General features: G+C 63.3%; 71 protein-coding genes and 3 pseudogenes. 23 read left to right on the top strand and 51 right to left on the bottom strand.

The features are described from left to right. The first annotated feature begins 130 nt into the window (after window positions 1–130). Window positions 131–2,575 carry a CHAT domain-containing protein gene (locus IPF85_RS19965; protein WP_343409818.1) on the top strand — a complete coding sequence of 815 codons (2,445 nt, stop codon included), beginning with the start codon at window positions 131–133 and terminating at the stop codon, window positions 2,573–2,575. Here IPF85_RS19965 and IPF85_RS19970 read toward each other — a convergent pair. The 7 genes from IPF85_RS19970 to IPF85_RS20000 form a co-directional block, all read right to left on the bottom strand. After that, window positions 2,533–3,405: a phosphodiester glycosidase family protein gene (locus IPF85_RS19970; protein WP_343409819.1), complete on the bottom strand. Its 873-nt coding sequence runs from the start codon at window positions 3,403–3,405 to the stop codon at window positions 2,533–2,535. The two genes, IPF85_RS19965 and IPF85_RS19970, sit on opposite strands and share 43 nt — an antisense overlap. Before the next feature lie 17 nt (window positions 3,406–3,422). Beyond that, window positions 3,423–4,529, bottom strand: coding sequence for a DUF1972 domain-containing protein (locus IPF85_RS19975; protein WP_343409820.1), 1,107 nt, complete (start codon window positions 4,527–4,529; stop codon window positions 3,423–3,425). Window positions 4,530–4,545: 16 nt separating this feature from the next. Then, window positions 4,546–5,745, bottom strand: coding sequence for a glycosyltransferase (locus IPF85_RS19980; protein ID WP_343409821.1), 1,200 nt, complete (start codon window positions 5,743–5,745; stop codon window positions 4,546–4,548). Further along, window positions 5,736–6,221, bottom strand: coding sequence for a hypothetical protein (locus IPF85_RS19985; protein ID WP_343409822.1), 486 nt, complete (start codon window positions 6,219–6,221; stop codon window positions 5,736–5,738). Before IPF85_RS19985 ends, IPF85_RS19980 begins: the two co-directional genes overlap by 10 nt. A gap of 1,515 nt (window positions 6,222–7,736) precedes the next feature. Continuing rightward, a complete protein-coding gene (locus IPF85_RS19990) occupies window positions 7,737–9,197 on the bottom strand; it encodes an O-antigen ligase family protein (protein WP_343409887.1) in 1,461 nt (486 codons plus the stop codon). Window positions 9,198–9,202: 5 nt separating this feature from the next. Continuing rightward, window positions 9,203–10,705: a polysaccharide biosynthesis tyrosine autokinase gene (locus tag IPF85_RS19995; protein ID WP_343409823.1), complete on the bottom strand. Its 1,503-nt coding sequence runs from the start codon at window positions 10,703–10,705 to the stop codon at window positions 9,203–9,205. A gap of 18 nt (window positions 10,706–10,723) precedes the next feature. Next, the gene (locus tag IPF85_RS20000; protein ID WP_343409824.1) at window positions 10,724–12,190 is read right to left on the bottom strand and encodes an aspartate aminotransferase family protein; all 1,467 of its coding nucleotides are present in this window, start codon (window positions 12,188–12,190) and stop codon (window positions 10,724–10,726) included. 177 nt (window positions 12,191–12,367) lie between these two features. Here IPF85_RS20000 and IPF85_RS20005 point away from each other — a divergent pair, with 177 nt between their 5' ends. From IPF85_RS20005 to IPF85_RS20015, 3 genes are all read left to right on the top strand, one after another. After that, window positions 12,368–15,343, top strand: a complete 2,976-nt coding sequence (locus IPF85_RS20005) for an O-antigen ligase family protein (RefSeq protein ID WP_343409825.1) — start codon at window positions 12,368–12,370, stop codon at window positions 15,341–15,343. A gap of 140 nt (window positions 15,344–15,483) precedes the next feature. Then, window positions 15,484–16,437: a UDP-glucuronic acid decarboxylase family protein gene (locus IPF85_RS20010; protein WP_343409826.1), complete on the top strand. Its 954-nt coding sequence runs from the start codon at window positions 15,484–15,486 to the stop codon at window positions 16,435–16,437. 140 nt (window positions 16,438–16,577) lie between these two features. Then, window positions 16,578–17,231, top strand: a complete 654-nt coding sequence (locus IPF85_RS20015; protein ID WP_343409827.1) for a hypothetical protein — start codon at window positions 16,578–16,580, stop codon at window positions 17,229–17,231. 84 nt (window positions 17,232–17,315) lie between these two features. On the opposite strand, the gene IPF85_RS20020 is transcribed toward IPF85_RS20015, so the two are convergent. Continuing rightward, window positions 17,316–19,919 carry an ATP-dependent DNA helicase gene (locus IPF85_RS20020; protein WP_343409828.1) on the bottom strand — a complete coding sequence of 868 codons (2,604 nt, stop codon included), beginning with the start codon at window positions 19,917–19,919 and terminating at the stop codon, window positions 17,316–17,318. 325 nt (window positions 19,920–20,244) lie between these two features. Continuing rightward, a complete protein-coding gene (locus IPF85_RS20025; protein WP_343409829.1) occupies window positions 20,245–21,390 on the bottom strand; it encodes a site-2 protease family protein in 1,146 nt (381 codons plus the stop codon). 260 nt (window positions 21,391–21,650) lie between these two features. Here IPF85_RS20025 and IPF85_RS20030 point away from each other — a divergent pair, with 260 nt between their 5' ends. The 6 genes from IPF85_RS20030 (at window position 21,651) to IPF85_RS20055 (ending at window position 26,483) form a co-directional block, all read left to right on the top strand. Then, the gene (locus IPF85_RS20030) at window positions 21,651–23,132 is read left to right on the top strand and encodes an NAD(P)/FAD-dependent oxidoreductase (protein ID WP_343409830.1); all 1,482 of its coding nucleotides are present in this window, start codon (window positions 21,651–21,653) and stop codon (window positions 23,130–23,132) included. 70 nt (window positions 23,133–23,202) lie between these two features. After that, entirely contained in the window at window positions 23,203–24,627 is a 1,425-nt protein-coding gene (locus tag IPF85_RS20035) for a serine/threonine-protein kinase (RefSeq protein ID WP_343409831.1), read from the top strand. Further along, window positions 24,576–25,040: a hypothetical protein gene (locus tag IPF85_RS20040; RefSeq protein ID WP_343409832.1), complete on the top strand. Its 465-nt coding sequence runs from the start codon at window positions 24,576–24,578 to the stop codon at window positions 25,038–25,040. Before IPF85_RS20035 ends, IPF85_RS20040 begins: the two co-directional genes overlap by 52 nt. Next, complete coding sequence (locus IPF85_RS20045; protein ID WP_343409833.1) at window positions 25,024–25,305, top strand: hypothetical protein; 282 nt, start codon at window positions 25,024–25,026, stop codon at window positions 25,303–25,305. Before IPF85_RS20040 ends, IPF85_RS20045 begins: the two co-directional genes overlap by 17 nt. Next, window positions 25,302–25,928, top strand: coding sequence for a pyridoxal-phosphate dependent enzyme (locus IPF85_RS20050; RefSeq protein ID WP_343409834.1), 627 nt, complete (start codon window positions 25,302–25,304; stop codon window positions 25,926–25,928). The genes IPF85_RS20045 and IPF85_RS20050 overlap by 4 nt, the downstream gene beginning before the upstream one ends. 63 nt (window positions 25,929–25,991) lie before the next feature. Then, window positions 25,992–26,483, top strand: a complete 492-nt coding sequence (locus IPF85_RS20055) for a hypothetical protein (RefSeq protein ID WP_343409835.1) — start codon at window positions 25,992–25,994, stop codon at window positions 26,481–26,483. Between the two features lie 431 nt (window positions 26,484–26,914). Here the strand turns inward: IPF85_RS20055 and IPF85_RS20060 are convergent, their stop codons facing one another. The 4 genes from IPF85_RS20060 to IPF85_RS20075 all read right to left on the bottom strand — a co-directional run bounded on the left by IPF85_RS20060 (window position 26,915) and on the right by IPF85_RS20075 (window position 28,446). Then, a complete protein-coding gene (locus IPF85_RS20060; protein ID WP_343409836.1) occupies window positions 26,915–27,160 on the bottom strand; it encodes a L,D-transpeptidase in 246 nt (81 codons plus the stop codon). After that, window positions 27,120–27,605, bottom strand: a complete 486-nt coding sequence (locus IPF85_RS20065; protein WP_343409837.1) for an SH3 domain-containing protein — start codon at window positions 27,603–27,605, stop codon at window positions 27,120–27,122. Before IPF85_RS20065 ends, IPF85_RS20060 begins: the two co-directional genes overlap by 41 nt. 114 nt (window positions 27,606–27,719) lie before the next feature. Further along, window positions 27,720–28,103, bottom strand: coding sequence for a hypothetical protein (locus IPF85_RS20070; protein WP_343409838.1), 384 nt, complete (start codon window positions 28,101–28,103; stop codon window positions 27,720–27,722). Window positions 28,104–28,257: 154 nt separating this feature from the next. Beyond that, the gene (locus IPF85_RS20075; protein WP_343409839.1) at window positions 28,258–28,446 is read right to left on the bottom strand and encodes a hypothetical protein; all 189 of its coding nucleotides are present in this window, start codon (window positions 28,444–28,446) and stop codon (window positions 28,258–28,260) included. A 394-nt stretch (window positions 28,447–28,840) separates the two neighbouring features. Between IPF85_RS20075 and IPF85_RS20080 the strand changes: the two genes are divergently transcribed. After that, window positions 28,841–29,269, top strand: coding sequence for a hypothetical protein (locus tag IPF85_RS20080; RefSeq protein WP_343409840.1), 429 nt, complete (start codon window positions 28,841–28,843; stop codon window positions 29,267–29,269). Here IPF85_RS20080 and IPF85_RS20085 read toward each other — a convergent pair. The 5 genes from IPF85_RS20085 to IPF85_RS20105 all read right to left on the bottom strand — a co-directional run bounded on the left by IPF85_RS20085 (window position 29,238) and on the right by IPF85_RS20105 (window position 38,398). Then, complete coding sequence (locus IPF85_RS20085; RefSeq protein ID WP_343409841.1) at window positions 29,238–29,408, bottom strand: hypothetical protein; 171 nt, start codon at window positions 29,406–29,408, stop codon at window positions 29,238–29,240. The two genes, IPF85_RS20080 and IPF85_RS20085, sit on opposite strands and share 32 nt — an antisense overlap. A 266-nt stretch (window positions 29,409–29,674) precedes the next feature. Further along, on the bottom strand, window positions 29,675–31,537 hold the full coding sequence (locus IPF85_RS20090) for a hypothetical protein (RefSeq protein WP_343409842.1): 1,863 nt from the start codon (window positions 31,535–31,537) through the stop codon (window positions 29,675–29,677). Between the two features lie 251 nt (window positions 31,538–31,788). Then, the gene (locus tag IPF85_RS20095) at window positions 31,789–34,716 is read right to left on the bottom strand and encodes a VCBS repeat-containing protein (protein WP_343409843.1); all 2,928 of its coding nucleotides are present in this window, start codon (window positions 34,714–34,716) and stop codon (window positions 31,789–31,791) included. Beyond that, the gene (locus IPF85_RS20100; RefSeq protein ID WP_343409844.1) at window positions 34,653–36,956 is read right to left on the bottom strand and encodes an FG-GAP-like repeat-containing protein; all 2,304 of its coding nucleotides are present in this window, start codon (window positions 36,954–36,956) and stop codon (window positions 34,653–34,655) included. The genes IPF85_RS20095 and IPF85_RS20100 overlap by 64 nt, the downstream gene beginning before the upstream one ends. A 44-nt stretch (window positions 36,957–37,000) precedes the next feature. Then, a complete protein-coding gene (locus IPF85_RS20105; RefSeq protein WP_343409845.1) occupies window positions 37,001–38,398 on the bottom strand; it encodes an AAA family ATPase in 1,398 nt (465 codons plus the stop codon). A 261-nt stretch (window positions 38,399–38,659) separates the two neighbouring features. Between IPF85_RS20105 and IPF85_RS20110 the strand changes: the two genes are divergently transcribed. The 4 genes from IPF85_RS20110 to IPF85_RS20125 all read left to right on the top strand — a co-directional run bounded on the left by IPF85_RS20110 (window position 38,660) and on the right by IPF85_RS20125 (window position 43,672). Continuing rightward, complete coding sequence (locus IPF85_RS20110; protein ID WP_343409846.1) at window positions 38,660–39,577, top strand: GNAT family N-acetyltransferase; 918 nt, start codon at window positions 38,660–38,662, stop codon at window positions 39,575–39,577. A gap of 12 nt (window positions 39,578–39,589) precedes the next feature. Then, a complete protein-coding gene (locus IPF85_RS20115; protein WP_343409847.1) occupies window positions 39,590–41,284 on the top strand; it encodes a DUF6798 domain-containing protein in 1,695 nt (564 codons plus the stop codon). A gap of 112 nt (window positions 41,285–41,396) precedes the next feature. Then, window positions 41,397–42,623, top strand: a complete 1,227-nt coding sequence (locus IPF85_RS20120) for an AI-2E family transporter (RefSeq protein ID WP_343409848.1) — start codon at window positions 41,397–41,399, stop codon at window positions 42,621–42,623. Further along, on the top strand, window positions 42,620–43,672 hold the full coding sequence (locus IPF85_RS20125; RefSeq protein ID WP_343409849.1) for an alpha/beta hydrolase: 1,053 nt from the start codon (window positions 42,620–42,622) through the stop codon (window positions 43,670–43,672). The genes IPF85_RS20120 and IPF85_RS20125 overlap by 4 nt, the downstream gene beginning before the upstream one ends. A gap of 264 nt (window positions 43,673–43,936) precedes the next feature. Here the strand turns inward: IPF85_RS20125 and IPF85_RS20130 are convergent, their stop codons facing one another. Both IPF85_RS20130 and IPF85_RS20135 read right to left on the bottom strand, forming a co-directional pair. Beyond that, complete coding sequence (locus IPF85_RS20130) at window positions 43,937–44,728, bottom strand: MTAP family purine nucleoside phosphorylase (RefSeq protein ID WP_343409850.1); 792 nt, start codon at window positions 44,726–44,728, stop codon at window positions 43,937–43,939. Window positions 44,729–44,763: 35 nt separating this feature from the next. Next, window positions 44,764–45,171 (bottom strand): DUF433 domain-containing protein, encoded by a 408-nt coding sequence (locus tag IPF85_RS20135; RefSeq protein ID WP_343409851.1) that lies wholly within the window; start codon window positions 45,169–45,171, stop codon window positions 44,764–44,766. 91 nt (window positions 45,172–45,262) lie between these two features. Between IPF85_RS20135 and IPF85_RS20140 the strand changes: the two genes are divergently transcribed. Beyond that, window positions 45,263–45,478 (top strand): hypothetical protein, encoded by a 216-nt coding sequence (locus IPF85_RS20140; RefSeq protein WP_343409888.1) that lies wholly within the window; start codon window positions 45,263–45,265, stop codon window positions 45,476–45,478. Between the two features lie 150 nt (window positions 45,479–45,628). Here IPF85_RS20140 and IPF85_RS20145 read toward each other — a convergent pair whose 3' ends face one another. The 19 genes from IPF85_RS20145 to IPF85_RS20235 form a co-directional block, all read right to left on the bottom strand. Further along, window positions 45,629–46,417, bottom strand: coding sequence for a hypothetical protein (locus tag IPF85_RS20145; protein ID WP_343409852.1), 789 nt, complete (start codon window positions 46,415–46,417; stop codon window positions 45,629–45,631). A 222-nt stretch (window positions 46,418–46,639) separates the two neighbouring features. After that, on the bottom strand, window positions 46,640–47,278 hold the full coding sequence (locus tag IPF85_RS20150; RefSeq protein WP_343409853.1) for a CBS and ACT domain-containing protein: 639 nt from the start codon (window positions 47,276–47,278) through the stop codon (window positions 46,640–46,642). A 57-nt stretch (window positions 47,279–47,335) separates the two neighbouring features. Beyond that, on the bottom strand, window positions 47,336–48,046 hold the full coding sequence (locus IPF85_RS20155; RefSeq protein WP_343409854.1) for an ABC transporter ATP-binding protein: 711 nt from the start codon (window positions 48,044–48,046) through the stop codon (window positions 47,336–47,338). Window position 48,047: 1 nt separating this feature from the next. Continuing rightward, window positions 48,048–48,860 (bottom strand): ABC transporter ATP-binding protein, encoded by an 813-nt coding sequence (locus IPF85_RS20160; protein WP_343409855.1) that lies wholly within the window; start codon window positions 48,858–48,860, stop codon window positions 48,048–48,050. Next, window positions 48,857–49,828, bottom strand: coding sequence for a branched-chain amino acid ABC transporter permease (locus tag IPF85_RS20165; protein WP_343409856.1), 972 nt, complete (start codon window positions 49,826–49,828; stop codon window positions 48,857–48,859). Before IPF85_RS20165 ends, IPF85_RS20160 begins: the two co-directional genes overlap by 4 nt. Continuing rightward, on the bottom strand, window positions 49,825–50,691 hold the full coding sequence (locus IPF85_RS20170) for a branched-chain amino acid ABC transporter permease (RefSeq protein WP_343409857.1): 867 nt from the start codon (window positions 50,689–50,691) through the stop codon (window positions 49,825–49,827). Before IPF85_RS20170 ends, IPF85_RS20165 begins: the two co-directional genes overlap by 4 nt. 71 nt (window positions 50,692–50,762) lie before the next feature. After that, the gene (locus IPF85_RS20175) at window positions 50,763–52,085 is read right to left on the bottom strand and encodes an amino acid ABC transporter substrate-binding protein (RefSeq protein WP_343409858.1); all 1,323 of its coding nucleotides are present in this window, start codon (window positions 52,083–52,085) and stop codon (window positions 50,763–50,765) included. 131 nt (window positions 52,086–52,216) lie between these two features. Continuing rightward, window positions 52,217–52,903 carry a response regulator transcription factor gene (locus IPF85_RS20180; protein WP_343409859.1) on the bottom strand — a complete coding sequence of 229 codons (687 nt, stop codon included), beginning with the start codon at window positions 52,901–52,903 and terminating at the stop codon, window positions 52,217–52,219. Further along, a complete protein-coding gene (locus IPF85_RS20185) occupies window positions 52,900–55,611 on the bottom strand; it encodes an ATP-binding protein (RefSeq protein ID WP_343409860.1) in 2,712 nt (903 codons plus the stop codon). The genes IPF85_RS20180 and IPF85_RS20185 overlap by 4 nt, the downstream gene beginning before the upstream one ends. A 58-nt stretch (window positions 55,612–55,669) precedes the next feature. After that, a complete protein-coding gene (locus tag IPF85_RS20190) occupies window positions 55,670–55,960 on the bottom strand; it encodes a hypothetical protein (RefSeq protein WP_343409861.1) in 291 nt (96 codons plus the stop codon). 19 nt (window positions 55,961–55,979) lie between these two features. Further along, on the bottom strand, window positions 55,980–56,363 hold the full coding sequence (locus tag IPF85_RS20195; protein WP_343409862.1) for a hypothetical protein: 384 nt from the start codon (window positions 56,361–56,363) through the stop codon (window positions 55,980–55,982). Between the two features lie 128 nt (window positions 56,364–56,491). Then, complete coding sequence (locus IPF85_RS20200; protein WP_343409863.1) at window positions 56,492–57,541, bottom strand: s-methyl-5-thioribose-1-phosphate isomerase; 1,050 nt, start codon at window positions 57,539–57,541, stop codon at window positions 56,492–56,494. A 4-nt stretch (window positions 57,542–57,545) separates the two neighbouring features. Beyond that, a complete protein-coding gene (locus tag IPF85_RS20205; RefSeq protein WP_343409864.1) occupies window positions 57,546–58,427 on the bottom strand; it encodes a menaquinone biosynthesis protein in 882 nt (293 codons plus the stop codon). A gap of 32 nt (window positions 58,428–58,459) precedes the next feature. Then, entirely contained in the window at window positions 58,460–58,873 is a 414-nt protein-coding gene (locus tag IPF85_RS20210) for a type II toxin-antitoxin system VapC family toxin (RefSeq protein WP_343409865.1), read from the bottom strand. Next, window positions 58,870–59,130 (bottom strand): hypothetical protein, encoded by a 261-nt coding sequence (locus IPF85_RS20215; RefSeq protein ID WP_343409866.1) that lies wholly within the window; start codon window positions 59,128–59,130, stop codon window positions 58,870–58,872. Before IPF85_RS20215 ends, IPF85_RS20210 begins: the two co-directional genes overlap by 4 nt. Before the next feature lie 20 nt (window positions 59,131–59,150). Beyond that, complete coding sequence (gene mqnE, locus IPF85_RS20220) at window positions 59,151–60,359, bottom strand: aminofutalosine synthase MqnE (RefSeq protein WP_343409867.1); 1,209 nt, start codon at window positions 60,357–60,359, stop codon at window positions 59,151–59,153. A gap of 31 nt (window positions 60,360–60,390) precedes the next feature. Then, the gene (locus IPF85_RS20225) at window positions 60,391–61,251 is read right to left on the bottom strand and encodes a UbiA-like polyprenyltransferase (RefSeq protein WP_343409868.1); all 861 of its coding nucleotides are present in this window, start codon (window positions 61,249–61,251) and stop codon (window positions 60,391–60,393) included. Window positions 61,252–61,259: 8 nt separating this feature from the next. Continuing rightward, window positions 61,260–62,474, bottom strand: coding sequence for a CofH family radical SAM protein (locus IPF85_RS20230; protein ID WP_343409869.1), 1,215 nt, complete (start codon window positions 62,472–62,474; stop codon window positions 61,260–61,262). Window positions 62,475–62,653: 179 nt separating this feature from the next. Further along, window positions 62,654–64,222 carry a menaquinone biosynthesis decarboxylase gene (locus tag IPF85_RS20235; protein WP_343409870.1) on the bottom strand — a complete coding sequence of 523 codons (1,569 nt, stop codon included), beginning with the start codon at window positions 64,220–64,222 and terminating at the stop codon, window positions 62,654–62,656. A gap of 236 nt (window positions 64,223–64,458) precedes the next feature. On the opposite strand from IPF85_RS20235, the pseudogene IPF85_RS20240 reads away from it, so the two are divergent. Both IPF85_RS20240 and IPF85_RS20245 read left to right on the top strand, forming a co-directional pair. Beyond that, window positions 64,459–64,551: pseudogene (locus tag IPF85_RS20240) on the top strand (toxin-antitoxin system toxin component, PIN family protein); the annotation flags it as partial. A gap of 2 nt (window positions 64,552–64,553) precedes the next feature. Beyond that, window positions 64,554–64,916, top strand: coding sequence for a YlcI/YnfO family protein (locus tag IPF85_RS20245; RefSeq protein WP_343409871.1), 363 nt, complete (start codon window positions 64,554–64,556; stop codon window positions 64,914–64,916). A gap of 141 nt (window positions 64,917–65,057) precedes the next feature. On the opposite strand, the gene IPF85_RS20250 is transcribed toward IPF85_RS20245, so the two are convergent. Beyond that, window positions 65,058–65,750, bottom strand: coding sequence for a metal-dependent transcriptional regulator (locus IPF85_RS20250; RefSeq protein WP_343409872.1), 693 nt, complete (start codon window positions 65,748–65,750; stop codon window positions 65,058–65,060). A 187-nt stretch (window positions 65,751–65,937) separates the two neighbouring features. Between IPF85_RS20250 and IPF85_RS20255 the strand changes: the two genes are divergently transcribed. Continuing rightward, window positions 65,938–66,717: an SCO1664 family protein gene (locus IPF85_RS20255; protein ID WP_343409873.1), complete on the top strand. Its 780-nt coding sequence runs from the start codon at window positions 65,938–65,940 to the stop codon at window positions 66,715–66,717. Window positions 66,718–66,759: 42 nt separating this feature from the next. Here the strand turns inward: IPF85_RS20255 and IPF85_RS20260 are convergent, their stop codons facing one another. Then, on the bottom strand, window positions 66,760–68,574 hold the full coding sequence (locus IPF85_RS20260; RefSeq protein ID WP_343409874.1) for an ABC transporter ATP-binding protein: 1,815 nt from the start codon (window positions 68,572–68,574) through the stop codon (window positions 66,760–66,762). Continuing rightward, a complete protein-coding gene (locus IPF85_RS20265) occupies window positions 68,571–70,388 on the bottom strand; it encodes an ABC transporter ATP-binding protein (protein ID WP_343409875.1) in 1,818 nt (605 codons plus the stop codon). The genes IPF85_RS20260 and IPF85_RS20265 overlap by 4 nt, the downstream gene beginning before the upstream one ends. 450 nt (window positions 70,389–70,838) lie before the next feature. Here IPF85_RS20265 and IPF85_RS20270 point away from each other — a divergent pair, with 450 nt between their 5' ends. The 4 genes from IPF85_RS20270 to lpdA are packed head-to-tail and all read left to right on the top strand — an operon-like array spanning window position 70,839 to window position 75,700. Beyond that, window positions 70,839–71,855 (top strand): thiamine pyrophosphate-dependent dehydrogenase E1 component subunit alpha, encoded by a 1,017-nt coding sequence (locus tag IPF85_RS20270; protein ID WP_343409876.1) that lies wholly within the window; start codon window positions 70,839–70,841, stop codon window positions 71,853–71,855. Between the two features lie 8 nt (window positions 71,856–71,863). Beyond that, entirely contained in the window at window positions 71,864–72,847 is a 984-nt protein-coding gene (locus tag IPF85_RS20275; RefSeq protein ID WP_343409877.1) for an alpha-ketoacid dehydrogenase subunit beta, read from the top strand. Between the two features lie 21 nt (window positions 72,848–72,868). Further along, window positions 72,869–74,239 carry a dihydrolipoamide acetyltransferase family protein gene (locus IPF85_RS20280; RefSeq protein WP_343409878.1) on the top strand — a complete coding sequence of 457 codons (1,371 nt, stop codon included), beginning with the start codon at window positions 72,869–72,871 and terminating at the stop codon, window positions 74,237–74,239. A gap of 45 nt (window positions 74,240–74,284) precedes the next feature. After that, window positions 74,285–75,700 carry a dihydrolipoyl dehydrogenase gene (lpdA, locus tag IPF85_RS20285; protein ID WP_343409879.1) on the top strand — a complete coding sequence of 472 codons (1,416 nt, stop codon included), beginning with the start codon at window positions 74,285–74,287 and terminating at the stop codon, window positions 75,698–75,700. Window positions 75,701–75,909: 209 nt separating this feature from the next. Here lpdA and IPF85_RS20290 read toward each other — a convergent pair. The 9 genes and pseudogenes from IPF85_RS20290 to IPF85_RS20330 form a co-directional block, all read right to left on the bottom strand. Further along, window positions 75,910–76,129, bottom strand: a pseudogene (locus tag IPF85_RS20290) (DUF1156 domain-containing protein); the annotation flags it as partial. 14 nt (window positions 76,130–76,143) lie between these two features. After that, complete coding sequence (locus IPF85_RS20295; protein ID WP_343409880.1) at window positions 76,144–77,823, bottom strand: DUF262 domain-containing HNH endonuclease family protein; 1,680 nt, start codon at window positions 77,821–77,823, stop codon at window positions 76,144–76,146. Between the two features lie 71 nt (window positions 77,824–77,894). Next, window positions 77,895–78,761: a DUF3883 domain-containing protein gene (locus tag IPF85_RS20300; protein ID WP_343409881.1), complete on the bottom strand. Its 867-nt coding sequence runs from the start codon at window positions 78,759–78,761 to the stop codon at window positions 77,895–77,897. Beyond that, a complete protein-coding gene (locus IPF85_RS20305) occupies window positions 78,755–82,156 on the bottom strand; it encodes an ATPase (protein WP_343409882.1) in 3,402 nt (1,133 codons plus the stop codon). The genes IPF85_RS20300 and IPF85_RS20305 overlap by 7 nt, the downstream gene beginning before the upstream one ends. A 269-nt stretch (window positions 82,157–82,425) precedes the next feature. Then, entirely contained in the window at window positions 82,426–82,566 is a 141-nt protein-coding gene (locus tag IPF85_RS20310) for a hypothetical protein (protein ID WP_343409883.1), read from the bottom strand. A 146-nt stretch (window positions 82,567–82,712) separates the two neighbouring features. Further along, window positions 82,713–83,324: a DUF4276 family protein gene (locus IPF85_RS20315; protein WP_343409884.1), complete on the bottom strand. Its 612-nt coding sequence runs from the start codon at window positions 83,322–83,324 to the stop codon at window positions 82,713–82,715. Further along, complete coding sequence (locus tag IPF85_RS20320) at window positions 83,324–84,535, bottom strand: AAA family ATPase (RefSeq protein ID WP_343409885.1); 1,212 nt, start codon at window positions 84,533–84,535, stop codon at window positions 83,324–83,326. The genes IPF85_RS20315 and IPF85_RS20320 overlap by 1 nt, the downstream gene beginning before the upstream one ends. 178 nt (window positions 84,536–84,713) lie before the next feature. Next, window positions 84,714–84,935 carry a hypothetical protein gene (locus IPF85_RS20325; RefSeq protein WP_343409886.1) on the bottom strand — a complete coding sequence of 74 codons (222 nt, stop codon included), beginning with the start codon at window positions 84,933–84,935 and terminating at the stop codon, window positions 84,714–84,716. Window positions 84,936–85,275: 340 nt separating this feature from the next. Next, a pseudogene (locus IPF85_RS20330) lies at window positions 85,276–87,528 on the bottom strand (hypothetical protein). Between the last annotated feature and the right edge of the window lie 341 nt (window positions 87,529–87,869).

Raw genomic sequence — 87,869 nt, forward strand, 5'->3', positions numbered from 1 at the left:
AGTTATATTTTACACCAGATAAAAGTATAAGTCAAGATGAAGAATTATTGAAAAGAAATCCCAAACGTAACCACATTTTTTAGCGCAGAGGAATCGCACCTTGCGTCGGGATGTCACGAATTGACGGTTCGTGCATGCTGACGTATACTTTTGGTATGCACAGAAAGACCAAATCAGTCATATTGTGCATGTTGCCGACACAGATGTTTCTAACCAGATTCGGCTCCGCCGCCTGGAACAGGTAACCTGTTTCGCAGTGTTGTGCGCTGTTACGACCGCTCTGCCCACTCGTATTGATTGCGGAGAGAACACGTCACCATCGGTCAACCAGAACTATGAGGAGATCATCATGACGCCCAAGACCTATGCTGATTTCGACTTGCTCATTGAGGAACATAACGGTACGTATCGAGCTCGCGTGATCAATTCACCGGCCGGTCAGGCAGCGACTGACTTCACTCTGCCGTTTGCACCGTTGGAACTGGACAACTTCGTTCTCCGCCTCGGACAGGCACGCAGACGCACGCGCCATGTGCAATCACCTGACATGGCCCTCGTCGAGAGTTTTGGCAATCGGCTCTTCCGAGCAGTTTTCGCCGGAGACGTTGGAACCTGCCTCCGCAGCAGCCTCGTCGCTGTACAGCGCCAGGAACAGGGTTTACGTGTCCGACTGCGCCTCTCGGAATCACCATCTCTCATTGACATTCCCTGGGAGTATCTCTTCGACAGCCTGACAAACCGTTTCCTTGCACTTTCTATTGATACACCCATCGTCCGCTACCTCGATCTGCCAGAGGCAATCACGCCTTTGACAGTGCATCCTCCGCTCTCCGCGTTAGTCATGATCGCCAGCCCTTCCGACCTCAATCCACTTGACACAGAACAAGAATGGGCAAAACTCAAAGAAGCTGTCTCTGACCTGGAACAAAAGGGCCTACTGGTGATGGACCGTCTCGAGGCTTGTACACTCACCACTATGCAGCAGCGCCTGCGCCAGCGCATCTATCATATCTTCCATTTCATTGGTCATGGCGGTTTTGATCCGGCTGCCGGCAGCGGCATTCTTTTCATGGAAGACGAAACAGGTCACAGCCAGGCAATCAATGCCTTTCGCCTCGGCACCCTTTTACACGACCACAAGTCACTGCGTCTCGCCGTGTTGAATGCCTGTGAAGGGGGACGAGCCTCTCGCAGCGATCCGTTTGGCGGCGTTTGTCAAAGTCTACTACAACAAGGCATCCCCGCTGTCATTGCTATGCAGTTCGAAGTAACAGATAAGACCGCCATCGTTCTGACGCATTCATTCTATCAGGCCCTGGCAGACGGATACCCGGTTGACGCTGCGCTGGCGGAGGCCCGCAAGTCAATCTTCATCAGCAACGATCTGGAATGGGGAACTCCAGTGCTCTACTTGCGCGCACCGGATGGGCGCATTTTCGATGTGGTGAGCGCCGCGGCCTCTGATCCATTTGCCGCCCAAGCATTGCCTGAACGCGTTCCACAGACCCAGACAGCGATCGCACCCCCAGTAGTTCCGCACATTCAACCTGCGAACGCCCAGGCGCAACCGGCGCAACCTGCAGATTCCACCCGGCAGCCAGCGCGCAGTCGTACATGGGCCTGGTTTGGGCTGACACTGGCGCTGGTCGCTCTCATAGGTGTAATCGGTTGGCAATTCTTGCCGTGGCGTGGAGTTGACCGCGCTTCGATCTCTACGGCCAGCAGCATCACCGCAACCAGATCGCTGGCAACCCTAACTGCCCCCACGCCGGCGCTTGCTTTCACTACACCAACGGTCAGTGCAGCGGTTCCAGCAATGGGGACAGGTTCGGCGCCTGCTCTGGCAACAGGTCCGAGTCCGACAGCAACCGCAGTTACTACAGTGGGGTCGCCATCAACTGCAACTGCCACCAGACTCCCGCCGCCAACCGCTACTGCGCCTCCGCCGCCAACTGCAACCGACATCGTGATACCGATTGCGGAGCCAACGGCACGCGTTGATCGCACATGCCCGAATGCACCACCACCTCACGTGCAAGTGGGCGATACTGCGCGGGTCAGCACCAAGCAAGATCCGCTCTTGTTGCGCACAGAACCTGGCACCAAGAGTCCGAAGAAGACGAGTCTTTCTCCAAACACGCGTTTGAGCGTCATTGGGGGGCCAGCGTGCGAAGATCGGACATGGTGGTGGCAGGTTCGTTTGGGAGATGGGAAGACCGTCGGTTGGGTGCGGGATGGACGTGACGAAACCGACCCAAACTATCTCTGTCGCGTCGGCTCTCCGTCCTCGTCACAACCCACATTTGGAGTGGTCACTTTTTGTGACACGGCACATTTCGATACCCAACTACAATTATGCACAACTTCTTTCACTACGCTGCCGAGCAGCATAACCAGGTTCTACATTACAATTCCATTTCTTGGTTTACCGATAGGCTCGCGTCTTGATCGTATCTGGTACGTCAACGGCCAACGTCAGACTGATCTCGAACGTAAGAATCAGACCTTTAGTCGTCAATCGGTTCCTCTACATCACCTGACCACCACCGCGCAGGGGACGAAGAAGCTGTCGTAGCCGGCGGCTGGGGCGTTGACCGCGGCGCGGTAGCGCAGGCCGGTGGATGACCCGCCGTCCAGGTTGACGGCCTGCACCAGGCCCAGGTCGGACGCGGCCAGGAAGGCCGCAAACCCGGCCAGGGTGGCGGAGGTGACATCGGCGATGAAGATGACGCGGCCCTGGCTGTCCACCCCCGCCGCGGTGCGGGCCGCAGGGTCGCTGTCGTTCAGGCCGGACACCGGCTGACCGCCGCGCACCAACATGGGCCAGCCCTGCAAGCCCAGGCGCAAAGCATCGCTGACGCTGCCCGGCGCCGCGGCCAGGCTGGCCTTGTTGCCGCGCACCAGCAGCACGCCGCCCCAACCGGCCCGCAGCGGCGCCAGCACCCCTTCCGGTCCGGCCAGCAGACCGATGTGGCGATTTTCATTCTGGTCGGTGGTCAGGTAGAAGCCGCAGTTGATGGCCGCCAGCGCGTCCCGTTCGTTCAGCCAGGCCCCCACCGTTTGCATCTGATCGGGATTGGCGCTGAACGCGATATCGAAACGCACCACGGTCGGGTCGAGGCGCAAGGCGAGCCGCGCCGCTTGGCCCAGATTGCGGCGAATCTCCGCGCCGGCGAAGAGCGGCTGCCAACCGCTGTCCAGGTTGGGATCCCCTCGCGTCGGCGGGGCCGTGATGGGCGTGAGAAGCGCCGGCGTGGGGTCCTGGAGTTGGGGCGTGGGAACCTCGCACGCAGCGAGCAGGATGCACAGAAGGCAGAGGATGAGCTGAGTCGCCACGCCTGGCATCGTGCGCACGCGGCGGAAGCTGTGAAGTTCAATGAACCTGTTGGCCGATGGGTGTGACATGCTGCTGATGTGCCGCCTTAGGCCCCGTGCAGGATGCGCGTGAACAGCTCTTCGTAGCGATCGGTGATCTGTTCCCAGCGGTAGTGCGCGTCCGCGTGCGCCAGAGCGCGGCGGCGGTACGTCTCCACGGTTTGCGGCGAGGCCAGCAAATCATCCAGCACCGGCTTCAGCCCCGCGCTGCCTTGACGGCCATCGTAGACCAGCCCCGCATCACCGATGGCCTCCCGATTTTCGGGGATGTCGTTGGCAACGACGCAGTTGCCCAGGGCCATCGCTTCCAGCAGAGCCGGGTGGGTGCCGCCCACCTCCGATGGCTCGACGAACAGATAGGCATTGCTGCACAGCTCCCGGTAGCCCTGGCCGAAGACATAGCCGGTGAACAACGTGCTCGGCCCGGCCAGGCGGTGCAGATGGGCAATGTAGTCGGCCTGGTACGGCGCATCGCCCACCACCACGCAGCGGTAGCCGCTGTCCAGCCCCTGGCAGGCCTCGACCAGGTGATGGACGCAGTTTTCGGGCACCAGTCGTCCCACGAAGAGGACATAGCGCTGCGGCTCCAGCCCGAAGCGGCTCAGGGTTTCGCCGGGCGGCAGGCGGCCAATGTCCGCGCCGTAGGCAATGACCGCGGCCGGCGCGCGTTGAAAGCGGTTCTGATAGTAGGCCGCAACCACCTGCGAATCGGTGATGAAGGCGTTGGGCAGGCGCAGCGCCAGGTGTTCGGCCATCTGAATGTAGCGCGCCGCCCACGCGCCCCACTTGGCCCGCCGCCAATCCAGGCCGTCCACATGCAGGATCACCTTCTGCCCGGCCAGGCGCGGAATCCAGCTCACGATGCTGTTGCCCGCGATGACCATCAGCACCAGGTCATAACCCTGGCCCAGCGCATGCACCGCGCTCAACGTGGTGTGAACGATGGTATCCAGGTGCTTGTGGCGCAGGGTCGGCAGCTTGACCAGGCGCACCCCGCGGTAGCGGTTGCCCGCGACCTGGATATGCGGCACGCGGCAGTAGACCGTCACCTCATGCCCGCGGCCGGCCAGGTGGGCGCTCAACTCTTCCATCATCGTCTCGAAGCCGCCGTAGTTCGCGGGAATACCGCGGCCGCCCATCAGTGCAATTCTCATACGTTCTTCCCAGCTCTTACGAATTTAGTTCAGTCAGCGCGGCGTAGACCGCCTCTATCCGCTGCACGTGCTGCGCCAGCGTGAATTGGCTGGCGACGCGCGTCCGCCCGGCAGCGCCCAGACGCCGGGCCTGCGCCGGATCGCCCAATAAACGGGCCAGCGCCGCGGCCAACATCGCCGCGTCGCCCGGCGCCACCAGGTAGCCGGTCTCGTCTTCCATGATCAAGTCCTCCGGCCCGCCCCGCGTCGCCACCACCGGCAGTCCCAGCGCCATGCCTTCCATGACCACCAGGCCAAAGCCTTCCATCGTGGTGGTCGGCACGGCCAGCACATCGAAGACCTGCATGATCTCCGGCACCTGCGCCCGCGGCGCCTCGCCGGTGAAAATCACGCGGCCGGCCAGCGGCCCGCTGTTGGCCTGTGCCAGCAGGGCCTGGCGCAGCGGTTCATACGCCGGCAGTGCGCCGCCCACCAGCACGAAGCGCGCGGTGGGCCATTGGCTGCTCAGGCGGGCGGCCGCGTCCAGGAAAACCGCCTGCCCCTTGATCGGGGCGATGCGCCCGACCATGCCAACCACCGGCGCAGCGCCCAGCCCCAACTCGGCGCGCACCGCAGCCGCAGGTCGTCGCGGGGTAAATGCCGCCAGATCCAGCCCATCCGCCGCCACATGCAGCCGCGGGTCGGCGCCGCGGCGACCCCACTGCCCGCGCACGGCCTGGCTGTTGACGATGACCGCCGAGGACAGGCTGAGCATGACGCGGCACAGCAAGCTGCGCAGGGGGTTGCCCACCGGCAGGCGTTCGCGCACGTGCCAGACGTGCGGCACACCGGCCAGCCGTGCGGCCAGAGCACCGTCCAGCGCGGCGCTGCTGTTGGTATGCACCAGCGCCGCCCGCTCCTTTCGCAGCCACGCGGCCAGGCGCATCACCGACGGTGGCAGCCGCAGCCCCAGGCCCGCCAGCGCCCGCGGGGAGCGCAAGTCCTGACGGGTGCGCGGCGCGGCCAACGGCCACACGCGCCAGGGCACGCCGGCCTGCGTCAGGGCCTGGCTGAACGGCCCGGCAAAGGGCAGCAGCACCAGCGGTCGCCAAGCCGCCGGGTCCAGATGCGTCGCCAGGTCGAGCAGCATCGCCTCCGCGCCCGCCCAGTAGCCGGTGGCGTTGATGAAAACGACGCGGCGACCCGCGCCCGCTGCCAGTCCTCCCTCTACGGACATGATGCACGCTCGAACAGGGTCAGTTCGCTGCCCGGCCAGCGCCAGGTCATGACCGGCGTCGAGAATGCGGCCAGGCCGGCGGTCAGCGCATCGTCGCGATCCACCAGCCAGGCCCGCGCGGACCAAAGCCAAATGCGGCAATGCCCGGCGGCCTGTTGAGCGACAAACACCGCGGGCGTCTGGCGCTGCGCCGTGTCGCCATTGTACCACGCGATCGCGCCAGGTGGTGTGCCGTAGAACGCCAACGGCGCCAGCAAATAAACTTCCGGCGCACGCAGCAGCAGCACATCCGCAGGCTGCACTGCGCTCTGCAGGAACTGCGCCGGTTGCTGCAAATCCTCCTGCGCAAAAGCCGGATCGCTCACGCCCCTGAGCCAAAAAACCGCCGACAGCGCCACGGCCATCCCCACCAGTCGCCGATCCTGCACCGCCAGCCACAAGAGCAAGGCTGGTAGAGCAAACAGCACATAGCGCACATTGAAGTTCGTCTGCGCCCACCAAGTCAGCAGATTGGCGCCGAGCAGGGGGATGGTGAGCCAGAGGAGGAGGAGAGCGGAGAGCGGAGAAGGGGAGAAGGGGAGAGGGGGAGAGGGGGAGAGGGGGAGAGGGGGAGAGGGGGAGAAGGGGGGGAGTGGAGAGTGGAGAGCGGAGAGGGGAGACCGGAGATTGGAGATCGGAGGAGGGAGAGCGGAGATTGGAGGCCGGAGATTGGAGACCGGAGGACGGAGATTGGAGACCGGAGGACGGAGATTGGAGAGCGGAGGACGGAGACCGGAGATTGGAGACCGGAGATTGGGGAGCGGAGGACGGAGAGCGGAGATCGGAGGACGGAGATTGGAGATCGGAGGACGGAGAGCAGAGATCGGAGGACGGAGAGCAGAGAGCGGAGACCGGAGATTGGGGAGCGGAGGACGGAGAGCGGAGAGGGGAGATCGAGAATCGAGGCAGCCGGGCGCGATAGGCGAGTAGGGGAAGGATGATCCAGGGTGACGCGGCGAGGAAGAGCCAGCCCAGGTGTTGCAGCAGCAGGTCGCGCAGCCCCGCGCCGTTGGCGAGCGCCTGGCGCAGCGCCTCCGGCGGCGGGCCAACCGCAAAGCCCCAGTTCAGGGTCAGCAGCGAGTAGGCCACCTGCGCCAACGGCAGCCCCGGCCGCGTGATCGGAGTTGACCAACCTGCGGCCGCGCCAGCCAGATAAACGGCCAGCGCGGGCGCGCTCAGCAGCAGCGCCAACGCCAACGCCGTCAGAAAAAAGCGACCGCGCTCGCGCTGCCAGATCAGCACCCACAACCCCAGCGCCGCCACGAGAAAGACCGTCCACAGCGACGCGGCCAGCAGCAGCGCCAGGCCAAGCCCCAACAGCCGCCAGCGCCCACCAGGTTCCCCATCCCATACCTCTCCCCCCTCTCCTCTCCGCCGTACGGAGAGGAGAGGGGCCGGGGGTGAGGAGAGGCGTCGCTGTGCGGAGAGGAGAGGGGCCGGGGGTGAGGTGCGGTCTCCCCCCTCTCCTCTCCGCCGTGCGGAGAGGAGAGGGGCCGGGGGTGAGGAGAGGCACACCACCAACAGCGCCAACGCGCCCACAAAAGTATAAAACGATGCTTCCTGGCTGTACCAGATGTGCAGCGGGTTCAACGCCAGCAGCAGCGCCGCCGCGTAACCCGCGCGCGGCCCCGCCCACGCCCGCGCCGCGCGCCAGATCAAGGCCACGCTCAGCACCCCGCACAGCAGCGCCGGCCAGCGCGCGGCGACCGCGCTGTCGCCCGCCAGGACCAGCCAGGGCCGATAGAGTGCAAAAAAGAGCGGCGAGCGTGCGGTCGTAATCTCGACATTGAAAAGCGCCGCGATAGCCGGCCTTGTCAGCACGCCGACGTTGGCGATCTCGTCCAGCCACAAGCCCCGATTCAGCCCAATGCTGCGCACGAACGCGGCCAGGAGAAGGACGAAGAGAAACGCCGCGTCGCGTCGCATCCACGCTGGCCCTGAACCTGGTAGTTTCATGCGGCGCGCTCCAGGATGGGGGCGGCCATGGCCTCCAGCAGACCCAGGTAGATCCAGAAGTAGGCGAGCCAACTGGCCTCCGTGGCTTGAAACGCCGCCAGCAGGCCCACCAGCGCCAACAGCAGCCCGCCCAGCACGGCACGCGGCAAACCGTGCGCCTGACGCCAGGCCTGGAAACCGCGCCAGCCGGCCAGCGCCAATGCCAGCACAAAGGCGCCGAGACCGAGGATGCCGGTGTTGTACAGTTGATGGATGAACAGGCTGGGAATCCAGGAGGTGGTGTTGGCGTTGGGATAGTAATAAACCTGGCTGTACGCGCCGATGCCCCAACCGATCCAGGGATGCTGCGGCCACACGCTGAGCGCGTGGCGCAGGATTTGGCCGCGCACCCACACGTTGCCATCGTCTGCCAGGTTGCCGAAGGTCGCCAGACGCTGGGCCAGCGCGCCGCCGCTGCTCAAATCCACCTGTGGCACGAGAAAACGCAGGTCGGACCAGCCGAAGAGGGCGACCAGGCAGAGACCGACGAGGCCCAGGCCCGCGCCCGCGACCAGCGCCGTGCGCGGATGCCGCCAGGCCCAGGCGATCAGCGCCAGACTGCCAGCCAGGGCAAATCCCAGCCAGGCCGTGCGCGTCAGGCTGGCGACCAGGCCGCCCAGGCCCAACGTCAGCGCCGCCCAGGCCGCCAGGCGCCAGCGCCACGGCAGTCGCTCCGTAAGCAGGCTGATCGGCAGGGCCAGCAGCGCCACGGCCAGGCAGTAGGAACCGTAGATGTTTGGCTCCCACTGGCTGCCGGTGGGCACGAAGCCGCCATCGGTCTTGAAGACGACGCCCAGGTTGAGGTGCAGGAGCGGCCAGGCGACCGCGCTCAGCAGGCCGAAAGCCGCCACCCCTGCGCCGATGAGCATCTGCACCCACGCTGCCTGGTTGGCGTCCAGGTTGCGCCAGCGGCCGGGCGCGCCCGGCGCCGGTTCCGCCGACGCCAGGTTAGCGGTGACGAGGTAGATCGTCACGACCAGCACCAGTTTGGTCCAAAGCGCCAGGCTGTTGGTCACGTTGGGCGCGTGCATGAGCGACGCGGCCAGCCCGATGACCAGCCAGGCGAGCAAGGGCCAGCCGGTCAACGGCCAGCGCCAACGCCGGCGCCCTGCGACCACATCCACGGCCAACAGCGTGCCGACCAGGGCCAGCGCCAGGTATTCGGCGTAAAGGCTGAAGCCGCCAATCGTCAGCTCGTAGCGGTTGGCGCCCGCGGCCAGGATGATGACCCACAACCCGGACGCCGGCCAGGTCAACAGGGCGACGATCAGCCCCAGGCCGGCCAGCGCGGCGGCCAACACCCACATGGGGCCAAGCCACGTCAGCAGCAGAGCCACCGGCAGGCTCGCCAACGCCAGCAGCGCGTAGACGAGCGGAGGGTGCATGATGGAGGAGGATTGCTTGACCTGGTGCAGCATGGCGTTCAAGGGGCGGTCGGGCCGTAATACTGCCCATAGGTTCCAGCGGGCAGCGGCAGCCGATTGAGTACCGCGCCCACCACGTGCGCGCCGGCCGTCGTGAGCAGAGCCATGGCGCGCTGTGCGGACCGGCGCCGGGTGCCCTGGGCATCCACGACCAGCAGGGTGGCGTCGCTGGCGTGCGCCAGCAGCGCGGCATCTGCCACCGCCAGCACGGGCGGCGTATCGAGTACGATCACATCGGCCGCCTGGCGCAGGTCAGACAGCAGCGCGACCATGCGCTCGGAGCCGACCAGTTCAGCCGGATTGGGCGGCTGCGGTCCGCTGGTCAGCAGGTGCAGGCCAGGCACGGCCGTCGGCTGCAGATGGGCTGTCAGCGGGCCGCCGTCGGGCAGCAAGGCGGTGGTCAGGCCCAGGTTGTTGCTGACGCCAAACACGGTGTGCAGGCGCGGGCGGCGCAGATCGGCATCCACCAGGATGACGCGCTGGCCCGCGTGCGCCAGGGCCACGGCCAGGTTGGCGGCCGTGGTGGTTTTGCCCTCGCCCGGCTCCGCGCTGACCACGCTGAGCGTGCGCAGGGGCCGGTCCAGGCTGGTGAAACGCAAATTGGCGCGCAACATGCGGTAGGCCTCGGCCGCCGCCGAATGAGGGGCCTGGCTGATCACCAGCCCGCTCTGGTCCAGGCCACTGCTGCGCCCCACGGTGGCGAGAACGGGCAGGGCAATGGCCGCAGTGACTCGTTCGGCGCTGTTGAGCCGATCATCCAGCGCTTCCAACAGCAGCGCGGCGGCCAGGGCCATCGTCAGGCCCACGATCGCGGCCGCCAGGGCATTGAACAGCGGGCGCGGGCGCAGCGGTCGGGCCGAGGCACGCGCCGGTTGCACCACCGTCACGTTATCGCTGGCCTGCGCCTCGGCCAGGCGCACCGTCTCATAGCTGGCAGTCAGCGCACTCAGCGACTGGCGCAGGCGTGAAAGCACCTCCGAGCTGGCGCTGCCCGCCGCCTCCTGCTTGATTTGCGTCTCCAGCGCCGCCATCTGCTGCTCCAGATTGGTCTTGGACGCGGCGAAGCGGGCCACTTGGCGCATGCGGTTGGTTTCGATGAACGTCTGCGCCACAGCATCAGCCACCTGCGCGGCCGCGGCCGGTGACGGGCCTTCGACGCGCAGACGGATCAACTGTGTCTCGCGAATCGGTTCGGCGGTCACAGCCAAAGGCCAGGTGGGCGCGGCGCCGTTCTGGCTCAGGCGGGCAATCGTGGCCTCCAGGGTGGCCGGCTGCACGATAATCTGCGCGTAGGTGGAAGCCAGGCGTTCGCTGGCCGCAATGGCGCCGATGTCCCCGCTGCTCAGGCTGGCTGGGCTGACCTGCAGCATGGCTTGGGCTTGATAGACAGGGGCGAGGCGCTGGCTCCAGCCAAAGGCGACCAGGCCGTACAGGATCGGCGCAGCCAGCAGCAGCCAGGCTCGCCGGCGCAGAAAATGAGCGAAAAAGATGAAATCAGGCACCGGACTCTTTCAGGTTGGTTAGGATTCCAGGGTGGGCCTGGTCAGTTGATCGAGCAGGTCGAGCACCAGGTCATCCACGTTGTCCTGGCTGGGCAGGGAGCCAATCAGGCCATACATCGGCGCGGTGCGACCGGACAGGCCGCTGCCCTGTCCCAATGTGCGTGAGGCCACGCTGGTCAGGCGCGTGACCAGGCGCGGCGGTAAGGCGTGAACGATCTTTTGCGCCACGCGCAGCCCGCCGGCGGCCAGGCGGCGTCGGGCGTCCGGCTGGCTGACCTGCTGCACCGCGTGGGCCAGATCGGCTAAGAATGAATCGGTGACCGCGACGTGCGCCATGTTCACGGTCATGTGCAGGCTGGGCGGCGACTGCTGGCGGTCCAGGTGCCAACCGGCCAGGGTCAACTCATCGCCAACGTCGTAGATGTCCAGGCGCGTGGAGCCGATCGCCAGGACGCTCATATCGGGGCTGCCCAGCACATGCAGGCCAGGCGTGGCGTTGATGCCCTGCTTGAGTTTGCGCGCGGCGGCCATCACCTGTGCGGCAAGATTGACATAACCGGCTTCGCCGAGGTAATTCATCACCGCCCAGGCTGCGGCGATGGCGCCGCCCGGTCGCGTGCCGGTCATTGTGGGTGACGGGTAGATGCCGCCGGGCCAGGCGGTTTGCACGAAGAACTGAAAGCGGCGCAGGTCAGCGCCGCGATAGAGAATCACCGAGGCGCCTTTGGCCGCGTAGCCATACTTGTGCAGGTCAACCGAAAGGGAGGTGACGCCGGGCACGCTGAGATCGAAGGGCGGGACGGCATAGCCCAGGCGGCGGGCGAACGGCAGCATCATGCCGCCCACGCAGGCATCCACGTGCAGCAGCAGCCCCCGCGCCAGCGCGACCTGGCCCAGCTCACGAATGGGGTCAACCACGCCCTGGGGATACGACGGGGCCGAACCGACCAGCAGGATGGTGTTGGGCGTGATCGCAGCGGTCATCGCGGCCACGTCTGCGCGGAAGTCGGCGCGCACCGGGACATAGACGGCGGTCACGCCAAAGTAGTGGGCGGCTTTGGCCAGGGCCGGATGCGCGGTGATCGGCAGCACCATCTCAGGCGTGCGAATGGCGGGCCGGCGGCTGCGCGCCCAATCACGGGCCGTTTTGACCGCCAGCAGCAGGCTCTCGGTGCCGCCGGAGGTCATATTGCCGACGATGTCGTCGCCGGCGTTCGCCGCGCCCAGCAGATGGCCGGTCATCGCGACGACGTCGGTTTCGAAGCGGCGCAGGCTGGGGAACGCGGTGGGGTTGAGGCCATTTTCGGCGAAGAACATGGTGTACGCCGCCTGCAGCAGTTCGCTGACCTCGTCGCCCGCGTCGAAGACCAGGCTCCAGGCCCGTCCCGCGCGCCAGTTCACATCATGGTCGCGCAACGACGCCATGCGGGCCAGAATGGCTTCTTTCGTGTTTCCGTGGGTGGGCAGGTGTGCTGATTCACTCATAGCCGCAAGATTATAGCCGAGATGCGCGTCAGTGCCAAGTGAGGGAGCGTTCAGAATTCAGAGTTCAGAATTCCAATGCTATAATAGCGGTCACGCAGGCAGGTGACGGAGGATCATGCGTTTTTTCGATACGGCGGGGCCGGTGCGGGGTGAGCGGTGACTATTTCCGGAGTTCGCGTGCCCTGGCGCGCCGTGGTGTTGGCGGTCAGCATCACCGCGGTTCTGGCCGCGCTCTGGCTGCTCAGCCAACCACCTCCAACGCCGTCGCCGCTGCCCTGGGCGCCGGAGCGCCTGCACCTCGGCATCAATGTGGATCTGACCACGCACGACGATGCTGCCCTCGACAGCACCCTGGGCCGCCTGGCTCAGCTTGGCCTTACCACCGTGCGCCAACGCTTCGACTGGAATCGGATCGAGCCGGCGGCCGGTCAGTTCACCTGGGATGCCTACGATCGCATCGTGGCCGCGGCCAACGCCAATGACCTCGAACTCCTCGCGGTGCTCGACGGCTCACCGGCCTGGGCGCGGGCCGCGGTGGACAGCGCCAATCCCCTGGCGCCGCCGCAGGAACGCGCCGACTTCGGTCGCTTTGCGGCGCACGTGGCCGCGCGCTACGCAGGCAAAATCAATTTTTACCAGGTGTGGGACGAGCCGAACATCGCGCCGCACTGGGGCGCACGTTTCGTTGACCCGGCCGCTTACGCCGGCCTGCTGCGTGAGGGTTACGTGCAGATCCGGGCGGCCGACCCGAATGCCGTGGTGCTGACAGCCAGCCTGGCGCCGACCCTGGAAACCGGCGGCGCCAATCTGAGCGACATCGCGTTTCTGGAGCAACTGCTGGCGGCCGGGGCTGGTGGCTGGTTCGATGCGGTGGCGATCGCACCGTATGGTTTCGATCAGGCGCCGGACGCTCGCCCGTCGGCCGACAGGCTCAACTACCGCCGCGCGGAACTGCTGCACGACGTGCTGGCGCGCCGCGGCCTGACTGCCATGCCGATGTGGGCAACGGCCGCCGGCTGGTACGCGCCGCCGGCTGGCTGGAATGGGCCGCCCGCGCCCTGGCCCGCGGTGACTGAGGAGCAGCAGGGCGCTTACGCCGCGCAGGCGCTCGATCTGGCGCGGTCGTGGCCCTGGCTGCACGGCTGGCTGTGGGCCGGCGAGCAACCGGCGCAGGCCGACGATGTGCGCTGGGGTTTTGCCCTGCACCGGCCTGATGGTTCCGAGCGCCCGCTGGCGGCTGCCCTGGCCCAGGCCGCGACCGCGCGCAGCGACGTTTTGGCGCCCGGTCGCCATCAGCCAACGGCCCCTGCGCTGCACTACAGCGGCGCCTGGCGCGTGACGTCCCTGGCGGCCGATCCGGCGCGCTCCCCTGACGACGCCTTGACCTTCCGCTTCACCGGTCGTCGCCTTGACCTGGAGGTGCAACGGGGCAACTACTGGGCCTACCTGATCATCAGCGTGGACGGCCAGCCCGCCAACGCGTTGCCCCGCCAGGAAAACGGCGATGCCTTCCTGGTGCTCTACGATCCCCTGGCCGCCCGCGCCACCGTGACCGTGGCCGACCGCCTGGCGCCCGGCGAGCACCAGGCGACGGTGCATCCGGTGGGTGGCTGGGGCCAATGGCCGCTGCTGGCGCTGACCATCTATGACGAACTGCCGTCGCCGGGCCTCTCGCGTCCATTTGACTGGCTCTTGCTGATTGGGGGCCTGCTGGGGAGTCTTGCGGCGCTGTCCTGGAACCGCCTGCGCGCCTTGACGGTGAACCCAATCGTGATGGTCGGGTTGGCGACGACCGCCGCGATCCTCCTGGAATGGGCCGCGCAGTTGATGTTGTTTCTGATCGCGTTCACCCTGCCCCTACATTCGCCCGAATTATTGACCTGGCTGGGCCTGGCGTTCTTCATCCTTTCTCGCCTCATCCTCCTGGTGGCAGGAGAGAGATTCGGGATCGGAGATCGGAGATCGGGCACGTGGAAGGCGGGAATTCGCCGCTCCCCAGTCTCCAATCTCCGGTCTCCGGTCTCCGGTCTCCGGTCTCTGGTCTCCGGTCTCTGCTCTCCTCCCTCCCCCCTCGACCTTCCCCTGCTGGCGTTCCTCGCTGTGGCGCTGCTCAGCACCTTGCAGGCTGCGAATTTCGGCGTCGCCAGCCGCGAGTTTCGCACGGTATTTCTGGATGCGGCGATCTTCTATTTCCTGGTCAGCAGGCTGTTGACGGGGGATGGCCGGGCGACTGCAAGTCGCAGCAACGAGGGCGAAGTCCACCGGCGTGGACTGGGATCGCCGTTTTGGCTCGTGCTGGATGGGTTGGCGCTGGGTGCGGCCGCGGTGGCGCTGGTGGGTCTGGGGCAAGCCATCCTGGGCGCGGACATCATCCGCGCGGAGGGGGTGAGCCGGGTGCGCGCCTTCTACGGCTCGCCCAACAACCTAGCGCTCTACCTGGAACGAGTGTTGCCCATGCTGTTAGCGGTCGCGGTCTTTGGCGCGGGGCGCCGGCGCTGGGTTTACGGAGGACTGGCGGCTCTCGTGTTGCCCTGCCTGATTTTGACGTTTTCGCGTGGCGCGCTTATGCTTGGCCTGCCCGCCGGCCTGCTCGTGATTGGCCTGCTGCGCCGCGGTCGCACCTTGCGCGTGGTGAGCGCCGGATTGGGCGCCGGCGCGGTGGGCCTCGTCACCGTTCTGGCGACCGGCGCGGCGCGTTTCGCCGGCTTGTTCGATTTTCAGACCGGCACCAGTTTCTTGCGCCTGAAGCTGTGGCGCGGCGCCTGGCAGATGGCGCTCGATTTTCCCTGGCTGGGGGTTGGCCCGGATAATTTCCTGTACGCTTATCGCACGCGTTACGTGCTGCCCAGCGCCTGGGAGGAACTCAACCTGAGTCACCCGCACAACATCCTGCTCGACTTCTGGACGCGCTTGGGGCTGGCTGGCGTGGCGGTTGGCGCCTGGCTGCTGACTGCCGCGGCGCGGGCGGGCTGGCGCTGTTATCGGGCGCTGCCAGATGGCAATGAACGCGCCGCCGTCCTGGGCCTGCTGGCCGGGCTGGGCGCCGCGTTGGCCCACGGCCTGGTGGACAATTCCTTCTTCCTGATGGACCTGTCCTTCTTCTTCTGCCTGTGCGCCGGCCTGTTCAGCGCCCCCCCGCAAACAAAATCTTGATTCTTTTTGCCACGAATTACACGAATTTTCACGAATTTTTTCTGTCCATCCGTGCCATTCGCGGCAGAACAATCAATCATCGTCACCCGATCTCTGATCTCTGATCTCTGATCTCCTGAATACCAGAAAGGAAACCATTCATGCGCATTCTTGTCACCGGCGGGGCCGGGTTCATCGGGTCACACCTGTGCGACCGGCTGTTGGCCGAAGGGCACAGCGTCATCGCGATGGACAATCTCATCACCGGCAACACCGATAACATCGCCCACCTGAACGGGCGGCCTGATTTCGAGTTCATCAAACATGATGTCACCAAGTACATCTATCTTGCCGGGCCGCTGCACGCGGTCATCCACCTGGCATCGCCGGCCAGTCCCGTTGATTTCCCCAAAATTCCCATTCCGATCATGAAGGTCAACTCCCTGGGTACCCTGAATGCGCTCGGCCTGGCGCTGGCCAAGGGCGCGCGCTTCCTGATCGCTTCGACCTCCGAGGTGTACGGCGACCCGTTGGTGCATCCGCAGCCAGAGACCTACTGGGGCAATGTCAATCCGATCGGCCCGCGCGGCGTCTACGATGAGGCCAAGCGCTTTGCTGAGGCGCTGACCATGGCCTATAACTTCCATCACGGCGTGGAGACGCGCATCGTGCGCATCTTCAACACCTACGGCCCGCGCATGCGCCTGGACGATGGCCGCGTGGTGCCCAATTACCTGACGCAAGCCCTGCGCGGGGAACCGTTGACGGTCTACGGCGACGGCAGCCAGACGCGCTCGTTCTGCTTTGTCAGCGATGAAGTGGACGGCATCTACCGCCTGCTCATGTCCGCCGAAGTGCAGCCGGTCAACATCGGCAACCCCAACGAGTTCACCATGCTGGAATTCGCTTACATCGTCAATGAGCTGACCGGTAATCGAGCCGGGGTCATCTACAAAGCCTTGCCGGTGGACGATCCCAAGCAGCGCAAGCCAGACATCTCGAAAGCCCGGCGCGTGCTGGGCTGGGAGCCGCGCATCGAAGTGCGCGAGGGTGTGACGCACACGATCGAGGACTTCAGACGCCGCATGAAAGCGCGCGGCCTCCTGGCGGGATAACACGCAGAAAGTGCAAAGTACAAAGTACAAAGCGCAGAGGGCAGAAGTGCAAAGTGCAAAGTGCAGAGTGCAGAAGTACAAATCGAAAATCTAAAATCTAGAGTGGACGATGTTTTGTACTCTGTAGTTACGGAGGTGTCGTGTACTCAACGTGGCAACGACTGTTGTTGACCCTGTACGCTCTGATTTTGAGAGGCTGGTTTCGCATCGGCAAGGTGCCGCTGTCGAAGCTGGCTAATCTCACGCGGCCGGGATTGCCGCCCACCCTGCATGGCCTGGGCGACCTGCGCGATTTTGCCCAGTGGTGGGAAAAGCACACCGAATGGCGAGCCGACCCGTTCAACGGCGCGTTCGACATTTTCCCCAGCCTGTCGCACGCCGAGTGGCAATGGGCGCGCGGGGGCACCTTCCGCGACGATTGCGATGGCCTGGCCTACCTGGCCGCCAATCAGATCAAGCCCTTTGCCGACGCCGCGAACGATGTCTTTGTGGTGACGGTCATCACAGACCCCTTTTCCTGGGGCAGGCAGGGGCTGTTGATGGCGCCGCATGTGATCTGCCTCTTTCGTCGGGCCGGCCACTGGCGGATGATCAGCAACAGCCTGCTCTTTGCCGACACCTGGCTGGACTTCGAGGAGGCGTTGCAAGAGAACCCCTACGCCTACGGGCATCCCCTACTCTTCTATGAAGTGCGTGACGCCAACCTGCGCTTCGTGCGCAGCAAGCGCTTCCCGACTCCCAAGGTCAAATCGGCCGTGCGGGAGATTCTTCCGCCGGGCGTAGGCCATTTCTGAGGTAACTGCTCAGGCGGCCCCCCTGCCCCCCAATCCTGGGGGGAAAAGCATTCGGCTCCCCCAGAATTGGGGGGCAGGGGGCGGCTATCCAGCATCGAAGAAGCGCTTGACATCCAGCCGATCGCTGGTGACGCGGCCGGGAGGGAGGGCGGCCAGGACGCTGCGGCCGTAGAACTTGTGCAGGAGGCGTGAGTCGAGCAGGGCAATGACGCCGCGATCGGATTCGGAGCGCATCAGGCGGCCGACGCCCTGCTTGAGGGCCAGGGTGGCTTCGGGCAGCATCAGTTGGGAGAACGGTTCGCCGCCGCTGGCGCGCAGCAAGCGATCACGGCCGGCCACCACCGGGTCGGAAGGCACAGGGAAGGGCAGGCGGTCAATCACCACCAGGCTCAGGGCCTCGCCGGGGATGTCTATCCCTTGCCAGAAGGAGCGCGTGGCGAAGAGCACCGCATTGCCCGCGGCCTGAAACTGGCGAATCAGCTCGGCGCGGGGCGCATCTCCCTGCCTGAGCAGCGGAAATTTGACGTGCGGGCTGACGGTGTCGTACAGGTAGCGCATGCGCGCCAGCGAGGTGCAGAGGATCAGCGCGCGGCCGCCGCTGTAGGTGATCAGCCGGTAGACCTCGCGCGCGAGTTCGAGTTGATAGGTCTCCTCGTCGCCGTTGCGGTCCGGCGGCGTCAGATGGGGCGCGGTGTAGATAAGCACGTTGTTGAAATAGTCGAAGGGGCTGGGGACATCGAGCGTGACGCAGTCGGTCGGCGCACCCACCTGGCGGCGGAAGAATTCATAGCCGTCCGACGTGCGCAGCGTGGCCGAGGTGCAGATGACCGTTTTGACCTTGTCGAAGAGGTGCTCGGCCAGGAAATCGCTGACCTCCAGCGGCCGCTGGATGACGAAAAGCGAGCGCGGGTCGCCAGCGTTCATGCGTTCGACGAAGCGCACCCGGCCCGCGGGCACCTCCGCCGCCATCATCTGCAGCTCGAACTGCGACAGCGCCAGGTGCTCCACGAAGCGCCGGAACTCCGCATTCATCTCCTCACTGCCGTAGGGCGCTTTGATCGCCTGCATGGCCTTGGCGGCCTCTTGCAGATGCAGCGCCATGCGGGCCATTTCTGGCTGGGCGCCCGTCAGCTCCCAGCGCCCAAAGGCCTCGCGCGGCGCATTCTCCGTCAAATCAGCAAACAGGGTATTGTTGTCGCTCTGCAACTGGCCGCGCAGTGCGCCGGCCAGGTAATAGTTGACGTGATTGGAATTGATGATGCCCTGCATCTTGCCATAGGTCAGCGTCAGTTGCAGGGCCGTCGCCGTGTAGCTCGCAAGTTCATGCGCTTCGTCCACCACCACGACATCGGGCATAGTGAAGAAGGGCGCCTCGCTGTTGAGATCGAGCGCCAGCAGCGAATGGTTGACAACCGCCACATCGGCCTGATCCAGGCGCCGCTTGGCTCGCTCGTAGAAGCAGAGGCGGATCAGCGGGCAGCGATTGCCCAGGCACTCGTGATTTTCGATGGTCAGATGCGGCCGCAGGCGCTCCGACAGGTTGAGCGCGTCCATTTCGCCCGAATCCGACTGCGCCCATTCGATGAAGCGCGCGGCGCTGAACCCGGCATTCTGATGTTCAGCGGTCGGGCGTTTTGCCATCTGGTCGAGCTTGCGATTGCAGATGTAGTTGCTGCGCCCCTTGAGCAGCGCGGCCTTGAAGGGACGCGGCGCCACCTGTTGCAGCGCAGGAATGTCTTTCAGCCAGAGCTGATCTTGCAGCAGCTTGTTGGCCGTGGCCACCAGGACTTTTTGGCCGGACCAGATGGCCGGTACCAGGTAGGCAAACGACTTGCCGGAACCGGTGCCCGCTTCGATGAGCGCGTGCCCGGCGCTGCGCATCGCTTGCATGACCGTCTCGGCCATTTGCAGTTGACCAGGCCGAAAATAGTAGCGATCGCCCAGGTAGCGCGCCACCGGTCCCCCTGGACCGAGCACCTGGCGCAGATCCACCTCGTGCCAGGGGGTGGGGGTGCGCTCGGCTTCCGGCTCCGCGTCCGGCAGCGCAACTTCGTCCCAGATCGCCAGCGGCGGCGTGATGAGCGCGCCGTCGTCCTCTTCACGGAGCGTAAGCGCTGGCTCGCGGCGCCTCGGCGGTTGCGCCTGCGCCTCGGCCGCCTGCGCCAGGGTGTCGAGCAGCGCCTGCGCCTCCAGATTGTCGGGCGCCAGGGTCAGGAGGTCGCGCAGGATGTTGAGCACCCGCTGATACTGGCGGCGCTTGAGCGCGCGTTGGGCCTGCGAGAGGGCAAAGCCGATGGCCTGCTCGCGCCGCGTCGGCGCTTCGGCAATGGCGATGGGCAGACGCAGCACACGGGCGCGCAACGCCAGCGCCTCAGCCAGCAGGATCACGCCCCGCCAGGCGCGTGAATTAGCCTGCTTGAACAGATCGCGCGATGTTTGGATGAGCTGATCGGCGCGCGCAAGGGACAGCGTCGCCACCATCCCTGATACCGTTTCGGCGCGCTCGCCGCGGCGGGTCATAGCAGAGGCGGCTGCGGCCACGGCCAGGCGCCACAACTGCAAGCTTTCGTCCGGCGTGCCGGACCGCTCACGCAGGTCAGCCAGCAGCACCAGCGCGCGCTCGTAGTCGCTGCCGGCAAGGCTGCTCTCCTCGATTTCTTCCGGTGGATCGGGTATGGTTTGGCTCATGGCGCCTACGGATGATCACAAAGCCGTTGCAGGCGAGCGATTGAAGAGCGATTGAAATCGCACCTCACGGGCGTTCCGCTGGGCGTCCACCTGCGTGGACGCGATGCCGGTCGGCTGCATCGAGCGATTGAAATCGCACCTCACGGGCGTTCCGCCGGGCGCCCACCTGCGTGGACGCGATGTCGGTCGGCTCGAAAGAGCGATTGAAATCGCGCCTAAAGGGCGTTCCGCCGGGCGTCCACCTGCGTGGACGCGATGTCGGTCGGCGCAAGCCGACCTGGCGGCGGCACGCCCCTTCGCCCCGAATTCCATTCGGCGGCGGCCTTCACAACGATGCTGGCTGCGAGTCGGCGACGGTGCGCCGCTGTTCGAAGCGCTGCATGAAGCTGAGCACGGTGAATGCCTCAGCGATGTCTTCCAGGCCCACAAGGCCCAGGAACTGTTCATTGTCATAGACGGCCACGGTGCGAGCGCCCTTTTCGCCCATGACGGCACGCACCTCATCGAGCGATTGCGACGCGGTGACGCGCACGACCTCGCGCTGCATGATCTGGGTGACGTAGAGATCGTTGGATTCGGTGTTGAGCGCACGCAGCACATCCCCGCGCGTGACAATACCCAACAGCCGATCGCCCTGCATAACGGCAAAATCGGGCTGGTAACTGGTCAGGATGTGGCCGACCACCTTGCTCATGCGGTCACCAACAGCCAGGGAAGTGGCGTGGCGGTTGTAAGCATCGCCCACGCGCTGGGTGTCCAACACCGTACGCGCTTGCGCTTCGGAGTTCTCCTGGCCTGCGCCGGTAAAGATGAAGATGGCAATCAACACCAGGATGAAGTTGCCGCTGAGAACGCCCACCAGGCCCAGGGCAACAGCCGCCAATTGGCCGATGACCGAAGCGATGGCGGTGGCGCGCGGATAACCGAGGCCCATGGCCAGCAGGGCGCGCAGCACGCGGCCGCCGTCCAGCGGGAAGGCCGGGATCAGGTTGAAGAGCGCCAGGCTGAGGTTGGCCGCAAGCAGCCAGACCAGCAGAGTGGAGAGGGACGGCGTCATCTGCATGTCGGTCAACAGGCCGCGGCCATCGAGGACGTTCGGCCCCACCGCGAAGCCGGTGATGACGAGCAGGATGGCGGCAATGGCGAAGTTGACCAACGGCCCGGCGATGGCAATGAGCAGCTCGTGCAACGGCTTGTCAGGGTTGCGGCCGATGAGGGCTACGCCGCCCAACGGCAGCAGGATGATCTCACGCACGGGGATGCCAAAACGCAGCGCCACCACGCTGTGCCCCAACTCGTGCAGGGTGACACAGGTGAAGAGCAGTAACATCAACAGAACGCCGAAAGCCGCGCCGCTCAGGCCGGCCGGCCCGCCCCACTGAACCGCTCCCAGAATCAGAATCAGGAAAAAGGTGATATGAATCTTGATATCAATCCCAAAGACCTGGGCGATCCGAAATGACCACTTCATGGCATGACCTCCTGCGAATGGTGAGCTTCTGGCTCACTGAATTGTACGAAGTTCTTGACTTACGTCAATTATTGGACTGCAAGAACAGGTCTGTTGTCACTGTGACTCCATCGTTCGGGTCCGGTCAAAAGGGGTATCTGACAACAGTCGTAGGTCACGCCTCCGGCGCGACGACTCCCTCAGCGACAAATCACGCTTTGGTGCGTCGAAGAGGCAAGCCGGAGGCTTGCGTTACGGGTAATGCTCGCATGCGAGGTTTCATGATGCATCGAATCATCGTTATTGGCGCGGGCATCGGTGGGTTGACGGCAGCCGCTTGGCTGACGCGGGCCGGGGCCGATGTCACCGTGCTGGAAGCGCACGTCTACCCGGGCGGTTGCGCGGGGACGTTTTTTCACCAGGGCTACCGCTTCGACGCAGGCGCGACGCTGGCGGCCGGGTTCGACCCGGAGGGCGGGATGACGCGGCTGGGCCAGGCGCTGAACATCACCTGGCCGGTCGAGCCGGCGCGCGAGGCCATGCGCGTTCACCTGGCGGGCGGGCAGGTGACGCGCTGGACCGACCCCGCGGCCTGGCAGGCAGAGCGCCTGGCCGTGTTCGGTCAGGCTGCGGAGCGGTTCTGGCGCTGGCAGGAGACGACGGGCGACCGCATGTGGGAGGCGGCGCTGGCCGGCGTCCCCTGGCCGCCGCAGTCCGCGGCCGATCTGGCCCGTCTGGCCGGCGTGGGGCTGGGAGTGGCCGCCGCGGCGAAGGCGCAGCTCCCCGGCCTGGCGCTGGACAGTGTGCGCCCGGTGGCGGCCCGGCTGACCGGCCTACCGACTCTCCTGCGCCAGTATGTGGATGGGCAGCTCCTGATTGCGGCCCAGGCTGCTTCGGATCGCGCCAACGCGCTGTATGGCGCGTCTGCGCTCGACATGCCGCGGCGCGGGGTGGTTCATGTGCGGGGAGGCATCGGCCAGTTGGCCGAAGCGCTGGCCGGCGCAGTCCGCCGCGCCGGCGGCCAGGTGCATTACCGGCAGCAGGCAACCCGTGTGGCGCCGCGGGCCGGGGGCGGTTCGGCTGTGGAAACCAACAAGGGCGCTCGTTTCGAGGCCGAAACGGTCATTTTCAACCTGCCGCCACACGACGCCGCCGCGCTGATGGGCGATGACGCGCCGAGCCGGCTGCGACGGGCCAGCCTGCCCGCAGATGGGTGGGGCGCGTTCATGGTTTACGTTGGGCTGGACGGCGCCGGGCTACCGGCCGATCTTCCGCTGCATCACCAGGTGCTGGTGCGTGAGCCGCTGGGCGAAGGCAACAGCGTCTTCTTGTCGCTGAGCCTGCCCGGTGACGCGGGCCGGGCGCCGGCCGGGCAGCGCACTCTGACGATCAGTACGCACACCAACCTGGCCGCGTGGTGGCGCCTGTTCGAGCAGGACCGCGCCGCGTACGAGGCGCGCAAGGTCGAATACACCGAGCGGGTCATGGCCGCGGCTCAGGTTGCCATCCCTGGGCTGGCTGCAGCCGCTCGCCTGATCCTGCCCGGTACGCCGGTCAGCTTTCAGCGCTTTACGCGGCGCAGCCGAGGCTGGGTGGGCGGCTTCCCGCAGACGAACCTGTTTCGGGCCTGGGGACCGCGGTTGGGGCGGCGCCTGTGGCTGGTGGGCGACAGCATCTTCCCCGGCCAATCCATCCTGGCGACTGCGCTGGGGGGCCAACGCGTCGCGCAGGCGGTGCTATCGTCAGCTTTGCAGGGTCTTTGACCGGAGATGGTTCTGATGTTACAATGGCATCCTCGTAGTCTATTAATGAAGTATGAAAGGACGCCGGCTCATGCCGCCAAACCAATCTTTTGGTCGTTACGTTGTCACCCGCCGCCTGGGCCGCGGGGGAATGGCCGAGGTTTACGAAGCCAACGATCCGCTTCTCAATCGCCCGGTGGCGATCAAAGTCATCTACGCGCACCTGGCCAGTCAAGATGGCTTCGATCAGCGCTTTCGCCGTGAAGCGCAACTCGTCGCTTCGCTACGCCATCCTCACATCGTTCAACTCTACGACTTCGGCATCGAAAACGAGCAGCCGTTCATGGTCATGGAGTATCTCAATGGCGGCACTTTGCACGATCTCCTGCTGCAGTGGCGCAGCCGGGGCGCCATCATGCCGCTGGATGAAACGGCGCGCCTGCTGACGAAGTTAGGCTCGGCCCTGGACTATGCACACGAGCGCGATGCCATCCATCGCGACATCAAGTCGTCCAACATCATGTTCACGGCCGAGGGCGAGCCGGTCCTGACCGATTTCGGTATCGCGAAAATCCTGAGCGAGGTGGCGCATTTGAGCGCCACCGGCAGCGTGATGGGTTCGCCCGCGTACATGGCGCCGGAGCAGGCGATGGGTCAGCCGGTGGATGCGCGCAGTGACCTGTACGCGCTCGGCATTGTGCTGTACGAGATGGTCAGCGGCCGTGTGCCTTTCCAGGCCGATTCCCCCACGGCCGTCATGATGCAGCATATCTCGCAGCCGCCGCCGCCGCCCCGCCAGTTCAACCCACAGTTGCCGCCGGCCGCCGAAGCGGTGATTCAGAAGGCGCTGGCTAAAGACCCCGCGGCCCGCTTCAACCGCGTGAGCGAACTGGCGGCCGCGTTTCAGGCGGCCGTGACCAGTTCAGAGATCACGCTGGTGAACGCTCTGTTCGTGCGCGATCCGGCGGCCACGATGGTGTCAGGCGAGCCGACGGCACACGCGGCCACGGCTGCGCCCACGGCGAGCAGGTCAACCCCGCCGAGCCAGACGCCCGCTCCGCTCCCCGCCAGCCCTCCGGCCGGCCGTGCCGCGCGCGGCTGGCTGCTGCCCGCGTTGGCGGCCCTGGCGCTGATCGCGGTCGTGAGTGTCTTCTTGCTGTTGCGCGCCGGTCAAGTCAGCGAGATGGGGATGCCAACGGTTGACCTGTCCCTCGTGCGCTTCAGCGATGGCGCGGCGCTTTCCGATCAGGCCACCGCGACGTTGAACGGCGTCCCCGCACCAGCCCCGGGACGCAATACGAAGTCTGGCTGTTGCGCGGCGATGAACGACGCCAGAGCATGGGCATCATTCCGATCACAGACGGCCAGGGCACGCTCAGTTTCGCCGATCCCAACAGCGGCATCCTGCTGGCCGATTTCGACGCGGTCGCGGTCACCATTGAATCGGCGCCGGACAACAACCCGATGCCGGGGGCGACTGTCCTGTGGCAGGGCCAGTTGCCCGCGCAGGCCCTGATGCATATCGGCCACGTCCTCGTGGCTCGTGAAGACACGCCGGACAGCATCGGTTACGCCGTGGGCCTGCGCGTCCAGGCGGAACTTCTGCAGGAGGCCGGCGCTGCCCAAATGGCTGCGCTGCAGGCGCAGGACCTGCAGCAGGTCAGGCAGATTGCGGAGGGCATCATCGGCCTGATCGAAGGGGGCGCGGGCGAGCACGCAGGCGATCTGAACGGCGACGGGGTCGTGTCCAATCTCGGCGATGGCTTTGGCCTTCTGCCCAACAGCACGCACGTGGGCTACATTCAGGGAACCCTGGAACATGCCAGCCTCGCCGGCAGTACGCCTGACTCCACGGACGCTATCAGGCAGCGCGCAGCATGTGCAAATTGCCATCCAGAACGTGAGCGAGTGGGTGATCAGTCTGCGTGACCTGTCGCTGCAAATTGCCCAGACAACCGACCTGGGCGCGGTGAATGCCGCGGTGCGTGAGGCCGCGACGCTGACCAAACGTATTCTGGATGGTCAGGACATCAACGGTAATGAGAGCGTAGATCCGATTCCCAACGAGGGCGGCGTCATCACCGCCTATTTGCACGCCCAGTTCATGGCCGACATCATTCTCGCCGCGAACCCTGGCGGCCAGTCGGGACACGTCCATGTGGCGCTACCGGGCGCTGCTGCCGGTCGCGGGTGACGCTCCCGTGCCGCCGCTGCACGTCGGCGGCACGCCGCTCTATCACGCGGCGGCCCTGGGCGCAGCTTGGCCTGCCCGACCTGGTCGTCAAGGACGATGGTCGCAACCCTACCGCGTCGTTCAAGGATCGCGCCAGCGCGCTGGTGCTGCTGAAGGCGCAGGAGCAGCGCGCGGCCGTTGTCACCACGGCCAGTACGGGCAACGCCGGCGCCGCGCTGGCCGGGTTGGCCGCCAGCATCGGTCAACCGACGGTGATTTTTGCGCCCAAAACCGCGCCGCCTGGCAAGGTGGCGCAGCTGCTGACCTACGGCGCCACGGTCCTCCTGGTGGATGGCAACTATGACGCCGCGTTCGAGCTTTGCCTGGCCGCGTCCAAAGAGTTCGGCTGGTACTGCCGCAATACCGGCTATAATCCTTACACGGTGGAGGGCAAGAAGACGGCCGCGTACGAAATCTGCGAGCAGTTGCGGTGGCAGGCGCCGGACGCCATTTTCGTCTCCGTGGGCGACGGCAACATCATCACCGGGCTGCACCGCGGCTTGCGGGATTTGCTGGCGCTGGGCTGGATTGACAAGCTGCCCAGGCTGATGGCGGTGCAGGCCAGCGGCTCATCTGCCATCTAGCGCGTGGGCCAGCGGCGCGGACACCATCACCCCCGGTGCAGGCGACCACCGTGGCCGACAGCATTGCGGCCGACCTGCCGCGATGGCCTGCGCGGCCTGCGCGCCATTCGAGAGACCGGCGGCAAGGCCATCCAGGTGACGGATGCCGAAATCCTGGCCGCGATCCCGCTGTTGGCTCGGCTGACCGGCGTCTTCGCGGAGCAAGCCCGGAGCGCGGCGCTGGCGGGGCTGATGGCGGAGATTGGAGAGCGGGGATCGGAGATCGGAGATCGGAGATCGGAGATTGGAGAGCGGAGATCGGGGATCGGAGATCGGGGATCGGAGATCGGAGATCGGAGATCGGAGATCGGAGATCGGAGATCGGAGATCGGAGATCGGAGATCGGAGATCGGAGATCGGAGATCGGAGAGCGGAGACCGGAGATCGGAGATCGGAGATCGGAGATCGGAGATCGGAGACCGGAGGGAGGGGAAGGGGGGAGCGGAGGGGGCGGGGAGCGACGCCGAGGGCGACGGTGGTGCTGATGATTACAGGCAATGGGCTGAAGGACATTAGCAGCGCGATGAAGGCCAGTGGTCAGGCGACGATCATCGAGCCGACGTTGGCCGCAGTAAAGAAGGCGATCGGAACATCGCAGGGCAGGTGAGGGATTTCCTCTCCTCTCCTCTCCTCTCCTCTCCTCTCCTCTCCTCTCCGCGCAGCGGACAGATTAACGCGGTTCTCCACCCCCTCTCCTCTCCGCGGACAGAATAACGGGGTTCTCCACCCCTCTCCTCTCCCGGACAGAATAGCCGGGTTCTCCACCCCTCTCTCTCTCCACTACGTGGAGAGGAGAGGCAGGTAAGGTGGAGGCCCGATGCATCAAGCCGCGGTCCACCCACCACAGCCGGACTGCGCGCACCACCGGCTGCGCTCCAGTTGTAGAGCACCACGAATCATACATGCTGAGATTGACACAGCCGTGACTGCTTATGCCGCCAAACGCGTCATGCCAGTAGGCCGAATGCAGCGTAGCCGCTGTAAAAAAGCGCGGTCCACACCACCTCTTCCAGATAGTAATAGCCCGCGCCGGGGCGTCCGCCCGCCATTCGGCCGCCGGGTCGGCGCAGCCAGGTGCGGAAAATGCCCTGCACGGTCGGCGTGCCGGGCAGGCCGGTCGCCACCAACGCGGCGTACACCGGCCGGTCGCCCTCATAGGCCACCGCCGTCTGATCGCGCAGGCTGACCGCCACCCAATACTCGTTGCTGCGAATCGCGGCCGGGCGTGTGCGCCCGCGCCACGCCAACCCACTGCCCGTACACCCACTGCTGCTCGCCGATGCGATACCAGGTAGCGCCGCCGACGCTGGCGCTCTCCAGGATGTTCACGCGCTGGTTGTGGGTGACTTCGCCCACCTGCGCGTAGTTCGTACCCGGCCCGCTGCGCACGTAGATGCTTGTGGACACCACCCATCCCACGGGCAACTGCGCCGCGCTCGCGACCGTGCTGACCGCGCTGGCCGGTTCGGCCGCGGCCGGCAGCAGGCGCACCCAACCGCTGTGAACCCAGCGCCGTTCGCCGATGCGATACCACACCGCGGTGCTGACCGTGGCCTGTTCCAGAATGTTGACCTCCGCGCCGGCCAGCAGGCGGTCAATCACCGGGTTGTCGGCAAAGACGCCAGGACGGGCGCGCACGTTCAGCACACTGGCGGTGACGACCCCGCGGCGGCCTGACGGCGGCGGTGGGGGGGCGGCGGCGTAGTCTCGCTGCCCAACTCCACCCGGCCAGGCTCGATGGCGTCATGATGGTCACCGCGCTGGCCGGAACCCAATCCTGCCCGGCCGAACGGTACCAGAGCGCATCATGCACCCAGGCTTCGGCCGTAATCGCCAGGTAAGTGCCGGCCGCCAGGCTGCGCACCACGCGGCTGCTGCCGGAAAGCGGCGTAGGTGCGCCCAGTTCCAGGCCGACCGGGCGTGGCGATAGGGCTGCCAGGGCACACTGGTCTGAGCCACCTCTGGCGGCGCGGTGAGCGGCGCCGCGGCCAGCCAGCGGTTCAAGATCGCCATCTCCTGCGCCGGCACCGGGTCCGCAATGGTCAGCGCCTGCGCGGTCAGATTGCCCAGCCAGAAGCCGTCATGATCCAGCCAATCCACCGCCACCCAGTAGATACCCGGTTTCGGGTATTCCACGGTCAAGCGCCCGTTTGTTGTGTGCCCAGCACGCCTGTCAGCCAATGGACTTGCTCGGCGCGCCGGCGTCAGGCGCAGACGATGATCGGCGGCCAGCCCGTGGACGCGACCTCAGCCCTTGCGCGCAGCGGCTCCTGGTCATCGGGCCGCAACGTCAGCGTGACGGTCGGCGTGGCCGCGGCCGCAGAGCGCCGCGGGCCGCGGTCGGCGTCACCTCAGCCTCCGCGCTGAACTCCCCCCAGGTCAGCCGGGCGCGTGCGGGCGCGGCCTGGTCATAGGCATGATCGGCCAGGTCGAGGATGCGCTGTTCGCGCCAGGTCGTGGGCGCGGGCGCGGCCACCATCCCCAGGTCGAACTCGTGACCGTCGCCGGTTTCCAGGCGGGCCGGCGCCCGCGATGCGCTTCATCCAGGGCCGCGGCGCTGAGCGCGAGTTGAAAATGCACCATCTGGGGTTCCTGTCCAGGCTGGACAAGCAGGCGGATCGGAGTTGGCATGGTTGGTTCCTTTCTGAATGTGTCAAGGGCCAGGTGCGGTCGGACGGGCGTTGTCTGTCCTGCGCCGTAGTTTAGCATGGGACGAGGGACAAAGCGAAAATGGAGCAGATGCCGGCCTTGCTGTTTTACAACAATTGATGTAAAATGTTCTCATAACGGAGGTCATGAAAACATGCTCACTCAGAATGTGTTACAAGAGGTTATTACCCTGCCCGAGGCGTCTGTTCTGGCAGGAATGGGTCATGGACTCGATCGCAGCAACTTGCTGCGTTATGCTCGCACGGGACGGCTCGTCGCGCAAGAGCGGTGGAACCTGGCTCACTACACGCGCTGCGCTTTCAGGGGTGCTGATTGTCGAACTGGCCGGCGAGGCGCGTGGGCGTCCACGTGCTCAATCCGCAGCGTGGGCGGAGGTGACCATGACGCCGGAGTTGGAGGACATTCTGGCGAGAATTGATCGCTTGCGAGCGGGTTGGCTCAACAGGTGCGCAGCCCGATCAATGACCAACGTCAGCGCCGCGGAGCTGATTGTCGAGGCGATCTATCACACCAACCATCTCGAAGGCAACCAACTGTCACTGCCCGAAGTGCGAGCGGTGGTCGAGGCGTTCTGGGTCGAGACCAACGGACATGGAGGAATCAGCCAGGATGAGCAGTCGGCAGCGAGATGAACAAGAAGCCCGTAATGCAGCCGAGGTGATGGGCTGGATTGAGCATCTGGCTCGCCAGCCCCATCTCATGATTGACCTCAATGGCCGATGCCTTGAAGGTGCAGGGCCGCTGATCAATCAGATTCGAGACATATATCATCCACAAACATCCAGGTGCGGTCGCCCAGGTTCGCTCCGGTTGTCGTTACGCACCTCAGCACAACACGCCCGCGGCGCCGGGGGGGCGCCGCGAGCCTACATCACGTTCCGCGGTAAGCCGTGAGATCGAAACTGAGCTGCTGCCAGTCGTTCTGATTCTCCAGCTTGCGCCACAGCTCAGCGATCATGCCGCTGTTGCCTTGGGTTCAAGATTGCCAGGTGCTGATAGTCGCCGCTGCTATCCCGGTGCCCGGCTTGCCCACAGCGTCAGCGTGAGCTTCTCGCGTTGGCTGGCAGGCGCACATCCTGTGCCGCGGTCGAAAAGGTTGGGACGGCAGGATGAGAGCCAGGACTGCCGTTGGGCAGTAGCCCCAACTGCAAGGCGCGGCTGCCCGCATGCACCTCAGCGGTGGTGTAGCGGGCCGTGCTGTCCGTGGTCGTGAGCGTCCAGTCGCCCGCCTGTTCGAAATCTCCGTTGCGCAGGAGGTTGGCGCAGGCAGACGGCTCTTCAGGGTTCGATTGTTTTGCGGTCGCAACCGTCAGCGTAACGGCCGTCGCCGCGCTGTTGTTCCAGGTCACCGGCGTCGGCGCGCTCAGCGCCAGCGCGGGTGATTCCAGGGAAAAGGTGATGACCGCGCCGGGAACGCCGCACCCTGACCAGGGGTCCTCATCTGCCGCCCGCACCATGACGCTGTAGCCAATGTAGCTAATGCCGTTGGTCATCACCAATGTTGAGCCATCTCCGCACGCCCGCCCCTTGATCCAGGCGGTGAGGGTCAGGCCGGCCGTGGGGGAGAAGCTGCTGCCCGGCTCGATCGTGCCGGTGATCAGCGCGGGTGGGCTGACGAGGCTCTTGCGCTCGCTTGATAAGCCAGCCCTATCAGAAACCGTGTTCGTCACCTGCCTGGATGCAGATTCGGCAAAAGGCGATAATCCCTTGAAGCGCAGGACGGCATCGCCGGTGGTATGGATGAAGTAGCCCTGACCGAAGCGCAGTTCCTGCAGGGTGTTGAACCCGGCCGGCGCGCCGGGCGCGTAGACCTGCCAGGGATCGGTCTCCAGGGTTGGGGTGTAGCCGTAGACCAGGGTGAACGCGCCGTCCGGCAGCGAGGCCAGCGCATCGGCGATCGTTCGGGTGGGCGGCTCCGACACGGGATAGCCGAAGGCGTGCCAGCCGGCGCCTTGCAGCGCGATTTCCGTGCTCGACAGCAGCGCGTACAGCCCCTGTTCCTGGATGGCGGCGACGGCGTTGTTGGAAGCCATGACCAGGGTGGTCGTCAACGGCTGCCATTTACTATTCTTCTCGTCCCAATGGTGGATACGCAAGAATGGCTCCTCGCCGGGCGGCACCTCGTTGCCGAGGTAGCCAATGCTGAGCGATGTCTTGGACAGGATGACATTCGATGTGGCTGCCAGGCGATAGGCATGGCCGATGAGCGTGGCCCAGGGAGGAAGGTCAGGGATCTTGACTGCCGTCTGCAGCACGGCGAGGTGTGTTTCGTCCAACGCCAGGTCCCGGCCGAAGAGCATGGCCTGCCCGTCGCTGGAGAGCACCGGCGCCAGGCGCCCTGTGCCTGCGATCTTCGCCAGGCGCCCTGTGCCCGCGATCTTTGCCGGGCTGCCGTTCACCGTCAGGTCGAGCGTGATGCGGCAGGACTCTGCGCCGGTCCGGGCTTCTGGGTCATTCAGACAGAGCGTGCTGTTACCCGTTGTGATGTCAATGAATCCGACACTGCCCGCAAACGGCAGACTGGCTGTGAAAACGTCGCCGTTGCGCTCCAGCGTGATACGTTTGGTCTCCGTCAATGGCGCGTCGCTCGGAACGATCGTTGCGCTGTAGTGCCCGCTGGTGGGGACGCCGCTCAGCGTGATCTCCATGACAGTGGTGATGATCGTTGTTGAGTTGACAGAAGTGACCGTCACCTGGGGGCTGACCGTCACCTGGGGGCTGACCGTCACCTCGGGATGCCAGTCGGCGGCCAGGGCGACCAGCACAATCTCCTGGTTTCCCCGCTCCTGCACCGTCGTACATCCCTGCCGGTTGGCGTCCTGATCCATCACGCACAGGGTGTCACCGACCTGCGCGCCGCGTGCCTGCACCTGGTCGAGCTGCGGCCGGCCGAGATCCACAATGCGCTTATCGCCTTGCTTGTACAGAAAGGCGCGCGCACCAGGGCCGGGCTGAACCGGGCGTGCGGCGACATCCAACAGGTAAGTTGGGGCTTGCCAGGGTGGCGACCTGGTCGGCAGGCCATGTCTCGCTGGCGATCTGCGTCACGCGGAACGGTAGAATATCCGGCCCGGCCGTGTTCGTTATTGGCGCCTGCAGCCAGGGATAGAACGCGTGAATCGTCTCCCAATCCGACCGGCCGGCGCCCTTCTCAGAGAGGGTTCCCACATTTTATTTTCCAGTCGCCTGTCAGGTGAAACTCGCCGTTGCCCTTGTCATCGTCTTCCTTGTACGGGTCGGCCATGACGCCGGAGCAGTCGCTGACCGGCTTCAGCAGGCCTTTTTCTTCATCCAGGCCGAGATAGTTGTCATCCAGGAAGAAGAGCAGATGCCCCAGCTCGTGCGCCAGGGCGCGCGGCCAATCTTCGTCCAGGTTGCCGGCCGCGGCGTCGCCAAAGCGGTTCCAGGCCGCGCCGATTTCGACTGCGCCGGGGCCATAGGCAATGTCCGACTTGAGCGGGTCGCTGATGACCGCGCTGACGATGCCGCCCTGGGTTGCGTTGGGGCGCAGGCGGTTGGTGGCATGGATGCGCACATCCGCATCGAGCCAGGCGTTGCTGCCGTTGGCGGTTTGCTGCATGGCATCGTGAGTCAGCGAGATCTGGCCTAACGCCGCCTGGCCGTTGGTCCAGTCATACAGCAGTTCCGACGCGCGCACCAGGTCAGCCGTCAGCCGCTCCACGTACTGGCGGTCATTGTGCGCGTCCCATTCCAGGGCCACGCTTAGATTGAAGAGCAGCAAGGGATTGCTCGATGCGATGGTCAGCGTTTGCGTGCCCGGCGCGGAGACCGTGATGATGCCGGTTGTGACGCGCGGCATGGCGTTTTGGCTGCTCGAGTCGCTGGCCGGAATGATGGGCGCGCTGGTGTAGAGAAGGCTGGCGCGCGTGACGGACAGCACTTGGGTTAGCGCCAGCGACGGCGACAGAGTGACCGTTTGGGTAGTTTCCATTACCGGCCACAGGGCAAACAAGCGATCGTAGTGGTTCAGATCAGCGCTGCCGAAGGGGTCGCTGAGAGGCGCAGCCAGGCGCTCGCCGGCCGCCTGGCGATACACCTGCGCGTTCGTGATCTTCGTTGCCCCGCTCAGCACTTGCAGGGGGGTCTCGATGGGGATACTCACCCGGCCCTGACGGAGACTGCTGTATTGATAAGGCCCAGGAGGCCGATTCGGGCATGGTTTGACCGTGGATGTTAGCACGAGGTGCAGGTCAATATCATCAAGCCATTTCTTATTTAGATCATCTGGCAGGGACCAGGTCAGGGTTCTCGTGGCTGTCATAGTGGCGGAGATATGGCTCTGCGAGATGTTCTGGCCAACAGTAACGACGGTGGTTATGGGCCAGGATGCCTTGTCGTCAAGGGAAATTTTCAGCATCCCGTTGAAATCACAGCCGCCATTGGGCACCGCCAGGGAATAGGTCAACGGGTGAGCAGCCGAGAGCGTTTGTTCGTTGGTGATAAACGCCGTGGTCTTCAGGCGAATCGTCTGCGCATCGGCTCGCTCACCACGACGCCGATTGGTGAAGAACATGAGGCGGCCCGTCCCATCGTTGGGGTTGTAGCGATCGGCGAAAACGATGTCGGGCTTGCGGTCCCCGTTCAAATCTCCCGCGGCGACGGCGCGCGTGTAGTGCTTGCCACGGGTCAGAATCAACGTCCCGGCGTCCGAAAAACCGCCCTGCCCGTCGTTCAGGAAGATGACATTGTCCAGCGCCAACATCCCGATGTCGCTGGACGTTGCCCAGGCGCCGGCCACGATGTCGAGGCTGCCATCGCCGTCGAAGTCGGCCAGGGCCACGCTGTAGGTCTTGTTGTTCATGGTTCCCAAGTAGATGGCTCGTTCCGTGGAAAACAAGCCATTGCCGTCATTGAAGTAGACCACATTGGGCGCAAAGAAGTTGGCGACCACCAGGTCCAAATCGCGATCACCGTCGAGATCCCCCAAAGCCAGCGATTTTGTGCTTTCAAACTCGCTGCCGAACCGCTGGCTTGGTTGTACAGGAAATTGGCCCGTGCGATCATTGAGATAGACCGCGTTTGGCGCGTTTTCGTTGCCGACGACGATGTCGGACCAGCCATCGCCATTGAGATCGCCAACAACCACGCTGGTCGTGGGATCGGTGGGGCTACCCAGGGCCTGGGTGGGTGTAACAGGAAAGCTACCTTTACCATTGTTGAGGTAAATAGCGTTCTGGCGCTTGCTGCCGGCCACGATGTCGGGCCATTGATCACCGTTGAGATCACCCACCGCCACGCCCCACGTATCGCTCAAGGCGTTGCCCAGGGCCAGAGGTTCATCCACAAAAGAGCCGCCCCCGTCATTGTAGTAGACGTAATTGGGCTGACCGCTTGCATTGCCGGCGATGACGTCAAGGTCGTTGTCTCCGTCCAGGTCGGCCAGGGCCAGGCTCATGGTGGTGGCAGCAATGCCAAAGCGTTTTCGAACCTCGCCCAGATAGCTGAGCTGGCCTTCTGGGTTTACTCCGGCCACCGCATCGAGCGTCCCGTTGCCGTCCAGGTCGCCCAGCGCCAGACTATTATATGGGCGCGACTCTCCGCTCTGAGCCTGGGCGAAGACGAGCTGCGGCGTCCCGGCCTGGGCAAAGTAGATGCGATGCCGCTCCCCGTAATTGGCCGCAATGAAGTCGAGCGAGCCGTTGTCATCGAGATCGGCCAGGGCCACCGCGTAGGTGCGATCAGCGCCAGAGCCAAAGTATTGCACGTCGTCCTGCGCGAAACGCGCCCGGCCGTCGTTCAAGAAGATCTGATTGCGGGTGGCGGCGCTGCCGCTGCGTTCGCCAAAGCCCACCGCCAGATCGAGCGCGTCGTCGTTGTTGACATCGCCCAACGCCAGGGTCATGGGCGCGTCGTTGTTGGAGAATGAGAGGGACGATGATCGCCCGGCCAACACGGCCAGCTCCCCTTTGACCGTGGTCGTGTAAACTTCGATGCTTTGGCTCTTACTTTGCAGATCCGAGTAGGCAATCGCCAGGTCGGGTGTTCCGCCCCCGTTCAGATGGCCGGCCGCCAACGCGGCCACGCGACCACGCGCCTCACCGATCGTGTTCGCCGGCACAAAACCTGCACCGCCTCGATTGAGAAAAACCTGCACCGGCCGCCCATCGAATCCGAGCACGAGGTCGAGCCATCGCCATCGCCATTGCCATTGACGTCGGCCAGGGTCATGGCCGTGGCGCTCATGGCCTCGGTCGCGGTCAGCCAGGCTGGCGCGGGGCTGAAACCGGCGTGGCCGTCGTTCCGGTAGACGCGGGTCATGGCGTTGGCGCCGCCCACGACCAGGTCGAAATCGGCGTCCCCGTCCAGGTCGCCAATGACCAGAGCAGGCGTCAGGGGTGACGTGATGGTCAGCAGCAACCTGGACGTGAACGTTCCCCGGTGCGCATTGAGATACAGCTGCGCCGGCGCCCCAGGCGCCAGCGCCAGCACATCGAGCCATCCGTCGCCATTCAGGTCGGCCACGGCGATCACGCTGGTCGGGGATGAATTGGTGAGCGTGATCGTCCCCCTAACCTCGGTGGGAAAGCCGCCGCGGCCGTTGTTGAGGTAGATACGGTTGTCCTCACCCTGGTTGCCCACCACCAGGTCGAGATCGCCGTCGTTGTCCATGTCACCCACGGCCAGGCTGGTCGTCGGTTCGCGGCCCGTGCCCCACGCGGCGATGGGCGCCGGGCCAGAGGCCGAAGCGGCGGGCGGTCGCAAGGCCAGGAACAAAGCCCCCAGCAGCGCCAGGGTCAACGCGGTGGAAACGGCCAGTGCGCCCACAAGGCGAAGCCGTCGTCGAAGGTTCAAGGTGTTCATGCGTCCCTCCTTGCAGTCCATGTCTCTTGCAGATCGCGCTGCGCGCCCAGCCGCTCGAAGCACTCGGCGGCCGCGTCGAAGAGCGGCTGACTGGCCGCGGCGTCGCCCTGCGCCAGGTGCAGCCGTGCCCAGGCCAACTGCGTGCGCGCAGCCTCGTACGGGTTCGCGCCGGCCAGGAGCTCCAGGCTGCGCCAGGGCGGCCGCCGCGGCCGCGAACTGCCCGCTGGCGGTCAGGGCGCGGCCCTGCACCCGCAGGCTCATGCCCTGCTCGAGCGGCGCGTCCACGGCCGCGGCCAGCGATTGCTCGACGGCAGCCAGCGCGGCGACCGGGTCGCCGGCCGCCAACCCGATCTGGGCGCGGCGCCGATAGATCTCCGGCAAGAACCCGTGGATATGCGTGGTCGAGGCCAGGCGCTCGGCCGCGGTCACCTGGGCGAGCGCGGCGTCGAACTCTCCCTGGTGCTGCTGCCATTCGGCCAGGTTGAGCAACCCCGCGATCTCCTGCCGGACGAGTTGATGCTGGCGCGCGAGGTTGACCGCGGCCTGCAACTGCACCCCAGCCCCGGCGTCGTCGCCGCGGCGCAAGAGCAGGTAGCCCAGATTGACGGCCAGTTGGGTGCGCTGGGTGCCGCTGCCCACCCGGCCGGCCAGTTCATTGGCTTCGGTCAGCCTCTGGATGGCGCCGTCCCAGTCACCTCGGGTGAAGATGTCGAGTCCCAGGTTCATCTCGGCAGTCACGCGCCAAAAATCGTCGTGCGTCAGACGGGCGCGGTCTGCAGCCTGGCTGGTATGGCCGATGGCGCCGTCCAGGTCGCCCAACTCGCTGGCCACAATGCCCAGGTTGAGCTGCGCCCGCATCCAGAGTTGATCGGGCAGATTGGGCGTCTCTTGCAGCGCGGTCTGGGCCGCTTCCCGGCTCGCGGCCCAGTCGCCGGCCGCAATTTGAACGGTGCTCAGCGTCACCAACAGGTCGGCTCGTTCCAATCCGCTGTCGGCCCCCACCTCCTCCAGGCCACGATCCAGCCAGGTTTTGGCTTCAGCGGGCGCCTGATCCGACAGCAGGTCGCCCAGGCGCTGACAGGCGCGCACGATCAGGCTGCGCCGCGCCGGCGTGGGCGGCAGGCGCCGGGCCAGCTCGAGGACTTGACGGTAGCTGACCTGCGCGGCCTCGCTGGCGCTGTCGAACTGATGGATTTCGCCGGCCGTCAAGATCAGCCGCGCCCGCAGGAAGTCCGACAGGGGGTGATCCGCAAACCGGACCAACAGCCGCGGCAGGGCATGGGCCTGGCCGCGATTGATGAACGCCATGACGTCGGCGGTCGCCAGTTCAGCCGCGTGTTCGATCTCTCCTGCGCGCAGGAAATGCTCGATTGCCAGCAGGGGATCGGGCTGCTCTGTTTCGTAGAAGGCGCCGGCGCGACGGTGCAGCGTTTTCCGGTCATCCGGGCCAAGATCGGCGTAGTAGTAACTGCGCACAATGGAATGGAGATTGACCACACGCCCCTCCGCGGCTTCGTGACCGCTCAGCAAATGACGATCGGTCAGCGATTGAATGGTGCGCCGCAAACCGCTGCGGTTGAGGATGGCGCTGAGGGCGCGAGGGTCGCAGGATAGCCCAACAAGACGGACACCGCGCGTAAAACCGTGCGTTCGTCGTCCGACAATGATTCATCCACCTGGCGAATCACGAAGCGTTCCACGTCCTGCTGTTCGCTCAAACGGGCAATCAAGGTCGCAGGATCGTGGCTGTGACGCAGAAGCTCGGCCGCCAGGCTCAGCAGTTGGGTGTTGCCCTGAACCTGCGTGTGCAGCGCAGCCAGCAACTCAGGCGGCAAGTTGATGCCGCGTTGGGCCAGCAACACGCCCGCATCGGCGGCTGACAAGCCGTCCAATGCACGGAATTGCACGGTTTGGACAAAATCGGGGACGCGTCGGGCAATCAGAATCAGCGACACATCCCCGGCGTGGACGACATCTGCCAGGCGCTCGACGAATGGCTCGATCAGGGAGCTTCCTTCGTCCACCAGGTGAAAATTGTCCAGGCACAGAATGCAGCCCAACCCGCGCAGTTCCTCGAACAGGTAGTCGAAGAGGGTGCTGGGGTGCGGCGGCCGCGCATTGCGCTGGCGCGCGCTCTCCACCATTGCCCACAGGTCGGGGCGTCCCTGGTGGTGCAGGAAACCGGCCAGCTTGACGATGATCGCGTCCACATCCAACGGCTCATGGAACTCATACCAGAAGATGCGCGACGCCGCGCCGGCAAAGTCCCGCGCCAGGCGCGCGGCCAGCGTGGTCTTGCCCATGCCGGCCATGCCCGTGATGACCGCAAAATGCTTCGTGCGCAGAATGTCGCCAAAGTAGGCCAGATCGTCGGCCCGGCCCACGAAGTCGTCCACCGCGGGCGGCGCTTGCGGCCGCGGGGGCGGCGGCGGCGGGGGCGGCGGGGGCGGCGGGGGCGGCGGGGCAAGCAGCGCATAGAGGTCGGCGGCCAGCGCCTCATCGGCCAGCGCCTGGCGGCGCACCTGGGTGCGCAGGATGAGCTGCAGGTCAGCATCGCCCGGCGCTTGCGCCAGGTCTTCCAGGGCCAGGCGCAGGCGAGGCTGCCCGGCCACCAGGGGCTGCAGCGCGGGCCAAAGAGGGTTGCCGTCGCTCCGCGCGCCGGGCGCCGCTGTCAACTGCGCCAGCAGCGTGATCGCCAGGCTCTCGGTAAATTCCTCATAGCGGGCGTTGTTCAGGTCGCGCACTTCTCGCAGCAGGTCGGCGGTCAGGCGCTGGCGCTCCACGTAATCGAGCAGCAGGCGCGCACGCGCCCCGCGCGTCATGCCGTCGGTAAATTGGTCATAGACGGGACGGAAGGTCTGAAAACAGAGAGCCTCGAAATCATCTTTATCGAGGGCCTCGGTCAGCAGGCGACTGAGTGTGATGAATTGGGCGGCCATGGGCGTTCTCCGGGTACGCAGCAATGACGGTTCGAATGTTCGCCAGGAATAGGATCGGTCAGGTCAACAAGACGGTTGGTTCGGGGGTCGGTTTGGATGAAAGCGCATCACCGGCCACAGGCTCGATCGGCGACGCGTTGCAGACATGATTGACAGGTTGATAGGGTGCATTATAGCGCAAAGGTCCTGCGCGTCCAAATGCCCAAATAAAACGGGCTACCCAATCGTCTGCCAACGGCTTCTGTGCTATAATCTGGCCTCATGAACGACCATGAAACGCAAGCCAACACCTTTCATGTCGCGGTGCGGCCGGTGCAGCCGGCGGATGGGGCGCGTATCCTGACCTTGCTCGATCAGTCACGCCGCCGGGCGCTGAACTTTGGCGCGGAGGACCTGCCCGGGCTGCTGGCCTCGGAGCAGACGAGCGGCACGGTCGCGGAAACCGGGCCGCTGCTGTGGGGCTTCCTGTTGACCACCCTGCTGGCGCAGCCGGCGCTGCCAGGCGAAACAGTCGAGCGCTGGGCTGTGCTGCGTGGCTGTGCGCTGCTGGGCGGCTGGCGCTCCGAAGAAGCCCTGCCCGCACTCTGGGAACCTGTGGCCGCGGCGCTCAGAGGCCGGCGTGCTCAGGCGGTGGTGCATATCGCTCATGCGGAATGGCTGCACACGCCGCTGCTGCGCCTCGGTTTTCAGATCAGCGATCATCTGGAGGTGATGCAGCGCGGGGTGGGGATTGACCATGCCAGCGACGGCGTGGGGCCGGCCACGCTGCGCCCCGCGCGACCCGACGAGGTCGCCGCGCTGCTGGCGGTGGACAGCGCGGCCTTCGCGGCGCCCTGGCGTGCGACCGCGACCGACCTGGCCGGACTGCTGGTCATGAGCAGCCATGCGGTGGTGGCCGAGGTGGAAGGTCAGGCAATGGGCTATGCGGTCAGCGACGTGCGCGGGGAGATAGGCGTGCTGGCGCGGCTGGCCGTTCATCCGGCCGCCCAGGGGCAGGGCCTCGGCCGCCAACTGCTGACCGACGCGCTGCGCTCCTGCCGGCGCAGCGGCGCGACCAGCGTCAGCCTCAACACCAACGCCGGCAACCCGACCAGTCAGCGCCTGTACAGCCAGCATGGCTTTCGCCTGCTGGGCAAGCGCACGCCGGTGATGACCTTGCGCCTTTCGCCGGCGCGTTGAGGGGGGTGCTGCATGTTCCTGACCATGATCCGCCGCCGCTGGCTGCCCATCGCAGGAGGCTTGCTCCTGATCGGCCTCTTTGCCGGCTTGCATCTCCTGGCGCACGGCTACCACTTTGGCCTCACCGAGGATGCGCACGCCGTTCACCTGCCGTTCCTCGAACAGACGCTCGACCCAGCCCTCTTCCCCGGCGATCCCATGCTCGCCACGCGCAGCGGCTACCCCTCCTTCTACTTCCAACTCCTGGCCCTCGCCACGCGCCTGGCGCCCATTCCCACCCTCTTTTTGATTGTCCACCTGCTCACCTTGCTGGCCTACCTGGCCGCGGTCGCGGGATTGAGCCTGCGCCTGGCGCCGGACCGCCTGCCCCTGCGGCCCCTGTTGATCGGCCTGCTGCTCACGCTTGCCACGCTGCCGGTGCTCGGCGGGGATGATCTCGTCCTGCGCTCCGCGCTGCCGCGCCATGTGGGCCTGGCGCTGGCGCTGTGGGCTTTGCTGGCTGGGCTGTTGGAGCGGCGCCTGCTGGCCTTTGCCCTGGCCGGCCTCAGCATCAACCTGCATGCGCTCAGCGGCGGCTTTGCCCTGGCCCTCCTCCTGGCCGGCGATCTGCTGCGTCTGCCCTGGCGCCGCTGGGCCGCGCCCCTGCTGGCCGCCGCGCTCGGTCTGCTCCTGGCGCTGCCCACGCTCATCTGGTCATGGCAGGCGGCCGAACCGCTCACGCCCGCCTGGATTGATCTCCTGCGCCTGCGCTCATCCCAGCACAGCTTCCCGCTGACCTGGCCGCTGACCGATTTTGTCGCCTTTGGCTTGTGGATTTGGCTGGCCGGGCTGACGTGGTGGCCCTTGCGGCGCAACGAGCAGGGGCGCTGGCTGGCCGGCGCGGCCCTGGCAGTGGCCCTGCTGGCCGCAATCGGCTTCATGGGCGCGGAGGTTTGGCCGCTGGGGCCGATCCTGCGCTGGCAGCTCTTCCGCAGCACACGGCTCCTGACCGTGCTGGCCCTGCCGCTGGTGGTGCGCTGGTTCCTGACAACCTGGGACCGCGGGGGATTGGCGCGCGCCGGCAGCCTGGTGACGCTGCTGGCGCTGTTCGCGCCGTGGCCCATCGTGTGGATCGCAGGCGTGCTGGCAGGGGGGCTACTGACCGCTCTCGCCTCCTGGGCGCCGCTGGATGGCCTGGCGCGGGCGGTCGCGGTGCAGATCGTGCGGACAAGGCGTCTGCGCCTGGGACGCTTCCTGGCCTGGCCGGCCGCGGTGCGCTGGACAACCGCCGCGCTGCTCCTGGCGCTGCTCGTCTCCGGCGCGGCCGCCCTGACCCAGCCCCGCGTTCCGGCCGATCTGCTGGTCGCCTGGCGTGATGTGCAGATTTGGGCGCGTGAAAACACGCCGGTGGATGCCGCGTTCATCACGCCGCCCTACTACTACGGCTTCCGCGTGGAGAGCCAGCGGCCCGTGGTGGGCGAATGGAAGGACGGCACGCAGCAGTACTTCAGCGTGCCGTTCACCGCAGCCTGGTGGCAGCGCATGCGGGACCTGCACGCGGCCGGCGCCAGCGACATCCGTTACAACGACCTCAGCGCCGCAGAGGTGACCGCGATCGCACAGAAATATCAGGCCGATTTCATCGTTTTTTTCATCGAGCGGGAGTTGCCCTTCCCGGTTGTTTATCGCAATCAGTGGTTTCGCGTCTACCAGGTCAGCCCGGGTTGAGCAGGAATTCCAAATGTGGTCGCTGAAGACATCTGGAATGGAGGCTTTAGCCGGGCGCCTTTGCATCTCGGCGTCTTCGCGTTAAAATATCCCCGCATCAGGAGGATTGTTCATGCCAGATCATCATCGTCCAACCGAATTGCTACCCCGTTCGCTCATTATCGTGCTGACCCTGGCGGTTTCGATCTACCTGATCGAGAAACTGACCACGTTCGTGAGCTCGTTCAGCGGCCTGATCCTGATGGTGGCGCTGGCCTGGCTCCTCTCCTTCGCCCTGCAACCGCTGGTGACCTGGCTGCAGCGCAGGAAGCTCAGTCTGCGCCGCGTCCGGCGCCTGTTGCCGCGGCAACTTGCTGCACGCTTGCCAGAGACTTCTCAACTCCCGTTTGCCCTGGCGGTGGCCGTCGTCTACGGGGTGCTGGTGGCCGGCCTGGGCCTGGCGCTGCTGGCCCTGGCGCCGGTGCTGGTTCATCAGCTCGACCAATTGGCGCGTTCGATGCAGACGCAGGCCGGCAATCTGCCGCAGTGGCTGCAGCAGGCCACAGATTGGCTCAACGAGATGCGCACGTTGCTGATCACCCGCCTGGACCTTGACCCCAACCTGATCGTCTTGCCGCAGCCGGCCGACCTGCTGAACCAGGTACCCCTCGTGGGCGCTAACCTCCTGCAATTTGGGTTGGGGTTGGCCGGCGGTATTGCCACCGCGTTCAGCCAATTCCTGATCATCATCTTCCTGAGTCTGTTTGTCACCCTGGATGGCGGCGCCATTGCGCGCGCCATCTTGAGCGTGCTGCCCAAGCGCTATGAAGATGAGTACCAGATGGCCGCCGAGACCATTGACCGCACGTTTGGCGGCTTCCTGCGCGGTACCGTTCTGCAGGGGCTGATTTTTGGCATCGCTGTCTCCCTGCTGATGTTCCTCCTGCGCATTGACTCGGCCCTGGTCGTTGGTGTTGCCACAGGCCTGGTCGTACTGGTGCCCATCGTCGGCGGCATTGTTGCCACGATCCTGCCGGTGCTGGTCGCGGCCCTGCAAGGCTCGCCCAACACGCTCTGGCTCCTGCTGGTGCTGCTCGTTTTCCAGGTCATCCTGTTCAATGTGGTCATGCCGTCCATCTTCAGCGGGTCGCTGCGCATGCCCTCGCTCTTGATCGTCATTTCGCTGATGGTCGGCTCGCAGTTGATGGGCTTCTGGGGCTTCGTCTTCGGCGTCCCGTTGGCCGCGGCCGCCTATTCGATCACCCTGGTCCTGCTGGAGCAAGCGAAACGGCGTGAGCATCTGCTGGATGAAGCCGGAGCGCGGCCGTCTGTTCAACAAGATCTGGAGGAAGAGGAATGAGTCAGTCTTCGCCGCCAGGGTTGATCCTGGCCGGCCGCTGGTCGCACCGCGGCCGCGGGCTTTGGAATCTGATAGCGGCTTTGCTGGCGGTGTCGGCCCGCCGCGCGATCAAGGGGCCGCGGGCGCCGGGCTGGACAGCAATATTCGAAGTGATCACGGCGTTCGTGCGCCGGCAAACCGAAATCGCCTTCGATTGTCCTTCGATGGCGGAAGGCCGCGCCTATGAGGATGCGGTGCTGTTCCCGTCGGCCGTGCTGTCGCAGGTGACGATCGAGCCGGTCACGGCGCCGGTCAAGGGGCATTGGTTCACACCCAAAGCCGGGGCGCGCGCCGCGACCCTGCTCTACCTGCACGGCGGCGGCTACGCCTATTACAGCAAGAGCCATGCGAACCTGATCGCGCTGGCCGCGCTGTCGCTGCCGGCCCGCACCTTTGCCCTGGACTACCGCTTGATTCCTGAACATCCCTTCCCGGCCCAGTTGGAGGATGCGGTGGCGGCCTACCGCTGGCTGCTGGACGCCGGCGTCGCGCCGCGCCAGCTCATCCTCATGGGTGATTCGGCCGGCGCCAACCTGACGCTGGCGCTGCTCCTGAAGCTGCGCGACCTGGGATGGCCCTTGCCGGCGGGCGCGGTGGCGCTGTGCCCCTGGACCGATGTGGGCAACACGGTTTCGCCGGTTTCTGCGATGGCGCAGAACGACCCATTCGACTTTCCGCAGAGCCGCATGGTGCTGCGCTGGGCCGGCTGGCTGTGCCGCGAGGCCGATGTGCGCGATCCGCTGGTGTCGCCGATCTACGCGGATTGGCGCGGCCTGCCGCCGGTGTACGTGCAGGCGGGCAAGCTGGAAATCCTGGCCGATCAGATCATCCGCTTCGTCGAGCGGGCGCAGGCCCAGGGCGCAGACATCACATTCGATTGTTGGGAGTCCATGAATCACGATTTTCAGGCGTTCGGCGATCTCTTGCCAGAGAGCATCGAGGCCTGGGAGCGGATCAAACTCTTTGCGGAGCGTATCAGCGAAATCCAGCCTTCAGTTTCTGTCCCTTGAGGTAACTGCTGGGTCTGCCTGGAATTCAGACAGGATTCACAGGATTGACAGGATATTCGAACTCTCGTGGCGGTAGTTTTGCACACCACAGAGCAAGAATCCTGTACATCCTGTTCATCCTGTCCAAATCGGCCTGCAGGGTGAGCAGTTACCAGTTTCGGGCCTTTGGCAAGCCCCGTAAGCGCCATCCCAAAAAATCCTTTGCGCCCTGGCGTCCTTGCGTTGAGAAGAATCGCCCTGAAAGAAATGCAATTACGCTTGGAATTACCGGGATGCCCGCGCCAGGCGGCCGGCCGCGGCCAGCAGGATGGGTAAACAGGTGCGGGCGACGCGAGGGCCAAACTCGCGCGTTGGCTCGCGGCCGCGGGCCATGCCGGTGGCGTAGTTGGTGACAAAACAGAGCGAGGCGTAGCGCAGGCCCAGTTCGCGCGCCAGCCAGACTTCGGGCGCCAGGGTCATGCCCACCACATCGGCGCCGGCGCGGGCGAAGAGGGCAATTTCGGCCTGCGTCTCCAGCCGCGGGCCTTCGGTGCAGACGTAGGTGACGGGCGCGGCGTGGTGCGTCAGGTCAGCGCCGGCTTCGGTGGGCCGCGCAACGGTCAGCGCGTGGAGGATGGTTTCGCGCAGCGCGGGGTCGAACGGCGGGCCGGCGGTCGGCTGATGCCAGCGGTCGAAGCTGTGAGCGCGGCGGCTGCTCGTCCAATCGAGCAGGTCCGCGGGCACAACCAGGTCGCCCACGGCCAGCGCCGGGTTGATGGCGCCGACGCCGTTCCAACTGAGGATGGCCCGGAAGCCGAACTGCTGGGCGGCCCACAGGTTGGCGCGGTGATTGACAAAGCCGGCCGAACGCTGCAACTCGCCGACGCCGTGCCGCGAGCTGAAGCCGACGGTCAGGCCATCGCGACCGCTCAGCCAGGTGATGGGCGCGGCCGGGCCGAAGGGAGTTTCCGGGGTGAGGCTATCGCCAACCGCGCCAAACTCCGTCAGGTCGAGCCAGTAGGCCGCCGTGCCGCCGTAAATGAGGGTTGTGGGGCGTGAGGGTGAATCAGAAGTCACGCGCGTGCCGCCAAAATATCAAACTTGAGGTCGAATCACGCGAACCAACTTTCCGGCCAGCGGTTCGTTGTCAACAATCGCCTGGTGGATTCGGGCTGCCACAATTCATTCTCTTGGATGGCACTTTCGACTTCATCGCGGTGAGTCGCCACATACGCCCAGGCATTGATGAGATCGGTTGGCACCAGGGTAGGGTAGTTTTCCAGCAGTTCGGCGTCAGTGGATCCCAGGCGCCGGAAATTCTCCAATGCCCATACCGGTATGCGGGTACGGACAATGCGTGCATCTCCGCCGCAGATGCCGGGCGACTTCTCGATGCCAGGCCATGTTTGGCTCAGATCGAAAATCAGGCGGTAGTACAGGCGCGTTTTTTCCAGGGCATCGAGATGTTTGATCTGGACTTCCAATTCCTGAATTGTCATTCTGGCCTCCAACAACGGCATTGAACTTCGGTTGAGTTGATTATACTACGTTTACGAATCAAAGTCACGCGTTGATGGGCGTGGAGGCCGGGCGTCCATCCGCGTGGACGCAATGCCGGCCGACGTGGCTCGCCACGACCAGGTGGCGGCCCTGGTGACGCGCATGTTGGACCTGCACAAGCAGTTGGCTGCGGAGCAGATCCCCCATGCGAAGACCGTCGTGCAGCGCCAGATCGCGTCCACGGACCGCCAGATTGATGCGCTTGTATACGAACTGTGCGGCTTGACCGACGCAGAGATTGCGGTGGCCGAAGGAGATCATTCATGAAGGCCGTTTGCGTCGTTTGCGCCCCTTGCGCCCCTTGCGTTGAGAGGAATCTCGCTGAACGCCATAGGCGCAAGAGACGCAAGCGTCACCTTGAAAACCCTTTGCGTCCTCGCGCCCTGGCGTCCTTGCGTTGAATAGTATCCTCCCTTTCTATTGAGGCGGATTGTTTGTCTCCGAACCTGAATTCTTGCGCTTCGAGTAATTTTTCCAAACCCAGCCTCCCAGGGCCATGATGAGTGGGACGAGCACCGTGGGAAAGAGCCAATCCCCGTTGTTGCTGATGAACGACTGCACGGAATAGACCGGGTTGACGCGTACATTGATCGTGCGCTCGATGATGTCCAGGTCTCGCTGTTCGTCCGAAAAGCCGGCCAGTTTGACGCGCGCGGTGACGACCAGGATCAGCGCGTGGGTGCCCGACCGTTGAGGGACGACATCCCACGCCCATTGGGTGTAGGTGTCCCCCGCCACGATCTGCTCTTCGGAACTTACTGGGGTAATGTCAAAACTGTCGCTGGTCAGGCGCACCTTCATGAAGCTGGCAACCGGTATCTGCTCGATTCTCGGCGCGCCGCTGCCCTTCAATCCCTCGGTCAGGGACGCGGTCATGTTCTGGGTGATCCGCACCTCCACCCGCTCCCGTTCCCCTTCGGTCATTTCTTCGGGTGGGTTGTACAGGATGCGGCCCGCGGCCAGGCGTGAGAATTCGGCCTGCACCATGGCCGCCGGGTCCTGCGGCGGTTGGGGCGTGGCGGGCTGGATTGCGGCAGGCGTGGGCGTTGACTGCGCGGGCATTGTACTAATGACGCCGGGGGGTTTGGGTGTGACGCCTGTGTGTCCTCCGTCGGTTGGCGGCGTGGCCTGGCTTGCACACCCGGCCAGCAAGAGACCAATCAGTATCGAAGTGATGATTGTCCAGGGTCGCTGTCTGCTGCTCATCGTTGTCCATCTCCTTGCTCGTCTTGCCCTGCGCGGTAACGGCCAGGAGTCTAACCCCGAAATCACGCCTTGTCAAACGTCGCTTTGGGTGAACAACACGAATAACCGCTCGACGCGTCAGGGGGCAAACCCTGGCTGGTGCGTCGAGCGGCTATCGAATGCGGGGGGTCTACATGCCGCCGAAGATGAAAGAGTCCTGCTTGAAGCGATGGTTCGATCGGGTTATTCGCGAATGTCCCACACTTCCTTGACAATCCCGGCTGTGACGTGGGCGACTGCGTCCCTTTTCAGCCCGGTCACCTTGAAAGTGAGCAGCTTGGTGCCGCTGGCGTTGCCGGTGAATTGGCCGAAGGCGACGAAATCGCCGCCCGCTTCGGCGATGGCCCTGGTGATGCGGGCGAGCGCGCCGGGTTGATCTTCGATCAGCGCGGTGACGCGCACGCCGCGCTCGCGCGCGCCCATCAGTTCGAGGAGAATCTTGAACAGATCGGTTTCGGTGATGATGCCGACGATCCGTTCACCCTTCATGACGGGCAGGCCGCCGATTTTGTTGTCGGCCATGATTCGCGCCGCTTCTTCGATCGGCGTGTCTTCTGCCACCGTGATGACTTGCCGGGTCATCACCTCGCCCACGGTCAGTTTGCTGAGCAGGTAGTTCAATTCCCAAACGCTCAGGGAGGTGGCGGGCGAGGGTGAGGCGTTCAACAGGTCTTTGTCCGAAATAATTCCGACCATCTTGTCGCCCCTGGTCACCGGGGCGCGGCGGATGCGTTCCTTCTTGAGTAGAGCAAGCGCATCGTGGATGCTCATTTCGGGCGGAATTGTGATGGGGGGGTGCGACATGCGTTCACCAACCAGCATGAGTGCCTCCTGGGCGTCATCAAGAAAAAGGCGCCGGGTTGCGTTCGATTGTTGGGTTTACAGTCCCAAATAGGTGGCGCGGATGTGTTCGTTCCTGGCTAACTGTCGGGCCGGGCCTTCCATCTCGACCTTGCCCTCGGCCAGCACGTAGCCGTAATCGCTGATCGCCAGGGCCATCTGCACGTTCTGTTCGACCAGCAGGACGGTGATGCCGGCGTCGCGCAGTTGGCGCATGCTCTGGAACAGGTTCAGGGTCAGCACCGGCGCCAGGCCGAGGGAAAGCTCGTCCACCATCAACACGACCGGGTCGGCCATGATGCCGCGGCCTACGGCCAGCATCTGCTGCTCGCCGCCGCTCATCGTGCCCGACTTCTGGGCGCGGCGCTCCTGCAGCCGGGGAAACATGGTGTAGACCTTTTCCAGGTTCTGCTTCATCTTGGGGCGCGCGCGGCGGTTGGTCGCGCCCATTTCCAGGTTTTCTTCCACGGTCATGTCGGTGAACAACTGGCGCCCCTCCGGCACCAGGGTCAGCCCCATCTCGGCTTTGACATACGCGGGCAGACGGCTGACATCCTTGCCCTCGAACCAGACCGATCCGCTCCACGGAGGCAGCAGCCCCATGACCGTGCGCAGCATGCTCGTCTTGCCGACGCCGTTGCCGCCCACCAGGCAGGTCAGCTTCTTCTCCTGCAACGAGAGGTTGGCGCCCCACAGGATTTGCACCTGGCCATACCCCGAAACAAGATCGCGGATTTCAAGCAGAGCCATGTTACGCCTCCTCCATCGAACTTTTAGCCATCGAACTTTTAGCCATCGAACTGTCAGCCAGCGAACTGTCAGCCATCAAAGTCTCAGCCAGTCGTGGATCGCCCAGGTAGGCTTCGATCACACGCGGGTTGTTGGCCACCTCGTGCGGCGTTCCTTCCGCAATCTGCGTGCCGTAATCCAGCACGATGATCCGGTCGGAAACGTTCATGACCGCCTTCATCACGTGCTCGATCATGAGGATCGTCACGCCTCGTTCACGGATCTTCAGCACCGTCTGGATCATGCCATCAATTTCGGTGGAGTTGAGGCCGGCCAGCACCTCGTCGAGCAGGAGCAGATACGGTCGTGCGGCCAGCGCCCTTGCCATTTCAAGGCGTTTTTTCTGCGCCACATTGAGGCTGCCGGCCAGTTGATCGGTCCGCGACGCCAGGCCGACAAATTCCAGCACTTCGTCCGCAATCTCGCCGGCGCGAGCGAGTGTATGGTTTTCGTGCCCGAAGCAGGCGCCGGCCATGACGTTTTCGCGCACCGTCAGCTCGTTCAAAGGCCGTACGATCTGGTGCGTGCGGGCCATGCCCATGCGCGCGTGGTCGTAGGGCTTCATGCGCGTCACATCCCGGTCGCGAAAGACGATGCGCCCCTCCTCGGGCGGAAACACGCCGTTGATGGCGTTGAAGAGGGTGGTTTTGCCTGCGCCGTTGGGGCCGAGCAGCCCCATGATCTGGCCTTCCGGCACGTCGAAGGTTACTTTGGTCAGGGCCTGCAAGCCGCCGAACCGTTTGGACACGCCCTGTAGAGAAAGCAGGATGGTCATGCGAGTACCCTCCTCAGGGGCGGAATGCGTTGGATGAGCCAGCCCACTGCGCCGGATGGGATGAAGAGCACGATCATCAGCAGCAGCACGCCGGAGACCGACAACTGAATGTCCTTGAAGATGGGGCTGGTGACGAGGAAGCCGCGCATGCCCTGGTAGGCGAACGCGCCCAGCAGCGGCCCGAACACCGTGCCCTGGCCGCCGAGCATCACCATGACCAGCAGCTCGATGGAAGCATGCAGGGGGAAGGCGTCGTGCGGCTCCACGTTGCCGTTCTTGAAGAAGAACAGCACGCCGATCATGCCGGGCACGATGGCCGACAGGACATAGGCCCAGGTCTTGGCGCGAGGCGTGACGATGCCCATCACCTCCGCGGCGTCTTCGTTCTCGCGAATGGCGAGCAGCCCAAGACCAAATTTGGATGTGCGCACCGCGTAGCTCACGATGATGGCTAACAGGGCCAGGACGACGCCGATGAAGAACGAGGTCTGCAGCGCCTGCGCCGCGCCGCCGTAGGTCCTGTAGACGCTGAAGTTCAGGGTGATGCCTGTGGGGCCGCCGAACAGGGGAAAGTTGCTGATGAAAGCCTTCATGGCCTCGTTGATGCCGATGGTGGCCAGGGCGAAGTACGCGCCGCGCAGGCGCAGAATGGCGGAGCCGAGTAGAAAGGCCAGCACGCCCGCGGCGATTCCACCGGCCACGATCGCGGTGTACAGCGACCAGCCCATGGCGGTCAGGAGGAAGATGCCTACGTAACCGCCAAATCCGTAAAAGACGATGTGCCCGAAGCTGACGTAGCCCGTGTAGCCGAGCAGGATGTTCAGGCTGGACGCCAGCGCAATGGCCTTCAAGATGGTGAAGGCGGTCTCGCGATTGGCGGGCCTGCCTGAGATGATCGGCCAGAGTGTCAATGCGACCACCACGAGCACCGGTACGACCAAGCCACGGTATCTAGGCCAGAGTTTCATTTTTTCGCTCCGATCAGGCCGCCGGGCCGTACCAGGAGGATGACGACGAACAGCCCGAATTCGATCACCGGCACCCAGGACGTTTCGAGGAAGGCCGGAATGACGCCCTCCAGAACGCCGAGGATCAGGCCACCCAACAATGCGCCGATGGGGTTGCCCAGGCCGCCCATCACGCCGATGACGAAGCTCTTGAGTTCGTAGCCGCTGCCGGCCAGGATGCTGAAGGGGAAGAAGGTGGCGATGAGCGCGCCGGAGACGGCTGCCAGCATGGTGCCCAGGCCGAAGCTGAGGGCCAGGATGCGTGTGGAGGGGATGCCCATGAGTTCGGCCGCGGCGCGGTTATTGGCGACGGCGCGGATGAACTTGCCGGGCCGCGTGCGGTACAGGAACAGATACAAGCCGCCGGTGAAGATCAATGTGATCAGCGCCGCGATCAGGCGGGTGCCCAGCAGGGTGGTGGAGCCGATGCTGATGCTGCCGGCGGTGAAGTCCACGTTGTAGGGGGAGGTGGTTAGGGCTGCCGTACCCAGGCCAATGATGATCATATTGACAGAAAAAGTCGCCAGCAGCGACGACAGGTGGGGCGCGTTGATCACACGATGCACGGCCACGGCGTAGATCAGGACGCCGAAAAGCAATCCCACGATGGCGACCGGGACCAGGCCCACGTATGGATTGATCCCGAGCCGTGAATAGAGGAAGAAGGTGCCGAACATGCCCAGGGCGATGATCGGTCCGTGCGCCAGGTTGATGACATTCATGACCCCCCAGATCAAAGTCAGGCCCATGGCCGCCAACCCATAGACAAATCCCAACAAGATTCCGTCTGGGAGGGAAGACAATAACAGGTTGATTTGGTCCATCTGAGCTCCCGGTCGGTGCAGAGCATGGGCAGGGGTTGCCTGCCCATGCGGATCAATGGTCGAGACTCAGATCAAGGGGCGGGAATCGGGTAGAGGGGTTTGGCAACGGCCACGTCGGCCGGCCAGATCACCATGCGAGCCAGCTTGCCCTCGGCGTTCTTCTGCCACTGGGCAACCACCATCGTGTGGCCGGTCTGCAATCCATGCGCGTTGGGCGAGGTGTCGAACTTGACGCCGCCCCAGAAGGTGAAGATGTCCATCGCTTCCAGGACCGCTTTCACCTTGCCCGCATCGGTCGAGCCGGCGGTTTCGATGGCGCTCTGCAGGACAAGGCCCGCCGCATAGCCGCCGGCCACGTGATAGGTCGGTTTTTCGCCTGTGGCGGCCTGGTAAGCGTCGGCGAATTCCTTGCCGCTCGGCCCGAACCATGCCTTGCCCATCGCCGCGGCTTCTTCTTTCGTGTGGGTGGCGCTTATCTCCCACTGGCTGGAGGTGGAGACGCCCAGCGCGGCGTCGCCCAGCTCAGGGAACTTGGAGTCGGCCGGGGCCACCAGCAGGGAAGTGAACTTCAGGCCCGCTTTGCGCTCGTAGAGCTGGCGGGCGAAGGTGCTGCCATCAGGATAATGGCCGCCGCCCAGCAGAATGGTGGCTCCGGATTGGACGACCTTGTTGATGACCGGGCCGAAGTCGGTGGTGTCGGACGCGTAGCCCTCTTCCAGGACGATCTCGAAGCCCTGCGCGGTCAGGTACGGCTTGAGGCCGTTCACCACGGCGGTGGAGAACTTGTCATTTTCATGCACAACGGCCACTTTGGCGCCCGCCGCCAGACCCTTGAGCATGTCCACGGTGCTGAGGAGGTACTGGCTGCCGGGCGTGTAGAGTTGATAGAGGCTGGTGTTGCCGGTCTTGTAGGCGTCATCCTCGGCCGCGCCGGCGGTAATCATGATCTTGCCGTTCTGCTCGGCCACGATGGATGCGGCGGCCGTCAGGCCGGACGAGTAGGGACTAATGAGGAAATCGGCGTTGTCTTCGGTCGCCAGGCGGGTGTAAAGTTCCTGGACACGTTCCTTGTTCGATTCGTCGTCGTAGGTCTTGGCGGCGAATTTGACCACCGTACCATCGCTCAGCTTGAGGCCGCCGGCGTCGTTCACCTGCTTCATCCACAGGTTGAAGCCAGCCACCTGTCGCTTGGATGACACTTCCTGCGAGCCGGTCAGCGATGACGTAAAGCCGATGGTCACCGTCTTCTCGGCGGCAGCCGGCTTGGGGGGGGCCTCGGTTGCCTGCGGCGCAGCCGTTGGGGCCGCTTGAGGGGTCGCGGCGGACCCACAGGCCGCCAGCGCGATGCTGACAATCGCCAGCACGGTCAGTAGAACAAACAGTTTACGCTTCATTGGTTGCTCCTCCTTGCAAAGAACTGAAATCGTCAGGGCAGCTACAAAGCCCCTGCTGCCGATTCTATTCTACAAGGCGAGCACAAAAATAGGGTAAAGAAAGAGGCGGTAAGATAAAAAAAGCGTAAAACTCACTCGCTGAAGCGATAGCCGACCCCGCGCTCGGTCAGGATGTAGCACGGCTTGAGCGGATCGGGTTCGATGCGCTGGCGCAGGCGGCCCATGTACACCCGCAGGTATTCGACCTCGTTGCCGTACTCAGGCCCCCAGACGCTGCGCAGGATGTCGTGATGCGACAACACTTTGCCTGCATGTCGCATCAGGTGGACCAGCAGATCGAACTCGATGGGCGTCAGGCCTACCGACCGGCCGCGCACAGAGACCTCGTGTCGCGCCAGGTCCACGTTGATCTCCCCGCGGCTGATGCGTTCCCGATTTGGTGAGGGTTCGGCCCATTGGGCGCGGCGCATGACCGCCTTGATGCGGCCCATCAGTTCACCGACGCCGAAGGGTTTGGTCAGGTAATCGTCCGCGCCCAGGTCGAAGGCGCGCACCTTGTCGGTCTCTTCGCCCATGGCGGTCAGAATGATGATAGGCACAGTGGAACTTTCGCGCATGCGTCGCGTGGCCTCCAGGCCGTCCATGTGCGGCATCATGATGTCCAGAATGGCGAGGTCAATGTGTTCATGTTCGAAAATCGCCAGCGCCTCCAGGCCGTTGGCCGCGCAAATGGCCTTATAGCCGCGTGCTTCGAGGTTGCGGCGCACGAAGTCGCGCAGGGACTTTTCGTCGTCAACGACCAACACGGTGATGCTCATCCAGAATCTCCCTTCGCTTGCGCTGCCCCTGGCGCGGCCGCGGAGAATGGAATCGAGAAGGCCAGACAGGCGCCCTTTTCCCGCGTTTCCACCCAGATGCGGCCGCCATGCGCATGAACCAGGCCCTGGCAAATCGCCAGTCCCAGGCCCGCGCCGCCGACCACGCGCGACAGCCGGTCATCCACACGATAGAACATCTCGAAGATGCGCTTGCCCTCTGCGGCCGGAATGCCCGGCCCGTCGTCGCACACGCGGAACAGGCAGCTCGCATCCTGCTCCCCAACCTCCACGCGAATTGCCACATCCTCGCCGCCGTACTTGAGCGAGTTTTCGAACAGATTGCGCAGGATGGTCTCCAGCCGCAACGGGTCCGCGTACAGGGCCGGCAGGCCCGGCGCCACCTGCACCTGGAAGCCGGCCTCGCCCGCCCGCACGCGCCGCGCCGCCCGGTGAATCGTCTCCTCGATGTCACATTCGATCCGCTCCAGCTTGATCACCCCAGCGTCGAGCCGCGACAGATCGAGGATGTTGTTGACCAGGTCGCGCAGCCGATCCGCCTCATCGGAGATGATCTTGAGGAATTCGTTTTGCGATTCACGGTCCCACTGCACGTCGTCGGCCAGCAGGGTGGTGGCGTAGCCTTTGATCGCGGCCAGGGGTGTCCGCAGTTCATGGGACACGGTGGAGATCAGGCTGGCGCGCATCCGGTCCAACTCGCGATCGGCCGTGATGTCGTGCAGGAGCAGGCCGCGGCCGATCAGGTCGCCGCGCGAATCGGACACGTCGAACGCCTCGAGGCGCAGGTAGATGGTGCGGCCGTCGCCTGGCAGCGAGATTTCTGCATTGCGTTCGCCGCCCTGCTCGTAAATTTCCTGCACGGCCTGGCGTCCGCTTTCGCTTTCGTTGGAGCGGGAGAGAATGCGCGCCAGGATTTGCCCAACCTGCATGCGCGCCAATTCGTGCGGCCGCAGGTTTGCCAGCGCGCCCACGCGGCGGTTGGCGTAGATGGCCTGACCGGTCAGGTTGCTCAGGATCAGGCCGTCATGCAGCGACTGCACGAGCGCTTCCAGGCGCCGCGTTTGCTCCTCCAACTGCATGTCGCTGCGCTCGTACAGGATGGCGTTCTCGATCGCCATGGTGGCGTGGTTGGCAAAGTTTGCCAGCAGTTGAATTTCATTCCTGGTGAAGATGTGCGGGGTGGGGTGAAAGACCAGCAGGGCGGTGGGCGGCGCGTGCTTGGTTTTGAGCGGCACGGCCAGGAGCGCGCGGTAGCCTTCCGCGCGGGCGCGCGCCCGGCGGATGGTGTAGGAAGGATCGTCCTCGGTGTCGCTCACCTGAATCGGTTCGCCGCTGTGCAGGGCGCGCATGGTGACAGAATCCGGCTCGCTGGGCTGGATGGCTAATTGCTCGGTGAAATGCCGCGACAGGCCGCGGCCGGCGCGGATGCGGAACGAACCCTCCTTTTCGTTCAACTGCATGATGGCGTACATCTGCACCGCCAGCAGGCGGCCCATCTGCTCCAGGATGCGATCGAGCACGGTTTCGACATCGAGCGTGGATATGACCGCGGCGCTGGTGTCGAGCAGGGTGGCCTGTTCTTTCATGCGCGCCTTGATCGAATCTTCCATCTTCATGACGCTGCGGATCAAATGCCCGATCTGGTCGCTGCGCTCAGCCAGCCTGAGCAGACGCGCACGTTCTTTCGACTGAATGGGCTGATTCAGCCCGATCGCTTCGCTGACCGGCGCCAACAGTTCGATGGGCCGGATGACGCGGTTGGCAAGCGCCACCCAGAAGAAAAGCCCGATGAGCAGAAACGTGACCGCGGCCACCAGCGCGATCTGCTGCAGGACGATTTGGGTGGCAAAGGCCTCAGCCGTGGGCCGGCTGACCACGACCTCCCAACCGATGGTTTCGATGTGGGTGTGGGTGTAGAGGCGCTCCTCTCCGTCCGGCGAGCGCAGAATTTGCGAATGGGTCTCGCCGGTGAAGCTGTCCAGGTAGTCTCGCGGCAGCAGGTCTGCGGCGGGGTGGAGCAGCAGGGCAGGATCGGGGAAGGCGATGATCTGTCCGGCCGAGTCGAGGATTACCACCTGGAACCCTGTCTCTGACTGATGCTTGGACGCGATGGTCGAAAGCGTTTGGCTCAGGCTTTCCAGGCGGATATTGGCGCCGACGAGTCCCAGAAAATCGCCGGCGGGCGAGCAGAGCGATTGCACGGCGGTCGCGACCGCCTGGTTGGTGGTGGGTGAGATGCGCCCCTGCGACACCAGCGGCGCGCAGGTTTCCAACGCGCTCTGGAAATAGCCGCGGAAGGAGAAATCGGTGCCGACCGTGGAAGTGGGGTTTTCCGGGTTGTGATACACCATGACGCCGCTGGCATCGAGCCGGTAGACCAGGTTGATGTTGGGGTGCGTGTTCAGAATGGCTTCGAACAGCGGCGCCATCGCGGCCTTGTCCGCGGCGATCACCTCGGGATAGCGGGTCAATCCTGCTACGATACCCAGGGCATTACCGAGCGAGAGATCGGTCCCCTGGGCAATCGCCTGCGTCAGGGCCAGATCGCCGGTCTGCACGTCCGCGCGGATACGCTGCCCCACCAGCCCGTCAAAGATCCACAGCGTCAGCAGGAACGGGATGATCAGCAGAAGGTACAGGGCCAGCAGTTGCAGCCCCAGATCACGGCGGAAACGAAACCAACGAACCATGCCCCTGTTTGCCTGACTCTTCGGGAGACTCCACAACACGGAGCGACTGAAGTCGCCACTACGAACCAGCGGGCCACTTACGCCTGACTGCACTGGTCTCGGCTGCCTCTGACGCCACCTTTTTCTTCCGCTGTCCTTTGACGATGTAGGGGAGCAGGAAGAGATAAGTCCCACTGATCGCCATGACCAGCATCAGAATGGACGGTACTTTGTCCAGTTGTTCCCAGGCTGCCACGGTCTGGGGGTCGCCAATCAATTTGATGATCACCGCTACCGGGATGAGCAGCGCGGTCGGCACCGCGATCCAGCGGTGAAATTTACGCGACCATTTGGTCAAGAACTTCGTCATCGTCGAACTCCTCTCTTTCTCAGGCCTGGGCCGGTCGCTGACGCCGTGATCCCACGAACATCAGCGTCAGGATGATGAGCCAAACCACGATCCGTATCGTCATGGCCCGCAGGCTATCTGACGCGACAACGCCGCGGTAGGCGGTCTGGATGATGAGCATGACCAGGGCGTGGACGCCAAGCGTGCCGATGGCGGCGGGTAGGGCATACTTGTGCTGCGTCCAGATGAGTACCGCGGTGGTGAAGACGGTCAGGATGCCGATCGTGTAGTTGTAGAGCACCAACCAGTTGATCACATGGTATCCAGGATCTTTACCCAGCAGAACTTGCCCGCCAGCGAAGATGGCCATGACTCCGATGAGAAAGGCGAGGGCAGATGCGATTTTGTTGAACGTGATGTTCATGCGTTCGTCTCCTTGCTTGAGCTTGAAGTCAATTGAAGTCAATTGAAGTCATACGACTGGGCTGAGTATAGCCGCTTCTCTCCGTCAAGGTAACGACTTAAGTCGTAAACGCGGAAATGCCTCCTCGGTCAGGGTGTCTGCCAATAGCGCGCCACCAATGTCGGCGGGAAAATGCCGCGGTCGGTGACGATGCCGGCGATCAGGTGCGGCGGGGTGATGTCGAAGGCCGGATAATAGCCTTCGATGCCCTCTACGGCCGTGCGCACCGTGCCCTCACGTCCCCGCGCGTAGAACAGCTCCTGTGGGTTGCGCTGCTCGATTTCGATGGCGCTGGCTGTTGGCGTCTGCGGGTCCGGGCCATCGTAGCCCAGGACGTAGAAGGGGATGCCATAATAATGCGCGGCAATGGCGTTGTGCAGCGTGCCCACTTTGTTCGTGATGTGCCCATCCAGGGTGATGCGGTCGGCCGCGCAGATGAACTTGTCAATCATGCCCTGGCTCATCAGGTGTGCGGGCATGCCATCGGTGATCAGCCGGACCGGAATGCCCATCTCCAGCGCGCACTGGGCGGTCAGCCGCGCGCCCTGCAAATAGGGGCGCGTCTCGGTCGGGATCAGCGTCACCCGCTTGCCCTGCTGTTTGGCGATCCAGAGCATCCAGCAGAGCGCGGCGCCGGCCAGGCAGTGGGTCAGGACACGGTCGCCGTCAGCCAGCAGGCTGGCCGCGTGGCTGCCGCAAGCCTGACTCACCTGGTTGCCGCGGCTGATCTCGCCATTGACATAAGACAGGATCGCTGCTTGCGCATCCTGGCCCGCGGCCAGCGCCGCCTCTGCGCGCTGCAGGGCCTGCGGTACGATGGCGTGCAGATCATCGGCCGTTGGGCGGGTGGCAAGCAGGCGCTCGCCGGCCCGGCGCAAATCGGCCAGGTCAGGCCCGGCCAACGCCAGGCCCAGGCCGGCCGCGTAGGCCAGCGGCGGCCCGCCCTGCACCACCATCTGCTCGATGGCCTGCGCGGTCTCTTCCACCGTGCGGCAGACCACGTACGCGGTGCGGAACGGATAGGCGCGGCGGTCAAGCAGAACGACCGCCTGCTGGGCCTCGTCGAAGCGCAGGGTGTTGAAGCGGTCGGCCAGAACGGCCGGGCAGGGGGGGATGGCTGGCGTTGGCGGTGTGACCATGCGCTTACCCGACCGGCGCCAGGGCGGCGGCGAAGAGGGGCGCCAGCGCTTGCGGCTCATCTTGCCAGGCGAGCAGCGCGTCGGGCGTCATGTCCGGCAGCGCCAGGCCCAGGAAGCGCTCCAGGCCCGCCAGGTCCCAGCCGGTCAGGTCGTAGCGCAGGTCGCGCAGGTACTTGGTGAGCAGACCGGGCGGCAGATTGAGCCGCGGCGCGTAGCCCTGGGCAATCGCTTCGATGTGCGCCAGGCCATCAGCCTTGGCCGCGTGCAGCGCAGGAACGATGCCGCTGGCAGCCAGCTCGTGCAGCCGGTCGCGGCGCACGGTCCACAGGGCGAAGACGAACGGCAGGCCGGTCCATTTCAGCCACTCGTCGCCCAGGTCGAAGACGTGCGGCACCCCGCGCCGCGCAATGCTGCGGTGCAGCGAGCCTTCGATCAACGCTTCGTCGCCGATGAGCAGCGCGCCGGAGGCCCGACTGAGCATTTCCTCCAGGTTCTGTGGCGTCACCCGCCAGCGCGGGGCGATGCCGTAGCGCTGCCGGCACAGGGCCTTGAGCAGCTCCACGCTGGTGGCCGAGTGATCGGTCAGCGCGACCGTGCAGCCATCCAGTTCGGCCGGGTCGGGCATCCAACTGAAGAGGAGCACGGTTTTGACCGCGCCGAGCGTGGCAATGCCCAGGTTGGGGATGACGGCCAACTGATCGGCATGGCGCGCGGTTTCGATGGCCGAGATGGGCGCCAGGTCAATCTCGCCGTCAATCAGCATCCGGTTGAGCGTGGTCGGCACGCCGTAGACGAAGCGCACATCGCGCCCGGCCAGGCGCTCCTGCAAGCGGTAGTAAACCGGCTGCACGTTCAAGTAATCAATGACACCAATGGTTAAGGTCATCGTTAATTCTTTTCGTACCTCGTTGTACGGCCCTATCCAGGAACGCTAGTTTCCCAGTCCTCATAGTTGAGGTCCGGCACCCGCCTGAACTCACGCGTGTTGTGTGTGACCAGAACGGTCCCGTACGTTACCGCTGTGGAGGCAATCAACAGGTCATTTGGCCCGATGGGAGTGCCGGCTCTTTCCAGGTGTAGTCGGATGCGTGCGTAGGATTCGGCTGCTGAATCATCGAAGGGCAACGACTCAAACCGGTTGACAAATTCTTGTAGTGTCGCGAGATTCCTGTCTACTCTGGCACTTTTCATGACACCGTAGAATAATTCTGCTTTGACGACCGCACAGAGCTTGATCTGGGACGGAAGCGTATCATGCAGCCGTTGCTTGATAGTTTGAGATCTCCCGTTCAAGTATTGAATGCATGTGTTTGTATCGAGTAGGTAGATCATTCGATGTCCTCGCGAATCTCGAGTTGTCCCTCACTGCCACGCTCAATAGCATCATCGGCAAATGCGCCATAGGTCCGCTGAACAAAACTGTACCATTCGGATCGTTCTCTTAGCACGAGAACACCTGCGTTCTGCGGCGCTGGCGGCATCATCGTTCTAGCCGGCCATTCGAAGACCCTGATGATCTGGTACAACATGTCCAGGTAATCGTCTCGTACTTTTTCGATCTCGTCTTTGAGCAATTCACGTGTTATCATCTTTACCGTCCTTTGCGATTTCAATTGGGAACGGGTTGCGGCTGCGCGCGCCGGGCCTGCTTGGCGGCCAGGCGGGTCTGTTTGCGCCGGGCCACCAGTTCGGCTTCGAGCTGTTCGATAGGCTGATCGTACACCTTGACGATATTATACAGCGTATCGCGTTCTGCGGGAAGCTTGCCGGCCGCCACGATCAGGCGCATCAGTTCCAGCTTGTCCAACTGCTCCTCGGTGGTGGCCCCGGCATCGTGGTAGATCTTCTCCTCCACCACGGTGCCGTCTATGTCATCTGCGCCGAAGTGCAGCGCCAACTGCGCAATCGGCGGCGTCAGCATGATCCAATAAGCCTTGATGTGCGAGAAATTGTCCAGCAGGATGCGGCTGACCGCCAGGGTCTTGAGCGTGTCGTGCGCGGTGGTCCAGTTGGCGCGCTGACCCAGCGCGTTGTTGTCGGCATGGAAGCGCAGGGGGATGAAGGTCTGGAAGCCGCCGGTTTCGTCCTGCAGATCACGCAGGCGCAGGAGGTGATCCACCCGGTGCTCCGGGCCTTCGATGTGACCGTAGAGCATGGTGGCATTGGTGCGCAGCCCCAGGCGGTGCGCGGTGCGGTGAATCGCCAACCAGGTGGCGCCGTCCGCCTTTTCCGGGCAGATCTTGCGCCGGATGTCCGGATGGAAGATCTCCGCGCCCCCGCCCGGCATCGAGTCCAGCCCCGCGGCCATCAGCCGGCGCAGCACCTGCTCATGGCTTATGCCGGTCATCTGCGCGAAGAAGTCAATCTCGACCGCGGTGAAGGCCTTGAGATGAATCCAGGGATACGCCTTCTTGAGCGCGGCCAGGAAATCCTCATAGTAGGTGAACGGCTCGCTGGTGTGCAGCCCACCCACGATGTGGAATTCGCTCACGTTGGGCAGGGCGTCCGGCCGCACATGCTCCACGATCTCGTCCGCGTGCCAGGTGTACGCGCCCGCCTCGCCCTCATCACGGCGGAACGAGCAGAAATTGCAGTGAAACGCGCACACATTGGTCGGGTTGATGTGGCGGTTCTGGTTGAAAAAGACATAGCGCCCGCCATTCAGGCGCGTATTGACCAAGTCAGCCATCTGACCGATGGTCAGCAAGTCGTGCGATTGGAAAAGGCGCACCCCATCGTCGAAGCCCAGGCGCTCGCCCGCCTGCACCTTGACGACCAGGTCTGCCAGCTCAGTCGTTCGTTCAGTAACAATCATCATCTCACTCCAGTTCGTTCAAGAAAAACACCAATCAGGATGACCGCACCAGCAGCGCGACCAGCGTCGCGACGAAGGCGATCACGCTGATGTAGCCGTTGACGGTGAAAAAGGCCAGGTTGACCTTGCTCAAGTCGTCCGGGCTGACCAGGCTGTGCTCATAGGCCAGCAGGACGCAGACCAGCGCCAGTCCCAGCCAGAAGGGCCAGCCCAGCGGCGCCAGCAGGCCAACAAGGAACAGCGTCAGCACGGTGAACAGATGACACAGTTGCGCCAGGCGCAGCGCCGCGGCCACCCCAAAGCGCGCCGGAATGGAATAAAGCCCTTCGCGGCGGTCGAACTCCACATCCTGGCAGGCGTAGATCAGATCGAAGCCGGCGATCCAGACCGTGACCGCAAACCAGAGCAGCCAGGGCAGTGGGCCGGACAGATTGCCGGCCACCGCGGCCCACGCGCCGGCCGCGGCCGCGCCGTCGGTGATGCCCAGGACGAAATGGCTCAGCCAGGTGAAGCGTTTGGTGTAGCTGTAGCCGATCAGCGCGATGACCGCGAAGGGGAGCAGACGCACCACGAAGGCGTTGAGCATCCAGGCGGCCAGGGTCAGGATGGCCAGGGAGAGCGCGGCAAAGAGCCAGGTCCGCTGCAAGGAGAATTCGCCGCGTGGAATGGGGCGGTTGGCCGTGCGCGGATTGGCCGCGTCGAGCGACGCATCCACCGCACGATTGACCGCCATGGCCAACGTGCGCGCGGAGGCCATGGCCAGCGTGATCCAGATGAACTGCCACCATGTCGGCCAGCCCCCGGCTGCCAACACCATGCCCAAATAGGCGAAGGGCAGGGCGAAGATGGTGTGCTCGAATTTAATCATTTCGAGAAACGTGCGCACTTGCTTCATGACATCCCTCAGGCCAGCACGGCCACTGGAACGAAATCTGACCGCGTCAACGCCCCAAGCCGGGAAGGAATCGGTGTGGGCGCCAGCTCGGTCTCGCTGTAGGCCCGATCGAACGTGCGCACCAGGCGATAACGGCTGTCGCGCTGCGCGGGGGTGAAGCCGGCCTGGCGAATCTGCGCATGCAGGTCGTAGATGGTCATGCGCGGATTTTCTTCGGTGTAGGCATTGGCCGCGCTGACCACATTTTCTTCCAGCATGGTGCTGCCAAAGTCATTGGCGCCAGCGTAGAGCGCGCGGCGCGCCGTTTCCAGCCCTTGCGTCGGCCAACTGGCCTGGAAGTTCTGGAAATTGTCCAGGTAGATGCGCGCCACGGCGTTGGTGTGCAGATATTCGTCATAGTTCGCACCGTATTTGGCCCGATGGCGGCTGCGCCCCAGGCTGTTGGTTGTGCTGAGCTGCGCCGTCCACATGATGAACGCGGTGAAGCCATTCCCGTGCGCCGCCAGGCTCTCCGCCTGCAGATTGCGCAGGTTGGTCAGCGAGTTGATGCGGTTTTGCAGCGTCTCCCCAAAGCCGATCACCATCGTGGCCGAGGTGGTCATGCCCAGGCGCTGCGCGATGCGCATGGCCTCCAGCCACTCCGCCGTCCGGGTCTTCTTGGGGGTGATGCGCTTGCGCACCTCATCGTCCAGGATTTCGCCGCCGCCGCCCGGCAGGCCGTCGAGACCGGCCGCCTGCAGGCGTTGCAGCACCTGCGCCATCGTCATCCCTTCGATTTTGGCAATCGCCTCGATCTCCGACGGGCTGAAGCAGTCCAGCTCGATTTCGGGATAGGTGGTTTTCAACCAGCGCAGCATCTCCTCGTACCACTCGATGCGCAGGTCGGGATTGTGCCCGCCCTGCATCAGGATGCGCGTGCCGCCCCAGGCGATCAGTTCTTCGATCTTTTCGCCAATCTCGGCCTTCGTGCGCACGTAGACTTCGGGATGCCCCGGCACGCGGTAGAACGAGCAGAACTGGCAGTCGGTTGTACACGCGTTCGTGTAGTTGATGTTGCGATCCACCAGGTAAGTCACCTGGCCGGGCGTGGTGCGCGCCAGGCGCAGTTGATGCGCCACAGCCATCGTCGCCTCCGGATCGCCGTCCTGGTACAGGATCAACCCTTCTGCGGGCGTCAGGCGCTCGCCTTGCGCCGCCTTCGCCAAAATATCATTTATGTTCATCACATCAATTCACTGTTTGATCGTCACTGCTCAGACTGCCTGGAATTCAGACAGGATTCACAGGATTGACAGGATATTCGAACTCTCGTGGCGGTAGTTTTGCACACCACAGAGCAAGAATCCTGTTCATCCTGTTCATCCTGTCAAATCAACTTGCAGGGTGAGCAGTTACGTTTGATCTAATTATTGCCGCGACGCGCCAGGCGCCGCACAACCGCCGCGGGGCGACTCAACAGGCTGCGGCTGCCCGGCCCCGCGCTGTTCGCGGGCGCTGCCTCGGCCGCAAAGCCATATTCGCGCCAGCGCTCGCTCACCTGCTGCTTGATCGGCTCGCTCATGGCGACCAATTCCGGCCATTCACGTGTGTAGCCTTCGCTCGCCCATTTGCGCGTGGCGTCAATCCCGATCTTGCCCCCCAGTGCAAAGCGATAGCTGGCGTGATCCAGCGCGTCCACCGGCCCTTCCTGCACGATGATGTCGCGGCTCCAATCCACGTTGTTCAGCGCGTGGAACATCGCCTCGCTCACGTTTTGCACATTCACGGCCTCATCCACAATGACGATGCACTTGGTGAGCATCATCAGTCCCAGGCCCCACAGCCCGTTGATGACCTTGCGCGCATGGCCGGGGAAGCGCTTCCTGATGCTGACCAGGATTAGGTTGTGGAACACCCCTTCCGCGGGCATGTTGACATCCACGATCTCGCTCAGGAACAGGCGCATGAGCGGCAGGAACAGGCGCTCGGTCGCCTTGCCCATCCAGTAGTCTTCCATGGGCGGCAGGCCGACCACCGTGGCCGGATAGATGGGCTGGCGCCGCATGGTGATCGCGGTGACGTGCAGCACCGGGTAGCTGTCCACCGGCGTGTAATAGCCGGTGTGATCGCCAAATGGGCCTTCGGGTCGCTTCTCGGCCGGGTCCACGTAGCCTTCGATGACGATTTCCGCCTCGGCCGGCGCTTCCAACGGCTGCGTCACGCAGCGCACCAGTTCCACCGGCTTGCCGCGCAGCCAGCCGGCCAGCAGGAACTCATCAATGTCGGGCGGCAGCGGCGCGGAGCCGCTCCACATCACCGCGGGATCGCCGCCCAGGCTGATCGCCACCGGGATGCGGTCCACGCCGGCCTGCTGCGCCTTGCGCTCATGCTCGGCGCCGCCCTTGTGCAACTGCCAGTGCATGCCCAGGGTGTGGCTGTCATACACCTGGCAGCGGTACATGCCCACGTTGCGAATGCCCTTGACCGGGTCGCGGCTGATGATGGTGGTCATGGTGAGAAAACGCCCGCCATCCTGCGGCCAGCACTGCAAGATGGGGAGCCGGTTGAGGTCCGCGTCAGCGCCCAGCAGGACGATTTCCTGCACCGGCGCTTTCTTGACGATGGCCGGCCCCAGGCCGATGCTGCGCAGCGCGTCCCAGTAGTCGCCGGCGCGATTCATCATCTGGCCCAGGCCCTTGGGCAGCTCCGGCTTAAGCAGCGAGCCCAGGTTGGCGGCCAGCTCATCCAGGTTATCCACGCCCAGCGCCAGCGCCATGCGCCGGCCCGACCCCAGCGCGTTGGTCAGCACCGGCATGGACGATCCCTTCACATTTTCGAACAGCAGCGCCTTGTTCTGGCCGGCCGGGCCTTTGCACACCCGATCGGTGATTTCCGCAATCTCCAGCTCTGCGCTGACCGGCGCGGTGATGCGCTGCAGCTCGCCGATCTCTTCCAGTTTCGCAATGAACTCGCGTAAGTCTCTAAACGCCATATGTTTCCCAATTTTTCATGTACATTCTACATTCTACATTTCTACATTGCCTGTCGTCTCAACGCCTGATTGTACTTCACAGGTCAAGGTTCGTCAAAGGACTTTTGACTCTCGTTAGACGGCAAAAGGGCCGCGTGCGTCAACCGATATCGCCAGATGAGAAAGGAGTTTGAGTTTTTTCTAAAGTTTCCTGCAAGGTTTTTGAATGACACCGTATTCAGTGCTATAATAGTGTCATGCCAACTCAAACCTCTCTCCGTGTCGTCATTGATACAAACGTGGTGTTCGAGGGTCTGACAAAACAAGGCGGCGCGGCCGGATTGGTCATTGTATGAGTCGTTTGACATTGCGTTTACCTGAAACATTACATCGGCAGCTAGAAACCCTGGCTCAAACCGAAGAAACGTCGCTGAATCAGTTCATTGTCTATGCCCTCACGCGCCAGGTGACGTTGGCCTATACCATACAACCATTATCGGATAGGGCGATAGCTGAACAGAAGGCGAGCTTCACCACTTTGCTGCAGGACTTAGGACAGGCATCGTTTGCTGAGATCGAGCAGGTGATGGCCGCGCGTGAGAAGGCTGAACCGGAAGATGGCTTAACGCCTGAGGTCATCCAAGCGATAACAAGTCGTATTGTAGCTCAACGCCATGAAGCGACACACAAGCCCAACCAACGAATTAGGGCTTGAAGTTCTCTTAGAACCCTGGTGCAATAGGCCGATGCACATAATTGTACCACCCCGGCGCGCCCTGTCGCGACCACCGGGGATCAATTCAACCGTCCCGCTGGGACGGACGCGGATCGTGCGATCACGGGTGACGGGTTAAGGTCATGTGTCCCGCAGGGACACCGAGGTCGCCCGGCTGAGGAACACCTCCGCGGCCAGGTCGCGGCCCAGGCTGACCTCGCTGCGGCCCACGCGCAACCGCAAGGGGCCGTTGAACGGCGCCACGTCAAGCACCTCCACCGTGGCCTGGGGCACCAACCCAATGGCGGCCAGGTAGCGCAGATGCGCGGGATCGAGGTCGCTCACCCATTCGATCTTCACCACGTCGCGGGGCTGCGCGCCGGCCAGGGCGATCTGCGAACGCTCCGGCACGGTCAAATCACGGCTGGGGATGGGATGCCCATGCGGGTCCATCGTCGGCTGCCCCAGCGCCGCGGCCATGCGTTCCTCCAAATCCTCGGAGATCACATGCTCCAGGCGGTCGGCCTCGGCATGTACCTGGTCCCATGGCATGCCCAGCGCCTCCGCCAGGTAAAGCTCCAGCAGGCGATGATGACGCACGACTTCCAGGGCGATCTTTTCGCCGGCCGGCAGCAGCTCCACACCGTGATAGGGCGCATGGCGCACCAGGTTCATCTCTGCCAGACGCTTGACCATGTTGGTCACTGAGGCGGCGGCCACGCCCAGTCGCCGTGCCAGGGCCGACGTCGTCACGCGGCCCTCATCCTGTTGCAGCAGATAGATTGTCTTCAGGTAGTCTTCGATGGCATGGCTGGCAACTGTCTCGTTGAGCATGTGGCCTTTTCTCCGCAAATTTAGACTTAACTAAATTTTAGATAGACGTGACTGTTTTGTCAAATTGCCTGACTGGAATTCGGCTCACATTGCCGCACAGGCCTGACGTGGTATAGACAATCCACATTCATTCTTCGCGTTGCTCGGCGCTTGTGCTGGATGGATGTCGAGGTAAATGATGATCGCTATGCCATCGCTGACAAAAAACAACCCATCGGCGCCCACCAACGGCGCAGCTCAGGGCATTGACCTGCCTGGCCTGCTCGACCTGTTGGCGCACGGCAGCATCCGCGGACGCCAGGACATCCCCTGGGGATCCAACTACACCTTTCTGGTGCAGATCGAGAAGGCGCCCTTGCGCGCCCTCGCCATCTACAAACCGCAGCGCGGCGAAGCCCCCCTATCGGATTTTCGCGCCGGCACGCTGTGCTATCGCGAATATGTGGCCTACCTGGTCAGCGCCGCGCTCGATTGGTGGCTGGTGCCGCCCACGGTGCTGCGCGATGGCCCGCACGGCCTGGGCATGGCACAGTTGTTCGTGGATGCCGACCCTAACGAAACCTACTTCGATCTGCGCGACGATCAGTTTGACGAGCAGTTGATGCGCATGGCCGCCTTCGACGTGTTGACCAACAACGCCGATCGCAAGGGCGGGCACGTCCTGCGCGACCGGGGCAGCAATCGCCTGTGGGCCATTGACCACGGCCTGACGTTTCACACCGAGTACAAGCTGCGCACCGTCATTTGGGATTTCGCCGGTCAGCCCCTGCCCGCCGGTATCGTATCCGACTGCGGCCACCTCCTGAGCCATCTGCAGAAGGGCGAACCTCTCAGCGCGGAGTTGGGCAAGTTGATGAGCCCCGGCGAGCTCAACGCCCTGCGTCGCCGCACCGAGGCTCTGCTCGCCCATCCTGTCTTTCCCTCTCAACATCCTTCCTACCGCAACATTCCCTGGCCCCCGGTCTAAGCCGCCTCCCTGCGTCGCGGGGCCGGGGTCACGGCCGGCGTGCTACGCCACAAACTGCTGGACGATCATCTCCCGGTACAACCCGCCCTGCGCCAGCAGCGCCGCGTGCTGCCCTTGTTCGACGATGCGGCCATCCTGCACCACGCAGATGAGATCGGCATGCTGGATCGTGCTCAGGCGGTGCGCGATCACCAGCGCGGTGCGTCCGGTCAGCAGGCGATCAATCGCGTCTTGAATGAAGGCTTCAGTGACCGTGTCCACACTGGCTGTGGCTTCGTCCAGAATCAGGATGCGCGGATCAGCCAGGGCCGCCCGCGCCATGCAGATCAGTTGGCGCTGGCCCAGCGACAGATTGGAGCTCCCCTCGGAGACCTTAGTCTGATAACCATCAGGCAGGCTCATGATGAAATCGTGAATCCGCGCCAGGCTGGCCGCAGCCTGGATCGCCGCCAACGGCGCCTCAGGCCGGCCAAAGGCAATGTTTTCGGCCAACGTGCCAGGAAAGAGGAACGGGTCCTGCGGCACCAGGCCCATCTGGCTGCGTAGGGAGCGCTGGCCCACATCCCGCACATCCAGGCCGTCAATCCGCACGGCGCCGGCGGTCACGTCGTAGAAGCGGGCCACCAGGTTGGCGATCGAGGACTTGCCGGCCCCGGTCGGTCCGACGAACGCCACCGTCTGCCCAGCTTCGATGCGCAGACTGATATCGTGCAGCACCTCAACATCCTCACGGTAGGCAAAGTGAACGTGATCGAGTTCCACAAGGCCGTGAATGGGCGGCATCTCCAGGGCGTCCGGCCGATCGGTCACCTGGGGAGCGGTGTCCAGAATCTCCAGCACGCGCTCGCCGCCGGCCATGGCGGCCTGCATGGTGGTGTAGAGTTGGCTCAGCTCCTGGATTGGCTCGAAGAAACGGGTCACGTAGGCCAGAAAGGCCACAACCACACCCAGGGTCAGGCTGCCGCTGACGACAAAAGCGCCGCCGAAGAAAAGCACGACGCACGTCGCCACCATGCCCAGGAACTCCACGGTCGGCAAGAAGACAAACGAGAGAGACATGGCCGCCACGTGCGCGTCCCGGTTGATGCGGTTGACCTGGTCAAACTGCTCCTGGGTCGCATCTTCCTGGGCGAACGCCTGGATCACCCGCATGCCGGACAGATTCTCAGCCAGGTCACCGACCACGGCCGCGATGCCGCTGCGCGTCTGGCGAAAGGCAACCTGGGCGCGACGGGTGAAGAGGAGCGTCACGAGCAGCATAATGGGCAGCACGCTAAAGGCCAGCAGGGCGAGGCGCGGGCTAAGCGACACCATGATGACCACAATGCCAATCAGAAGGACGCTGTCACCCAATAGAGTCACCAGGCCCTGTGAGAGCAGGTCGTTGATCACGCCCACGTCATTCATGACACGCGAAATGGTGACGCCCACAATGTGCGTGTCATGATAACCGAGCGGCAGCGCCTGCAAATGGCCGAACAGCGCGCGGCGGAGATTGGTGAGGACGCGCAAGCCAACCCAGGAAAGCAGCCAGCGCTGCCCGGCCGATACCAGGTAGGTCCCGATAAACGTGGCCGCAATCACCAGCGCGGTGCGCCCCAAGCCGGCCAGATCGCCCTGGGCCATGTTCACGTCAATCGCAGTCTTGACCAAGTAGGGTACTGCCAGGCTCAAGAGGGAGGATACGAGCATCAACAGCAGCGCGGCCGCCATGTGCGCCCAAAACGGGCGCAAAAAGGCGAGCAGCCGCCGGGCCACGCGGCGGTCGAAGGCGCGGCCTTCCGCGCGTTCACCGAAGCGTTCAAGCGCCATGCCAGGTCCCATCCGTGGGCCAGGCGCGCCAATTGAAAAACTCATGGAGTCACCGCCGCCCCGGTTTCAGCACCGGCGGCCCTTTCCTGCGGTCTGAACTGGCGTTGGTAAATCGCCACATACAACTCGGACGTGCGCAGCAACTCGTCGTGTGTCCCGCGCGCCGTGATTCGTCCGCCGTCCAGCACCAGGATCTGATCGGCCATGCGAATCGTGCTCAGGCGCTGGGCAATGACGAACGAGGTGCGCCCGGTCATTAGACGCGCCAGCGCGACCTGGATCAGCCGTTCGGTGTCCGAGTCCACACTGGCGGTAGCATCGTCGAAGATGAGGATGTGCGGGTCTTTGAGCAACGCGCGTGCAATGGCGACGCGCTGCTTCTGGCCACCAGAGAGGGTGACGCCCCGCTCGCCCACGGTCGTGTCGTAGCCCTGCGGCATTTCCATGATGAAGTCGTGAGCCTGGGCCGCCTGGGCCGCGGCCATGATTTCCTGCTCGCTGGCGTCTGGCCGGCCAAAGGCGATGTTCGCCCGCATCGTGGCGGCAAAGAGGGTCGTCTCCTGCAGCACGATGCCGATCTGATCGCGCAACGAATTGAGCTGCACCGCGCGGATGTCATGGCCGTCCACGGTGATTCGCCCGTGCGTGGGGTCGTAGAAACGGGGTATGAGGTTGATGATGGACGATTTGCCAGAACCGGTGGGGCCAAGCAGGGCAATGACCTGCCCCGGCCGCGCTTCGAATGAAACATCGTTGAGCACCTGGTGGCGCCCGAAGTAGCTGAAGGAGACGTGCTCGAAGCGCACATGACCGCGGATGGGCGGGAGAGCCGGCGCGCCCGGCGTATCAGTCACTTCTGAGCGGGCGTCGAGGATTTCAAAAATGCGTTCACCGCCGGCGGCCGCGGTCACCAGGGCCGGCAAGATCATGCCGAGGCGGCGCACCGGCTGGATCAAGAGACCCATGTAGGTGGAAAAAGCCACCAGTTCCCCAAGCGTCAGTCGCCCACCGACGACCAACGAGCCGCCGTACCAGATGATGAATACCGTGCCCAGGTTGGCGACCAGATCGAGAAAGGGCATGTTGAGCGCCTGCATGCGGGCAGCCCGGGCCGACAGGTCAAACCAACGATCGTTTTCGACGTCGAAACGGGTCATTTCGGCCGGCTCCTGCGCGAATGCTTTCACCACGCGTGCGCCGCGCAGGTTTTGCTCCAGGTAGGTAGTCAGGACAGCCAACTGCTGCTGAACGGCCAGGGAGACAGGTCGAAAGGCACGGCCAAAGCGCATGGCCCAATAGGCCAGGAGCGGCATCGTCCACAAAGCTAAGAACGTGAGGTAGGGGTTCATCAGGGCCTGGAAAACGATCGCCCCCAACAGCAGGATCAGCCCTTCGGCCAGCCGCAGGAACGCGCGCCCGGTCACGAAGCGAATGCGATCAACATCCTGAATGGCGCGCGAGAGGAGCTGCCCTACCTGGGCGCGATCGTGATAGGAGAAGGAAAGAGCCGCCAGCTTCCGATAGAGCGCGTTGCGCAGATCGTAGGCCACACCCTGCGAGGCGATCTCGGTCCAGCGGCCGGTCAGAAAGGCCAGGATACTCTTGATCGCCGTCAAGCCCAGGATGGCAAAGACGGCGAAGCGCAAGACGTCGAGTTCAGCGCCGCGCACCCCGCGGTCAATTGCGATGCGGATGATCTGAGGCGTCACCAGGGTCAGTGCGCTGGTGATAAGCAAGACCAGGTAAGCCGCGCCCGTCAGTTTCCCGTAGGGTCGAAGATAGCCCATGCAGCGCATCAGGATGCGCACGGCGCCAGGCGGTAGGCCCGACGCAGGAGGCGGATTCGTGGTTATGATCATGCCAGGCATCCCGTGACTATTTGCCACACAGCGGGCCGCTTGCCGCACTGCGCCATATGCAGAGGTTGGGTCAATCTTTGTCCGGTCACAGGCGGCAGTATAGCACGCCGGGCAACGTTGGACAAGAGGTCCGCTCAGACTTCCGAAGTCTGCGAGACTTCGGAAGTCTCTTGTTGCCACAGACACGGCAAAACTCCTGGCGATGCTTGGGGTTTTTACTGGTTGTTTGCGCAAGAGGCAATAGGGCTTACAATCGTACACGGCGATGTGTGATATACTTCTGCGCTGGCTGCGCCGGAGCGCGCAGGCCGCGGGAGGACATTCGACCCGCACGTCACCGAAGACGTGCCTACCGTCCAGGGAGACCGCCTGGACAGCATCAACGACGATCAGAAGAAGACGGATGGAAGATAGAATGAGGAAGACAGAATGACCGAGGAAGGTACCGTAATGGCGGCGTTACTGCCAGACCAGTTTGTCACCCACGACTATGCTGGTGACTTGAGCAGCGACCAATTGCTGGCGATGCTGGAGAGCATGGTGCTCTCACGCAAACTCGACGAGCGCATGTGGGTGCTGAATCGCCAGGGCAAAGTCCCCTTTCACATTTCGGGCATGGGCCACGAGGCCTGCCAGGTTGGTATGGCTTTCGCCATGCGGCCAGGCTACGATTGGCTGCACCCTTACTACCGGGATATTGCCTTCAACCTGGCGCTGGGCGCCACCCCGACCGATCTCATGCTGCCGCTCTTTGGCAAGGCTGAAGACCCGAGTAGCGGTGGCCGTCAGATGCCGGCGCACTTTGGCAACCGCAAACTGCGCATCGTCAGCGGCTCCAGCCCTGTGGCGACACAGATTCCCCAGGCGGCAGGCATGGCCTTTGCCGCCAAACTGCGCGGACTCGACGAGGTGGTGGTGACTTGCTTTGGTGAGGGCAGCACCAGCCAGGGCGATTTCCACGAGGGCCTGAACTGGGCCGGCATCCACAAGCTGGCGGTGATCTTCTTGTGCCAGAACAACCAGTACGCGATTTCGGTGCCCATGTCCAAGCAGATGGCGGTGGAAAACGTGGCCGATCGCGGCTACGCCTATGGCATGCCCGGCGTCATCTACGACGGCAACGACCTGCTCGAAGCGTACAACGTCTCGGCCGAAGCCGTGGCCCGCGCCCGCCGCGGGGACGGGCCAACCCTGCTGGAGGCCAAGACCTACCGGCCGGTGCCCCATTCGTCCGACGATGACGACCGCAGTTACCGCAGCCGTGAAGAGGTGGAGGAGTGGAAGCACAAGGATCCGATCCAGCGCTTCGAGAAGACGCTCCTGGCCCGCGGCGTGCTGACCGCGGCCCAGCGTGATGAGATGGCGGCCCGCGTGGCGGCCAGCGTAGATGCGGCGACCGAGTACAGCATGGCCGCAGCCTATCCCAAACCGGAAGACGCGCTCTTCCCCGTCTTTGGCAGGATGTGAGGCAACCCATGGCGATCAAAACAAATATCGAAGCCCTCCGCGACACCATGGCGCAAGAGATGCGCCGTGATCCGACCATCATCATCACCGGCGAAGACGTCGGCCCGCGCGGCGGCGTCTTTCGCGCCACCCAGGGCCTGTTTGCTGAATTCGGCCCTGATCGGGTGATTGACAGCCCGCTCTCCGAGCTTTCCATCATCGCAGTTGGCATCGGCATGGCGCTGAATGGTCTGCGCCCCATCTGCGAGATTCAATTTGCCGATTTCATCTTTCCCGCGTTCAATCAGATTGTCAGCGAAGCCGCGCGCTTTCGTTACCGCTCCAACGGCGAGTTCCCCGTGCCCATGCTGATACGGGCGCCGTATGGTGGGGGTATCAGCGGCGGCCTCTATCATTCGCAGTCCATCGAGGCCTTTTTCTGTCACATGCCCGGCCTGTACGTGGTGGCGCCCAGCACCCCCTACGACATGCAGGGGCTGCTGCGCGCCGCTCTGCGCTCGCCCGACCCGGTGCTGTTCCTGGAACACAAGAAGACCTATCGCCTGATCAAAGGCGAGGCGCCGGAGGGGGATTACGTGGTGCCGATTGGCAAGGCGGATATCAAGCGCCCCGGCCGTGACCTGACCGTCATCGCCTATGGCCTGATGCTGCACGAGGCGCTGTCTGCAGCCGAGATGGTTGCGCCCGAAGGCATCGAGGTCGAGGTGGTTGACCTGCGCACCCTGGCCCCGCTCGACAAACAGACGATCCTGGACTCGGTGAAAAAGACCAGCAAGGTGGTCATCGTGCATGAAGACACCAAGACCGGCGGTCTGGCCGGCGAGATCTCGGCGATCATCGCCGAAGAGGCCTTCGAGCACCTGGACGGCCCCATCACGCGGGTGTGTGCGCCCGACGTGCCCGGCGTGCCTTTCAGCCATCCGATGCAGGACTTCTACATGCCCAACGCGAACAAGATCGCCGCGGCCATTCGCCAATTGGCGGCCTACTGAGCGCCGCGGGGAGAACCGAACATGGCAACTAAAATCCTGATGCCCCAACTGGGCGAGAGCGTGGTCGAAGGCACCGTCAGCCGCTGGCGCGTGCAGGTGGGTGACCAGGTCAAGCAGTATGACGTGCTGCTGGAAGTATCCACCGACAAGGTGGATACCGAAATTCCTTCGCCCGTCGCCGGCACGGTGCTCAGCATCGTCGCGGCCGACGGCGAGACCGTCAAGGCCGGCGCGCTGATTGCCCTCATCGGCCAGCCAGGCGAGGACATCGGCGCGGCGCCCGCGCCCGCGCCCCAAGCGGCGGATCGGGCCGCAACCTCGGCAGATGGCGCACCCCCCTGCGTTTTTTCCGAAAACGCATTGGCCGTCGCGGCGCTGGACGAGTCACGCCGCCTGTCGCCGGTCGTCGCCAAGATGGCGACCGAGCATGGCATTGATATCGCGCAAGTCCCAGGCACCGGGCTTGGCGGCCGCGTCACCAAAAAGGACGTGCTGACGTATCTTGAGCGACGTGACCTGGCCGGGCCGGCGCCCGTCCTGCCCACGCTCATGCCCTGGGAAATGCCGGGCAGCGGTGATCTGTTCAAGCCGGCCGCCCCCTGGTCAGCACCCGCAGCCAGCGCGACCGCCAGCGAACGCCCTGCGCCCATGCCGCCGGCCGCGGCCGCGCCCGTCGCCTCACGCCCGCCTGCGGCTGTCAGCAGGGCGGGCATGGCCGATGAAGAGATCATGCCGCTGAGCGCCATGCGGCGCAGCATCGCCAGGCACATGGTCGCCAGCAAGTTCACGGCGCCGCACGTCACCACCGTGTTCGAGGCCGATCTCAGCCAGGTCGTCGCGCACCGGAACGCGGTCAAGGCGGACTACGAGCGGTTGGGCGTCAAGCTGACCTTCACGCCGTACTTCGTGCAGGCGGTGGTCGCGGCGCTCAAGGCGCATCCGCAGGTCAACGCCTCGTTCAGCGAGGAGGCGTTGATCCTGAAGAAGCGCGTGCATATCGGCGTGGCGGTGGACATCGGCGATGGCCTGCTGGTGCCGGTGGTGAAGGACGCGGATGACTTGACCCTCAAGGGCCTGGCGCGCACGATCGCCGATCTGGCCGAGCGGGCGCGCACGCGCAAGCTGACGCCTGACGAGCTGGCCGGCAGTACCTTCACGATTACCAACCACGGCGTTTCCGGCAGCCTGTTCGCGATGCCCATCATCAACCAGCCCAACGTGGGCATCCTGGGCGTGGGCGCGATTCAGAAGCGCGTGGTGGTCGTCGGCGACGCCATCGCCATCCGGCCGATGTGCTATCTTTCGTTTACCTTCGATCATCGCGCCCTGGATGGCGCGCTGGCCGATCACTTTGCCGCGGCAGTCGTCAAACACCTGGAAACGTGGCGGTGATTTGCACTTTGTACTTTGCACTTTGCACTATTAACGGAGTGACGCATGTCTGATGTAACGTACGATGTCGTGGTGCTCGGCGGGGGGCCGGGCGGGTATGTGGCGGCGATTCGGGCCAGCCAGTTGGGGCAGAAGACGGCCCTGATCGAGAGCGAGGCGCTGGGCGGGGTCTGCCTGAACTGGGGCTGCATCCCGTCCAAGGCGCTGCTCAAGAACGCGGAGGTGGTCAACACCCTGCAGCGCGGTAAGGAGTTCGGCTTTGCCTTCGAGAACCTGACGCTCGACTTCACCGTGGCCTATCAGCGCAGCCGCCAGGTGTCGGAGCGCCTGGTCAAGGGCATCGGCAGCCTGATGCGCAAGAACAAAATTGATGTCTTCGAAGGCCGCGGCGTGCTGCGCTCGGCGGGCGAAATTGACGTCACCCTGAACAAGGGCGGCAGCGAGCTGGTCAAGGCCAAGCACATCATCCTGGCGACCGGCGCGCGTGCGCGCGGTCTGCCGGGCCTGGAGCTGGACGGCGAGCGCATCATGGGCTATCGCCAGGCCATTGTGCAGCAGCAGGCGCCCAAGAGGGCGTTGATCGTGGGCGCCGGCCCCATCGGCATGGAATTCGCCTATGTCTGGCGTTCCTACGGCGCGGAGGTGACGGTGATCGAGATGCTGCCGCAGGTGCTGCCGCTGGAGGACGACGAGGTGAGCGCCGAGGTGGCGAAGGCGTTCAAGAAGATGGGCGTCAACGTGCTGACTTCGACGCGCACCGAGGGCGCGGAGCGCGCCGGCGACGGGGTCACGGTCAGGGTCAAGCACGTAGACAGCGGCGCGGAGTCCAGCCTGGAGGCGGACCTGATGCTGGTGGCGACGGGGGTGCTCCCCAACAGTGCGAACATCGGCCTGGAAAGCGTCGGCGTCAAGGTCAACCGCGGCGGCTTCGTGGAAGTGGACGAGTATCTGCGCACCAATGTGCCGGGTATCTACGCCATCGGCGACCTGACCGGCAAGCTGGCGCTGGCGCACGTCGCTTCGGCGCAGGGCATCGTGGCGGTCGAGCACATCGCCGGGCATGAGACGACGCCGCTGAGCGACGAAAAGTACACGGACATGCCGCGCTGCACCTACTGCAATCCGCAGGTGGCGAGCCTGGGTCTGACCGAGAAGCAGGCGCGGGCCAAGGGGCTGGAGATCAAGGTGGGCAAGTTCCCGTTCATCGCCAACGGCAAGGCGCTGGGGCTGGGCGAACGTGAGGGCTTCGTCAAGATCATCGCGGACGCCAAATACGGCGAAATCCTGGGCGCGCACCTGGTGGGGCCGGAGGTGACCGAGCTGCTGCCGGAGCTTGTGCTGGCCAAGACCTGGGAACTGACGCCGGAGGAGATCGCACGCAGCGTCCACGCGCACCCGACGCTATCCGAGGTGCTAATGGAAGCCGCGCACAGCGTGTTTGGCGCGGCGATTCATATGTAGCCGCGGGCAGGGCAGCGCACCTAAAAACCCGACTTCTCAAAGAAGTCGGGTTTTTTATTGACAGGATTGACAGGATGTACAGGATATTTGGCTCTCTGTGCCGATTGTTTTGCGCACCGCAGGGCAAAAATCCTGTTTCATCTTGTCAATCCTGTCCAAGCCTCGGCGTCACGTGGTATTTCAATCATCGCCTTGTTGATCAACACCGCAGCCTTCTCCGTGGGAAAGCGCTCTGGGTGGGCCGAAGGGGCGTCCACCATCTGGCTGAAGATGACCGCGCGCAGCGGCCCGCGGTCGCCGCGCCTACCACAGGTGCAGGGTGGACGGATGGCCGTGGCGAATGGGTTTCTCTCGCACACTGGCGACATTGATCGCCTCCAGCGGCAGGGCGACTTCGATGAGTTTCTTCTTCGTAAAAGGGCTTGGCATGGTGGAGAGTGCTCCTAACGGCCATCTATATCTACCAGAAGGTAGCCGAATTTGGATTGGATTAGCTTCTGTCTTTCGACGATGAAGTCCTCAAAACTGTCCATAGCCCATAACTCTCGATCTTTCGGAATCAAGTGCATATCCAGATACTCATCGGACTTGTCAGCGAACCAGTATTCCGGCAGGGCTTCACCTTTACCGCCCGCGCCGTTTTCCTGTTGAGTGAGCAGCATGCAATTGGCAAGTTGGTTGCGTTCGGCTTCGCGATACTTCATTACTGATTTGCCAGTTTCTAGATTGATTTGTTTCACCTTGCGCAAGGCGCTTTGGGGAAAGATGTGATCTACCTGCGGAAAGTTGCCATCATACGCTGGGGTGTAGTGGAAATCGCGATACCACAGATTAAAAAGTAAGTGGATTGTGTCGGAACCATAGCCCATCTGCCAGAATTTATCGGTAGTAAGTTCCAGACTCCTGCCTTGCGAGCGAATGACCTCGAAAATCCGACCCAGATCGAATTGTTCAGTTTCGTTGATGACCTTCACACAATCATCAATCAAGCGGTCGGGCGTACCGCTGAACGCGCCGGTGAGCAAAGAGCGGATCAAATAGGTAGCCACGTTTTTTGCGTTTTTCCAGGCGGCAGGATAACGGTATCGAAGATAAACCAGAGGGATCAGCACCAGGTAAGACGGCATGGCCTTATCACCCCGAATGAAGGTCTTGCCACGCACGAAATCGTATACGTCCTTGATCGCTTTAGTAATGTCGTCCCACCGTTTCTCAATATCGACGCGCACTGTCGGTTTGCGGAACTTAGCAACTTCGTACTGGGCACCCTGGTCGAGCAGTGTCAAACAGGTCTTGAGCACAAAATCGCGAGTAAAGCTAAAGCCCTGCGAATTCAACTCTTCGAGCAATAGGTCCATCTCCTTGTCTGCTTCGTCCCAAGTGGAGCTCAGCAATGAAAAGAGTAGGTCAGATTTACCCAGCCGGGTGCCACCGGAGTTGGCGCGGATGAAAATCTCCACCACATCATCTTCGGAGTATAACTGTTGGTTTTCAGTGCTATCCAGCTCCTGATATGCAATGCCATCGTCGGCGTGAAATGTTTTGAAGATGATAGAGACGTGTTCGTCGATCTTTTCACTTTCATTCTGTGTAAGAGGCCGCTCGGCCGCGCCGATCAGGGTACGTGCCAATGCTCGTGGATTCTGCTTGCTAAACACGATATCCTTGAACTTGATCCACGGAAAACTCGCCTGGCTGGCATGCAGGAACCTAAATCGGTACTTCATATCGTCCGGCGCAGTCAGTTCACCGCTAAGGATGTCCAAATAAAGTTCACGTCCCTCGTGACTGCCACACAGTCCGATAAAGAGGCTTTGCAGTCGCTGTTGGCCATCCAGCACCAAGCACTTCTTGTCCGTGTTGTCAGGCACGTAGAAATCAGTAAGCTTCAGATGGCCATGGTAATTGTCAATAAACTTGCGATGACGAATCTGGCTTTTTGTTTTCCAAATCAGCAGGGTACTGATAGGGTACTCGCGCAGAATGGAGTCGAAAAGTCGACATATCTGGTCTTCGCTCCACACAAAGTGGCGCTGAATGTTGGGCAGCCAAAAGCCGCCTTCTTCGTCGCGATTATTCAAGAAGGAAACTATCTTGCGAAGAGAGTGTTTAGGAGTTTTCATGGCCAGCTTTCTTATGATAAAGGATGAGATGTGCATGCCTCGGTTTCGCCGAACCGCACGTTAATGGTGCGTTATCCCGGTGGCATTGCGCGGGCGATGAGTTTGGCAAAGCCATAGTTCAGGCTGAACACTTCGGAGTCGAGTTCGCGCTGGAAAGGGTGATACAGGTAGTAGACGCGGTATTCCCCGTTGTTGAAGAATTCGACTAAGGCCAAAATGTAATCGTTGGCATTGTCGAGGCCGGTATGTAGCTCATTTCTCGTTACCGTGATAGCCTTTGACCCGGTTACGCGCCCCTTGACTTCGATGAAGCGCAGTTTGTCAGTCCTAGGCACCCGACTCTCGATGTCATAGCCGAGCTTTTCGCGCTCGCGGTCGATCGGCTCGAAACCAAGTTGGCGCTCTTGGTCCATCACAATGGCGCGGGCGCGCGCAGCATTGATCTGGGTATCGTAGGGACTTGAGGACGCTAGGCGTGCCCAGCTCGGCATAGCAGCATTCGACCCCAGCGGTGGCGTCAAAATTTGGGCCTTGCGGTCTATCTTTTCAGTGTCTAATTGTGTGACCGCTGACTCGCTGTCTCTGCCGCCTGTCACGATGCGGTCGTGAGTTCCGTTGTTGGTCTCGTTCACAATCGGGACTTGAACGAGATTCTTTGGGTCCGGCCCCGATAACAGTGTGACCGGTTCCTCAGCCGGCTCTGCATTTGCACCGTCGCTCGCCAGCTGAGGAAGGCTTGCAGGTGGAGCGAGCTTGAAGTTCTGTTCCAGATACTCCCGTACATCCGCGGGGGACCGTTCGAAGCTGTAATCGAGGGCAGCTTTGATTTCCGGGCATTCGAAAGTCTGACTGATTACCTCCGGTATCCGCTTGACCAGTTTCGCCTTAGGAAGTTGATCAACATAAAGACCTCCGGTCGAGCCAGAGGACGTCAGCACGTCGGGGAAGCGCCCACAGGCGTCCCGTCGATATAGGGAGTGATCTCCAGCCCGCAAGTTGTTGCATACCAGGTGGTCTGCGTTAGCCTGACAGCAAGGGCACGAATGCGCTCCGTTTCTGCAGCAGTCTCGAGTTCCACCCATTGCAGTTGTGCACCAAAGGTTATCAACCAGTCTCTCTGGTCAGGTTGGCCGGCGAACTGCAAAGATTGGTCAAACAACCGTTCCTCGACACATCGGGCGAGGGTCGGGAGATCCGAGAATGGAGTACTGCTCCTTACGGCGTCCGACAGCTCCTGCCAGTCGGCCGTCTTCTGCTTGATCCAGGTATGTAGGTTCTCCCAATGTATCGGAGGCTGTTTGGTGAGTGCATAGGACAAACCCTTAATGGCCGTCCATTCGCCGACTAGATTGAGCCAGTGCTGGCACTGATCCCAGATTTGGACAGGATAACGACGACATAGAAGGCGCACCCGACGCGCTGTGTCCGGGGAGAGCACTTGACCCGAAGGGAGATCGTTTAGCCATTGAAGGGCGAGATCCAACGTGGGGCGCTCAGCAATGCCGATTTTTCGCCACAGCAAGAGGTCACTGACGGTTGAATGAATGACAGGGGCTCCGGGAACACCATTCTCGTCGAGCGCCAGGCAAACTGCAGAGCCAGCGGTCCACTCACGATCCTGGGTCAGGATCAGTTTTTCTGACCAGAGAGTCTGTTTGATCCTCTCAAGATCGGCCGGCGAGCAACTCTCAATCATTCGGTCAAGACCCCGATACCACTTGCCTGTATCGGAAATCGCCGGTGTCACTGCCTTTGTCTGCTCACGAAGGCAATCCAAGATATGGTCTGGACCTGCTGGCGTAGTGCGTACGCCGAGTAGATCGAGGAAAGGTCGTGCAGCCTCTGTGTCGAGATGTTTATCGACGAATGGTTCAACATCGATCAACATTTCGGTTTCAGGTGTTCGCTGCAAGAGGTCGTGGGGCTTGTGAGGAATGCCGCGGGTATCAAGAAGGCAGGGTAATTTCCTCAATTCCAACGCCCAGGTTGGAAGTAGCGGCTCGTTGGTCATTAACTTCTTCTTACCAGTCCTTGCAACCTGACACAGGTCGGCATGCTTTTCTCTTGTCCAGCGGAAGTCGTGTTGAGATAAAATCCGTTTGGCAACTTTTGTCCAAAGATGATCATCGTTTACGGCGACCGCACGCCAATGATCCCAGTATACACGCTCAAAGTCCCATTCTTTAATAACGAAATGCTCAGACGTGTAGGGACGGGAGAGGGCCCCCATCAAGCCACGTTTGCGGGCTTCATCTTCGAGTGTCCATGAGGAAACCGGAATCTCCTGCTGTACAAACGGAGCAAAGGTAAGAAGATGAGCATGACCGGATGAAACCCAGTTTTGCCAATCTTCCTTTGAGCAAGAAAAGAACGTCTCAACGTAGGCGGGATGCAAGAGATCGGTTGCCAGTCTCTCCTTCGGCAGAAGCTCCCTCAGGCTGCCGTCAGCGTCGCACAGAACATGCTCTTTGACGAGGCGTCGGCTTTCATCTACAGTGATATAGACGAACGAATCCCCAACCGCAGCATCGAGCTTTGCTGCAATCTGGGCCAGCCGTACAAAGTCCTGGAGGCTGGAATTCTCGGCGGAGAATACATGGAGTGCGACTCGGTCAATCACCGTCCGAGTGTTGCTTGCTTCGTTGAGCCGGGCTGCTCGCAGAATCGCTTCGGCCGCTTCGATATCTTGCTGGACAGTTGCATTACTTCGATCGGCGGCCACCTGGCGTTGTTCTGTCAGAAAATGGAGCCAACCGCCGTCCATTACCTTCAGGCGGGTCGTCAAAAACTCCCAGTCGCCTACGGATTGAACCAGCTTCTTTCCGTCCAAGCGCGCTACTTCAATGGCTGTATAGAGGACGTCGCTACCCTGAACTGGTATGATTCGCGCGTTTATGGCTTTGTATGAGTTGAAAAAGTCAGTGATTTCCCGTGCGATGTATATCCAGAGAGACATCAGATTCTGCCAGGGTCTTGGTGTCGGCAGCTGTATGCTTTGCAAGATGTCGAGGAATTTCTCCTTGTTTATCTCCTCAACCACGCCCCAACGCAAGAGGTTTCTCCAATGAGCCTCTGCGACATATTGGCACAATGCCGGACGGCTCTTGTCGTCGAGGAAGCGCGAAGGCTGTTGCGTTGGCCAGATGGCGTGGATCTCATTTGGAATGATAATACTCTCTCTTGCGCCGACGAGATTACCATCATCGGTCAGGAGCACCGGCTTCCCTTCCGTAGTCTGCTCGAATGCTTGTCTAATGGTGATGCTGCACAGTCCCCCAACAGTTGCACGATCGTTCCATGTGAAGTTTGGGAGCAACTGGTACGCTTGCGAGCGCTCGGTCGTCGATAGCTCGGCCATTCCCAGCCAGCGAAGCATGGCTGAGGCTGCCAGCCGCCCCACCCTCTCCAGTAGCCAGCGGTTGGTAGGTGATGTTTCAGGGTCTTTGATTTTGAGCCGCGCCGGGTCCTGAATGAAGGGCGCATTGCAGGCAAAGGGCAGATCGGTCTCAACGCCCGTTGGCAATACCACGAACAACTGCCCCTTCGCTCCCAAAACGATCTCGACCTTGCAGGGTGGAAAATCGAGCTGTTCCCCAACCGTGAGGCTGCGTTCCTCTTTGATCTCCTGTAGTGCTTCCTCAGGGAAATCCTCTGGTGGAGAGTCAATGAGGAGGAATTCACTATCCTTTTGCCCTGAGAGGACCATCCACTTGCTGTCTGGAATAGGGCCAGGCCTTAGGCTGACCCAATGGACGTCACGATCGCCGATACGCAGTTGGCGTATATTCCGGCAGAACAGTAGTGACAACGGGCTGGTGAGCCACTGCTTGAAATTGGTTTCGACCTCTGTTTGAATGTGATCGCGCATCTGAATACGGATGCGGGTCTTACCATCGGTGGTCGTCTGCTGTGCCAGCCAGCACGGCTCGCTAAAGTGGTTGCGGTAAAAACAGACTGCGAGAGTTGGTGTAAAGAGTTCGACACAATCGCCCAGGCTGAATGTGCTCTTAAACCCGATGCCGCGAAAGCCGATCGTGTGCAAGGTACGCTTGTTCGAATAGCCGAAACGGCACAGTGACTTGAAGTGTTCCTCAGTAAAATCCTCACCGTCGTGTTCGAAGCAAAAAACCTGATTCTCGACCCAAGCGGAGGCTGACTTGGCACCAGCGTCGTCAGCATTCTGCAGCAGCTCGGAGAGAACGTGGCGCGGACTTTGCACCTGCCTGAACAATTGGTGCCACGGCCCAGCCAAGTCCGGGTCTTTTTCCAGTTGCTTCCATCGTTTCACTGCCTTGGAGCGAATCGGCTCGAAGTATTTTGGCTTCATGGTCATTCAGGTACCTGTGTTCCCCATTCTTCTGTGCGGCCTGCTGGTTCGCGTGCCATCAGCCGCTCCAACTATTTGCCTAGCCTGGCCAGCGCTGCCAGATTAGCGGCGGCGCTGACGAGGATCTTGTTCTCGGCAGCAAAGGTGATGGCCTCGGATGTGAAGCCGGCTTGGGAGATGCACCAGGGACGCGCTTTGAGTCCAGCCGTTGCTGCCAGGAGTCGCTCCAACTCACCTCGGCCGACGCGCTTCTGACACCACTTGACCTCAACCTCTCATTGTTCGTCATTCTCCGCGAGGACATCAATCTCCGTCTGCTCATCTGGCGAGCGATACAGCTCGATGCGCACGAAAGCTGGCACATGCATCATGCCAGCCTGCCCCAGGAATACGCCGGGTACGATCGGTGTCAGCATAGCGCCCATCGCGCTCAACCAGCAAATCCACCTCCATCAGCGGCCGCAGGTAGTCTCGGGCGGCCACTGCCTGGCGATGGAAGCGGCTGGCGATTTTCGATAGGGTCAGACCAATGAATCTTCTCCGCCTGTGAGAAATGGCGTCGTTATATCGAAGGCGCAACTGACGGCGCAGTGTTTGTCGTAATCAGCCGGTATATCTCGCGCCAGCACTTGTCGAACGAATCGGCCCGGCGCGCAGCGGTCAGGTCGAATACCGCGGTCAACGCCGGTTGATCCAGGGTCTCGACGTAACGATGGCCCTCGGTCATGCGGTCAGTCAGCCACTCTTTGGCGCCTCGCACGTGTTCTGGCTGAGCAGGCGCCTGCAAGTCATTTCGCAGCCCCCTGCAGCCGGCCAACGAATCAGCGGCTGCCAGGAACCAGGCTTCGAATTCGTGTTTGGCTACCACAACCGAGATCGGAACATTTCTACGCACGGCGCAGGCGCGGCTGAGTAGAGCCGGCCCCAACGTCGCAGGGCAGTCCTCATCGCTGTCCAGCAAGATCAGGATGCCGCCCGATGAGCCTACTTTGCGCGCCGCTAGCTCAACCGCCCGCTCCAACTCTCCGGCCTGTAAGAGCTTGCTCTTGGTGATTCGGATCGGCTGTTCGACTTGGAGCGTCAGCGTTGGATCAAGGGTGCTCGCCAGGCGGCGTAGCAGGACAGGAACCGCCTGCACTTCACCGTGTCCTTCGACGATGCAGGCAAGATGCATCAGGCATCTCCTTTGTCGAACAGGCGTAGTTGACGGCTGCTCAGTTTTTTGGCCGCCGGGTCTGGGGCCAGTTGGTTGAGACGCAACAACTCACCCGCGGTGTATAAACGATCGTGCAACGCTGACCTCCCGGTCTCGTCCAGAGAACCGATCGTGGTCGTGCCCGCATCGGCGACCACAGCCAGGATAGCATCGCCGTCCAGTTGTGGGTTGTCCAGGAGATCGGGGCTGTGACTGGTCACCAGGACCTGGGTGACCCGGCTGGCGTCGCGCAAACTGTCAATCAACACGCCCACCGCAGCCGGGTGTAGGGCCAATTCGGGCTCTTCGATCCCGACCAATGGCATACCAGGGCCGGCGCCGTTGCCATACCCTGACTGATACAGGGCAACAAGGATGCCGAGCGCTCGCAGCGTTCCGTCCGACATGTTGGCGGCCAAGAACTGCCAGGGAAACGCAGAACCCGCGACATCTTGACCGAACTCCAATGTTTCTTTGGGGCCGAACATGCGATGCTCAATCCGACGTATTCCCGGAACGATCTTGCCGAGATACTCCTCGATGCGTTGCTTGGTCGCGGGATTCAGCGCCTGCAACTGCGCCAACACACTGGCAAGATTGCCGCCATCGCGCGCCAACAGCCGGCCGGAATCGGGAGTTTGCAGATTGCGGATGCGATCGGGGTTCAAACTGTAGAAACCCATGCTGGAAAACGCGTCGTAGAGAGGGCGGAACTCGGGCAGCCCTGATACATTGACCAGGTAGAGCCGATCAGAGGCCGCGGCCGGGGCTGTCCTCATGCTGCTGGAAGCCAGTTCTCCGTTCTCGACGCGGAAGTGACGCCCGCCCGGTTCGTCGAAGGAACACTCCTCCTGTTGAACCTCATGTCCGCCGCCTCGTAGTGATCCAATCCGAAAAGCATAATGGCCGCTCTCTCCATTGCGCAGAATGAAGTGCAGCCGCATTCCGAAGTGCGTGGGATGATCGCTGCCCTGACGGCGTACGTCATTGATTCCGCCGCGGTCGCGCAGCGCGTGGTCAAGCGACGTTCGCAAGGCATCGGCTACGAAGCGCAGCGCATCCAGGAAATTGCTCTTGCCAGCGCCGTTAGGCCCCACCAGGAATGTCAGCGGCCCAAGCTGGACATCGCAGCCAGCGATGCTCTTGTAATTTTGAAGCACTACCCGTCGCAGAAAAGTTGCGTCTCGCATCGTATCGTTTCCTTTTCAGGCCCTCACCGCCCAGACCGGTCTTGGATGCCATTCATCGCGCCGAAGCCCGCCGCGCGCGTGATCGGACGCGATACGTATTTTACCACACAGCGCGCGCACCACCGGTACAACGGCAATGTTGCCCCCTACTCCCTCTCGAAGCCCTGGCTGCTGAATTTCAGGGCACGGGCACGAGCAGCCACTGGTAGGTTTCCGGGAGCCGCGCGGTGACCGTGCTGTCGGCCGCGGCCCGTTGCGTCTCCGCTTGCTTGACCTGCAGCGGCGCGAGATCGAGAGCGACCTTCTCGTCCAGGATGGAAGTCCAGACATCATGCGCAGCAGCACGGCCGCACCCATCTGCGGCTCGTCCTCGCCTTCCCGACGCGTTCGTGACTGCCATGTTATCTCTCGCTGCGAACCATCGCGAAACTCGATCGGGTTTTCAGAAATCTATTGACTTTCGGCCGAATATCGGTTATGATGTGAGTGACCTTTACTAACAGTCTGGGTCACCCCAAAGGCTTGGCCGCTGGGCCAATACTAACCAGCGGCCCTTGTTTTTCTTGACTCGAATCCAGAATGTAAGCTGATTGGCGTGCAAGCTTTGGCCGCAATACCTCCCAAATAAGACTGGATTTTAGGCGGCGCGCACCCGGCTAAAGCCTCGATTCCGCTGCCGGTGTGCAGGTTGACAGGTTGACCTGCTAAAGCCTCGATTTCGGAATTTACGCCAGAACTGATCATGCGAGCTCTTCCTCGTCGAACAACCCGGTCTGTGCTGGCTGGGGCTTGCTGCCTTCGCGCGCCAGCCTCGTGATCTCTGGCCAGCTCTGCACCAGCCCATTATACGCCAGCGCCTCGGCCGCGCGCTTCTTGCGTTCGCACAGCGTGTAGAAGCGATAGGCCAGCTCGCAGGGCTGGCTCTGCCGCGCTGCCCAGCTTGCTGACCAGCGCGGCCGCGGCCGACTCGCCGCCGGTTTCGGCACGCACGAGCTGATGCACGGCTTCCCAGGCGGTCAGGCGCTTGTCGGTGGCCGGATCCCAATCCGCGGGCAGCTCGACCGGCTTGAGCAGGCGCACCTTGCCGTGGCTCGATTTCAGGATGCCCGCGTCCACCATGCCGGCGACGCTGGTGTTCTTGGCTTTGGAGAGGGTTTCGGCCACGCCGAATTCGCCCTCGGCGAAGCCGGACCCCCTCGAACCAGGCCAGCGCCCAGCGGTGTCACGTCGAAGTCGCCTTCCTGCTCGGCCAACGCCTCGTCCAGCGTCTGGTTGATGAGCGCCAGCGCCTCGCGCACGGTGAGCGGCCGGCCCGCGGCGTCGAGCACCCGTGCGTAGCGGGTGTAGACCGCCATGCCCGGGCCGATGGCCGCCTGCGCCAGGTCCACCGGCGCGATGTTGCCGCGCTGGAGATGCACCAGCGCGACGGGAAGCTCGGTCTTGAGCGCGGTCACGAACTCGCGCCGCGTGGCAGTGGGCGCGTCGGCTGGCCGTTTGCGGCAGACGAGAATGATGCTGGAGGCGAGAGCATTGGAGCCGGAGCCGATCATGCGGTTACCGAGTTCAGTGCGCATCGGCCAGGTGCCGCTGACACCGAAGCCGGCGCGGATCACCGCGTCGAGGAAGGTGTCCCAGCCGGTGCTGGCGGTGCCATCCGTGCTGTCGGTCTCAGCCTGCTTGAAGGCGTAGTAAATCGTGACCGGAAAGGCCGGGTGCGCCTGTTCAGCCAACCGATGCATCGCCTGCGTCATGCCGTCGAGGAAAAACGCCTCCGCCTTTTCCTTGCTGCCGTGTCGGTAGGGCGTAGCCACCAGTTCCTCGGCCTTTGGCACGGCCAGCGTGGCGAAAAGGTTGGGATAGACGGGCCTCAGCGCGCGTCGCAGCCAGACGTAGAAGAAGTCCGACAGGTCGGCGTAGCCGATATTGTCGTAGTAGGGCGGATCAGTGGAGACGATACGACCCGAAGAGACCTCTTGTGTCTGCGCATCGCCTTGTAAAGCAAGCCCTGGTGTCGCAGCCGGGAACATGCAGAGCGCTTTCTGCGCCCACTCGATGCCACTCGAAACATTTCCCGATGAGTCAGAGAAAATGTTTGTTTCCACGTAGTCCCAAGTCATCGGGATGGCTTGTCGCCCGAACGTATTGCGGATGAGCTCCTTGCTCGAATGCCACGTACAGATCGTTGACCAATAGTCGGCCGCCTTATCGACTGAGAACGCGAGATACACCGCCACCGCATCAGCGTAGGCTGTGGCGCCGATGCCGCCAGTGGCAAGGGGTTTGCCATCATCGGGCAGGCCGATGGTGAGCGCGTCACGCTTCACCCGCGCCCGCGCTTCCCCCACCAGGTCGGAGAAGGTCGTCAGCGCCACGAGCTGGCGCGGGGTGAAGATGTCGCCAAAGGTGTCGAAACCGTAGTTCGAAACGTTCACGCGGCACTTGCCGTGGAGCGGTGCATCTGGCTTCCAGTCGGGCCGCGCCTGTCCTACAATTGCTTCCATCTCCGGCGTCGGTGAGAGATAGACCCGCCCTCGCTCGCCCTCGGCGACGATGGCCATCAGCCGCGCGCCCATCCGCCCGGCCTGACCTTCCTCGCGAATGTAGTCGTAGGTCATCGGTGTTCCTGACATCAGGCAGCGGAAGGCGGCCCGTTTTCCGGCAGAAGTTCCCAGCTTCGTCGCCTCCGCATCCTTCGGCTTGCCCACCTTCACCGTGAAGCGGTAGCCGGGCGAGGAAGTAGGAGGTAGGAGGTAGGAAGTAGGGGAAGCGCTGCCCGCCCTATTTCCTACCTCCTCACTCCTATTTCCTACGATCACCGGCTCGACATACGCTTCCTTGCCCGGCTTGGTGGAGAGCATGAAGGTCGAGACGAGCGGCACGTCCACCTGGTTGAAGGCGGGATTGGGACTTTTCACCGTGCGCGCCCACAGCCAGGCGATCACGGTCAGCTTTCGCCCCACCAGCGGCTTCAGGTCGGGCCGCTCCTGCGCCATCTCCGCCGTGATCTCGATCTTCGGGTACAGATGCCCGATCCGCTTCTCCGCCTCATCGCGCATCCACTTCCCATAATAGCGCACATCCTCGGCCAGGCCCGCCGCTCCGCGCCAGGTCCGAGGAAATAGTGGATAGGAAATAGGAGATAGATCGCCTGATCGTTGCCCCTGACTATTTCCTATTTCCTTTCTCCTATTTCCTTCCTCAAATTCTGCCGCATTGTCGTTAGCATCCGCCCCACCTCGTCCCAAAGGCCGCGCAATTTGTGCGTCTCCTGCTCCGGGAACCAGCCCACTTGCCCGCAAAGGGTCAGCAGCGTTTCGCTTTCCGCCAATGATCC

The organism is Candidatus Amarolinea dominans (assembly GCF_016704685.1).
Classification (GTDB): domain Bacteria; phylum Chloroflexota; class Anaerolineae; order SSC4; family Amarolineaceae; genus Amarolinea; species Amarolinea dominans.

Bases quoted from the DNA above. Each gene is read 5' to 3' on its own strand.
- IPF85_RS19990 (WP_343409887.1), bottom strand. From the start codon at position 9,197: ATGCTGCACCAGGTCAAGCAATCCTCCTCCATCATGCACCCTCCGCTC.
- IPF85_RS20280 (WP_343409878.1), top strand. From the start codon at position 72,869: ATGGCAACTAAAATCCTGATGCCCCAACTGGGCGAGAGCGTGGTCGAA.
- IPF85_RS20235 (WP_343409870.1), bottom strand. From the start codon at position 64,222: ATGGCGTTTAGAGACTTACGCGAGTTCATTGCGAAACTGGAAGAGATC.
- IPF85_RS20250 (WP_343409872.1), bottom strand. From the start codon at position 65,750: ATGCTCAACGAGACAGTTGCCAGCCATGCCATCGAAGACTACCTGAAG.
- IPF85_RS20215 (WP_343409866.1), bottom strand. From the start codon at position 59,130: ATGATAACACGTGAATTGCTCAAAGACGAGATCGAAAAAGTACGAGAC.
- IPF85_RS20160 (WP_343409855.1), bottom strand. From the start codon at position 48,860: ATGACCATCCTGCTTTCTCTACAGGGCGTGTCCAAACGGTTCGGCGGC.
- IPF85_RS20020 (WP_343409828.1), bottom strand. From the start codon at position 19,919: ATGAGCCAAACCATACCCGATCCACCGGAAGAAATCGAGGAGAGCAGC.
- IPF85_RS20325 (WP_343409886.1), bottom strand. From the start codon at position 84,935: ATGGCAGTCACGAACGCGTCGGGAAGGCGAGGACGAGCCGCAGATGGG.
- IPF85_RS20185 (WP_343409860.1), bottom strand. From the start codon at position 55,611: ATGGTTCGTTGGTTTCGTTTCCGCCGTGATCTGGGGCTGCAACTGCTG.
- IPF85_RS20200 (WP_343409863.1), bottom strand. From the start codon at position 57,541: ATGGTCACACCGCCAACGCCAGCCATCCCCCCCTGCCCGGCCGTTCTG.
- IPF85_RS20190 (WP_343409861.1), bottom strand. From the start codon at position 55,960: ATGACGAAGTTCTTGACCAAATGGTCGCGTAAATTTCACCGCTGGATC.
- IPF85_RS20270 (WP_343409876.1), top strand. From the start codon at position 70,839: ATGGCGGCGTTACTGCCAGACCAGTTTGTCACCCACGACTATGCTGGT.
- IPF85_RS20205 (WP_343409864.1), bottom strand. From the start codon at position 58,427: ATGACCTTAACCATTGGTGTCATTGATTACTTGAACGTGCAGCCGGTT.
- IPF85_RS20245 (WP_343409871.1), top strand. From the start codon at position 64,554: ATGAGTCGTTTGACATTGCGTTTACCTGAAACATTACATCGGCAGCTA.
- IPF85_RS20315 (WP_343409884.1), bottom strand. From the start codon at position 83,324: ATGCATCTTGCCTGCATCGTCGAAGGACACGGTGAAGTGCAGGCGGTT.
- IPF85_RS19970 (WP_343409819.1), bottom strand. From the start codon at position 3,405: ATGTCACACCCATCGGCCAACAGGTTCATTGAACTTCACAGCTTCCGC.
- IPF85_RS20295 (WP_343409880.1), bottom strand. From the start codon at position 77,823: ATGAAAACTCCTAAACACTCTCTTCGCAAGATAGTTTCCTTCTTGAAT.
- IPF85_RS20035 (WP_343409831.1), top strand. From the start codon at position 23,203: ATGCCGCCAAACCAATCTTTTGGTCGTTACGTTGTCACCCGCCGCCTG.
- IPF85_RS20230 (WP_343409869.1), bottom strand. From the start codon at position 62,474: ATGAACATAAATGATATTTTGGCGAAGGCGGCGCAAGGCGAGCGCCTG.
- IPF85_RS20040 (WP_343409832.1), top strand. From the start codon at position 24,576: ATGCCGGGGGCGACTGTCCTGTGGCAGGGCCAGTTGCCCGCGCAGGCC.
- IPF85_RS20320 (WP_343409885.1), bottom strand. From the start codon at position 84,535: ATGCGAGACGCAACTTTTCTGCGACGGGTAGTGCTTCAAAATTACAAG.
- IPF85_RS20305 (WP_343409882.1), bottom strand. From the start codon at position 82,156: ATGACCATGAAGCCAAAATACTTCGAGCCGATTCGCTCCAAGGCAGTG.
- IPF85_RS20120 (WP_343409848.1), top strand. From the start codon at position 41,397: ATGCCAGATCATCATCGTCCAACCGAATTGCTACCCCGTTCGCTCATT.
- lpdA (WP_343409879.1), top strand. From the start codon at position 74,285: ATGTCTGATGTAACGTACGATGTCGTGGTGCTCGGCGGGGGGCCGGGC.
- IPF85_RS20195 (WP_343409862.1), bottom strand. From the start codon at position 56,363: ATGAACATCACGTTCAACAAAATCGCATCTGCCCTCGCCTTTCTCATC.
- IPF85_RS20155 (WP_343409854.1), bottom strand. From the start codon at position 48,046: ATGGCTCTGCTTGAAATCCGCGATCTTGTTTCGGGGTATGGCCAGGTG.
- IPF85_RS20255 (WP_343409873.1), top strand. From the start codon at position 65,938: ATGCCATCGCTGACAAAAAACAACCCATCGGCGCCCACCAACGGCGCA.
- IPF85_RS20180 (WP_343409859.1), bottom strand. From the start codon at position 52,903: ATGAGCATCACCGTGTTGGTCGTTGACGACGAAAAGTCCCTGCGCGAC.
- IPF85_RS20170 (WP_343409857.1), bottom strand. From the start codon at position 50,691: ATGGACCAAATCAACCTGTTATTGTCTTCCCTCCCAGACGGAATCTTG.
- IPF85_RS20225 (WP_343409868.1), bottom strand. From the start codon at position 61,251: ATGAAGCAAGTGCGCACGTTTCTCGAAATGATTAAATTCGAGCACACC.
- IPF85_RS20085 (WP_343409841.1), bottom strand. From the start codon at position 29,408: ATGATATATGTCTCGAATCTGATTGATCAGCGGCCCTGCACCTTCAAG.
- IPF85_RS20010 (WP_343409826.1), top strand. From the start codon at position 15,484: ATGCGCATTCTTGTCACCGGCGGGGCCGGGTTCATCGGGTCACACCTG.
- IPF85_RS20165 (WP_343409856.1), bottom strand. From the start codon at position 49,828: ATGAAACTCTGGCCTAGATACCGTGGCTTGGTCGTACCGGTGCTCGTG.
- IPF85_RS20140 (WP_343409888.1), top strand. From the start codon at position 45,263: ATGCCGGCCGACGTGGCTCGCCACGACCAGGTGGCGGCCCTGGTGACG.
- IPF85_RS20115 (WP_343409847.1), top strand. From the start codon at position 39,590: ATGTTCCTGACCATGATCCGCCGCCGCTGGCTGCCCATCGCAGGAGGC.
- IPF85_RS20080 (WP_343409840.1), top strand. From the start codon at position 28,841: ATGGACTCGATCGCAGCAACTTGCTGCGTTATGCTCGCACGGGACGGC.
- IPF85_RS19975 (WP_343409820.1), bottom strand. From the start codon at position 4,529: ATGAGAATTGCACTGATGGGCGGCCGCGGTATTCCCGCGAACTACGGC.
- IPF85_RS20275 (WP_343409877.1), top strand. From the start codon at position 71,864: ATGGCGATCAAAACAAATATCGAAGCCCTCCGCGACACCATGGCGCAA.
- IPF85_RS20000 (WP_343409824.1), bottom strand. From the start codon at position 12,190: ATGAGTGAATCAGCACACCTGCCCACCCACGGAAACACGAAAGAAGCC.
- IPF85_RS20310 (WP_343409883.1), bottom strand. From the start codon at position 82,566: ATGCTGACACCGATCGTACCCGGCGTATTCCTGGGGCAGGCTGGCATG.
- mqnE (WP_343409867.1), bottom strand. From the start codon at position 60,359: ATGATGATTGTTACTGAACGAACGACTGAGCTGGCAGACCTGGTCGTC.
- IPF85_RS20175 (WP_343409858.1), bottom strand. From the start codon at position 52,085: ATGAAGCGTAAACTGTTTGTTCTACTGACCGTGCTGGCGATTGTCAGC.
- IPF85_RS20125 (WP_343409849.1), top strand. From the start codon at position 42,620: ATGAGTCAGTCTTCGCCGCCAGGGTTGATCCTGGCCGGCCGCTGGTCG.
- IPF85_RS20265 (WP_343409875.1), bottom strand. From the start codon at position 70,388: ATGATCATAACCACGAATCCGCCTCCTGCGTCGGGCCTACCGCCTGGC.
- IPF85_RS20260 (WP_343409874.1), bottom strand. From the start codon at position 68,574: ATGAGTTTTTCAATTGGCGCGCCTGGCCCACGGATGGGACCTGGCATG.
- IPF85_RS20105 (WP_343409845.1), bottom strand. From the start codon at position 38,398: ATGGCCGCCCAATTCATCACACTCAGTCGCCTGCTGACCGAGGCCCTC.
- IPF85_RS20025 (WP_343409829.1), bottom strand. From the start codon at position 21,390: ATGAAGTGGTCATTTCGGATCGCCCAGGTCTTTGGGATTGATATCAAG.
- IPF85_RS20110 (WP_343409846.1), top strand. From the start codon at position 38,660: ATGAACGACCATGAAACGCAAGCCAACACCTTTCATGTCGCGGTGCGG.
- IPF85_RS20030 (WP_343409830.1), top strand. From the start codon at position 21,651: ATGATGCATCGAATCATCGTTATTGGCGCGGGCATCGGTGGGTTGACG.
- IPF85_RS19980 (WP_343409821.1), bottom strand. From the start codon at position 5,745: ATGTCCGTAGAGGGAGGACTGGCAGCGGGCGCGGGTCGCCGCGTCGTT.
- IPF85_RS20075 (WP_343409839.1), bottom strand. From the start codon at position 28,446: ATGGTGGCCGCGCCCGCGCCCACGACCTGGCGCGAACAGCGCATCCTC.
- IPF85_RS20135 (WP_343409851.1), bottom strand. From the start codon at position 45,171: ATGCCGTTGTTGGAGGCCAGAATGACAATTCAGGAATTGGAAGTCCAG.
- IPF85_RS20150 (WP_343409853.1), bottom strand. From the start codon at position 47,278: ATGCTGGTTGGTGAACGCATGTCGCACCCCCCCATCACAATTCCGCCC.
- IPF85_RS20210 (WP_343409865.1), bottom strand. From the start codon at position 58,873: ATGATCTACCTACTCGATACAAACACATGCATTCAATACTTGAACGGG.
- IPF85_RS20145 (WP_343409852.1), bottom strand. From the start codon at position 46,417: ATGAGCAGCAGACAGCGACCCTGGACAATCATCACTTCGATACTGATT.